The sequence below is a fragment of the Rhizobium esperanzae genome (assembly GCF_002204185.1).
Lineage (GTDB): Bacteria > Pseudomonadota > Alphaproteobacteria > Rhizobiales > Rhizobiaceae > Rhizobium > Rhizobium esperanzae.
Genome location: NZ_MXPU01000019.1, coordinates 1 through 114,404, shown reverse-complemented (window position 1 = coordinate 114,404; position 114,404 = coordinate 1). Strand labels below are relative to the sequence as shown.

Annotated in this window: 106 protein-coding genes, 4 tRNA genes and 4 pseudogenes (1 of these 114 running past the window's edge); 65 read left to right on the top strand and 49 right to left on the bottom strand. The window is 60.3% G+C overall.

Translation table 11 applies throughout. The annotated features are described in order from the left end of the window. The 4 genes from B5E41_RS24625 to B5E41_RS24610 form a co-directional block, all read right to left on the bottom strand. Positions 1-2,754 carry the 5' portion of a vitamin B12-dependent ribonucleotide reductase gene (locus tag B5E41_RS24625; protein ID WP_088396442.1) on the bottom strand. 1,059 nt of this gene lie to the left of the window's left edge, so 2,754 of the gene's 3,813 nt are visible here — the first part of the coding sequence; it begins with the start codon at positions 2,752-2,754; its stop codon lies off the left edge, out of view. A gap of 596 nt (positions 2,755-3,350) precedes the next feature. Next, complete coding sequence (gpt, locus tag B5E41_RS24620; protein WP_064810155.1) at positions 3,351-3,845, bottom strand: xanthine phosphoribosyltransferase; 495 nt, start codon at positions 3,843-3,845, stop codon at positions 3,351-3,353. A gap of 196 nt (positions 3,846-4,041) precedes the next feature. Next, on the bottom strand, positions 4,042-4,884 hold the full coding sequence (locus B5E41_RS24615) for a universal stress protein (RefSeq protein WP_088396441.1): 843 nt from the start codon (positions 4,882-4,884) through the stop codon (positions 4,042-4,044). 91 nt (positions 4,885-4,975) lie between these two features. Further along, positions 4,976-5,752: a competence/damage-inducible protein A gene (locus tag B5E41_RS24610; protein ID WP_088396440.1), complete on the bottom strand. Its 777-nt coding sequence runs from the start codon at positions 5,750-5,752 to the stop codon at positions 4,976-4,978. Between the two features lie 647 nt (positions 5,753-6,399). On the opposite strand from B5E41_RS24610, the gene B5E41_RS24605 reads away from it, so the two are divergent. Further along, positions 6,400-6,485 (top strand) — tRNA-Leu (locus B5E41_RS24605). Positions 6,486-6,876: 391 nt separating this feature from the next. On the opposite strand, the gene B5E41_RS24600 is transcribed toward B5E41_RS24605, so the two are convergent. Further along, positions 6,877-7,251 (bottom strand): VanZ family protein, encoded by a 375-nt coding sequence (locus tag B5E41_RS24600; protein ID WP_088396439.1) that lies wholly within the window; start codon positions 7,249-7,251, stop codon positions 6,877-6,879. A gap of 179 nt (positions 7,252-7,430) precedes the next feature. On the opposite strand from B5E41_RS24600, the gene ilvA reads away from it, so the two are divergent. The 4 genes from ilvA (at position 7,431) to B5E41_RS24580 (ending at position 11,937) form a co-directional block, all read left to right on the top strand. Continuing rightward, positions 7,431-8,681 (top strand): threonine ammonia-lyase, encoded by a 1,251-nt coding sequence (gene ilvA, locus B5E41_RS24595; protein ID WP_088396438.1) that lies wholly within the window; start codon positions 7,431-7,433, stop codon positions 8,679-8,681. A gap of 37 nt (positions 8,682-8,718) precedes the next feature. Beyond that, positions 8,719-9,045 carry an HlyU family transcriptional regulator gene (locus B5E41_RS24590; RefSeq protein ID WP_088396437.1) on the top strand — a complete coding sequence of 109 codons (327 nt, stop codon included), beginning with the start codon at positions 8,719-8,721 and terminating at the stop codon, positions 9,043-9,045. Positions 9,046-9,279: 234 nt separating this feature from the next. After that, positions 9,280-10,551 carry a GGDEF domain-containing protein gene (locus B5E41_RS24585; protein WP_176439479.1) on the top strand — a complete coding sequence of 424 codons (1,272 nt, stop codon included), beginning with the start codon at positions 9,280-9,282 and terminating at the stop codon, positions 10,549-10,551. Positions 10,552-10,743: 192 nt separating this feature from the next. Beyond that, complete coding sequence (locus B5E41_RS24580; RefSeq protein ID WP_088396435.1) at positions 10,744-11,937, top strand: MFS transporter; 1,194 nt, start codon at positions 10,744-10,746, stop codon at positions 11,935-11,937. Positions 11,938-12,009: 72 nt separating this feature from the next. On the opposite strand, the pseudogene B5E41_RS32815 reads toward B5E41_RS24580, so the two are convergent. Both B5E41_RS32815 and B5E41_RS24570 read right to left on the bottom strand, forming a co-directional pair. Beyond that, positions 12,010-12,180, bottom strand: a pseudogene (locus B5E41_RS32815) (SDR family oxidoreductase); the annotation flags it as partial. A gap of 230 nt (positions 12,181-12,410) precedes the next feature. Next, complete coding sequence (locus tag B5E41_RS24570; RefSeq protein ID WP_088396434.1) at positions 12,411-13,025, bottom strand: FMN-dependent NADH-azoreductase; 615 nt, start codon at positions 13,023-13,025, stop codon at positions 12,411-12,413. A 139-nt stretch (positions 13,026-13,164) separates the two neighbouring features. Between B5E41_RS24570 and B5E41_RS24565 the strand changes: the two genes are divergently transcribed. After that, on the top strand, positions 13,165-14,133 hold the full coding sequence (locus tag B5E41_RS24565; protein WP_088396433.1) for a LysR family transcriptional regulator: 969 nt from the start codon (positions 13,165-13,167) through the stop codon (positions 14,131-14,133). 38 nt (positions 14,134-14,171) lie between these two features. Here B5E41_RS24565 and B5E41_RS24560 read toward each other — a convergent pair whose 3' ends face one another. From B5E41_RS24560 to B5E41_RS24545, 4 genes are all read right to left on the bottom strand, one after another. Next, on the bottom strand, positions 14,172-16,160 hold the full coding sequence (locus B5E41_RS24560) for a bifunctional 2',3'-cyclic-nucleotide 2'-phosphodiesterase/3'-nucleotidase (RefSeq protein ID WP_088396432.1): 1,989 nt from the start codon (positions 16,158-16,160) through the stop codon (positions 14,172-14,174). Between the two features lie 288 nt (positions 16,161-16,448). Then, positions 16,449-16,850: a PilZ domain-containing protein gene (locus B5E41_RS24555; protein WP_088396431.1), complete on the bottom strand. Its 402-nt coding sequence runs from the start codon at positions 16,848-16,850 to the stop codon at positions 16,449-16,451. A gap of 155 nt (positions 16,851-17,005) precedes the next feature. Beyond that, positions 17,006-17,917: a DMT family transporter gene (locus B5E41_RS24550; protein ID WP_088396430.1), complete on the bottom strand. Its 912-nt coding sequence runs from the start codon at positions 17,915-17,917 to the stop codon at positions 17,006-17,008. A gap of 72 nt (positions 17,918-17,989) precedes the next feature. Then, positions 17,990-18,451 carry an Lrp/AsnC family transcriptional regulator gene (locus B5E41_RS24545; protein ID WP_064802037.1) on the bottom strand — a complete coding sequence of 154 codons (462 nt, stop codon included), beginning with the start codon at positions 18,449-18,451 and terminating at the stop codon, positions 17,990-17,992. Between the two features lie 156 nt (positions 18,452-18,607). Here B5E41_RS24545 and ald point away from each other — a divergent pair, with 156 nt between their 5' ends. Then, positions 18,608-19,726, top strand: coding sequence for an alanine dehydrogenase (gene ald, locus B5E41_RS24540; protein ID WP_088396429.1), 1,119 nt, complete (start codon positions 18,608-18,610; stop codon positions 19,724-19,726). A 16-nt stretch (positions 19,727-19,742) separates the two neighbouring features. Here ald and B5E41_RS24535 read toward each other — a convergent pair whose 3' ends face one another. The 6 genes from B5E41_RS24535 to B5E41_RS24505 form a co-directional block, all read right to left on the bottom strand. Continuing rightward, positions 19,743-20,252 carry a DUF1203 domain-containing protein gene (locus tag B5E41_RS24535; RefSeq protein ID WP_088396428.1) on the bottom strand — a complete coding sequence of 170 codons (510 nt, stop codon included), beginning with the start codon at positions 20,250-20,252 and terminating at the stop codon, positions 19,743-19,745. A gap of 301 nt (positions 20,253-20,553) precedes the next feature. Next, a complete protein-coding gene (locus B5E41_RS24525; RefSeq protein WP_088396427.1) occupies positions 20,554-21,729 on the bottom strand; it encodes an MFS transporter in 1,176 nt (391 codons plus the stop codon). 160 nt (positions 21,730-21,889) lie between these two features. Continuing rightward, positions 21,890-22,450 (bottom strand): GNAT family N-acetyltransferase, encoded by a 561-nt coding sequence (locus B5E41_RS24520; protein WP_088396426.1) that lies wholly within the window; start codon positions 22,448-22,450, stop codon positions 21,890-21,892. Between the two features lie 5 nt (positions 22,451-22,455). Beyond that, positions 22,456-23,325: a 3-mercaptopyruvate sulfurtransferase gene (gene sseA / locus B5E41_RS24515; RefSeq protein WP_088396425.1), complete on the bottom strand. Its 870-nt coding sequence runs from the start codon at positions 23,323-23,325 to the stop codon at positions 22,456-22,458. A 15-nt stretch (positions 23,326-23,340) separates the two neighbouring features. Further along, positions 23,341-24,078 (bottom strand): alanyl-tRNA editing protein, encoded by a 738-nt coding sequence (locus B5E41_RS24510; protein WP_088396424.1) that lies wholly within the window; start codon positions 24,076-24,078, stop codon positions 23,341-23,343. Positions 24,079-24,084: 6 nt separating this feature from the next. Next, on the bottom strand, positions 24,085-25,122 hold the full coding sequence (locus tag B5E41_RS24505; RefSeq protein ID WP_088396423.1) for a cysteine synthase A: 1,038 nt from the start codon (positions 25,120-25,122) through the stop codon (positions 24,085-24,087). Positions 25,123-25,362: 240 nt separating this feature from the next. Between B5E41_RS24505 and B5E41_RS24500 the strand changes: the two genes are divergently transcribed. Then, on the top strand, positions 25,363-26,007 hold the full coding sequence (locus tag B5E41_RS24500; RefSeq protein WP_088396422.1) for a ChrR family anti-sigma-E factor: 645 nt from the start codon (positions 25,363-25,365) through the stop codon (positions 26,005-26,007). Between the two features lie 99 nt (positions 26,008-26,106). After that, positions 26,107-26,943, top strand: coding sequence for an SDR family NAD(P)-dependent oxidoreductase (locus B5E41_RS24495; RefSeq protein WP_088396421.1), 837 nt, complete (start codon positions 26,107-26,109; stop codon positions 26,941-26,943). A gap of 151 nt (positions 26,944-27,094) precedes the next feature. Here B5E41_RS24495 and B5E41_RS24490 read toward each other — a convergent pair whose 3' ends face one another. Beyond that, a complete protein-coding gene (locus B5E41_RS24490) occupies positions 27,095-27,421 on the bottom strand; it encodes a hypothetical protein (RefSeq protein ID WP_088396420.1) in 327 nt (108 codons plus the stop codon). 409 nt (positions 27,422-27,830) lie between these two features. Between B5E41_RS24490 and B5E41_RS24485 the strand changes: the two genes are divergently transcribed. Beyond that, on the top strand, positions 27,831-28,496 hold the full coding sequence (locus B5E41_RS24485; protein ID WP_425350142.1) for an HAD family hydrolase: 666 nt from the start codon (positions 27,831-27,833) through the stop codon (positions 28,494-28,496). A 22-nt stretch (positions 28,497-28,518) separates the two neighbouring features. Here B5E41_RS24485 and B5E41_RS24480 read toward each other — a convergent pair whose 3' ends face one another. The 6 genes from B5E41_RS24480 to B5E41_RS24455 form a co-directional block, all read right to left on the bottom strand. Then, on the bottom strand, positions 28,519-31,176 hold the full coding sequence (locus B5E41_RS24480) for a nitrate reductase (RefSeq protein ID WP_088396418.1): 2,658 nt from the start codon (positions 31,174-31,176) through the stop codon (positions 28,519-28,521). Then, the gene (nirD, locus tag B5E41_RS24475) at positions 31,177-31,521 is read right to left on the bottom strand and encodes a nitrite reductase small subunit NirD (RefSeq protein WP_088396417.1); all 345 of its coding nucleotides are present in this window, start codon (positions 31,519-31,521) and stop codon (positions 31,177-31,179) included. Positions 31,522-31,531: 10 nt separating this feature from the next. Beyond that, entirely contained in the window at positions 31,532-33,982 is a 2,451-nt protein-coding gene (gene nirB, locus B5E41_RS24470) for a nitrite reductase large subunit NirB (protein ID WP_088396416.1), read from the bottom strand. Positions 33,983-33,998: 16 nt separating this feature from the next. After that, entirely contained in the window at positions 33,999-35,240 is a 1,242-nt protein-coding gene (locus B5E41_RS24465; RefSeq protein WP_088396415.1) for an MFS transporter, read from the bottom strand. A gap of 482 nt (positions 35,241-35,722) precedes the next feature. Beyond that, the gene (locus B5E41_RS24460) at positions 35,723-37,003 is read right to left on the bottom strand and encodes a CmpA/NrtA family ABC transporter substrate-binding protein (RefSeq protein WP_176439478.1); all 1,281 of its coding nucleotides are present in this window, start codon (positions 37,001-37,003) and stop codon (positions 35,723-35,725) included. A 34-nt stretch (positions 37,004-37,037) separates the two neighbouring features. Further along, positions 37,038-37,625 carry an ANTAR domain-containing response regulator gene (locus B5E41_RS24455; protein ID WP_011425077.1) on the bottom strand — a complete coding sequence of 196 codons (588 nt, stop codon included), beginning with the start codon at positions 37,623-37,625 and terminating at the stop codon, positions 37,038-37,040. Between B5E41_RS24455 and B5E41_RS32425 the strand changes: the two genes are divergently transcribed. From B5E41_RS32425 to B5E41_RS24435, 4 genes are all read left to right on the top strand, one after another. Further along, positions 37,617-37,922, top strand: coding sequence for a hypothetical protein (locus tag B5E41_RS32425; protein WP_245303148.1), 306 nt, complete (start codon positions 37,617-37,619; stop codon positions 37,920-37,922). The genes B5E41_RS24455 and B5E41_RS32425 overlap by 9 nt on opposite strands. Before the next feature lie 118 nt (positions 37,923-38,040). Then, positions 38,041-38,700, top strand: a complete 660-nt coding sequence (locus B5E41_RS24445) for a peroxiredoxin (RefSeq protein WP_064810172.1) — start codon at positions 38,041-38,043, stop codon at positions 38,698-38,700. Between the two features lie 148 nt (positions 38,701-38,848). Beyond that, positions 38,849-39,805: a lytic transglycosylase domain-containing protein gene (locus tag B5E41_RS24440; RefSeq protein ID WP_088396413.1), complete on the top strand. Its 957-nt coding sequence runs from the start codon at positions 38,849-38,851 to the stop codon at positions 39,803-39,805. Positions 39,806-39,899: 94 nt separating this feature from the next. Further along, on the top strand, positions 39,900-40,853 hold the full coding sequence (locus tag B5E41_RS24435) for an NAD-dependent epimerase/dehydratase family protein (RefSeq protein ID WP_088396412.1): 954 nt from the start codon (positions 39,900-39,902) through the stop codon (positions 40,851-40,853). A 24-nt stretch (positions 40,854-40,877) separates the two neighbouring features. Here B5E41_RS24435 and B5E41_RS24430 read toward each other — a convergent pair whose 3' ends face one another. Beyond that, positions 40,878-42,143 carry a glycerate kinase type-2 family protein gene (locus B5E41_RS24430; RefSeq protein WP_088396411.1) on the bottom strand — a complete coding sequence of 422 codons (1,266 nt, stop codon included), beginning with the start codon at positions 42,141-42,143 and terminating at the stop codon, positions 40,878-40,880. Positions 42,144-42,337: 194 nt separating this feature from the next. Between B5E41_RS24430 and B5E41_RS24425 the strand changes: the two genes are divergently transcribed. Together B5E41_RS24425 and B5E41_RS24420 are read left to right on the top strand one after the other, a co-directional pair. Continuing rightward, entirely contained in the window at positions 42,338-42,637 is a 300-nt protein-coding gene (locus tag B5E41_RS24425; protein WP_088396410.1) for a DUF6074 family protein, read from the top strand. A 149-nt stretch (positions 42,638-42,786) separates the two neighbouring features. After that, the gene (locus B5E41_RS24420) at positions 42,787-43,191 is read left to right on the top strand and encodes a low affinity iron permease family protein (protein ID WP_088396409.1); all 405 of its coding nucleotides are present in this window, start codon (positions 42,787-42,789) and stop codon (positions 43,189-43,191) included. Positions 43,192-43,243: 52 nt separating this feature from the next. Here the strand turns inward: B5E41_RS24420 and B5E41_RS24415 are convergent, their stop codons facing one another. The 4 genes from B5E41_RS24415 to B5E41_RS32420 form a co-directional block, all read right to left on the bottom strand. Then, entirely contained in the window at positions 43,244-43,603 is a 360-nt protein-coding gene (locus B5E41_RS24415) for a low affinity iron permease family protein (RefSeq protein ID WP_088396408.1), read from the bottom strand. A 222-nt stretch (positions 43,604-43,825) separates the two neighbouring features. Next, a complete protein-coding gene (locus B5E41_RS24410) occupies positions 43,826-44,746 on the bottom strand; it encodes a hypothetical protein (protein ID WP_011425090.1) in 921 nt (306 codons plus the stop codon). A gap of 198 nt (positions 44,747-44,944) precedes the next feature. Continuing rightward, positions 44,945-45,214 (bottom strand): hypothetical protein, encoded by a 270-nt coding sequence (locus B5E41_RS24405; protein WP_088396407.1) that lies wholly within the window; start codon positions 45,212-45,214, stop codon positions 44,945-44,947. Next, a complete protein-coding gene (locus B5E41_RS32420) occupies positions 45,211-45,654 on the bottom strand; it encodes a hypothetical protein (protein ID WP_245303147.1) in 444 nt (147 codons plus the stop codon). The genes B5E41_RS24405 and B5E41_RS32420 overlap by 4 nt, the downstream gene beginning before the upstream one ends. Here B5E41_RS32420 and B5E41_RS24395 point away from each other — a divergent pair. From B5E41_RS24395 to B5E41_RS24380, 4 genes are all read left to right on the top strand, one after another. Beyond that, positions 45,654-45,989, top strand: coding sequence for an oxidoreductase (locus B5E41_RS24395; protein ID WP_088396406.1), 336 nt, complete (start codon positions 45,654-45,656; stop codon positions 45,987-45,989). The two genes, B5E41_RS32420 and B5E41_RS24395, sit on opposite strands and share 1 nt — an antisense overlap. Positions 45,990-46,276: 287 nt before the next feature. Then, complete coding sequence (locus B5E41_RS32415; protein WP_082240285.1) at positions 46,277-46,456, top strand: hypothetical protein; 180 nt, start codon at positions 46,277-46,279, stop codon at positions 46,454-46,456. 226 nt (positions 46,457-46,682) lie between these two features. After that, positions 46,683-46,886: a CsbD family protein gene (locus B5E41_RS24385; protein ID WP_085859325.1), complete on the top strand. Its 204-nt coding sequence runs from the start codon at positions 46,683-46,685 to the stop codon at positions 46,884-46,886. 158 nt (positions 46,887-47,044) lie between these two features. After that, entirely contained in the window at positions 47,045-47,359 is a 315-nt protein-coding gene (locus tag B5E41_RS24380) for a hypothetical protein (protein ID WP_088396405.1), read from the top strand. Between the two features lie 355 nt (positions 47,360-47,714). Here B5E41_RS24380 and B5E41_RS24375 read toward each other — a convergent pair. Further along, a tRNA-Asn gene (locus B5E41_RS24375) sits at positions 47,715-47,789 on the bottom strand. A 117-nt stretch (positions 47,790-47,906) separates the two neighbouring features. On the opposite strand from B5E41_RS24375, the gene B5E41_RS24370 reads away from it, so the two are divergent. Further along, entirely contained in the window at positions 47,907-48,224 is a 318-nt protein-coding gene (locus tag B5E41_RS24370; RefSeq protein ID WP_088396404.1) for a hypothetical protein, read from the top strand. Between the two features lie 95 nt (positions 48,225-48,319). Next, positions 48,320-48,607, top strand: a complete 288-nt coding sequence (locus B5E41_RS24365; RefSeq protein WP_088396403.1) for a hypothetical protein — start codon at positions 48,320-48,322, stop codon at positions 48,605-48,607. Between the two features lie 54 nt (positions 48,608-48,661). Here B5E41_RS24365 and B5E41_RS24360 read toward each other — a convergent pair whose 3' ends face one another. Together B5E41_RS24360 and B5E41_RS24355 are read right to left on the bottom strand one after the other, a co-directional pair. Next, the gene (locus B5E41_RS24360) at positions 48,662-49,000 is read right to left on the bottom strand and encodes a KTSC domain-containing protein (RefSeq protein WP_085859329.1); all 339 of its coding nucleotides are present in this window, start codon (positions 48,998-49,000) and stop codon (positions 48,662-48,664) included. A gap of 112 nt (positions 49,001-49,112) precedes the next feature. Further along, a complete protein-coding gene (locus B5E41_RS24355; protein ID WP_064802091.1) occupies positions 49,113-49,376 on the bottom strand; it encodes a hypothetical protein in 264 nt (87 codons plus the stop codon). 268 nt (positions 49,377-49,644) lie between these two features. Here B5E41_RS24355 and B5E41_RS24350 point away from each other — a divergent pair. The 9 genes and pseudogenes from B5E41_RS24350 to exoR all read left to right on the top strand — a co-directional run bounded on the left by B5E41_RS24350 (position 49,645) and on the right by exoR (position 60,892). Beyond that, positions 49,645-49,718 (top strand) — tRNA-Cys (locus B5E41_RS24350). 1,104 nt (positions 49,719-50,822) lie between these two features. Further along, positions 50,823-51,785 carry a sterol desaturase family protein gene (locus tag B5E41_RS24335; RefSeq protein ID WP_088396402.1) on the top strand — a complete coding sequence of 321 codons (963 nt, stop codon included), beginning with the start codon at positions 50,823-50,825 and terminating at the stop codon, positions 51,783-51,785. Positions 51,786-52,205: 420 nt separating this feature from the next. Next, positions 52,206-52,446: pseudogene (locus B5E41_RS32405) on the top strand (tyrosine-type recombinase/integrase); the annotation flags it as partial. 531 nt (positions 52,447-52,977) lie between these two features. Next, positions 52,978-53,643, top strand: a complete 666-nt coding sequence (locus B5E41_RS24320) for a protein-L-isoaspartate O-methyltransferase family protein (RefSeq protein WP_176439476.1) — start codon at positions 52,978-52,980, stop codon at positions 53,641-53,643. 264 nt (positions 53,644-53,907) lie between these two features. Next, positions 53,908-54,780, top strand: coding sequence for a PopZ family protein (locus B5E41_RS24315; protein WP_088396401.1), 873 nt, complete (start codon positions 53,908-53,910; stop codon positions 54,778-54,780). A 116-nt stretch (positions 54,781-54,896) separates the two neighbouring features. Then, positions 54,897-57,740 carry a valine--tRNA ligase gene (locus B5E41_RS24310; protein WP_088396400.1) on the top strand — a complete coding sequence of 948 codons (2,844 nt, stop codon included), beginning with the start codon at positions 54,897-54,899 and terminating at the stop codon, positions 57,738-57,740. 396 nt (positions 57,741-58,136) lie between these two features. Then, positions 58,137-59,384 (top strand): OmpP1/FadL family transporter, encoded by a 1,248-nt coding sequence (locus tag B5E41_RS24305; RefSeq protein ID WP_088396399.1) that lies wholly within the window; start codon positions 58,137-58,139, stop codon positions 59,382-59,384. A 229-nt stretch (positions 59,385-59,613) separates the two neighbouring features. Then, positions 59,614-60,078 (top strand): hypothetical protein, encoded by a 465-nt coding sequence (locus B5E41_RS24300; protein WP_088396398.1) that lies wholly within the window; start codon positions 59,614-59,616, stop codon positions 60,076-60,078. Between the two features lie 19 nt (positions 60,079-60,097). Next, complete coding sequence (gene exoR, locus B5E41_RS24295; RefSeq protein ID WP_088396397.1) at positions 60,098-60,892, top strand: exopolysaccharide production regulator ExoR; 795 nt, start codon at positions 60,098-60,100, stop codon at positions 60,890-60,892. 84 nt (positions 60,893-60,976) lie between these two features. Here the strand turns inward: exoR and xth are convergent, their stop codons facing one another. Next, positions 60,977-61,768: an exodeoxyribonuclease III gene (gene xth, locus B5E41_RS24290; protein ID WP_088396396.1), complete on the bottom strand. Its 792-nt coding sequence runs from the start codon at positions 61,766-61,768 to the stop codon at positions 60,977-60,979. Positions 61,769-61,999: 231 nt separating this feature from the next. After that, positions 62,000-62,332 carry an iron-sulfur cluster insertion protein ErpA gene (gene erpA, locus B5E41_RS24285; protein WP_064810183.1) on the bottom strand — a complete coding sequence of 111 codons (333 nt, stop codon included), beginning with the start codon at positions 62,330-62,332 and terminating at the stop codon, positions 62,000-62,002. Between the two features lie 221 nt (positions 62,333-62,553). Here erpA and B5E41_RS24280 point away from each other — a divergent pair, with 221 nt between their 5' ends. The 13 genes from B5E41_RS24280 (at position 62,554) to B5E41_RS24220 (ending at position 77,914) form a co-directional block, all read left to right on the top strand. Further along, the gene (locus tag B5E41_RS24280) at positions 62,554-63,771 is read left to right on the top strand and encodes a deoxyguanosinetriphosphate triphosphohydrolase (RefSeq protein WP_088396395.1); all 1,218 of its coding nucleotides are present in this window, start codon (positions 62,554-62,556) and stop codon (positions 63,769-63,771) included. A gap of 63 nt (positions 63,772-63,834) precedes the next feature. Then, positions 63,835-65,592: an arginine--tRNA ligase gene (argS, locus tag B5E41_RS24275; protein ID WP_088396394.1), complete on the top strand. Its 1,758-nt coding sequence runs from the start codon at positions 63,835-63,837 to the stop codon at positions 65,590-65,592. Between the two features lie 61 nt (positions 65,593-65,653). Beyond that, a complete protein-coding gene (locus B5E41_RS24270; protein ID WP_088396393.1) occupies positions 65,654-68,815 on the top strand; it encodes an SPOR domain-containing protein in 3,162 nt (1,053 codons plus the stop codon). A gap of 110 nt (positions 68,816-68,925) precedes the next feature. Further along, on the top strand, positions 68,926-69,939 hold the full coding sequence (nagZ, locus tag B5E41_RS24265) for a beta-N-acetylhexosaminidase (protein WP_088396392.1): 1,014 nt from the start codon (positions 68,926-68,928) through the stop codon (positions 69,937-69,939). Between the two features lie 18 nt (positions 69,940-69,957). Next, the gene (locus B5E41_RS24260; protein WP_088396468.1) at positions 69,958-70,815 is read left to right on the top strand and encodes a segregation and condensation protein A; all 858 of its coding nucleotides are present in this window, start codon (positions 69,958-69,960) and stop codon (positions 70,813-70,815) included. Then, positions 70,812-71,516, top strand: coding sequence for an SMC-Scp complex subunit ScpB (gene scpB / locus B5E41_RS24255; protein ID WP_088396391.1), 705 nt, complete (start codon positions 70,812-70,814; stop codon positions 71,514-71,516). Before B5E41_RS24260 ends, scpB begins: the two co-directional genes overlap by 4 nt. 182 nt (positions 71,517-71,698) lie before the next feature. Further along, on the top strand, positions 71,699-71,890 hold the full coding sequence (locus tag B5E41_RS24250; RefSeq protein WP_011425113.1) for a twin-arginine translocase TatA/TatE family subunit: 192 nt from the start codon (positions 71,699-71,701) through the stop codon (positions 71,888-71,890). A gap of 51 nt (positions 71,891-71,941) precedes the next feature. Then, positions 71,942-72,553 carry a Sec-independent protein translocase protein TatB gene (gene tatB, locus B5E41_RS24245; protein WP_088396390.1) on the top strand — a complete coding sequence of 204 codons (612 nt, stop codon included), beginning with the start codon at positions 71,942-71,944 and terminating at the stop codon, positions 72,551-72,553. Further along, entirely contained in the window at positions 72,550-73,377 is an 828-nt protein-coding gene (gene tatC / locus B5E41_RS24240; RefSeq protein WP_064802115.1) for a twin-arginine translocase subunit TatC, read from the top strand. The genes tatB and tatC overlap by 4 nt, the downstream gene beginning before the upstream one ends. A gap of 96 nt (positions 73,378-73,473) precedes the next feature. Further along, positions 73,474-74,757, top strand: coding sequence for a serine--tRNA ligase (gene serS, locus B5E41_RS24235; RefSeq protein ID WP_088396389.1), 1,284 nt, complete (start codon positions 73,474-73,476; stop codon positions 74,755-74,757). Positions 74,758-74,761: 4 nt separating this feature from the next. Beyond that, complete coding sequence (gene surE, locus B5E41_RS24230) at positions 74,762-75,535, top strand: 5'/3'-nucleotidase SurE (protein ID WP_088396388.1); 774 nt, start codon at positions 74,762-74,764, stop codon at positions 75,533-75,535. After that, positions 75,532-76,185: a protein-L-isoaspartate(D-aspartate) O-methyltransferase gene (locus tag B5E41_RS24225; RefSeq protein ID WP_085859345.1), complete on the top strand. Its 654-nt coding sequence runs from the start codon at positions 75,532-75,534 to the stop codon at positions 76,183-76,185. The genes surE and B5E41_RS24225 overlap by 4 nt, the downstream gene beginning before the upstream one ends. Before the next feature lie 139 nt (positions 76,186-76,324). Next, positions 76,325-77,914, top strand: coding sequence for a peptidoglycan DD-metalloendopeptidase family protein (locus B5E41_RS24220; RefSeq protein WP_088396387.1), 1,590 nt, complete (start codon positions 76,325-76,327; stop codon positions 77,912-77,914). Positions 77,915-78,000: 86 nt separating this feature from the next. On the opposite strand, the gene B5E41_RS24215 is transcribed toward B5E41_RS24220, so the two are convergent. Further along, positions 78,001-78,873 (bottom strand): ATP-binding protein, encoded by an 873-nt coding sequence (locus B5E41_RS24215; RefSeq protein ID WP_088396467.1) that lies wholly within the window; start codon positions 78,871-78,873, stop codon positions 78,001-78,003. 203 nt (positions 78,874-79,076) lie between these two features. Here B5E41_RS24215 and yajC point away from each other — a divergent pair, with 203 nt between their 5' ends. From yajC to B5E41_RS24190, 5 genes are all read left to right on the top strand, one after another. Next, positions 79,077-79,424: a preprotein translocase subunit YajC gene (gene yajC, locus B5E41_RS24210; RefSeq protein WP_004678848.1), complete on the top strand. Its 348-nt coding sequence runs from the start codon at positions 79,077-79,079 to the stop codon at positions 79,422-79,424. Between the two features lie 44 nt (positions 79,425-79,468). Further along, a complete protein-coding gene (gene secDF / locus B5E41_RS24205) occupies positions 79,469-82,009 on the top strand; it encodes a protein translocase subunit SecDF (protein WP_088396386.1) in 2,541 nt (846 codons plus the stop codon). 4 nt (positions 82,010-82,013) lie between these two features. Beyond that, positions 82,014-82,400, top strand: a complete 387-nt coding sequence (locus B5E41_RS24200) for an Mth938-like domain-containing protein (protein WP_016732900.1) — start codon at positions 82,014-82,016, stop codon at positions 82,398-82,400. A gap of 2 nt (positions 82,401-82,402) precedes the next feature. After that, entirely contained in the window at positions 82,403-83,260 is an 858-nt protein-coding gene (locus B5E41_RS24195; RefSeq protein ID WP_088396385.1) for a phytoene/squalene synthase family protein, read from the top strand. 71 nt (positions 83,261-83,331) lie between these two features. Continuing rightward, positions 83,332-83,799, top strand: coding sequence for a hypothetical protein (locus B5E41_RS24190; RefSeq protein ID WP_088396384.1), 468 nt, complete (start codon positions 83,332-83,334; stop codon positions 83,797-83,799). Positions 83,800-83,808: 9 nt separating this feature from the next. On the opposite strand, the gene trmFO is transcribed toward B5E41_RS24190, so the two are convergent. From trmFO to B5E41_RS24175, 3 genes are all read right to left on the bottom strand, one after another. Further along, complete coding sequence (trmFO, locus tag B5E41_RS24185; protein WP_088396383.1) at positions 83,809-85,242, bottom strand: methylenetetrahydrofolate--tRNA-(uracil(54)-C(5))-methyltransferase (FADH(2)-oxidizing) TrmFO; 1,434 nt, start codon at positions 85,240-85,242, stop codon at positions 83,809-83,811. Positions 85,243-85,348: 106 nt separating this feature from the next. Continuing rightward, positions 85,349-85,492 (bottom strand): DUF1127 domain-containing protein, encoded by a 144-nt coding sequence (locus tag B5E41_RS24180; RefSeq protein WP_004678841.1) that lies wholly within the window; start codon positions 85,490-85,492, stop codon positions 85,349-85,351. 299 nt (positions 85,493-85,791) lie between these two features. Further along, a complete protein-coding gene (locus B5E41_RS24175) occupies positions 85,792-85,938 on the bottom strand; it encodes a DUF1127 domain-containing protein (protein ID WP_004678838.1) in 147 nt (48 codons plus the stop codon). Between the two features lie 897 nt (positions 85,939-86,835). Here B5E41_RS24175 and B5E41_RS24170 point away from each other — a divergent pair. The 5 genes from B5E41_RS24170 to B5E41_RS24150 all read left to right on the top strand — a co-directional run bounded on the left by B5E41_RS24170 (position 86,836) and on the right by B5E41_RS24150 (position 90,999). After that, positions 86,836-87,930, top strand: a complete 1,095-nt coding sequence (locus B5E41_RS24170; protein ID WP_088396382.1) for a DUF2157 domain-containing protein — start codon at positions 86,836-86,838, stop codon at positions 87,928-87,930. Beyond that, complete coding sequence (locus B5E41_RS24165) at positions 87,927-88,517, top strand: GDYXXLXY domain-containing protein (protein ID WP_088396381.1); 591 nt, start codon at positions 87,927-87,929, stop codon at positions 88,515-88,517. The genes B5E41_RS24170 and B5E41_RS24165 overlap by 4 nt, the downstream gene beginning before the upstream one ends. A 153-nt stretch (positions 88,518-88,670) precedes the next feature. Next, a tRNA-Leu gene (locus B5E41_RS24160) sits at positions 88,671-88,755 on the top strand. Positions 88,756-88,937: 182 nt separating this feature from the next. Next, positions 88,938-90,422, top strand: a complete 1,485-nt coding sequence (tig, locus tag B5E41_RS24155; RefSeq protein WP_088396380.1) for a trigger factor — start codon at positions 88,938-88,940, stop codon at positions 90,420-90,422. A 154-nt stretch (positions 90,423-90,576) separates the two neighbouring features. After that, complete coding sequence (locus B5E41_RS24150) at positions 90,577-90,999, top strand: nuclear transport factor 2 family protein (RefSeq protein WP_088396379.1); 423 nt, start codon at positions 90,577-90,579, stop codon at positions 90,997-90,999. Positions 91,000-91,062: 63 nt separating this feature from the next. On the opposite strand, the gene B5E41_RS24145 is transcribed toward B5E41_RS24150, so the two are convergent. The 7 genes and pseudogenes from B5E41_RS24145 to map all read right to left on the bottom strand — a co-directional run bounded on the left by B5E41_RS24145 (position 91,063) and on the right by map (position 98,410). Then, positions 91,063-92,832, bottom strand: a complete 1,770-nt coding sequence (locus tag B5E41_RS24145; protein ID WP_088396378.1) for a B12-binding domain-containing radical SAM protein — start codon at positions 92,830-92,832, stop codon at positions 91,063-91,065. A 159-nt stretch (positions 92,833-92,991) separates the two neighbouring features. Next, on the bottom strand, positions 92,992-93,795 hold the full coding sequence (locus B5E41_RS24140; RefSeq protein WP_088396377.1) for an endonuclease/exonuclease/phosphatase family protein: 804 nt from the start codon (positions 93,793-93,795) through the stop codon (positions 92,992-92,994). Positions 93,796-93,851: 56 nt separating this feature from the next. Then, entirely contained in the window at positions 93,852-95,258 is a 1,407-nt protein-coding gene (gene sthA / locus B5E41_RS24135) for a Si-specific NAD(P)(+) transhydrogenase (protein ID WP_088396376.1), read from the bottom strand. Positions 95,259-95,357: 99 nt separating this feature from the next. Continuing rightward, a pseudogene (locus tag B5E41_RS24130) lies at positions 95,358-95,507 on the bottom strand (JAB domain-containing protein); the annotation flags it as partial. Positions 95,508-95,511: 4 nt separating this feature from the next. Further along, entirely contained in the window at positions 95,512-96,699 is a 1,188-nt protein-coding gene (locus tag B5E41_RS24125) for an alpha-hydroxy acid oxidase (protein WP_088396374.1), read from the bottom strand. A 51-nt stretch (positions 96,700-96,750) separates the two neighbouring features. Beyond that, positions 96,751-97,566 carry a RadC family protein gene (radC, locus tag B5E41_RS24120; RefSeq protein WP_088396466.1) on the bottom strand — a complete coding sequence of 272 codons (816 nt, stop codon included), beginning with the start codon at positions 97,564-97,566 and terminating at the stop codon, positions 96,751-96,753. A 7-nt stretch (positions 97,567-97,573) separates the two neighbouring features. After that, the gene (gene map / locus B5E41_RS24115) at positions 97,574-98,410 is read right to left on the bottom strand and encodes a type I methionyl aminopeptidase (protein ID WP_088396373.1); all 837 of its coding nucleotides are present in this window, start codon (positions 98,408-98,410) and stop codon (positions 97,574-97,576) included. 237 nt (positions 98,411-98,647) lie between these two features. Between map and B5E41_RS24110 the strand changes: the two genes are divergently transcribed. The 3 genes from B5E41_RS24110 (at position 98,648) to B5E41_RS24105 (ending at position 99,940) form a co-directional block, all read left to right on the top strand. Next, positions 98,648-99,307: a TetR/AcrR family transcriptional regulator gene (locus B5E41_RS24110; protein WP_088396372.1), complete on the top strand. Its 660-nt coding sequence runs from the start codon at positions 98,648-98,650 to the stop codon at positions 99,305-99,307. 130 nt (positions 99,308-99,437) lie between these two features. Then, positions 99,438-99,611, top strand: coding sequence for a hypothetical protein (locus B5E41_RS31865; RefSeq protein WP_176439475.1), 174 nt, complete (start codon positions 99,438-99,440; stop codon positions 99,609-99,611). After that, a complete protein-coding gene (locus tag B5E41_RS24105) occupies positions 99,608-99,940 on the top strand; it encodes a DUF6105 family protein (protein ID WP_020921151.1) in 333 nt (110 codons plus the stop codon). Before B5E41_RS31865 ends, B5E41_RS24105 begins: the two co-directional genes overlap by 4 nt. Here B5E41_RS24105 and ruvX read toward each other — a convergent pair. Continuing rightward, the gene (gene ruvX, locus B5E41_RS24100; protein ID WP_088396371.1) at positions 99,877-100,371 is read right to left on the bottom strand and encodes a Holliday junction resolvase RuvX; all 495 of its coding nucleotides are present in this window, start codon (positions 100,369-100,371) and stop codon (positions 99,877-99,879) included. The genes B5E41_RS24105 and ruvX overlap by 64 nt on opposite strands. A 113-nt stretch (positions 100,372-100,484) precedes the next feature. Between ruvX and B5E41_RS24095 the strand changes: the two genes are divergently transcribed. The 6 genes from B5E41_RS24095 (at position 100,485) to B5E41_RS24075 (ending at position 103,873) form a co-directional block, all read left to right on the top strand. After that, on the top strand, positions 100,485-101,189 hold the full coding sequence (locus B5E41_RS24095; protein WP_064802174.1) for a metal-dependent hydrolase: 705 nt from the start codon (positions 100,485-100,487) through the stop codon (positions 101,187-101,189). Positions 101,190-101,258: 69 nt separating this feature from the next. Continuing rightward, positions 101,259-101,546, top strand: coding sequence for an Asp-tRNA(Asn)/Glu-tRNA(Gln) amidotransferase subunit GatC (gatC, locus tag B5E41_RS24090; protein WP_088396370.1), 288 nt, complete (start codon positions 101,259-101,261; stop codon positions 101,544-101,546). A 59-nt stretch (positions 101,547-101,605) separates the two neighbouring features. After that, positions 101,606-103,087: an Asp-tRNA(Asn)/Glu-tRNA(Gln) amidotransferase subunit GatA gene (gene gatA / locus B5E41_RS24085; protein ID WP_088396369.1), complete on the top strand. Its 1,482-nt coding sequence runs from the start codon at positions 101,606-101,608 to the stop codon at positions 103,085-103,087. Continuing rightward, positions 103,081-103,296: a hypothetical protein gene (locus B5E41_RS32810; RefSeq protein WP_425350140.1), complete on the top strand. Its 216-nt coding sequence runs from the start codon at positions 103,081-103,083 to the stop codon at positions 103,294-103,296. The genes gatA and B5E41_RS32810 overlap by 7 nt, the downstream gene beginning before the upstream one ends. A gap of 27 nt (positions 103,297-103,323) precedes the next feature. Further along, positions 103,324-103,572, top strand: coding sequence for a GNAT family N-acetyltransferase (locus tag B5E41_RS32805; protein ID WP_425350139.1), 249 nt, complete (start codon positions 103,324-103,326; stop codon positions 103,570-103,572). A 25-nt stretch (positions 103,573-103,597) separates the two neighbouring features. Then, entirely contained in the window at positions 103,598-103,873 is a 276-nt protein-coding gene (locus tag B5E41_RS24075; RefSeq protein ID WP_088396368.1) for a hypothetical protein, read from the top strand. A gap of 201 nt (positions 103,874-104,074) precedes the next feature. Here the strand turns inward: B5E41_RS24075 and tnpC are convergent, their stop codons facing one another. Further along, a complete protein-coding gene (gene tnpC, locus B5E41_RS24070) occupies positions 104,075-105,607 on the bottom strand; it encodes an IS66 family transposase (RefSeq protein ID WP_088396367.1) in 1,533 nt (510 codons plus the stop codon). 71 nt (positions 105,608-105,678) lie between these two features. Further along, complete coding sequence (gene tnpB / locus B5E41_RS24065) at positions 105,679-106,182, bottom strand: IS66 family insertion sequence element accessory protein TnpB (RefSeq protein ID WP_088396366.1); 504 nt, start codon at positions 106,180-106,182, stop codon at positions 105,679-105,681. Between the two features lie 820 nt (positions 106,183-107,002). Between tnpB and B5E41_RS24055 the strand changes: the two genes are divergently transcribed. Continuing rightward, entirely contained in the window at positions 107,003-113,170 is a 6,168-nt protein-coding gene (locus B5E41_RS24055) for an RHS repeat-associated core domain-containing protein (protein WP_088396364.1), read from the top strand. Between the two features lie 18 nt (positions 113,171-113,188). Further along, the gene (locus B5E41_RS24050) at positions 113,189-113,842 is read left to right on the top strand and encodes a hypothetical protein (RefSeq protein WP_088396363.1); all 654 of its coding nucleotides are present in this window, start codon (positions 113,189-113,191) and stop codon (positions 113,840-113,842) included. Between the two features lie 39 nt (positions 113,843-113,881). Here B5E41_RS24050 and B5E41_RS32400 read toward each other — a convergent pair. Continuing rightward, positions 113,882-114,404: pseudogene (locus tag B5E41_RS32400) on the bottom strand (IS5 family transposase); the annotation flags it as partial.

Below are 114,404 nucleotides of genomic sequence, written 5' to 3'. Positions count from 1 at the left end.
CTTCGAGCCGTCGCGATAGAGGGCGTTGGCCTTGAGGCCGAGCTTCCAGGACAGCATGTAGGCGTTCTTGCAATCCTCGACGGTCGCCTCGTTCGGCATGTTGATCGTCTTGGAAATCGCGCCCGAGATGAAGGGCTGGGCAGCCGCCATCATGCGGATATGGCTTTCGACGGAGAGATAGCGTTTGCCGATCTTGCCGCAAGGATTGGCGCAATCGAAGACCGGCAGATGCTCTGCCTTGAGGAAGGGCGCGCCTTCCAGCGTCATCGCACCGCAGACATGGATGTTGGCGGCTTCGATGTCCTTCTTCGAGAAGCCGATGTGGTCGAGCAAGTTGAAGCTCATGTCGGCGAGCTGCTCGTCGGAAACCTTCAGCGTCTCCTTCAGGAAGTCGGCGCCGAGCGTCCACTGATTGAAGACGAACTTGATGTCGAAGGCGCTCTTCAGCGCAGCGTTGACGGCTTCCACCTTCTCATCGGTGAAGCCCTTCGCCTTCAGCGTCGACGGGTTGATTGCCGGCGCTTGGTTCAGATTGCCGTGGCCGACGGCATAGGCTTCGATTTCGGCGATCTGGCTTTCGGAATAGCCGAGCGTGCGCAGCGCTTCCGGCACGGCGCGGTTGATGATCTTGAAGTAGCCGCCGCCGGCGAGCTTCTTGAACTTGACGAGGGCGAAGTCCGGCTCGATGCCGGTCGTGTCGCAATCCATGACGAGGCCGATCGTGCCGGTCGGCGCGATCACCGAGACCTGGGCATTGCGATAGCCATGCTTCTCGCCGAGCTCGAGTGCCTTGTCCCAGGCCGATTTGGCATGGGCGGCAAGATCCTGATCCGGATTTTCCGAATGGATCAGCGCGACCGGGTCGATCGACAGGGCCTCATAGCCCGAGGTTTCGCCGTAAGCAGCGCGGCGATGGTTGCGGATGACCCGCAGCATGCTCTCGCGGTTCGGCGCGAAGTTCGGGAAGGGCCCGAGCTCGGCAGCCATTTCGGCCGAGGTTGCATAGCAGATGCCGGTCATGATCGCGGTCAGGGAACCGGCAATGGCACGGGCTTCGGCCGAGTCATAAGGGATGCCCGACGACATCAGCAGGCCGCCGATATTGGCGTAGCCGAGGCCGAGCGTTCGGTATTCGTAGGAGAGTTCGGCAATGCGCTTCGACGGGAACTGCGCCATCATCACCGATATTTCGAGCACGACGGTCCACAGGCGAACGGCGTGTTCGTAGTCGCCGATATTGATGCGCTTGGTGGCCTTGTCCTTGAACTGCAGGAGGTTCAGCGAGGCAAGGTTGCAGGCCGTGTCGTCGAGGAACATGTATTCCGAGCACGGGTTCGAGCCGCGGATCGGGCCGCCGGCCGGCGAGGTGTGCCAGTCGTTCATCGTCGTGTTGAAGTGGATGCCCGGATCGGCCGACGCCCAGGCGGCGTAGGAAATCGTTTCCCAGAGATCGCGAGCCTTCAGCGTTTTCATCACCTTGCCGTCCTTGCGGGCGGTCAGCTTCCATTCGCCGTCATTTTCCACGGCGCGCAGGAAGTCGTCCTTGATCGAGACGGAGTTGTTGGAGTTCTGGCCCGATACCGTGAGGTAGGCTTCCGAATCCCAGTCCGTGTCGTAGGTCTTGAATTCGAGGTCCTTGTAGCCCTGGCGGGCGAACTGGATGACGCGCTGGACGTAGTTTTCAGGAACCTGGTCCTTCTTGGCGGCGCGGATCTCGCGCTTCAGGGCAGGGTTCTTGGCCGGGTCGAAGCAATCGCCGTTATCGCCTTCGCAATTGAAGCAGGCCTTCATGATCGCCTTCAGGTGCTTGGCGACAATCTTGGAGCCGGTGACGAGAGCCGCAACCTTCTGCTCTTCCTTGACCTTCCAGTTGATGTATTCCTCGATATCGGGATGGTCGATGTCGACGACCACCATCTTGGCGGCGCGGCGCGTCGTGCCGCCCGATTTGATAGCGCCGGCGGCGCGGTCGCCGATCTTCAGGAAGCTCATCAGGCCGGAGGAGCGGCCGCCGCCGGAAAGCTTTTCGCCTTCGCCGCGCAGCATCGAGAAATTGGAGCCAGTGCCGGAGCCGTATTTGAACAGGCGCGCTTCACGCACCCAGAGATCCATGATGCCGCCTTCGTTGACGAGATCGTCCTCGACCGACTGGATGAAGCAGGCATGCGGCTGCGGATGTTCATAGGCCGACTTGGATTTGGTCAGCTTGCCGGTGAAGGGATCGACGTAGAAATGGCCCTGGCCGGGGCCATCGATGCCATAGGCCCAGTGCAGGCCGGTGTTGAACCATTGCGGCGAGTTCGGGGCGACGCGTTGGGTGGCGAGCATATAGGCAAGCTCGTCCTTGAAGGCGGCAGCATCTTCTTCCGAAGAGAAATAGCCGCCCTTCCAGCCCCAATAGGTCCAGGTGCCGGCGAGACGATCAAAGACCTGGCGCGCATCGATCTCGGAGCCGGTCTGCTCGTCCTTGGGCAGGGTTTTCAGCGCGGCATCGTCGGGAACGGAGCGCCACAGGAAGGAGGGAACGTCATTTTCCTCGACCTTCTTCAGCCGGGTGGGAACACCGGCCTTGCGGAAATACTTCTGCGCCAGAACGTCGGTCGCGACCTGGGAGAACTGCGCGGGAACGTCGATATTCTCGAGGCGGAAGACGATTGACCCGTCCGGGTTCTTGATCTCGCTCGTCGCCTTGCGGAATTCGATATCCGCATAGGCGCCTTGGCCGGCTTTCGTGAAACGACGTTCGATGCGCATAGTTCTTGACCTCGCGTTGGCGCCCGTCCCCAGGGCGCAAATTTCCTATCCGGCGGCACATTGTCGTCGTGCAGCCAGTCTCGTTTCCGTATTGTGACAGGGGTGTCATCCGGAGATGTCCTTCCTGTATCTTGTGGTGATGGTGGCTGCAAACACTAAATATAGTATTAACAGCTTATTATCGCCAGCCCTGATGTCACTTTTTTTGGAGGCAGAAAACCGCGCAGAAATCCTCTCTGGCCTGGGCCGGTTCCGGCACAACAGCCTCAATCTGCGTCTTGTTTTTCAAAGGGAACCGGGCTCGTACCTCCGGTCCGGTCGCCGCCGCAACACCAGGAACAGTAAAGTTGGAAACCGCTGATTCCGTCAAGGGCTGGTTTTTAATTGAATGGTAACCACAACATCTTGTGGATGCGCCTGTGGAGATTGGGGAAAGCCGGGGAGCGCTGAAAATACAATGACTTGCGGGCGTTCCCGGCTAAGGAAAATGCCGCAGCGGCAAAAAAGTGTCCTGCGGCAAATCTTGTGATGGCATTTCCGGCGCAAATGCGCATGCCGATTCGCGGAGGAAATCAGCGCTGCGGATTTTGCGGCGGTCAACGCGCGCCCTTGGCGATCGGCTCCTGGTAGGTGAAGCCCATATCCCAGGGGAAGTAGATCCAGGTGTCCTGGCTGACCTCGGTGATGAAGGTGTCGACGGTCGGCACACCCTTCGGCTTGGCATAGACGCAGGCGAAATGCGCCTTCGGCAGCATGGTGCGCACCTGTGCGGCTGTTTTGCCGGTATCCGTCAGATCGTCGACGACGAGCACGCCTTCGCCGCCGTTTTCGGCAAGCTCGGGCGCAATTCCCTTGAGCAGCACCATGTCGCCCTGGTTCACATAGTCATGATAGGAGGCGATGCAGACGGTCTCGATCAGCCGGATATTCAGCTCGCGCGAGATGATTGCGGCCGGAACGAGGCCGCCGCGGGTGATGCAGACGATCGCCTTGAAGGCCTGGTCGAGGCCGGCAAGCCGCCAGGCAAGGGCGCGCGCATCGCGGTGGAACTGATCCCAGGAAACGGGAAAGGCTTTATCGGGAAGGGACATCGGGCTGCTCCGCGGCATGAATAGAGACGAAACGCCGTTTACCGGCGACCGGACGGCTTCAGCGGCAAAACGCAAATCGCGCAGCCGGAACTGCGCGAGATCGCACGTGCTACTGCGCGAGGCGTGGCCGGGGCCGGAAGCCTTCACCGGTGGCAGCAATTAGCGGGATTTGCCGGTAAAACGCAAGAGCAGCCGCTCATCGCGACAACAGCGTCAGCGCCGTCATCGATTGCAGCAGGCTCTTCGTCGTGCCGCCGAAGATCGCCTGCCAGAGCCGGGAATGGGTATAGGCGCCCATGACGAGAAGATCGATGCTGCTGTCCGACAGCCGGTTTTCGATGACATGCGAGGCATTCCTGTCGACGCTGTGGCCCGCCGCAAGCGTCGTCTTCACGCCATGGCGGGCAAGTGCGGCGGCGATCTCGGCTCCTGATGTGAGCGGCGGTTGCAGGGCGGTATCGGCCGGGTCGACCGAAAAAATCTCCACCTCCTCGGCCGCTTTCAGGAAGGGCAGCGCATCGAAGGTCGCGCGCGCCGCCTCCTTCGAGCCGTTCCAGGCGATCAGCACGCGCTTAATCGGCTTCGGCTGGCGAATGACGTAAGGGATCATCAGCACCGGTCGCCCGGTCTCGAAGAGGAAGCTGTCGACGTCCACGTGACTGTCGGAGGGATTGGCCGGGTCCGCCTGCGATGCGATCAAAAGATCGGCGCTGCGAGCGCTTTCGATCAGCGGTGCGGAACCGTAGCCGGTGGAGGTGGCAAAGCTGCGCCATTCCGAGGAGGCGCCGGCAGCCTGCGCTTTCGCCTGAAAGATGCGTTCCACGGCGACCGTTTCACCATGCGCCATATCCTGCAGCGCCTGGACGGCGACCGGATCGGGAATTTCCATCGGTGCCACCAGCGGCACGGCCGATATGGTTTCGGCATGCAGGCCGATCACGTGAGCACCGCTTTCTGCGGCAATCGCAAAGGCGAAATCGGCAACGGCGGCGCTATTGTTTGCCGTATCGAGAATGGCGAGAATGGTTTTGTAAGACATATCAATTCTCCTTGCGCTGAAATGGCGGGCGCGAGAAAAGGAATGCACCGGACCGTTCTCCCGTTCCTTGACGGGGATCAAGTCCGGCCCCTCATGCCTCGGCGGAATGGTTTTCTGCGATGTCCTTGTTCCGGCGGATGGCGTCGATCATCGCGTGGACCTCGGCGCCGGCTGCATCGATTGCCGGTTGCGAGCGGCCGCGCACGACGATCTCGGTCGAGAATTTTTGGCCGATATAACGCGGATAGGAACCGATGCTGGTATCCGGATGCGCTTTCTGAATTGCGGCAAGCGGGGTGCCGATATCACCCTCGCCATAAGGGCAGGCGATGGCGAGCGAGAGCACCGGCATGCCGGTTCGAAGCGTCGGCAGCACATTGTCGACCATCGCCTGAAAGACCTGCGGCACGCCGGCCATGACATAGACGTTGCCGATGATGAAGCCGGGCGCCGTCGACACCGGATTGGGGATATGGGCGGCACCCTGCGGCATGCGGGCCATGCGCTGGCGCGCCTCGGTGAATTCCATCTCGCGGCGACGGTACATATCGGCCAGCAGGGTCATTGCCGCTTCGTCATATTCGCAGGGCAGACCGAAAGCCTTGGCAATCGCATCGGCAGTGATGTCGTCATGCGTCGGCCCGATACCGCCCGAGGTGAAGACGTAATCATATCGGGCGCGAAGCGCATTCAGCGCCTCGACGATCGCCTCCTCGTCGTCGGCGACGATTCGCACTTCCTTGAGATCGATGCCGGAGAGCGTGAGCAGATCGGCGAGGTGGCCGATGTTCTTGTCCTTGGTGCGGCCGGAAAGGAGTTCGTCGCCGATGGCGAGCATGGCGGCGGTGACAACGGTGTCATGGCTCATGGGATGTTCCGTGATGTGAGGCTGGTCAATAGGTAGCGTCCTTGGGCCGCTTTGCAAACACGCGCGCGTGACGCCGAAAAGTGTCAGCGGTTTTCGGACGATATCATGCTCGTTAGCACCGGCCGATGCGTCACTTTCGCGCCAAATCGGAACCGCAAGCGAATTTTCGTCTACGGATGTTGGACACTGAGTTCTCCCCCGCAGGGCTGCCTTCGGCTTGGGCGCTGGTAGAAATCCGCCGGTTACGAAATTCCCCCGCTGTTTCAAGGAAAATGGAAGACGGCGAAAGTTCTCGTTCTTTAATTACTCGGCCTACGGCCATATCGAAACCAGGCCTATGCCGCTGCTGAAGGCGCGAGGTCGGCTGGTGCCGACGTCACCGTCAAGCGCATCCCGGAACTGGTTCCGGAAGAGTCGCCAAGGCTTCCCTTGATCCCCATGCGTAAATGATGAAGGCGCGATGGGCGTGAGCCCGCCGCGCCTTTTCCAGTTTCTCGGGCCCGACGAAACGAGCGGCGCTGACGCTCGATTTCTCGTTGATATGCCTGCTGATTCATTCCGTGGCGGCGGCCGGCAGAGCCGAAATTATTTTTACGCCCTACGGCTCTTCCCATCGCCCATGACGCAAGATATTGAAAACGCCGCAAGCGGGCGTGGCGAAACTGGTAGACGCAAGGGACTTAAAATCCCTCGGCCTTAGGCTATACGGGTTCGATCCCCGTCGCCCGCACCAGCCTACGCTGTGTGAGCTTCGGCTCGGCGAGCCGAAGAGAGCAGCCAAGCGAAGGCTGTCGCGCCGTAGTTCTGTTGGGAACGAAGGCGGACTGGTTCGATAATGCTTCGGTTAGCCGCAACAATCTGCATAATCGTGTTTGAATATGCCTGTATATTGCGCGCAAAAGCGCGTTATTGCTTGACAATGACATTTTCGGTGCAAGGATTGCGCCGCGGCGAGTAAGTGTTGTCTTCTGGGAGTAAGACGATGGTTTACGATTGGAGCGGGACCAGGATTCGGCGCGTCCGGATATTCAAGACGAGCGTCGCCCTTGTTCTTGCAACTGTTGTGGCTGCGATACCGCTGTTTTTCTGGGCATCGGATTTGCCGGGTTTCTGATCCGCAATAATCAGCGTTCTGCGAAAGGCAGGCCGTTTGGAGCTCTGCTCTCGCGCCATCTATTGATCACCCAGCCGGCGACGAGGCCGAGGGCGGCGCCCATGGCCTTGATGCCCGCGTCATGCAGGCGCGGATGGCGGGTCGGCGCGAAATACTGCAGATATTCGATGCCAACGGCCCCAATGATCAGCAGCACGGCCACCAGTTTCCACTGTTTCGGATAGGCGAGCGCAAAGGCGAGGCCGAGAAGAACATAGGCGCCGCCGCGGTCCGTATCGACCGTCGTGACCGTATGCGGCCTCAGTCCGATCGGCGAAACCGTGACAAAGAGGATCAAGGCGAGCAGCAGCCAGGCGAGCGGTCTTGCGAATTTGAAGATCATCATCGCTCCATATAAGTGGCAGGCCTTTCCATTGACAGTTAAAATCAGTTCATCTGCCGCCGATTTTGCGATTGGCTTAAGAAAGGCTCTATGGGCTGAGCCGGCCGGTCAGTGAATCCTTTCCTTTGGCCGCCGGCCTGTGCCATAGCGGCGGTGACCAATCATGAGAATGGACCACGCCCGTGACGAGACTTGAAGTCGAAAGCGCCGAAGAGGCAATGCGTAGCCTCTTTCCGGCAACGCCGCTGCAGCTCAATGATCATCTCTCGGCCCGCTACGGCGCCGACATCTGGCTGAAGCGCGAGGATCTATCGCCGGTGCGCTCCTATAAGATCCGCGGCGCCTTCAATTTTTTCCGCAAGGCGATCGGGCAGGGGGCGGCCGGCAAGACCTTCGTCTGCGCCTCGGCCGGCAACCATGCCCAAGGCTTTGCCTATGTCTGCCGTCATTTCGGCGTGCCGGGCGTCGTCTTCATGCCGGTGACGACGCCGCAGCAGAAAATCGACAAGACCCGCATGTTCGGTGCGCAATTCATCACCATCCGGCTGTTCGGCGACTTTTTCGATCAGTGCTATCAGGCGGCGCGCGAGCATGTCGAGGCGGTCGGCGGCGTCATGGTGCCACCCTTCGACCATGCCGATATCATCGAGGGGCAGGCGACGGTCGCTGCCGAGATCATGCAGCAGCTGCCTGAGGGAACGGTGCCCGATATGGTGGTTCTGCCGGTCGGCGGCGGCGGACTGGCCGCCGGCATCACCGGTTATCTCGACGGCGTCGTGCCGAAATCGTCCTTTGTCTTCGCCGAACCGTCCGGCGCGCCGAGCCTCAGACGCAGCATCGAGGCAGGCAAGGTGACGACGCTTGCTAAGGTCGACAACTTCGTCGACGGCGCAGCGGTCGCCCGCATCGGCGATCTGAATTTCGCCGCTCTTCGCGATTTTCCGGCAAGCCAAGTGCAACTGATGCCGGAAAACGCCATCTGCGTCACCATCCAGGAGATGCTGAACGTCGAGGGCGTCGTGCTGGAGCCGGCCGGCGCCTTGTCGCTGACGGCAATCGCCGCGATGGATCGGCAGGCGATCCGCGGCAAGACCATCGTCGCCGTCGTCTCCGGCGGCAATTTCGACTTCGAGCGCCTGCCTGACGTAAAGGAAAGAGCCATGCGTTACGCAGGGCTGAAGAAATACTTCATCCTGAGGCTTGCCCAACGTCCCGGGGCGCTCAGGGATTTCCTCAATCTGCTCGGACCCGACGACGATATCGCCCGCTTCGAATATCTGAAAAAATCGGAGCGCAACTTCGGCTCGATCCTGATCGGCATCGAAACCAAGGCGCCCGAGAATTTCGCCCGGCTGATTGCTAATTTCGAAGCCTCCGGCATGGGTTACGAGGATATCACCGAAAACGAGATCCTCGCTAACCTGATCATTTGACTTGGCGATCGTAAGGCCGCCGTGCTAGAGACACGACATGGCTTCATTCATTTCCAATCTTTTTTCGATGTTCACCGGCGGGGCCAAACCGGCCTCGCAGGCGGCAGGCCCGTCCAGCGAGCCGCAGCTTTACGGCGATTGCACGATCTATGCGGAGCCGCGTAAGGAAGGCAGCCAGTATCGCCTGGCCGGCCGCATCGAAAAGAAGGTCGGCGACGAGGTGCTGGTGCGCAGTTTCATCCGCGCCGATATGTTTTCCTCCTCCGACGACGCAATCGAATGCACGGTGCGCAAGGCGCAGCAGATTATCGATCAGCATGGGTCGTCACTCTTCAGTGATGGCGAGAAGATCCGTCAGGTTTGAAATCGGAATCCGGTCCCGTTCGGCGATTGCCTTTCAATCGTATGTCCTCGGTTCTGATTCCGGTCAGGTGATCTTGCACACGCAATCTTAAAGGATTGCGGCGAAAGCTATCGTTTGCAGGATTTGCGGGGCCGCTCTTGTGCTTCAATTTTTCAGACGATCGATCAAAGTATCCGCTGTCGTGATCGCAGTGCCCGCCCGGCCGCGAAGACGCCTGCCGGACGTCTCGGTGCCGTGATGGAGGCACTCAACCTCGCGCTCTTCGTCGTCGAAGCCATCGCCTATTTCGTGCTGATGGTGACGCTTCTGCATTTCCGCCATCGGCTCGGCCTCGGGGTTTTCTTGACGGCGCTCGGCGTCATGCATTTCATGGAGACCTACCTAGCGGCGGTCTTTTACGTCTCGCTGCCGTTCGGCGATGTGTCCCCGGGCTCATCCGTCTTCTTCTCCGGCAAGCTGATGATGATCCTGATGCTGTATCTGTGGGAGGATGCCGCGACGGTGCGCCAGCCGATCTACGGCTTGTTTCTCGGCAATCTGCTTACCGTCGGCATCGCCTGGGTGCTGCAGTTGCATCAGCCGCTACAGCTGTCGTCGAACCACACGCCCGACGTCGATTTCCTTAAGGAGATGGGCTGGCTGATGATCTGGGGCACGGCGCTGCTCTTTGTCGATTCGCTCGGCATCATCCTGCTCTACGAAAAACTCGGCGATTTCTTCCGCAGGCGTGTCGTCCTGCGTTTCATGATCTCCGGCTTTGTGCTGCTGACTTTTGATCAGGTCGGCTTCTTCGCCGCGCTGCACTATTTCCTCGATGTTCCGGTCGCCGTATTCTGGGGTGGCTGGAAGGCGAAGATGCTCTCCGTCTGCCTCTATGGGGCGATGTTTGCCGCCTATGAATATCGGATCCGCCGCCTTGGCGCCGACGCCGCCGCGCGCTCCATCAGCGACGTCTTCGGTGATCTAACCTTTCGCGAACGCTATAACGACCTCCTGGAGCGCACCGGCCGCGATATGCTCACTGGCGTCTATGACCGTACGCGCATGGAACTCGAAGCGCCGCTAATGCTACGTGAGGCCTTGAGGCAGGGGCTGTTTGCCACCGTCCTCATTATCGACGCGGATCACTTCAAGAATGTCAACGATGGTCACGGCCATCTTCAGGGCGACGAGGTGCTGAAGGCGATCGCCGCCCGGCTCGGAACGACGCTGCGGTCCAGCGACCGCATCTTCCGCTTCGGCGGCGAGGAATTCGTCGCCGTCTGCCCCGGCACAAGCCATGAGGAGGGGCTGCTGCTTGCCGATCGCCTGCGCTGGACGATCGAGACCAGCGTCAAAACGCCGGATGACAAGCCGGTGACGGTCAGCATCGGCGTTGCGACAGCTGACGAGGACGGCATCAGCTTTACGACGGTGCTCACCGCCGCCGACGGCAGGCTCTACGCGGCAAAGAAAAGCGGCCGCAACTGCGTCGTCGGCCGCTCCGGTATGGTGCAACCGAGTTAGGCGGCGGGTCGCGTCACCCACCGCAGCGCGACGCTGCGGTGTTTGGGATGTTGCGAGAATCGAAACAGATTCCTTTAAACACATTATTTTTCAATATGTTGCGGAGCAAATAAAAACGACTTGTTAGCATGGTACAAACGTGATCTCCATTGCCGCAGTAGTCGGCTGAGCTTTTGCGACGGGCATGGGGATATGAGTGATTCAGTGACAATGGAGAAGGTCGATGGCGGCGAGTTTGCCGTTTTGTGTATCGGAGGATTTCTTCTTTCCATCGCCTATGGCGTGACCTTTCTCATCCCGGTGCTGGTGGGCCAGCGTGGCGGGAACGAGGCGCTTGCCGGCCTGATCATCTCGGCCGCGACGGTCAGCACCGTCGTTCTCGTGATCCTGTCCGGCCATATCGCGGACGCCATCGGCTCGGCGCGCGCAGTGGCTGTTGCCGGGCTGTTTCTTGCAGCATCGGGATTGGGATTTGCCACCGTCCCCTCGGTTGGGCTCAGCCTTATGACCGTCGGCCTCATTCTCGGTATCGGCTGGGGCACGTTCTATACGCTTGGGCCCATTCTGGTCGCCACACTGGTCGAGCCCCAAAACCGGATCACGTTCTTTGCCTTGCTTTCGGGGTCGATGATGTCGGGCATCGGCGCCGGACCGATCATCGGCCGCATAGCCACCGGCTGGTCCATGCCGATTGAGACGGCCTTCTCCTTTGCCTTCCTGTCCAGCCTCGCCGGCGGTGCTCTGTACTTTTGGCTCCATCTCCGGCTGACCAATGCCGGCAAGATTTTGCCCGAGGTCAACAAGATCTCGTTTGGCGCGGCGCGCCAGGTGATCGCTTCGCCGGCGATCTATTCCATCATCATGGTCGGCGTCGGTGGAGCGATTTTCGGGGGGCTTTCCAGCTTCCAGACCAGCTATGCCAAGGCGCACGGCTTCGACTATTCCCTGTTCTTCATCGGTTTTATGTCGTCCGCCATCCTGAGCCGGCTGTTCGTGGCGGCATATGTGGTCAGGAAGGATCCGTTCTATTCGCTTCTGGTCTTGACAAGCCTGACCCTGGCTTCCGTCCTGCTGTTCCTGGTGATGACATCAAGTCAGACAGTCTACCTCGGAGCCGCGGCGATGCTTGGACTGGGCTATGGGTTGACCTATTCCGTCATCAACGGGCTGGCTGCAAATGAGGCGCCTCAGGGCCTTATGCCGCAATCGCTTCTATTGTTCTCGCTGTCCTATTTCATCGGCGTCTTCGGCTTTCCGCTGATTGCCGGCAACCTGATCGTTTCCTCCGGAATTCAGGCCATGCTCTATGTCCTGCTCCTGCTTGCCATCCTCAATGTGGCAATCGTCCTGTTTCGTATTGCTCACCGCGCCGTGCGTAAGAGCTGAGACAAAGTAACCATAGCGAGGCTGGCTGCACAGGGAGCGGGGGCAGGTTTTGCCAGCCCCCATGCAGTCAGGCGAGCGGAAGATCTTGGCGCCGGATGGCGCGCCCGTCATACCGCCATCGACGGTGATTTCGATGCCGGTGACGTTGGCGGAATCGTCCGAGGCGAGATAGAGCGATGCCTTGGCGATTTCGTCGGCTTCGCTCATGCGGCCGAGCGGGCTCAGGCCGCCCATCCGAGCTTCAGCGCCAGCATTACCGCTCCCAAGCGCCTTTTCGGCAGCGGCAAGCGTTTCCGGGTTGCGGCCGGTGATCACCACTTTGGCACCCTCGTCGATGAAGACTTTGGCGGTCGCAAGACCGAATGAGGCTCTTTCGGGCGAAATCCTGGAGACGATCCGGGATTTCGTTGCCGATATCGACAAATGACGAACGGCCGGCACGTGCCGGCCGTTCAATGATGGTTGAAGGCCAATTAAGCTGCGAGTGCGATTTCCTCGACGCGCGACTTGGCGGCGCCGATGGCCTTTTCAGCGGCTTCCGGGCCGAAAGCCAGGCCTTCGACATAGATGATCTCGATATCGGTGATGCCGAGGAAGCCGAGAACCGATTTCAGGTAAGGCACGGCATGGTTCAGGGGAGCAGCCGGTCCCTGCGAGTAGACGCCGCCCGAAGCAAGCACGACATAGACCTTCTTGCCGGTCACGAGGCCGACCGGGCCGCTTTCCGTGTACTTGAAGGTCACACCGGCGCGGGCGACATTGTCGATCCAGGTCTTCAGCGACGAATAGATGTTGAAGTTGATCAGGCCGGTGCTGATGACGATCGTGTCGGCGGCAAACAGTTCGGCGACCAGTTCGTCCGAGGTCTTGATGGCGGCGATCTCTTCTGCTGTGCGGGCTTCCGCCGGCTTGCGGATCGCGCCGGTGAAGAGGTCGTCGATATGCGGCAGCGGGGTGGCGGCAAGGTCGCGCCGGACGACGACGCTGCCCGGCTTCTGGTTTTTCAGCTTCTCGGCGAGCTCGGCGGCGATCGGCGTCGAGAGTGATTCGGCACGCGGGCTGGACGTCAGAAGAAGAATGGAAGACATGGATCATTTCCTTTCGAATTGAACGGAACGGCTCGTTGCTGGGAGGTGAGCCGCGGTGTCGAACAGGAAAATAAGTCTGGCCCGCTATCGAAAAAACGGAGATAATGTCGATCGAAACTATCGATGGAATGGATGGAAGATGCTTCCGAACCCGACCCTGGATCAATTGCAGGTGTTTTTGACGGTTGCCGAGACCGGCAGCTTCTCGGCCGCGTCGCGGGCATTGAACCGGGCGCAATCGGTTATAAGCTATACGATCGCCAACCTCGAGGCGCAGCTGGAAGTGGCGCTTTTCGAGCGTTCAGGCGCGCGCCAGCCGAAGCTGACCGAGGCGGGCAAGGCGATGCTCGAGGATGCGCGCCGTATTCTGGGTGACCTGCAGGTCATGCGGGCGCGCGTCAAAAGCCTGAGGGAAGGGCTTGAAGCGGAGGTTTCCGTGGCCATTAGCGTCATGGTGCCCTCGCGGGCCGTGGTGGACGTGCTGCACGAATTCCGCGAAAGGTTTCCGACCGTTTCATTGAACCTCAATGTCGGCGAGCTTGGAATGGTCATGGATCTCATTCTGAGCGGCAAGGCGACGATCGGCATTGGCGGCGCTGTGCTGAAGCAGGATGATTCGATCATCACGGAGCGGATTGGCCATTCCTTCATGTTGCCCGTTGCCGCACCCGACCACCCGCTTGCCCGCATCGACCGGCCGTTGACACTCGGCGACGTGCGCGAGGAAGTGCAGCTCGTCGTCACCGACGCCTCAGGCCGCACGAAGGGACGGGATTTCAACGTCCTGTCCTACAAGACGTGGCGCGTCAGCGATATCGCGACGAAACACCAGCTTATCAAGGCCGGTCTTGGCTGGGGCGGTCTTCCGGCTCCCATTATGCATGATGATTTGCGCAGCGGCGCACTCGTCCATCTCGATCTCGATGCCTATGAACAGGGCGAGTACGCCATCTATTCGATGCGCCAGCTCGCCAACCCGCCCGGGCCTGCCGCCAGCTGGATGATCGACGCGTTTCGCACGCGGCTTTCCCATTGCCCGAACCAGGCCGATTTCCATGCGGAAATGGCGGAACTGCGTGACGCCATTCCGCCGCTGGCGGCCGAATGAGGAAGGCGTGGGGCCGCGCCTTCCTCCAAATTCCACCCCTAAAGAACCAGCCGGAACTTCGAGAAGCCGTCGGCACCGTCGCCGGCATCCTCAATCTTGACGCTCTTGACCGCAGTGAGGAACTGCTTTGCTTTCGGCCCGCTGTCGAAGGTAACGGTCGTGCCCGGCAGCGGCTTGAACGTCCAGTTCGCATCGGCCGACGGGTTGATCGTACCCTGGTCGTGGACATAGCGGACGATGACGTCGCGATTGGTATCAGGTGCCTGGAAGATCACCTTGTCCGCTGCAATCTCCGGGAAACTGCCGCCGCCGCCGGCGCGGTAATTGTTGGTGACGACGACGAACTTCTGAGCCGGATCGATCGGCTTGCCATCGAAGGCGAGGTTCTGGATGCGATTGGAGTCAGGGTTGATCACCTTTCCCGATGAATCATATTTCGGCGGTTGCGACAGATCTATCTGGTAGGTAACACCGTCGATCACGTCAAAATTGTAGGACGGAAAGTCGGTGTTGAGCAGTGGCGCATCCTTCGAACCTGCCTTGATATGGTTGAACATGCCGGCCGACATTTCCAGCCAGTTTTTCACCTGAGCGCCGGTGATCGCCACAGCCTGCACCGTGTTGGGATAGAGATAGAGATCGGCGACGTTCTTGATGGCGATATCGCCAGCCGGGACATCGGTATAGTAGTCGGCGCCGCCGCGGCCGCCCGCCTTGAAGGGGGCCGCCGCTGAAAGGACCGGCAGATCCTTGTACGCGGTGTCGGCGAGCATCTGCTTGATGTACCAGGTCTGGGCCTGGCTGACGACCTGCACGGAAGGATCGTCGGCAACCAGCGCAAAATAGGAATAGAGCGGCGCGGAGGTCTTGCCGACGGGCGTGCGGACATAGGCGAGTGTCGCCTCATGTTCTGTCCTGGCGGCCTCGACGACCTCCTTCTTGTCGGTATAATCGGCGATCACTTTCTTCTTGTCGTCGCGATGATAGATCGGCCGTGCTTCCGAGGTGAAGTCGACGATCTTCCAGCTGTTGCCGTCCTTTTCCAAGAGCAGGTCGATAAGGCCGAGATGCGAGCCCCAGAAGCCTGCCATGACGGCGGGCTTGCCGTGCAGTGTGCCCTTGACCGGGTCGGCATTGGCGATGCCGTCCCAGCTCTTGGGGCCGGGGAAGACGAGATGCTGGTGGCCGGTGAAGATCGCGTCGATCCCCTCAACGGCGGCCAGATGCAGCGATGCATTTTCCATCTTTTCGGACGGCGCGCTCCCGTCGATGCCGGAATGGGAGAGGGCGATGACGATATCGGCGCCGGCCTCCTTCATCGCCGGGACCCAGGCCTTGGCGGCCTCGACGATATCTCGCGTCTGCGCCTTGCCCTCAAGGTTCTTGATATCCCAGAGCATGATCTGCGGCGGGACGAAGCCGATGAAGCCGATCTTGACCGGGCTCTCATTTCCGGAGCCGTCCTTGATCTGCCTTTCGACAATGACGTAAGGCTTGAAGAAAAGGTCGTCCTGCTTCGGGTCCGAGGCGAGCTGGCCTTTGGTCAGGTTGGCGCAGACGAAGGGGAAGTTGGCGCCCGACAGCACCTTGAACATGAAGTCGAGGCCGTAATTGAACTCGTGATTCCCGAGCGTGCCGACGGTATAGCCGAGCGTGTTCATCGCCTTGATCACGGGATGGACGTCGCCGTCCTTCATGCCGTGCTGATAGGCCATGTAGTCGCCCATCGGATTGCCCTGCAGCACGTCGCCGTTGTCGATCAGCAGCGAGTTGACGGCTTCCGCACGGATATTGTCGATAATCGTGCCGGTGCGCGCCAGACCCATCGTATCGTTCGGCTTATCGGCATAATAGTCATAAGGGAAAACGTTGACGTGAATGTCCGTCGTTTCCATCAGCCGGAGATGCGCCTGGTTGGCGCTGGCACGCGCACTGAATGGGTGCAGCAGCACCAGGGCGGACGTGGCGGCAAGGCCGCCAAGCAGGGAACGACGGCTCATCAGGCCGACATCGAAAATGGAAGACATGGAAGCTCTCCTTCAAAGATCATGCATCGTCCGGCCCCTCAGCATTAGGACGATTTGGCGAGGAGTACACTGCGAAAATGACAGGACGGAAACAATCCGTGGCAAAGGCGAAGTGGCCTTAAAACGCAACTTATAGCGAGATCTTCCGACCGAATCCCTCGGGGAGGGGCGCGAGCAGGGTTGTCATTGGAAAGGGTCAAAGATTTCGGGCGCACCGCGCCCGGTGTGGTCGACAAAGCGCAGGCGCTTTACGGCGGCGATGTGCCTCGGCGCAAAAGCGGTGCGGCCTTACGATTTCAGCGTCGACGTCGCCAAATGAGGCGGGCGGTCGCCGCTGGTCGCGGCTCTCAGCTGACGAACCGCCAGCACCGGCCGTATTTCCTTATGGAAAAAGCGGAAATAGGAGGCGACCTGTGCCCGCGCATTCGAATTCACATCGAACTGCACGCCGATGCGGCCATTGTGCTTCCAGCGGATGATGCCTTCGAGCAGTCCGATATTTTCGGCTTCGATGCGCACCTTGCTGCCGGAAGCGGCATGGAGCGGCGTCTTCGTCTCCAGGGCGGCGCCGGTCACCGACAGGTTGAGAATGCGGACATCCACTTCGCTGTTCAGATATTTGACGCTGCCGAAGACACGGCAGTTTTGCCGATCGGCCTTTCTCGCCGTGATTTTCAAGTTGCGGGTCATACTGTCTCCCTGGGATACAGTCGGAGAGCATACCGCCCGAAAATTGAAATGGTTTTAGTGGCTTGGATAAAATTGCAATGAAACTGTCGGTTGGCGTTACTGCATGTCGCCGAGATGCGTGCAGCGATTCCGGAAAGCCAATGGTGTACGACCGGCTAGCGCAGGTCGCCTGATTCAAATGCGATGCCGCGGGCGGCGGCCGTTCTGCGCGCCACCACATGTTCGCGCCAGACCGTGAAGATGCCGGCGGCGACCACGATCGCCGAGCCGACGATCGTGTTGAGACTGAGCGTTTCGCCATAGATCGTCACGCCGATGATCGAAGCGTATACGAGGGACAGATAGGTCAGCGGCTGAACGGCGGCCGCATCGAGACTATCGTAGGCGCGGATCAGGAAATAATGGCTGGAAATGCTGGTCACGCAGACCAGCGCCATCCAGCCCCAGTCGCCTGATGACATCCAGCTCCAATAGAACGGCCCGATCAGCGTCATCGCGACGGCGCCGACGACACCGGTATAGAAGAAGCTGGTCGTCGAAGAATCGTCGCGGCTGACGAGCCGTGTGGCGATGACGTAGAAGGCGAAATTGAAGCAGGAAGCGACGGCGAGAAGCAGCTTCAGGTCGAAAAAATCGCCTTCCGGTTTCAGGATCAGCAGCACTCCGAAAAGCCCGGCGCCGATTGCCGTCCATCGCCGCCATCCGACTCGTTCGCCGAGGATCGGCATTGCCAGCAGTGCGATCAGGATTGGCGTCGCGGAGAAGATCGCCTGTGAACGGGCAAGGCCGATCACGGCAAAGCAGGTGATGGCCAGAACCACCTGAACCGCAAGCAGCAAGCCGCGCGCCACCTGCAAGGCGGGTCGTTTGGTGCGGGCCGTCGCCTTGAGACCGCCGCGCATCTTCGAAGCGAGAATGACTGTGAAAAGCCCGAAGGCCCAGTAGCGGATCATCGTCACGAAGATCGGCGGATAGGTGGATGCCAGGTGTTTGGAGATGGCGTCCTGCAACGAAAAGATGGTGAGCGCCAGTAGGGCGAAAATGTAACCGTGGGTCTTCGATTTCATGACATGCCAATAAGCGGGAGATGCCCGCGCGCGCCGAAAGTCTGGTCAGGCATTCGGAAAATAAGCAAGGCCTCAAAGCCCCACATTCGGCCTGTCGATGATTTCTCTGAGCGCGAAACTCGAATTGATCTTGACCACATGGGGGAGGGCCGACAGCCAGTCGCGATGGATGCGCTCATAGTCTTCGAGGTCGCGGGCGGCAACCCTGAGGATGTAGTCGTATTCGCCCGACATCAGGTAGCAGACGAGCACGTTGGGGCAGAGCTTCACCGCCGACTCGAACTCCGCCAACGTCTTGGCGAACTGGCCTGAGAGTGAAATATGCACGATGGCGATCATCTTGTAGTCGAGCGCCTTGTGCGAAAGCCGCGCATGGTAGCCGTCGATGACGCCGCTTCTTTCAAGAATATCGAGCCGGCGCGAACAGGCCGAAGGGGAAAGCCCGATCCTCTCGGCGAGCTCAGCATTGGTGATGCGGGCATCGGCCTGCAAAACCTTCAGAATCGCAAGATCGATGGTGTCAAGATCGGCCATTCGAAGAACCTTCGAAGATAGGAGTTGGAGACGCAATAATCACCGAAAAATCGCGCCTGCGCAAACCGTCTTTGCAAGGACATTTCGCAGCCTTGGTGGTTGGATCGGTCGCAGAGGAGATCCGCGACCGCGGAGACAAAAGGAGAGGAACGCGAGATGCGTGTCGGTTGCCCGAAGGAAATCAAGAATCATGAATATCGCGTCGGCCTAACGCCTGCTTCGGTGCGGGAATATGTGGCGCATGGCCACGAGGTCTGGGTCGAAACCAAGGCGGGCGCCGGCATCGGTGCCGATGATGCCGCCTATGCCGCGGCTGGCGCGAAGATCGCCGCCTCCGCCAAGGATATTTTCGAAAAGTGTGACATGATCGTCAAAGTCAAGGAGCCGCAGCCCTCCGAATGGGCGCAGCTTCGCGACGGTCAGCTGCTCTACACCTATCTGCATCTGGCGCCCGATCCCGATCAGACCAAGGGTCTTCTCGCCTCCGGCGTCACCGCAATTGCCTATGAGACGGTGACCGACGAGCGGGGCGGCCTGCCGCTGCTGGCGCCGATGTCCGAGGTCGCCGGCCGCCTGTCTATCCAGGCCGGAGCGACAGCCCTGCAGAAGGCCAACGGCGGTCTCGGTGTCCTGCTTGGCGGCGTGCCCGGCGTACTGCCGGCCAAAGTCGCGGTCATCGGCGGTGGTGTCGTCGGCCTGCATGCCGCCAGAATGGCCGCCGGACTTGGCGCCGATGTCAGCATCCTCGACAAATCCCTGCCGCGCCTGCGTCAGCTCGACGACATCTTCGCTGGCCGTGTTCACACCCGTTATTCCAGCATCCAGGCGCTGGAGGAGGAGGTCTTCTCGGCCGATCTGATCATCGGCGCCGTGTTGATCCCGGGTGCTGCCGCTCCGAAGCTCGTCACCCGCGAGATGCTGTCCGGCATGAAGAAGGGCGCCGTCATCGTCGACGTCGCCATCGACCAGGGCGGCTGCTTCGAAACCTCGCATGCGACGACGCATTCCGATCCGACTTATGAGGTCGAGGGCGTGGTGCATTATTGCGTCGCTAACATGCCCGGCGCCGTACCGGTCACGTCGGCGCATGCGCTGAACAACGCCACGCTGGTTCACGGGCTTGCGCTTGCCGACCGCGGCCTGCGCGCCATCACCGAAGACAAGCACTTGAGGAACGGCCTCAACGTGCACAAGGGCCGTATTACTAACAAGCCTGTCGCCGAGGCGCTCGGTTACGAGGCCTTCGCGCCGGAGAGCGTGCTCAACGTGGCGTAGGCTGCCTGACTCAAGGTCAACCATAGGCGCCGGTCTCCGCAAGGGCCGGCGCCTCTATCTTGTCGATCCGGCATTGATAGCAGTTGTTGCGTGCCGAGCGCACATGCACGTAGGCGATGTCAGGCCGCGCCAGCAATGTCTCGGCATAAGCCGGAATATCGGCGATATCGGTCACCGCGCCGGTGCCGTAGACGATGCGATCATTGGCGCTGTAGCCGCGAACGATGAAGTCCGGGCTCATCGTCAGCATCGGCGGCTGGATCTCTTCCGCGGCGTAACGCCGGCAGGGCCGTTTGTGGAGGAAAATCGGCCCGGTTTCGGCATAGGGCTGCAGCTCCGGGAAGGGCCGGTAGGAGAAAACCAGCATTTCCTCGCCCTCTTCGATGTTCTGCAGGCAATGGCGGCAAGGGTTGCCGTCACCGTCCGATATCATCGTCTCGGGCGGGTTGTCATAGGCGTCGCGGCCACCATTCCAGAGCGCTTCGGCATCGGTGGTCGGTATGGGGACAAAACGAATGGCGATCATGGCAAATCTCCTTTGTGATTGCCATGAAATGCACCCGCATCATCGCATATGCCACCCGTTTCTTGCGACCTGCAGCCGTGAAAGGAGAATGCCGTGGCCGAAGTCGATCTGGCGCTGCCGGCGCAGCAGAACACCGATTGAAAGAACTCAGGGCTTTGCGCCGGGAAGTGGCGGAACTGAAGGAGCAGTCGAGTCGTATGCTCGACTTCGAGCGCCGCAATGATCCACGCCGCCCAGGCAGCCTACGCAGCGTTAGCTGTTTCTGTTTGCGCGACCCATCTCCACGCTGAAGCCAGCCACGTCAGACTTGGGACTGCACAGGTTGCTGCTCTCCTATGGCCGGCATAGGAGCAGCGGCAAGCGCCCTGGTGATCAAAAGCGCGGTGACGATGACGGGGACCACCGCCCAATAGGAAAAGCGGATGCCGACATATTCGGCAATAAAACCAAGCAGGGGCGGGCCGGCAAAAAACACGAGGAAGATCGTCTGTCCAAGTGCTGCGACGTTGACCGGAGCCGGTCGGTCCGTACGGCGGGCAGCAGCCGAGATGGCAAGCGGATAGACCGACGAGCAGCCGATACCGGTGACGCCGAAGCCTACGAGCGCTATGACGGGGTGTGCCGCCGTTGCGACCATAAGAAGTCCGGCGACGACGATTGCGAGAAGGACTATTGCGACCGGGTGTGGATTGAAGCGGTCGATCACAGGGTCCATTGCAAGCCGTCCGATGGCGATGCACAGGGAGAATATCGTCACGCTGAGGCCGCCGACGAAGGGTTCGGCCGCAAAGACGTCACGCATATAGATCGCTGACCAATCGACGCTCGCGCCTTCAGCCAAAAGCGGCGCCGCGCCTATCAGGCAAAGGGGCAACAGCCCGATTGTGGGAAAGGCGATGAGGGGGATCTCTCCGGAGTGTGCGTCCTGCCGCGGGGGTGCGGTCTCGATCTTCGAGAAAACGATCGAGCCTGAAATGAGGACGGTCAGGAGGACGAGGAAGGTGTGCAGTTCGATAGAGATGGCGGCCTGGCGCATGCCGGCGGCGACAAGGGCAGTCATGCAGAAGCCGAGGCTCCACATGCCGTGTGCTCGGCTCATGATGCGGTTTCCAAGCAGCGCCTCGTGACGGTCGGTTTCAATATTGGCGTTGATCTCGAATGCGCCGGTGAAAAGACCGGCGATGAAGAACAATGGCATTGCCGGGAGAGCTGAAGGCATCCAGGAGATCATCGATAAAAACAGGGATGCACCGAACACTGTGACGAAGGCTGTGTTGCGGGCGCCGAGCCTCTCGATGATCCTCACCGAAAACGTCAACCCGCAGAGAACTCCCAATGACATGACCGCGAGCGAAAGTCCGAGCTCGCCCTCGGTGAGGCCGAACTTGTGCTGAAGATCAGGCAGACGCGAAAGAAAGGCGCCCACGGAAAGGGCGACTGCAAACTGGATGAAGAAGATGCGGTGGTGCGGCTTCATCTCGGGATCCTGTTCCGATCGCATATGGATTGAAGCCCAGCTAGCACCAGCATAGCGCGGCTTTCGGTGAGATGCTGACCGGCTCAGACACCGGCGGCTTCCTGATTATCCACACCGCTGCTGACAGCCACTGTCAGCATGACCACGTCGGCAACAACCGTCAGCTTTTCCGCGCAAGCTCCAGGAGCTCCTTGTCACTCAACGGCCGCACAATGCCGGTGCCTGTGGACACAGGGGAGAAGCCGTACATCTGATAGAGCTGCAACGCGCGCGGATGGTCGAGATTATTGGTTGTCGTGGTGACGCGCTTCGGATCGAGCGCCCAGATGGCATAGAGTGCCTGCAGCAGAAACCATTTGCCGATGCCGAGCCCGAGGGCATGTTCGATCAGGCCGAAATGGCTGAGTTCGATCGTATCCTCGTCCTCGCAGAAATACTCGTAGAAGCCGGCCGGTGCGCCGTTCACGTAGAGGACGCTGATATTGTTGCGCTTGTCGTTCAGCGTTTCGGTCAGCTGCTCGTCGCTCATGCGCAGCCGGTCCACCCATTGCCAGCGCGCGCCCACCTGTCGGTAGAGATAGCGGTAGAAGGGCAGTGGTATGCCTGGCGCACGCATGATCGCCGTCTGGATATTGACCGGCACCGGCATGCTGGCCTTCGGCGCCGCCGTCATTTCAAGGCGGGTGATATGGGTTTTGAGCGAAGCGGGCGTCTTTCCCATGGCGGTCAGGCTTTGACCGGCGTCGGCGGACCGGTGACGACAGGCGTATCGTCACGGCTGCCCCATTCGCTCCATGAACCATCATAAAGCTTGTTGTCGTGATGGCCGAGGGATTCCAGCGCCAGCGTGATGATTGCGGCCGTAATTCCCGAACCGCAGGAGGTGACGACCGGCTTGGAGAGATCGATCCCGGCAGCTTCGATCGTCTGCCTGAGTTCGGGCAGCGATTTGAACCGACCCTGGTTGGCGAAGACGCCGGAGGGCAGGCTTCGGGCGCCCGGCATATGGCCGGAGCGCATGCCGGCACGCGGCTCGGGTTCGGTGGCGGCGAAGCGGCCGGCGCTGCGGGCATCGGCGATTTGCATCGCGCCGCTCGAGACGATGTCGCGCATGGTATCCAGCATCACGACGCGGCTCTCGTCAAAGTTTGGCGTGAAAGTCGCCGGCGCATTGGTGGCAGCCGCTGTTTCGAGCGGACGGCCCTCGGCCTTCCAGCCATCGAGACCGCCGTCGAGGACGAAGACGTTCTTTGCCCCCATCACCCGGAACAGCCACCAGACGCGGGGCGAGGCAAACAGGCCGATACCGTCATAGACGACGATGCGATCGTTCTCGCTGATGCCGAGCTTGCCGACTTCGGCGGCGAAGTAATCGGGCGAGGGGATCGTGTGGGGCAGCGCCGTCGAGTGGTCGGCGATCTTGTCCTGATCGAAGCGGATGGCCCCGGGAATATGGCCGGCCGCATATTCGGCATCGGCGTTACGCTTCTGCGCCGGCAGGTAGAAGGAGGCGTCCAGCACGCGCAGATCCGGCTTGCCGAGCTCGGCCTGCAGCCATTCGGCCGAGACGACGAAACGGCTCTTGCTCTCAGTCATTATGGTCTCCCCTTATCAGGCTTCTACGCCGGGCGTGCCAAAGCGGATGCGGAAGCGCCGATTCTCCTTGCCCTTCTTTTCGATCTTGGCGATGTGGATCTGACCGACTTCCTGCGTCTCCGAGACATGTGTGCCGCCGCAGGGCTGGCTGTCAATCGAGGAGTTCTCGCCGATACAGACGAGACTGACCCGACCGAGCCCCACCGGCGGGCGCACGTTCTTCGACTTGACGATGTCTGGGTTGGCCGCCAGATCGTCGTCGGTGATCCATTGCAGATAGACCGGGTGGTTCTGGCCGACCAGTTCCATCAGCTTTGCCGTGACCTCGTCCTTGTCGATCGTCTCGCTCATGTCGAAGTCGACGCGGCTTTCCTCCTCGCCGACCGCGGCTCCGGTGATCGGATAGGAGCAGATGACCGAGAGCAGGTGGCAGGCCGTATGCATGCGCATCAGCCGATAGCGACGCGGCCAGTCGACATGCAGCACCAGCGTCTCGCCAACCTCCGGCCGTGGCTCGTTTTCGAGCGGCACGTGGATGATGACATCCTTGCTGATGCCGTGTTTCGTCTGGCCGAGTATGATCTTGGCACCATCGGCGCGTTCAAACTGGCCGGTGTCTCCGGGCTGGCCACCCGATGTGGCATAAAAGCAGGTCTGGTTGAGCTCGATGCCCCCGTCGTCGTGAACGGCGGTGACGACCGCCTCGCATGTCGAGAGATAGAAGTCGTCGCGATAGAGGGCATTGACGGGCATGACGTCTCACACGGGCTCGTAGGGAACGTGTATGTCGGACGAACCAGTCATCCAGGCCGGAACGGGCAGTCCTTTCGACTTCAGGAAATCCGGATTGAAGAGCTTCGACTGGTAGCGGTTGCCATAGTCGCAGAGGACTGTCACCACTGTGTGACCGGGCCCGATATCGCGGGCGAGATTGACCGCGCCGGCGATGTTGATCGCTGTCGAGCCGCCGAGGCACAGGCCCTCGTTTTCCACGAGGTCGAAGAGATAGGGAAGCGCTTCGGCATCGGAAATCCGATAGGCATAATCGGGCGTAAAACCCTCGAGATTCGCAGTGATGCGGCCCTGGCCGATGCCTTCGGTGATCGAGGATCCTTCGGATTTCAGCGTGCCGTTCTGATAGAACTCATAGAGCGCGGCGCCATCGGGATCGGCAATGCCGATCTTGATATCGGCCTTGAAAGCCTTCAGGCCGGCCGCCACACCCGCCAGCGTGCCGCCGGAGCCGACGGAGCAGATAAAGCCGTCGACCTTGCCATCGGTGTCTTTCCAGATTTCCGGGGCGGTCGTTTCGATATGCGCCTGGCGGTTGGCGACGTTGTCGAACTGGTTTGCCCAGATCGCCCCGTTCGGTTCGTTCCTCGCCATTTGTTCGGCGAGACGCCCGGACACTTTCACATAGTTGTTCGGGTTCTTGTAGGGAACGGCCGGCACTTCGACGAGTTCGGCGCCGAGCAGTTTCAGCGCGTCCTTCTTTTCCTGGCTCTGCGTTTCCGGGATGACGATGACGGTGCGGTAGCCGAGCGCCTTGGCGACCAGCGTCAGCCCGATGCCGGTATTGCCGGCCGTGCCTTCGACGATGACGCCGCCGGGCCGAAGCAGCCCCTTCCGCTCTGCGTCGCGGATGATGTAGAGCGCGGCACGGTCCTTGACCGACTGGCCGGGGTTCAGGAACTCCGCCTTGCCGAGAATGGTGCAGCCGGTTGCCGCCGAGGCGCCCTTGAGTTTGATCAGGGGCGTATTGCCGATGGCTTCGAGGACGGAGGGATGGAAGGTCATGGAATCTGCCTCTTTCGAACTCTTACTTTAGGAACGGTCTTTTCCCTTCACAAGGCTGTATTGGCAAGAAATGCTATTCCATGCCCCTGGCGGTCACGATAAAATTTCGCTTTCCTTGCCCGAAATGGCGCGCGACCGCGATCCCACCGTGCCGCGGTGATCCGGAGATTGACTTTCCCCGTACGGATGATGACAAAGCCACAACGGAACACGGGCAGTGGGGCGTGGCCGAAAACCGACATGGTTCACGAGCAGATCGACACGATTGACGCATTGATGGCGCACTATGTCGCCGGCTCCCTGCCCGAGCCGGCTCGCGTGCTCATACGCTCCCATCTGGAAATGAAGCTGGACAATCGCAGCCTGGTGAATGCCCTAGAGCTGCTGGCCGGAGAAGCGCTGGAAAACACGTCGGTAGCCGCCATTGCCGACCGCAAGCAGCGCCTTGCGGCAATCTTCTCCTCCACGTCTCCCGATTCTGAGCCGCAGGCCGTCAGGCGACCCGAAACTGCTCTGTTCCCCCGGGCATTGCGCGCTCTTGTCGGCTTCGAGGTCGAGGATGTCCCCTGGCGCAGGCGGCTGCCCGGATTTAAGGAATATTCGCTCGACATGGACGGCTGCGAGGTCCGTCTGATGTGGATCCGCCCTGGTCGCGCTTTGCCGGCGCACACTCATAAAGGCGTGGAGCTGATCCTCGTTCTCGACGGGGCTTTCAACGATGCGCGCGGCCATTTCGGCCCCGGCGACCTCTCGATTGCCGACGAAACTGTCGAGCACCGGCCGGTTGCCGAAAAGGACAGGCCTTGCATTGCCTTGGCTGTTTCGGACGGACCGATCCGGCTGACCGGGTCCTTTCGTCAGATGATCGGCGACCTGATCGGCTGAAAGCAGCCACAATGGTGTGATAGAGCCATAAATCCGGGAGGCGCAAAGAACTTCCGGACCTGTTTTCGTGCTGGTCAGGCTGAGCCGGAGGAGCATGTCATGAGTGATTTCATCGCCCGCCCCGAACATGGAATCGTCTGGATCTCAGGAGCGAGCTCGGGTATCGGCCGGGCGCTTGCGCTGAAGCTTGCCGGCGAAGGATACAAGGTCGCCGTCACCGCCAGAAGCCACGAAAAGCTGGTCGAGTTGCAGGCCGAAGCCAGCGGCCTTTCCGGTAATATTATCGTCCTCGACGGTGACGTCACCGATGCCGAGGACATGGAACATGTCCTGGCCTCCATTGAATATGAGCATGGCACGCTCGCCATGGCGATCCTCAATGCCGGCATCTATCTGCCGGTTCATGCCGAAGACCTGAACCGCGCCGATTTCGAAAACAGCTTTGCCGTCAATCTTTCCGGCGTCGTCAACTGTCTCGTGCCGGCGATCCGCCATATGAAGGCGAAAGGGCAGGGACAGATCGCCATCGTCTCTTCCGTCACCGCCTATGGCGGCCTGCCGACGGGGGCTGCTTATGGCGCCACCAAGGCGGCGTTGATCAACATGGCCGAAAGCCTGAAATTCGATCTCGACAAGATGGGCATCCGCATTCAGCTTATCAGCCCGGGCTTCGTTGACACGCCGACGGTGGGCAAGAGCGCCTTTCCTATGCCAGCGGCGCTGGTGTCGTCCCAAGAGGCTGCCCGCCAGATTGCCGCCGGGCTGAAATCGCCGGCTTTCGAGATCGCTTTCCCCAGACGCTTCACCACGATGTTGAAGCTGGCACGTCTGCTCCCTTATGGCGCTTATTTCCCGCTGATGAACTATCTGACTGGCTGGTGGCAACGGCCGCCGCTGGATGGTCACCATCCGGTGATGCCGCACCCTGCGGAATGACCAAGGGCGCGGGAATGGCCGGAACGCGCGGATCAAAAGCCTCTGCGGAGGCAGTCTTTATCTGCCACGACATGAAAAGGCCGGCATAAACCGGCCTTTTCCGAAGTGGTGCGCTTTTGCGTGACATGTTTCAAAGCGGGCGATTGCCTGCTCAGTTGTCGTATTCGCGGCAGGCTTCGCTGATCGATGCGCCGCTCTCACCGCCGCGCGTATCGACACCGGTCCCCTGCTGCGGCATGCCGGCGCATTCCATCGCCTGCGGCGGTTGGATGCTCTGGGTCGTGGTCGGATCGACGGGTGCGACTTGGACAGGGTGCATGCCATTGTCGCTGTTGGTGTAATCGGACGAATAGTTACCCGAACTTGGATCGGTCGAGCCGCCATTCGTCGGTCCGATGGGATCCGGATTCGACTGGGCAAAGGCTGACGATGCCATGCCGATCGCGAGCAGCGAAGCGGCAACAAGGGATTTGGTCATGAGGATATCCTCCTTTGATTTTCATCATGGATGACCTCTGGGTAACCACTTGCAGGAATCATTGTTCCGATCTTTTTGAAAAACCTGCACGCGCACTTTGCATGGTTACGCGTAAATCTTAACGGCCGACGCGGCAGCCTGACTTAGTGGCATGGGGAAACGCTGGAAATCAGTAGTACAGGCCTATCTGCGCGCCGATCCGGTCACGGCGCCGAAGAACTGTGCCGTGACCGGATCGGCTTGCGCCTCTCCTGCGACTTGATCACCACCTTGAGCACCACGGCTTTCTAAAGCATGCCGCGTCGCTGTCCTCCCCAGGCTTGCAAAACGCAGCGATTTGCCGTTTCATCGGCTCCAGCGACGACCATCCGACACTCCTCCTCAATGAGATACGCCCTTGTACCCGCCGATGCCCCACGGCTTCGAGAAATCTTATGCCGCCTTCCTCTTCGATATGGACGGCACCATCCTCAATTCGATCCTCGCCGCCGAGCGTGTATGGAGCGACGGGGCCAGACGCCATGGGCTCGATGTCGCCGCGTTCTTGCCGAAGATGCACGGATCGCGCGGCATTGACACAATCACCCGGCTGAACCTGCCGGGCGTCAATCCCGAACACGAGGCAAGGCTGGTGACCGAGGCCGAAATTGCCGATGTCGGCGATATCGTTGCCATCCCAGGCGCAGCCGCCTTCCTGGCTTCGTTGCCGCCGGATCGCTGGGCGATCGTCACCTCTTCGCCCTTGCGTCTTGCCCGCCGCCGGCTGGAAGCGGCTGGCCTGCCTCTGCCGAGATTCATGGTGACGGCGGAGGACGTGACGGTCGGAAAGCCCGATCCGCAATGTTATATTCTCGGTGCCGAACGCCTCGGCGTCAGCACGCGGGATTGTTTGGTGTTTGAGGACGTCGCAGCCGGCATCAAGGCCGGCGAGGCGGCGGGCGCCGATGTCATGGTCATTACGGCAACCCATCACCATAAAATTGAGACGCCGCATCCGACCATCTCTTCCTATGACGAGATCGCGGTCAGCATCTCAGCCGACCATAAAATGCTTGTCGTCCCGACCGCAGCCTGACATCCGACCCGCGCTTGCGCATTCACTCCGCGGCTGCGGCGAGACAGCGATCGATGATCCTGCCGATCTCGCTGCGGCAGGAGCCGCAATTGGTTCCGGCACTCGTTTCCTTGCCGACCGCTTCGACGCTGTGGCATCCGCCGCGCACCGCGGCAGCGATCTGGTTGACCCCGACACTGAAGCAGGAGCAGACGGTAGCGCCGGGATCCGGTCTGCCGGCCCCTGGGCGGCCTGCGACCAGCGCAAAGCGCTTCCTCAGATCGCCGTGGACGGCAGAGAGTTGCGAGATTGCCCAGTTGCGTGCGACGGCAACCGGTTCGCCCGCAAGAAACAGCGCGGCAAGCAGGACCTCGCCATCGAAGAAGGCGAGCCTGAGATCGCCCGATTGCCGGTCGGCGTAACCCAGGGGTTCGATCTCGGCCGGAATGGCGAACACCCTCCGGCACCAGGCCGTCCAGTCTTCGACAGCCTCGGTGAAGGCAAGTTCCAGCCGCCAGCCGCCGGCAGCCTTCGCCACCGCCCAATAGGCCGCATCGGGTTTGTCCGGTTTGATGGCCGAGACCGCGAAACCGTAATGGCTGGCGCGGAAGGGCCGAACGGCGACGGCAACGTTCTTCGACGCCGGCTGGCCGGAAAGAGGGTCGGTGATCGGCGCGACCACGGCGTCGATCCGCGCTTTTGCTGCGAACTGGTCGTTCCAGTGCATGGGTGCGAAAACACCGCCGCGCGCCTGGCGGTCGGTCACCAGCGCTCGCACGATCGCTTTGCCATGGGGGCTCTCGATCTCGACGAGGCCGGCGCTCGATATGCCGTTCTCGATCGCATCGCGCGGATGGATCTCGGCAAAGGGTTCGGCGATATGGGCGGAAAGCCGCGCGCTCTTCCCGGTTCTTGTCATCGTGTGCCACTGGTCGCGGATGCGGCCGGTGTTCAGCGTGAAGGGGAAATCGGCATTGGTGCGATCGGTTGCCGGCGGTTTGACCGCGACGAAGCGCGCCTTGCCATCGGGATGGAAGAAGCCGCCCTCGGCGAAGAAGCGGGTGACGCCGGGCACGACGCCTGCCGGCTGCGGCCATTGAAAGGGCGACAGCTCGTCGTAGGCGCCGCCGCTGATGCCGGCGCGAGCGCCGATATCGAAATCGCGGCTGCCGTCATTTTCGAAGGCGGACAGGGCGGCATGTTCCGCAAAGATCTCGACCGGCGCCTCGAAATCGAAGGCCTCTGCAAATCCCATGCGGCGGGCGACTTCCGCAAGCTGCCACCAATCGGCCTTTGCATCGCCGGGGACGTCAAGGAATGGCCGCTGCCGCGAGATGCGCCGCTCGGAATTGGTGACGGTGCCGTTTTTCTCGCCCCAGCCGAGCGAGGGCAAAAGCACGTGCGCGTGCCGAGTCGTATCGGTCTCTCTCAGAATGTCCGATACGACGACGAAGGGGCAGGCGGCGATCGCGCTTTCGACGTTGTCGGCATCCGGCATCGAAACGACCGGATTGGTGGCCATGACCCAGAGCGCCTTGATGCGCCCGTCTGCCACCGCGCGGAACATGTCGACCGCTTTCAAGCCGGGCTTTGCGGCGATGACCGGCGAATTCCAAAAGCGCTGCACGCGGTCACGGTCATCCGCATTCTCGATCGCCATATGGGCGGCAAGCATATTGGCGAGGCCGCCGACCTCACGCCCGCCCATGGCGTTGGGCTGGCCGGTCAGCGAAAACGGCCCCATTCCGGCGCGGCCGATGCGGCCGGTCGCCAGGTGGCAATTGAGAATGGCATTGACCTTGTCGGTGCCGGAAGAGGATTGGTTGACGCCCTGGCTGTAGCAGGTGACGACTTTCTCAGTCGTCTCGAACAGGCGGAAGAACTCCCGGATCTGCATGGCCGGCAGGCCGGTCCGTTCCAGGAGATCATTGATGTCAAGCTCGGCTGCTGCCGCGAAAGCGTCGCCGAAGCCTTCCGTATGGGTAGCGATATAATTCTGATCGATCGCCGGGCTCGTGGCGAGATGGGCAAGCAGCCCCATGAACAGCGCGATGTCGCCGTCCGGGCGAATTGCGAGGTGCAGGTCGGCGATATCGCACGTCATCGTCCGGCGCGGATCGATGACAACGATGCGCATGTTGGGTCGCGCCGCCTTTGCGGCGGCAAGCCGCTGGTAGATGACGGGATGACACCAGGCGAGGTTGGAGCCGGTCAGAACCACCAGGTCGGCAAGCTCGATATCCTCATAGGTCCCAGGCACCGTATCGGCACCGAAGGCACGGCGATGCCCCGCGACGGACGAGGACATGCAGAGCCTGGAATTGGTGTCGATATTGCCTGAGCCAACAAAACCTTTCATCAGCTTGTTGGCGATGTAATAATCTTCGGTCAGCAGTTGCCCCGAGACGTAGAAGGCAACCGAATCCGGCCCGTGTTCGGCGATCGTTTCGGAAAAACGCCGGGCGACGAGGTCGAGCGCCTCCTCCCAGCCGCTGCGTTCGCCCGAGATTTCGGGATAGAGGAGCCGGCCGTCGAGATCGATGGTTTCGGCAAGGGCCGAACCCTTCGAGCAGAGCCGGCCGAAATTCGACGGATGGTCGGGATCGCCTTTGACGCTGACGGCGCCCGCCTCGTCGATCGTGGCGATGACGCCGCAGCCGACGCCGCAGTAGGGACAAATGGTCTTGACCTCTGACGTCATCTATTCCGCCGCCATCATCAGGCTTTCGAGCGCGATGAAGAGGGCTCCGCCCTCGTTGCGGACCGGTATGGTCCGCACCTCTCCCTCGTCGGCACCGAGCGCCTTGCCGGTTTCGAGAGAGATCACCCAATTGTGTAGCGGGCAGGTGACGGCCTTGGCATGCACGATGCCCTGGGAGAGCGGACCACCCTTGTGCGGGCAGTGATCCTCGATGGCGAAGACCTCGTTTTCGGCCGTGCGGAAGACGGCGATCTTGCCCTGCGGAGTCTTTACGCAGCGTGCACCGCGTAGAGGGATATCGGAGATGTCACCAATTGGGTGCCAGTTTTCATTGGACCAGGTCATATCAATCTCCTCACTCGGCTGCCTGCGGATAGCCGATCGTCGCCATCGGCTTGAATTCATGCTTGTCCTTGCCGGAGACACGCTCCGACCACGGATCGACCTGGGCGAATTTCTGGGAGAAGACAAAGCGGTCGTAATAGGCCTTGCGCTTTTCGGCGTCGCCCATGATCTGCCGGCGGATTTCCTCCAGGCCGATGCGCTTGGCCCATTTGTAGATGCGCTCGAGGTAGCGGGCCTGCTCGCGGTACATCTGCGTCAGCGCCACGATATGCTCCAGCGCCTCGTCTTCGGTCTTCACAAGCCCGAGCACCTCGGTGCCCTTGATATCGAGACCGGCCGCACCGGCGAAGTGGATCTCGAAACCGGAATCCACGCAGATCACGCCGATGTCCTTGCAGGTTGCTTCCGCGCAATTGCGCGGGCAACCGGACACCGCCATTTTCAGCTTGGCCGGCGTCCAGGAGCCCCACATGAACTTCTCGATGCGGATGCCAAGACCGGTCGAATCCTGAGTGCCGAAGCGGCACCAGTCCGACCCGACGCAGGTTTTGACCGTACGCAGGCCCTTGGCATAGGCCTGGCCGGAGACGAAACCGGCCTTGCCGAGATCGGCCCAGACGGCGGGCAGGTCTTCCTTCTCGATGCCGAGCAGGTCGATGCGCTGGCCGCCCGTCACCTTGACCATCGGGATCTCGAACTTGTCGACGACATCTGCGATGGCGCGCAACTCGTTCGAATTGGTGACACCGCCCCACATGCGCGGCACGACGGAGTAGGTGCCGTCCTTCTGGATATTGGCGTGGACGCGCTCGTTGATGAAACGCGACTGATAGTCGTCGGCATATTCATCCGGCCAGTCGCAAACGAGATAATAGTTGAGCGCCGGCCGACATTTCGCGCAGCCGCATGAAGTTTTCCATTCGAGCTCCTGCATGACGGCAGGGATGCTCTTCAGGCCCTTGGCCTTGATCAGGCGGCGAACGTCGTCATGGCCAAGATCGGTGCAGGTGCACATCGGCTGCACGGCAGCCGGATTGTAGCTGTCGCCGAGCGTCAGCGCCATGAGTTGCTCGACGAGACCGGTGCAGGAGCCGCACGAGGCGGATGCCTTTGTATGGGCGCGCACATCGTCGAGCGACGTCAACCCCTTCGACGTGATCGTCGAGGTGATCTTACCCTTGCATACGCCGTTGCAGCCACAGATCTCCGCGTCATCCGGCAAGGCTGCAACGGCCGCCATAGGGTCCAGCGGCGACCCTCCCTGATAGGCCTGTCCGAAGATCAGCGTATCGCGCATCTCCGAAATGTCGGTCGCTTTCTTCTTCAGGTCGTTGAACCAGGCGCCGTCGGCAGTCTCGCCGTAAAGCACGGTGCCGATGATCTTGTTGTCCTTCAGCACCAGGCGCTTGTAGACGCCGGCGCTGGCATCGCGCAGCACGATCTCTTCGCGATCGTCGCCGTCGGCGAAATCGCCGAGCGAATAAAGCTCGATGCCGGTGACCTTGAGCTTGGTCGGCGTATCGGCGTGAACGAAGGCAGGCGAGCGATCGTCGCTAAGATGTGCTGCCGCGATCCGGGCCATTTCATAAAGCGGCGCAACGAGGCCGTAGACCATGCCGCCCACCTCGGCACATTCGCCGAGCGCGAAGATATCGCCGTCCGAGGTCTGCATGCCGGCATCGACGACGATGCCGCGATTGACAGCCAGGCCGGCGTCCTTAGCCAGGCCGACATTCGGACGAATGCCGACGGCCATCACGACGAGGGTTGCCGGGATGATGCGGCCGTCGTCGAGCTCGATGCCCTCGACCTTGCCGTTGCCGATAATCGCCTTGGTATTGGCCTTGCAGATGACCTTGATGCCGCGTTCCTCGACCGCCTTCTGCAAGAGATAACCGGCGGCAGGATCGAGCTGGCGCTCCATGAGCGTCGGCATGACGTGCAGGACGGTGACGTCCATGCCGCGCTGGGCAAGGCCGGCCGCCGCTTCCAGGCCAAGCAGGCCGCCGCCGATGACGACGGCCTTTTCGCGCGACTGGGCGGCAAGCAGCATGGCCTGCACGTCATCGAGGTCGCGATAGGTGATGACGCCAGGCAGATCTTTGCCGGGAACCGGGATGATGAAGGGTACCGAACCGGTTGCGATCACCAGCTTGTCGTAGCTTTCGGTGACGCCATGGTCTGACGTGACGGTTTTGGCGGCGCGATCGATATTGACGATCCTGTGGCCCTTGTAGAGCGTGATGCCGTGCTTGATATACCAGCCGTCACCATGAATGATGATCTGCTCGTAATCCTTTTCGCCGGAGAGAACCGGCGACAGCATGATGCGGTCATAATTGACGCGCGGCTCGGCATTGAAGATCGTGACTTCATAGCGTCCGGGCGCCTGTTCGAAGAGGTGCTCCAGCATGCGCCCGGGCGCCATGCCATTGCCGATGATAACCAGTTTCTCAGTCATATTTACAGTCCTCGGATCAGGTTGCAGCCACGGGCGCAGGGTGCCCTTGGCGCGACAATTGCTTGACGGACAGGTGCATCCAGATGAGCGAGATCGCGACGATCGCGAAAAGCAGCAGGAAACAGCTGGACCAAAGGCCGGTCATATCCTTGAGGAGGCCGAAGGCGATCGGCAGGATGAAGCCGCCGAGACCGCCCATCATGCCGACGATACCGCCGACGGCGCCGACGCTGTCGGGATAGTAGGCCGGAATGTGCTTGTAGACGGCGGCCTTGCCGAGGCTCATGAAGAAGCCGAGCACGAAGATGACGACGATGAAAATGACCGGAGTGATCGCTGTGGCCGGCAGCGAAAGGATGAGGGTGGCCACAGCCGACACGGCAAACATCGCGTACATGACGCTGCGCGCGCCTTTCTTGTCCGACAGTACGCCGCCGAAGGCGCGGAAGATACTGCCTGGGATGGAGTAGGCGGCCGCGATCATGCCGGCCGTTTCCAGGTTGAAGCCGTAGACGCCGACGAGATAGCGCGGCAGCCACAAGGACAGGGCGACGAAGCCGCCGAAGGCGAAGAAATAGTAGAGCGAGAAGCGCCAGACCTGGACGTTCTGCAGCGGCGCGAATTCCTGAACGAGGCTCTTGGAGGCGACGCCGCGCTCGCGGCGAAGACGGAAGGCCGGGTCATCTGTCGTGGTGAACCAGAAGACGATTGCCATCAGCGCCAGACAGACGGCCCAGATCTCGGCAACCGCCTGCCAGCCCCAGGCGAGCAGAACGAAGGGAGCCGCGAATTTGGTGACGGCCGCACCGACGTTACCGGCGCCGAAGATGCCGAGCGCCGTGCCCTGCTTCTCGGCCGGAAAGAAAGGCGAGACATAGGCGATGCCGACTGCGAAGGAGCCGCCGGCAAGGCCAACACCGAGGCCGGCGATCAGCATCTGCGTGTAGGTGTGGGCGTAGGAAAGCAGGAACGTCGCCACTGCCGCGGCAAGCATCGTCAGCGTGTAGACGAGACGACCGCCGTAACGCCCAGTCCAGATGCCAAGAACGATGCGCACGATCGAACCGGTGAGCACGGGCGTGCCGATCAGCAGGCCGAACTCGGCCTCGTTCAGCCCGAGTTCCTGTTTGATGCGGATGCCGATGATCGCGAAGATCGTCCACACCGCAAAACAGAGGGTGAAGGCCACAGTGGAGATCCACAGTGCTTTGGCTGGTTCGCCGGCTGACATGGGCTGCACTTTCTCAATGGCAGACATAGCTTCTCCGTGGCCCGACAAGGTCGTGCCGATCCATTGCTGGGGGTTAAAACAAAAAAGCCGCTGGTCAGGACGCGCTTGCACGAGGCGCGCGAATATCCTGATCAGCGGCTTTGCTGGTGGCGCCCGCCGTTGGACGCCCAATCATTGGCCTTCCGGCCTATCTACCTCAAAGCAATCCGAACACCGGGTTGCTGAATTTGATCGACTACCGTTTGCTTTGCATGTCGCAACGTAGCCCGTGTCTTGATGAGCGCCTGCGTGTGCCCATTTTGCCCCGATCGCCGTTGATCTGTGCAATACAAACAATGCAAACCGCGTGCCAATTTTGTACGTGTTGCTCAAGTCTTTGAAATAAAAGCTTTTCGAGGGAGATTTTAGCATTGCCTGTTTTTCGAGCAGCTGCAGAGGTGCAAATCTTTTGTGCGTTGCGATAGGGTGAGTGCCGATCCGTGCTGGCGTTTTGTGCAGCCGGCATGACATCAGGTTTCGTCGTTGCCGGAGAAGAAGGGCAGGGTGCTCCTGACGGCAAAGCCCGCGACATAATCCGGCAGCTCTGCGGGATCGAAGATCCGACCATCCATGAAGCGATCATTCTCTTCGCCGCCTTCGACGCGGATATCGGCGTCAACGGGCGCGTTGTTGTCGCCCAGAGCTGCGCGATAGAGATCCGGGCGATAGGCGGAGGTGGCGGCCCGTGCCTTGTTGAGGCTGGTCTGCGCCTGTCCCCAGCGGATCATCTGGCTGTAAATCCAGAGGGCATGGCTCGGCCTCGGATAGTTGGCGAAACCGGAATGGAATTGGAAATAATCGGGGATGACGCGGCGGTTGCTCCTGGCATCGAGGTTGAATTCGCCGGCGAGAACGCTGCGGATGATGTTTACCGGCGCGGCGATGTAACGGGGATCGGCAAGGGCGGCCGCCAACGCGTCGTGATTGTCCGGGCGGTCGCACCAGCGCGCTGCAGCGTCGAGCGCCACGATCAATCGGGAAACGGTCTCGGGATGGCTTTCGGCCCAATCCGGCCGCATGCCCATCACCTTTTCAGGAGCCGAGGGCCAGATATCCTGCTTGGCGGCGACGATGCGGCCGAGCCCACGCTCCGAGGCAACCATATTCCACGGGGCGCCTACACAGAACCCGTCGATGGCACCGGCCGCCAGCGCGTCTGATGTCATCGGCGGCGGCACGACGACGAGCTTCACGTCCTTGTCGGGATCGATGCCGCCCGCCGCCAGCCAGTAACGAAATTCGTAATTGTGGGAAGAGAAAGGATAGGTAACGCCAAAGGTCGGCAGCGGCTCTTCGCGCGCCTTCATTGCCGCCAATGTCTTTGCCAGGGCGCGGGCATTGTCGAGCGCGCCTGCAGTTTCCGGCAGCCGAGCGTCCTCGCGCATCCTCTCGAAGAGCCGGGCCGATAGGGTGATGGCGTTGCCGCCGCGCCCCAACGAAAAAGGCGTGATCGTCGGCGACGGGTTGGAGCCGAGGCCGATCATCGAGGCGACCGGCATCGGCGAAAGCATATGGGCGATGTCGAACTGGCGAAACGCCAGGCGGTCGCGAACATTCGCCCAGGAAACGTCCTTGACGAGATCGAGGGTCAGTCCTTCTTTCCGTGCAAACCCGAATTCTGCCGCCGCAATCAGCACCGATGCGTCGACCAACGGAATGAATCCGGCTCGCAGCACCTTGGGGCCTTCGTTGTTCACGCGTGCGGGCAAGGGCAGCCCGCCGGAATTGGCGGTCTTCGTCATCATATCCACTCCGGTTTCCTCCGGAAATTCGCAATATCGGCCATTACATCAAAAGCCCCGCGGCAGTGACGACGCTCTGGGCGATCTCCGACATCTTCTTCTTTTCGTTCATTGCCGTCTGGCGCAGCAGGGCGAAGGCCTCTTCCTCGGAGAGGCCGCGCATCTTCATGAGTATGCCCTTGGCGCGCTCGATGAGCTTGCGTTCTTCAAGCGCCGAGCGGGCATCGGCGAGCTCGCGCCGCAGCCGGCTGAAGGCATTGAAGCGGCTGACGGCCATGTCGAGGATCGGCTTAACCCGCTCCTTCTTCAATCCGTCGACGATATAGGCCGAGACGCCGGCGTCGACGGCGGCCTCGATCGAGGCCGTATCGGAGCGATCGACGAACATGGCGATTGGGCGGCTGACCGTGCGCGTCAGCTGGAACAGGTGTTCCATCATGTCGCGGTTGGGATTCTCGATATCGATGATGATCACGTCGGGCATCAGCGTTTCGATCGTTCGCGCGATGCCGTTGACCTCATGCACGACGGTGACGCGCGCATGCCCTGCCTCGCGCAGTCCTTCCTCGATGATGGAGGCGCGTATGGCATTTTCGTCGATCACCAGAATTGTCAGATCGCGATGCGTCATTCATATAATTATGACGCGCTGCAGCAATTTTTGCAAGGTGTTCGCCTGAAAAATGTGCATAAAATGGTCTGCATAAAAAATAATCAAATGCCGCAGTTTCGGGCTCGCGACGAGGTCGATCGTCACCGTACGGTCAGCGCTGGTCGTGTGCTTTGGCGGCGGCGATCGTTTCGCCCCGCGTCTCTTTCGTCGCGCATCTCTGCCGGAAAAATAATGCCGCAGCAGACCGGAAATCGAAAGAGCATGCCTTCGGTTATCGTGGTATATGACTTACTTAAAATCCTGGGCTGGGAATAAGTTGCCTTCGGCGGGTGCGATCAAAGAGTCGCAATCTCACGGCCGCTTCCGGCGGACAGATCCTATGGCCTCGATTTGAGATGAATAAGATTGGACACAAGGCTTTGGAGGGCCGACCATGAGCTTACGTATCAACGATATTGCCCCCGATTTTACCGCCGACACCACACAGGGACCGATCAGCTTCCATGATTGGATCGGCAGCGGCTGGGCCGTCTTGTTCTCGCACCCGAAGAATTTCACGCCTGTCTGCACGACGGAGCTCGGCGCGATGGCCGGCCTCGCAGACGAGTTTTCCAAGCGCGGCGTCAAGATCATCGGCATCTCCGTCGATCCGGTCGAAAGCCACGCCAAGTGGAAGGGTGACATCAAGACCGCAACCGGCTTCGACGTCGATTATCCCCTGATCGGCGACAAGGATCTGAAGGTCGCCAAGCTCTATGACATGCTGCCGGCCGGCGCCGGCGACAGTTCCGAAGGCCGCACGCCTGCCGACAATGCGACGGTGCGCTCGGTCTTCGTCATCGGCCCGGACAAGAAGATCAAGCTGATCCTGACCTATCCGATGACGACGGGCCGCAATTTCAATGAGATCCTGCGCGCCATCGACTCCATCCAACTGACGGCCAAGCACCAGGTGGCGACGCCGGCAAACTGGAATCAGGGCGAAGATGTCATCATCACCGCCGCCGTTTCCAACGACGACGCGATCGCGCGTTTCGGCTCCTTCGATACGGTTCTGCCCTATCTCAGGAAGACGAAGCAGCCATCAGCCTGAAAACGGCTTTCAAATCCGTTCCCGAAGCCGCCGCGGCGATTGCCCGGCGGCTTTTTTCATGCCAGCATTGCCAAATGGGGAAGCTTCGCGCCCTGATCGATGTTATCTAACATGAGCGTCGCGATGGAAGTTAACCTGCTGAGATCCGATGATAGGGCGAAAGCGTCAGTCCGGCATTTTGAGGAGATCGGCGAAGGCCCTGCTTTCGCTCTGTTTTCTATTTTCCGTCATCGATACGCCGAAAGCTCAGCCGGAAGAGAGTGCTGCCGAGCCGGCCTGTCTCTATTCGGGACCCTCGGCCTCGGGATCGGGCGAGAGGCTCTGCATCCGCAAAGAGAGTTTCAATCGTGATCTCTGCACTGCGATTGAGCATTTTGCTGAGGCCAATCGGTTGCCGCCAGCTTATTTCGCTCGGCTCATCTGGCGCGAAAGCACCTTTCGCCCCGACGCGGTCAGCTTCAAGGGAGCGCAGGGCATTGCGCAGTTCATGCCTGGAACGGCGAAACTTCGCGGCCTCGAAGACAGCTATCAGGCGCTGGAAGCCTTGAGGAAATCGGCGCAATATCTCGACGAACTGCGCAACCGTTTTGGCAATCTCGGCCTTGCCGCTGCCGCCTATAATGCCGGCGAAAACGGTGTTGCGACTTATCTTACGTCAGGGAGGTTACCCTACGAGACGCGCGGCTACGTGATGGCGATCACCGCACACACAGTCGAGGAGTGGAAGGACAATCCGCCTGAGGATGCGGCCGTCCCGCTCGACAAGGACAAGACCTTCCTTGACGGCTGCGTGGCGCTTGCCGAAAGCCGAATATTGAAGGACACGCCTTGGCGTCAGGAGGGCACTTGGGCTCCCTGGGGCATTCAGCTGGCGGCGAATGCCGATATAGCGGTGGCCCGGCGGATGTTTCGCGATGCCGTGCAGGATCTACCGGCGCCATTGAATGCGGAGCAGCCGTTGATCTTGCGCCAGCGCGATCGCAGCTTCGGTTTTCGACCGCGTTATGCCGCCCGTATCGCCCGGCAGACACGCATGGAGGCCAACGACCTCTGCGATCAGATCCGCAAGCATGGCGGCACCTGCCTTGTTTTCAGGAACCAATAGCGGGCCTGCCCCATTCGCAGCGAAAAGTCTGCTTGCAGGATCGCTCGACGGCGCAGCATAGTCGCAGCGCATCATGCCATCGGGAGGGAAGACAATGCGCGTTTTGGTCATCGGGGCAACGGGCCACGTCGGAACCTATCTCATTCCCCGTCTGGTGGAGGCGGGTCACGACGTCGTCACCATCAGCCGCGGCGCGGCAAAGCCTTATACGGCAAACCGCGCCTGGGCCTCCGTCGATCAGCGACAGATGGATCGGGTAGAGATGGAGCGGAAGGGTGATTTCGGTCCGGCCGTGCGGGGAATGAAAGCCGATATCGTCATCGACATGATCTGCTTCACGCTGGAAAGCGCCGAGCAGCTGGTGACGGCGCTGTCAGGGCATGTCGGCCATTTTCTGCATACCGGCACGATCTGGACACATGGATATCCGGTAGCCGTGCCGACACGGGAGGAAGCGCCGAAGTCTCCGTTCGGCGACTATGGCATCCAAAAGGCGGCGATCGAGACCTATCTGCTGCAGCAAGCAAGACTCCGGGGCTTTCCGGCGACCGTCATCCATCCCGGCCACATTGTCGGCACCGGATGGGCGCCGCTCAATCCGGCCGGCAATTTCAATCTGCAGGTCTTTTCGACCCTTGCCCGCGGAGAGGCTCTGGCGCTGCCCAATTTCGGTCTGGAGACCGTCCATCATGTCCATGCCGATGATGTCGCAGCGATGTTCATGGGTGCGATCACCCATTGGAACGCATCGATCGGCGAGAGTTTCCATGCGGTTTCGGAACAGGCGTTGACGCTTCGCGGCTATGCGGAGGCGATGTCGCGATGGTTCGGGCATGAGCCGAAGCTCACCTTCTCGCCCTTCGACCGCTGGGCCGAAGGCCAGACGGTCGAGGATGCGGAAGCGACATGGGAGCATATCGCCCGCAGCCCGAATTGCTCGACTGCCAAAGCCGGGCGCCTGTTGGGCTACGCACCGAGATATACCTCCCTACAGGCGGTGCAGGAATCAGTCGGCTGGCTGGTCGGGCAGGGGCGGATCAAGACCTGATCGCCGGTTAATCGTTCATGGGCTCTAACGGATGAGGATCGCTCGGAAATCGTTGACGTTGGTTCCGGTCGGACCGGTCTCGAAGAGATCGCCGATCGCCTTGAACGCTGAGTAGCTATCATTGCCGTCGAGCAGCCGGCGCGGATCGAGCCCGGCGGCGCGAAGACGTTTCACCGTGCCGCCATCGGCAAAGGCGCCGGCATTGTCTTCCGAGCCGTCGATCCCGTCCGTGTCGGCAGCCAGCACATCGATGTCGTCCTGTCCGTCGATCGCAAGCGCCATGGCAAGGGTGAATTCGCCATTGCGTCCGCCCTTGCCGCCCTTGGCTCTCAGCGTCACCGTCGTCTCGCCGCCGGACAGGATGACGACCGGCTTTGAAAATGGCCTGTTCCGCCCCAGGACCTCGCGGGCGATGGCCGCATGCACCAACGCCACGTCACGCGATTCGCCTTCGATGGCATCTGAAAGGATTGCCGGCGTGATCCCTTGCGATGTCGCCTCGGCGGCGGCCGCCGCCAGCGAAACGCCGGCAGAGGCGATGATGTGATGCTCGTGCCGCAGGAATACCGGGTCGTCCGGCCGCGGCGCATCGGCTTTCGGCGAGTTCAGGTGGTCGAGCGCGGCCTGCGGCAGCTGCAATCCATATTGCCTGATAATCTCCAGCGCTTCGTGCCGTGTTGAACCGTCAGGCACCGTCGGCCCGGACGCGACATGGGCCGGATTGTCACCTGGAATGTCGGAAACAATCAGGCTGACGACTCTCGCTTTCGTCGCCGCCGCCAGCCTTCCGCCCTTGATGGTGGAGAGATGTTTGCGCACCACATTCATCGTCGAGATCGGCGCGCCCGAAGCAAGCAGCATTTCGTTGAGCGCAATTTCGTCCTCGAGCGTCAACCCTTCCGGCGGGGCGGGCAGCAGTGCCGAGCCGCCGCCGCAGATCAGCGCGATCACCAGATCGTCTTCCGTCAGCCGGTTCACCGTTTCCATCAACCGTCTCGCGGCAGCAAACCCCGCAGCATCGGGCACCGGGTGGGCTGCCTCGATGATCTCGATGAAGCGCGTTTCGCAGCCATAGCCGTATCGGGTGACCACCAGGCCCTCGACCGGTCCCTCCCATGCGCTTTCGAGTGCCCGCGCCATCTGCGCCGCGCCCTTGCCGGCGCCAATCACGATGGTTCTTCCCTTCGGTTTCTCCGGCAGGTGCGATTTGATGCCGGTCAGCGGATCGGCGGCGCGAACCGCCGCGTCGAACAGGCTTTTCAGGAAATCGCGGGGAGCGGTTATCGTCATCGTTGGTCTCTGCTGCCTCAATGTGTCGATCATGATGGGGACTGTCGGCGCATCGGCGTAGCGACGTCAAGGCCGAAGATGCGGTGATCTGACGGCAGTGACGCAGAGTCTCGCCATTTAAACAGGCGAACGAATAGAAAGCATTAACCATCCTCCCGTAGACAACATATAGGATCAAAGGAAACCTGTGTTCGATGGCCACTGAAACGACCCGCCGCCCCGCCGCCTCCCACGATGGCAAGGTTATTGCCTTTCCCTCCGCAACCGGAACCGCCAATATCGAGCGCTGTGCCCGGGAACTCAGCCGCCGGCATGGCGCGGACGCGATGGAATTCTGGAAGGCCGAGTGCCGCAGGCTTGCCGATCAGCTTCTAGCCGCGGGAATGCCGGAGAGCGATGTCGGTCAGCGGGTGATGGAGTTTCAACAAGATGTCCAGATCGAACTGGTCCTCAGCCACCAGAAGCAGGCCGTTGCCAAATCGCGGAAACGCTGATTCGTCAGGTTGAATTCGACGCGTCCGACCTGCAATCTCATGCATTGAGCAGACGGTCCGGATCGACCTCGACGGCATGAGGAACTTCCGCCCGGATCTGGAGTTGATGTTGTCGATTGACAGCATTGATGCTGCGGGAGCCTTCTCGAATGTCGAACAAATCCAATTTCTTCTCTTCTTTCGCAACCGCCGTCGCCGAGCTGTCGGGAAGGCCGTTCACCTTTGTCGCAGCTCTGATGCTCGTCCTCCTCTGGGCGATATCAGGCCCTTATTTCGATTATTCCGAAACGTGGCAGCTTGTGATAAACACGACTACCACCATCATCACCTTCCTGATGGTGTTTGTGTTGCAGAACAGCCAGAACCGTGACGGAAAGGCTCTGCAGGCCAAGCTTGACGAGCTCATCCTGACGAGCCAAGCCGCCAACAAGTTCGTCGGCATCGAAAAGCTGGACGAGGGCGAGCTCAGGGAAATGAGCAAGACGCTTTCAGAAAAGGCTGAAAGCGTCGAGGAAAAGGCCGAGGAGAAATCCGCCGCAGAGGCGTCCGGCTAGCGTATCGGCCCGTCCGAAAGGGCGCACGGCGCTCTAAACACGGTGCACTGCTTCAGGTGCGCTTCTGCGAAATCTGGTCTTGATGCTGCTGGCGCATGGCTTCAATGGCGCCGACATCTTTCTTCTCCGCCGCAATCCAATGGTTCCCCGCCTCACTCGATCGGATCAGTTCGTCGAGCTTGGTGTGGAGTGCCTTCATGTCCCGATTTTGGGAGTGCTGCACCAGCAGCAAAATGAAAAATGTAATGAGTGTCCCCACCATGTTGGTCAGCAAGAACCACTGCCGGGGAAAGGAAAAGCTCAAACCCACCGCGATCCATATAGCTGTGAATACGATCAGCGCGGCAAGAAGCACACGATGCCCTGCCCATGCTACGGCGAGGTCGGAAATCAGTCGAAAGCGCCAGCGCATACGGCTCTCCACAGCCCGTACCAGGGAAGATGGAGCAGATCGGAGCCGTTTCCATTACCAGGCGTACCGCGATTTTTGAGATGGGCTTGTGGCACTTCAGGTCTCAAATACGCGGTCTCTTCCAGGGTTAGCGTGACGCGTATTCTTACTTCTATCTTAGGCTCATTGCAGAGCCGAGGTCTTCAAGTAAGGGGGGCGCAGCAAAGCCAGCGCCCCGCTTAATTAAAGGCGGGAAGTGACGACGAGATCTTCCTCTGCGTCGCGTTGCGACCCTCCCAGAGCCGCGGCCGCAGCGGCTATGAAAGCGCCGACCAGAAGCGACAAGGATCCAAGCAATGCCGTGGTCGAGGCGGCTTTTCGTGCCTCGTCGGCAGCCTTCTGGGTGGCGACCTTGGCGTCGTCGATACGCTTCAGCACCGTATCGACCCGAGTGCGTGCATCGGCTTCGGAAAGACCGGTCCGCGCAGAGACGATTGTCGCAAGATAGGCCTTGTCGTCATCTGGAATTTGCCCTTCGGCAGCGCCATTGAGGAGGATGCGGGAGACTTCCGATGTTGCCGCGGCATCGTTGGATGTCGCTGCAGCACGCGCCTGGTCAGGTCGCAGCAAGGCGTCGGTAAAATAAGCGGTGGAAAGATCCAGTGGCGAAGTTGCCGACGATGCTGCTGCCGTACCGGCGGCCGCGGCGGTCGAGCCTACCGCTGACGCGGCCGATCCCACAGCCTGTGCACCGGCGCCAGCGAGCGCTGTCAGCGACGATGCCAGGAATCCGGCGACAAAGATCGTCGCCAGAGCCCAGCTTATGAAACCATGCGCGGTGTCGCGGAAGAAAACCTCATCGGTGTGGACGGCCGCCCATTTTGTGCGCAGGCGGCCGGTAACATAGCCTCCGAGCGCGGAGGAGAGCCATTGCACGAGGACGAGCCAGATCGCCGCCGTGATTCCGAGTGTGCCGAGCGAACTGCTTTGTCCTGACCAGGGCGACACCATCGTCAGCCCAAGCCCGGATCCCAGAAGCAGAAGGATGAGGGTCACTCCGATCGCGGCGGCTGCGCCACCGAAAATGGGGCCCCATGTCATGGCTGATTTGGAGGATTCGACCGGAGCAGCAACCTCTCCGGACTCTGTCATTGAAACCGACATGATCCGTTCCTATCGCATAAACAGAGCCAGAAGGATGATGATAGGCAGTGGAACGCCGAGCAGCCAAAGTAGAATACCGCGACCCATGAGAGACCTCCTGTCAAAGGCGACGTTACGTGGTTGATGCCACACAACTTTTAAGCACGGCATTTGTTCCCGGCCGGTGGGAGCGGTCGGTTTGAAGTGGGCGATTTCCTGTCAGTCGCGCGGCAGCATTTGAAGGAGCAGCAGATTGCCGGAGCGGTTGCCGCATCCTTGGCATTGAAGGCGTTTGGCCAGACTGGCGAGAGACAGGTCCTGGCCGCAGCGCCGAGCAATATCCCGCCGGTCGATAAACATCTGGCGGCGACATGCGTGGCAACGGGCATAAATGACGAACCACTCCGGTAACGTCGCCAATGTTGCCTTTTCGATTTCGACGGCGTGGCGGTCAGGGGGCGCGAGGCCGATACCGCGACGATGTCTCATGGCCTCTCAAAACGTGTAGTCCGTTCACATGACATGCCGCGGCTCACGTCCTTATCTCTCAGAGCAAGCTGAAGTCGCAAATGATGGCAATCTAGCAACAGCGTCGTAATGGCGGCACGGCTGTCCCCTTGATGAAAAGCGACAACTGCGTCTACTTCTCCTCTCAACGTTTCTTCTGCCAATTTCTCGGCTGCCTGCAAACGCACGACCTCGATCTCCTTCAGAGCTTTCAATCCGATTTTCACCAACCGCCTCGCCGATGTTCCTATTATGTTCCAATCGGCGTCCAAGTCAAGAATGAAGGCTTTTCCGCGGACCGTTCGGTCATCAACCGAGGCGGCGCAACGCAGGGACGTTCCTGTACGCTTTCGAACTGAAACAATCTCCAGAGGCTTTTGTTTGCTGCCTATCGGCAATGAAGCAGCGAGGAGGATATCCAATGCTTCTGAGAATGATGGCAGTAGCAGCAATCACGATTGGCCTGGCAACGTCGGCAATGGCGCAATCAGGTGCCGGCTCGGGATCGGGCAGCAGCGGCGGAGCTTCAGGTTCCGGCAGCGGCACCATGTCTGGTTCGGATGCTAGCGGTTCCGGCAACGCCAACTCCAGCGGTGCCGGCGTAAATACGACTACCGGCGCCGGTGCGACCGGCGCGAACGGATCCGGTGGCGATCCGAACGACTGCCAGCGCCAGCAGGCCGGCGGCACCGGCAACCCGGCTCCCACCTCCGGCAATAACTCGACACAACCCGATGCGGCAAATGCATGCCGTTGAACGTTGGCGTCGCTTCGTCAATTTGCCCCGGAAATCAGTATCGCTTCCGGGGCGTCGTTTGCGTCGTGGTATCTTGTAATATCGGGGAACGTCCAGCGATATCAGCGTATTGCACCAAATTTATCCGACTGGCACGAATTTTGGCGGCTGGGGCTGACGTCCGTTGAAAGGCGCGCCTATATCTTCAGGCGCAGAGCGATTTCGGAAAAGATGACCCGGGAAACACGTCCGTGGTTCTCGAAGGAGCGGTCTCGCTAATCGAGCGCAGCGGAATGGGAGAAGCATCCATGAGCAGATTTCGAGCATTTTTAGCAGCCGGAGCAATTGGCCTGTCGGTCATTGCCTCAGCTTGCTCGACACCGCCAAATTCATATGGCTCGGCATCGGGATACCAGCCGGGCGATTCCATGAACCCCGCCTGCGCCGACGGCTTCCGACCCGGCGACGGCCGTTCGTGCAGCTATTAAAAACGGCGCCGCTCGAATCCGATGTCAGGGAGCGGAGGACGAAGCGCTCGATTTGACATGCTGAACGCCCAATCGGAGCCTCCGGCCGCGCGAGCGATCGAGGCAGAATCTTGTCACTCGCTGCCCAAATGAAGAATGTTGGTTCCGTACTGGTTGGCGGCTCGTGAACGCGGAACCCTTATCGCTCGTGTCCGTTCCTCTTTCCTAACGACAGGAGGAATAAGCCATGGATTGGAACCGCGTCGAAGGTAATTGGAAGCAGGTGAAAGGCAAGGTCAAGGAGCAGTGGGGTAAGCTGACGGACGACGATCTCGACGTCATCAACGGTAAGCGCGATCAGCTCGAAGGCAAGATCCAGGAGCGCTACGGCTACGAGAAAGACCGCACCCGGCGAGACATTGATGATTGGTACAATCGCCAGACCTGGTAATTCGCATCATCGGGGAACGGATCGGTCAATCGGCACGCCCAATTTGATGGGCGTGTCCACACCAGCGGCGCATCGGCTGGTGTTTTTTGTGAGCCGGCCGTCGTTCATCGGAGGTTAATGCTTATTAACCCAGAATCGCAGCTTGAAAGGATGCGCCGATGAAGATGCTTTTTGCCTCGCTTGCAGCCATTGTCTTGTCTGCATCTTTCGCCCTTCCGCTAAACGCCGCGCCGATTGTCATGTCGAAAGCGGTAGCTATGCACACCGCCGACGTCGAGCAGGTCAAACACCGTCGCCACGGTAATGGACATGCGTATGGTCACTGGAAGAAACACCGGTACGCTTACCGCGACTGCCGGTATTACGGCTCGTGCTATCGCCCGCGGTATTACGGCAGCCGCGACTATTACGGCTATCGCGACTATTATCCCGATCGTCATCGGTCGGGTGTGACCGTGTATTTCGATTTTTAGTCGGCAATGCCACGGAAGCGCGCCGCCGGTCTCAGCGGCCGGCGGCTTTGCCGATTCTCGCTCTTGCAATAAAGGGGACAGATGAAGGCACCTCCATCCATCTCCGACAGATAGCTGCCGCCAATGAGAATGCCCTGTTCGCGCTTGATCCGGGCCCCAAATTAGTTCGTTGATGCTTTCGCCCGCCTCAGCGATAACCGCTGATAGCCGGTTCCTCATCCGCACGCCATCAGGCAACAATTCGCTTCGCTTGACGTGATCAACGAAAAACAGCTGGCAAAAGTGGGTAGGGAAAGCGAGGGAAGTAAGTGCCTGCCTTCGGATTGCTCAACAAACAGGCACTTATTTCTAGAATTGGCTCCCCGGGCCGGATTCGAACCGGCGACCTGTCGATTAACAGTCGAATGCTCTACCGCTGAGCTACCAGGGATCACTGCTTGGCGCGGTGTGAGTGGGCTAATACAAATGCTTGCCCGATTTGCCAAGCGGTTTTTTCAAAAAAATGAAATGAACTTGTATTTGGACGGCCTGTGCCCATCTCTGGGAAATGACAATTAGGAATGATCGCCAAGAGACAATGGGCAACGAAAAGCGCAGAAGACGGGCAGGGCGCTTCGGTATCGACCACGTAAACCACAGGCTTGTGCTAGGTTCTTTCAGCATCGGCATGCCGCGCTCACGCATCGGGCGGATGGCAATCGGCACGGCCCTCGTTTTCTGTGGATTGCTGGGTTTCCTGCCGGTCCTCGGTTTCTGGATGCTGCCGCTCGGCCTCCTGGTGCTCTCGCATGATCTTTCCATTGCCCGCCGGCTTCGGCGCCGGCTGGCAGTCTGGTGGCACAGGCGGCGAAAGCCGGCCAGGTAGCGGCGGTCGCCGGAGACTCCTGCGGGAACCGTGGATCGTTTTCTGCATTGGTGGTTTATGGAGCTGAAACGCACCACGATGATCCGGGTGAGGATATGAAGCCGTTGTTTATTGCAGTTTTCTCGGTGGCAGCGATCGTCTCAGCCACATCAGCCGAGGCCCAGGCCGTCGACAGTCGCGGTTTCGACGCAAGCGGTATCTGCCGCCGCCCCGAAGGCTGCGTCATCGATCAAGGCCAAGGCGGCTATAACGGGCCTCGCAACTATCGCAATTTTAACGGCCGCAACGAGCGCGACGGCAGCAATGATCGTGGTCGGGACGATCGCCGCTTCCGTTCCCAGAACAGGACCTCGCTTGAGAGCGTCGGTATCATCGTTGCCTGATCACGCAGGTCCGGTTGTCGAGTTCGATCTGTATACATCCGGATGAATGCGATTCTAATTCGATCGCAGTTCGCTTTCCTCGAAAATTCCGCCATGGCCCTGATCGAGCTCGGTTGCCATCAAGAGACTGCAGGCGGCAAGAAGCAGAACGAGCTTCAGTCCGTGGACTGCCATCGAGACCGGTTGTCGACGGGCCGGTGAGACGCGCGATGGCGCGATATAATACCGGTAATAGAAGTGTGGATCGTCCGTTTCCAGAAGGTTCTGGTAGACATGTGGCGGAATGTTCGCATGTCTCACCGGCGCGGAACCAGCGAACTTTACGTGGAGATCCCGGGTCTCGACATCATATGCCGCACGTCCCTGCCTTTCTCTGAGGGCAGCCCATTCCATCGCAGCTCCTATCCCTCCCACGGCGATAACATGGCGGGCAGGCGCTCTAAGTCAAGTTGGGAATTTGTTCAAATGCCGCCGGTGGTTCTTCGTGTCCCGAGTGGCAGCCAATTCACCAGGATCGGCCGGCGTCGAAATCTTCGCACTCTTCCTCTGTCATCTGGCGGTGGACAAACTTGCCGTCGACGACCTTCCGCATCACGTGGCCGGTAATCGGCATCTTCGTGTTGATGTCGGTGACAGGTTCGGTAACGAGGGCATAGCCCCACTCGTCTTCCTTGCCTCCGTTCACATAGATCATCGAGATGCGTTTGAGCGTGGCAAGCAGTGAAAAGAAGATGTCTTTGGCGGTCCCGCCGAATGTCGCGTCGTGCATGATTTCTCCCCAGGTAATGGGGATCAACCAAATCGGTTCGCGTTACAATCCTAACTATTTGGGGTGATGCCGAAAGGCCGGACTTTTATTGGTAATAGTTAATCGGCTATCATCATCCAAGCATCGAGCCGGTCACGCAGGATTGTCCGCAAACGCCTATTTGGAATGAAAAAAGGATCACATTCAGAATGAAAGGTCTTGCGCTCATTCTAGAGCTGGTCTAAATCGCGGCCACCACACGATATTTTTCGATGTCGGTCACAGGTGAGGCCTCGTGGCGGAGTGGTGACGCAGAGGACTGCAAATCCTTGTACCCCGGTTCAATTCCGGGCGAGGCCTCCAAAAAATTCCCTGAAAAGCAGCGGCTTAGCCAAAGGCTCCGGGCTTCCGTGGCCTTTCATGTGCCGTTCATATGTGCCACAAAATTTTACCAACAATTAAAACGAATTTTCCGCGAGGCCCATTTGGCTCCCGGCAGCTCCACGGCACATGCCTGAGGGTGATGTTCAGCGGCGCGGTCCACCGTCAAAATCTACGAACGAACGGGGAGGAGATCGGGAAGAAGCTGCTGGCGGAAGGCATTGCTCGCAGCTGGAACCCGAGACGACGCAACGATTGGTGTGGCTGAGATCGAAAAGGGATGGCCGCCCACCCCGCTAAGCTGCGGCGGGGCTTTTTTTGTCCAGCTCCGGAACCGCATCGGGACAATAATGGTTAACTCCCCGGATCGCGGGAGAAAGCCAGTACCTTCAGATCGCATAATGCCTTCCTCTTAGCGATCCACCCCATCCTAGAGTTGGGTCGTGCGGAGGCAATTTTCCGGTCAGCTCCCAAAGCGACGCTCCGCGCGACCCGGCACTTTCGATATTTTCACACACCTTGTTTTTCGCCAGCGACGCGATGATGGCGTCGAGCTGTCGGGTCGTTCCTTCGGCCGCGCGCTAGAAATCGACCCGAAAGCGTTAAGGAAGCGCTATCGCCGCGAGCTGGTCATCGGCGCCCGGAAACTGGAAGCTGCTCTGATCGGCCACCTTCTCCGCCTTGCCGACGACAAAGGTGATGTTGCCTTGGAATGTCGATGCTATCGACCGTGTTCGGCCGAAACGCCAATGCCAAAAAAAGCCCCGCCTTAGGTAGGGCGGGGCCGGTTATGGGTTGCGATGGGCCGCACATCGAAGTGTCGAGCGGCTGCTGTGGAACAAATCTCAGCACGGCCCGAGGTCTTACGATCGGCGGTGCCTATTGTAGTTCTTTTTATAAGCCTTTCGGCCGGCCATGTAATTCCAGCAGCTTTTGGTAGTGCTCCTCGACCCTCCTACATGCCTCCGGGACTGCACTTCCACCGCCGGTAATACATCAAAAGGACGCCCCGATCGTCCTTTGAGCAATCTGGCAAAAGCGCATCGTCAGAACTAAGCTGTACGGGTTCGTGTTTGGAGCAGGGCCATGGAGCTGGTCGAATACTGCCTGCACAAGCTTGGAAGCTTTTTTTACGGCACTTACTATCTGAATGGTAGGGCAATGGCGCTCAGTTTCGCCATTTCCATTGGCCTGGTCCTGACGGTTTTCGCGGTGGAACTCACCTGTGTGGGGTTCGGCAATTCCGGGTTCCGTCGGGTTTTCTTCGAACGCAGCAAATCCACAATCACCGACATCGTCTATTTCGTCCTTCAGGCGACGGGAATGATTACGCTATTCGCGGCGCTCGCATCATTTGGTCTGTCCTATGCCATCACCCGCGCGGCTCAGGATGCCCCCCACCTGGACCTTGCCCGGAGGCTGCCAGGCTGGGCACATGTTCTCTTGTTCCTAGTGCTGTCAGACTTCTTGAGCTACTGGCAGCATCGGTTGATGCACCGGCTGCCGGTACTATGGCGGCTGCACGAATTTCACCACGCAGCCGAAGAGTTCAACGCGCTGACTTCGTCACGGGAGCATCCGCTGGAGAAGGCCATAAACATGGCCATTATGGTCGTTCCGGCGCTGCTTATCGGCCTGCCAACGGCCGAATTCGCCATTGTGACCATCACCTTTGGCGCCATTGGTCTGGTCAAGCACAGTGCCATTCCCTGGCATGGCTGGTTTGGCAAATACGTGATCCAGTCACCACGCGACCACTTCATCCATCACTCCCGAGTGCCGGAACATCACGACAAGAATTTCGCCAATTATTTCCCGATCTGGGATCATTTGTTCGGCACCTATTACGAGGGCGATGCAGGCGGTGCAAAGCTCGGTCTGGACCGCGACTACTTCAACCAAACCGATCCGTTCCGCGAAAGCATCGCCACAGAAATCCGTTTCTTCCAACGCGCGGGCCAAGCTGCCAAGGCCAAGTGCGGCATAAGTCCCATAAGCGGAAAACCTGCCTCGCCGCCGGGGCTGTCGGGCCCGGAACAGCGCCGATAGCGCGAAGCTGACATCGCTCTGTTTTGATAAACGGCAGCTCTCCGGAATCCACGAACCAGTTCCGATTGACAGAAATGGGTCGATTCCAGCCGCCGCTTCCGCTCCAACAAACCCGGGTTTAAATGCGTTGATGTGGAGCCGATCGCAAATCCGTTGAAAAAGGCCGCCGAATTCATAAACCCGTGCACCTCTAGCCGATAAACTGTCGCCCTCGGGCAAACATATCAACATGCTCGATCGATACGTATTCACACTGCCGGATTTTGTCGCCAGCGGGGAACTCCGACCGCTGGGCGATCCATCAATCCCCGATGGGCATGACGCGTGAAATCCTTATGTGGGTTATCTGCTCCGTTGCTACGCGGATCCCTTATCGTCTTAGCCGAAGTCAATAACACGTATTAGGCAATTGCTTTTTAAGAGTACACGGGCTTGCACGCGCTCCGCCATTTCTGTGCGCTGGCTGATCAACCGCAAAGAGGATGGCGGTCTCGGCCTGCCGGCGAAGATGGTGCAGGAGCGGCTAGGGCATGCTTCGATCGTCATGACGACGGATGTCTATGGGCATCTGTTCCCGCGTTCTAATGACGGGAAAGAAATGGAGCAAGCGGCAAACACCTTGTTCAGTGCGACACAGCAGTGCGACATAACTGCGACATAGCGGCAAAAAACGCTTTGAAAACAATGGCGGAATAAATTCTGCAAATCCTTGTGTTCCGGTTCAATTCCGGGCGAGGCCTCCAATTTCTCCTCATCGCTGCTAAAGAGTTGCGAAACCTCGCTGATTTTCGAGGCGATTGTTCGGCCGCACGCTATTTTACGGGCAAGCGCACGCAACCGCGTAGCCCGCCTCGGATTGTCGCGGGCTCTCGGCGCTCGATCTCCTCAGGTCGTTTCACCGTCCAGCAGCCCGCAGCAGAATATGCCGATGAGCGCTGCGACGATAAGGAAATCGAACAGCGTGAAATATTCGAAAATCGCAGACGTGGCCTGCTCCTCCTAATTTCCTCCGCTGCAAATCATAACACGAAGGGGCAGGGCGTTCCACGCTTGCGTTGCAGCCCGTGCCCTCCTGTGGCGCGAAAGAGCCGCCTGGCGGATTCTTTTCCCCGACCGCTGCCAAGCCTTGAAAGCATCCGTGGCGGAGATTAAGAGACGAGGGACAGGAACCGCTTTTCAAGAGCGAGAGGACATGATGGATTTCGAAGCAGCGCGCGCAAAGATGGTCGACACCCAAATCCGCACCACGGATGTTACCTCGCATTCCGTGCTGACGGCTTTTCTCACGGTGCCGCGCGAGGCTTTCGTGCCGGAGAAGTCAAAGCTTCTCGCCTATATCGACAACGACGTCGAAATATCGGCCGCCGCACCGGGCAAGCCGGCCCGCTTCCTGATGGAGGCCTCGCCGCTCGCCAAGCTGCTGCAGCTGGCCGCCATCGGCAAAGACGATTTCGTGCTCGAGGTCGGGTGCGGCACGGGATATACATCGGCGCTGCTGTCGATCATCGCTGGCTCGGTGATTGCACTCGAATGCGACGAGGCGCTGGCTGCCGAAGCGAAGGCAAAGCTTGCCGGCTATGGCAAGGTCGAGGTTGTGACCGGTCCTCTCGAAAAGGGCTACGCCGCCGGCGCCCCTTATGATCTGATCTTCGTCAACGGCGCGGTCGAGGAGGTTCCGGCCGCTCTTCTCGGTCAGTTGCGCGATGGCGGCCGTCTGGTCACCGTCGAAGGCCACGGCAATGCCGCTCGTGCCAAGGTCTTCGTCGCCGAGCGCGGCGCCATCTCGGAGAACGTCTTCTTCAACGCTTCGGTCAAGCCGCTGCCGGGTTTCGCCAAGGCGCGCGAATTCGTTTTCTGACACTCTTCTCCCAGTTGGATTCGAGCGACGGGCGCCATTGGCGCCCGTTTTTGTCAGTACTGCGGAAAAGCCTTCACAAACATCATTTATTCTGACGCTGTCGGCTCCGAATGCCGGCGGCAGGCATTGGTAACAAAACTGTGCATGGCGGCATTCAATTGATTCGCGATGATTTTTTTCGCGTCTGGGGTATTCTAAAGTCGTGGTGATTCGGATGAACGCTCCACACCGTCCGATCGTTGTGTTGGGATAACGGGGATAGATATGGCTCAGCCAAGTGTAGCGCGTGAACCGTCCATGGAAGAAATTCTGGCCTCCATCCGCCAGATCATCGAAAGCAATGAGCCCGGCGCCGGCAAGGCGATTTCAGCTTCCGTGCCCCCGGTTTACGGCGCCGACGACGACGAAAACGGCTCCGAAATCCATCTGACGGTGGATGACACCTATGCCGGCGTGGAGTTTCCCGAACCGGCCATGCGCTCTTCCGATCCGCGTTTCGTCGCCGCCAATTCGGCCGGCACCGCCCCTGAGGCCGAAGCTCCGGCCCACGCGCTGTCGCTTGCCGATGTCGCAGCCCGCGTGCGCGCCGCCTCCGAGCGCAGCGCCGTGCAGGCCAGTCAAGCCTTGCGAGAAATTCCGGGCGGCTTCCGCCAGCCGGAGCCGCAGCCGGCCGTGATGCCGGAGCCGCCGCGCGCTACAAGTCCACAGCCGCAGCCGACACAGCCCGTTTTTGCCGCTGCCGCAGCCCCCGTTTCCTCTGATCCCGTCCAACAGCCGGCAGAACCGACGCTTGCCGAAACACCGCGTGTCGCCGTCGCCGAGCAAGCCGCTGCTGCCGCCGAAACTGCGCCGCCGGCTTTGGAGCCCGCTCCTTCGTCGACCGAGCGTTTCCTGCCGAGCGTTGTCGAGGAGGTCCAGCCGGCCCTGCTTTCGGAAGATGCCGGTCTGCAGATCAGCCGCTCCTTCGAGGAGCTTGCCGCGGCGATCGACGGTGCCGAGCGCCGCTCGCTGGACGAGATTGCCGAGGACATGCTGCGACCGATGCTGCGTGAATGGCTTGATGACAATCTGCCGACTCTGGTCGAACGGCTGGTGCGCGAGGAAATCGAGCGCGTGGCGCGCGGCCCGCGCCGCTGATCGGATTGATTTTTCCTGGAAAAGCCGCTCCGGTTTCCGGGCGGCTTTTTTATTGACTTGGCCGTGGCCATCCTATTTACAAACGCCCATCCTCGAACCTCGAAATTGGTCAGAAAATGCTCGACAAGACCTATGATTCCGCTGCCGTCGAACCGAAAATCGCCGCGAAATGGGATGAGGCGGATGCCTTCCGCGCCGGCGCGAACGCCAAACCGGGGGCCGAGACCTTCACCATCGTGATCCCGCCGCCAAACGTCACCGGTTCGCTGCATATGGGGCACGCGCTCAACAATACGCTACAGGACATCATGGTGCGCTTCGAGCGCATGCGCGGCAAGGACGTGCTCTGGCAGCCGGGCATGGATCACGCCGGCATCGCAACCCAGATGGTCGTCGAGCGCAAGCTGATGGAGCAGCAACTGCCGGGCCGCCGCGAGATGGGCCGCGAGGCCTTCATCGACAAGATTTGGGAGTGGAAGGCAGAATCGGGCGGCCTGATCTTCAACCAGCTGAAGCGCCTCGGCGCGTCCTGCGACTGGTCACGCGAGCGCTTCACCATGGACGAAGGCCTGTCGCAGGCCGTTCTCGAGGTTTTCGTCACACTCTATAAGGAAGGCTTGATTTACAAGGACAAGCGCCTCGTCAATTGGGACCCAAAACTCCTGACGGCGATTTCCGACATGGAGGTGGAACAACACGAGGTGAAGGGCCATCTCTGGCATCTGCGTTATCCGCTCGAGCCGGGCGTCACCTATCAATATCCAATCGCCTTCGACGAGGAAGGCAAGCCGACTGAGTTCGAGACGCGTGACTATATCGTCGTCGCCACGACGCGGCCGGAGACGATGCTCGGCGATACCGGCGTTGCCGTGAACCCCGAAGACGGGCGTTACAAGCCGATCATCGGCAAGCACGTCATCCTGCCGATCGTCGGCCGCAGGATTCCGATCGTCGCCGATTCCTATGCTGATCCGACGGCCGGCACAGGCGCGGTGAAGATCACACCTGCCCATGATTTCAACGACTTTGAAGTCGGCAAGCGCGCGAAGCTGCGGGCGATCAACGTCATGAACGTCGATGGCACCATTGCCATCAAGGACAATGAAGATTTCCTTGAAGGTCTCGACAATCCTGCGGCGCTGCATGGCGCCTGGGACCGTCTGGAAGGGCAGGACCGTTTCTATGCGCGCAAGGTGATCGTCGAGATCTTCGAAGAGGCCGGCCTTGTCGACAAGATCGAGCCGCACAAGCATATGGTCCCGCATGGCGACCGCGGCGGCGTGCCGATCGAGCCGCGGCTGACGGAACAATGGTTTGTCGACAATAAGACATTGGGGCAGCCTGCCCTGGAGTCCGTTCGGGAGGGAAGAACCAGGTTTATCCCCAGGAACTGGGAAAACACTTATTTCAACTGGCTGGAGAACATCGAGCCCTGGTGCATTTCCCGCCAGCTCTGGTGGGGCCATCAGATTCCCGCATGGTATGGTCCCGACGGTCAGGTCTTCGTCGAAAAGACCGAGGAAGAGGCGCTGCAGGCTGCGATCCAGCATTACCTCTCGCACGAAGGCCCGATGAAGGCCTATGTCGAAGACCTGCTCGAAAACTTCAAGCCTGGTGAAATCCTGACGCGTGACGAGGACGTGCTCGACACCTGGTTCTCTTCTGCACTCTGGCCTTTCTCGACGCTCGGCTGGCCCGACGAGACGCCGGAACTTGCGCGTTACTACCCGACGAATGTCCTCGTCACCGGTTTCGATATCATCCCGTTCTGGGTCGTTCGCATGATGCAGATGGGCCTGCATTTCATGAAGGACGAGAATGGCGACCCCGTCGAACCCTTCCATACAATCTATATTCACGCACTGGTGCGGGATAAGAACGGGCAAAAGATGTCGAAGTCGAAGGGCAACGTCATCGACCCCCTGGAACTGATCGACGAATACGGCGCCGACGCGCTGCGCTTCACCCTGGCGATCATGGCCGCGCAGGGCCGCGACGTGAAGCTCGATCCTGCCCGCATCGCCGGCTACCGCAATTTCGGCACCAAGCTCTGGAACGCCACGCGCTTTGCCGAGATGAACGGTGCCAAGAGCGATCCACACTTCGTGCCGGAGGCCGCCGAGCTCACCATCAACCGCTGGATCCTGACAGAGCTTGCCCGTACGGAACGTGACGTTACGGAAGCCCTTGAAGCCTTCCGCTTCAACGATGCCGCCGGCGCGCTCTATCGTTTCGTCTGGAACGAAGTCTGCGACTGGTATCTCGAGCTTCTGAAGCCGGTCTTCAGTGGCGATGACGCGGGCGCCAAGGCCGAAGCCCAGGCCTGCAGCGCCTATATTCTCGAAGAGATCTACAAGCTCTTGCATCCCTTCATGCCCTTCATGACCGAAGAGCTTTGGGCGCATACCGCAGGCGAAGGCAAGGAACGCGACACGCTGGTCTGCCATGCCGAATGGCCGGCGCCGTCCTATGCCGATAACGCAGCCGCTGACGAGATCAACTGGCTGATCGATCTCGTCTCCGGCATCCGCTCCGTGCGCGCCGAAATGAACGTGCCGCCGTCGGCGACCGCACCGCTGGTCGTCGTCAAGGCCAACAATCTCACGCGCGAAAGGCTGTTCCGCCACGACGCCGCCATCAAGCGGCTTGCCCGCGTGGAAGCGATATCGCTCTCCGACGATGTGCCGAAGGGCGCAGCCCAGATCGTCGTCGCCGAAGCCACCGTCTGCCTGCCGCTCGGCAATCTGATCGACCTTGCTGCCGAAAAGGCCCGCCTGGAAAAGGCGATTGCCAAGATGGACGGAGAAATCGCCCGCATCAATGGCAAGCTTTCCAACGAGAAGTTCGTCGCCAACGCCAATCCCGAGGTGGTCAAGGCGGAGCGCGAGCGTCTCGATGAGCTGAAGGGGCAGATCGCCAGCTTGAAAACCGCGCTTTCCAGGGTCAGCGAAGCCGGATAAGTTTCATTGCGATTTTGGTAAGTTATTTCAAAGGCGCGCCCGCTTCGGGCGCGCCTTTTGTCGTGTGGGGCACGCCTGATTCGGTCTTGAGCGCGGCTGATTTGAGGCGCTGAGCCTGTGGATTTTGGCTTTACGACTATCCATTTGGTGAAAACTGCCACTGTTGTCGGATTGATACAGCTTCTGCAATGTTTGGAATGAAAACCCAAAAGCCCACCTCAAAGTTGATAGCTCTAGAATAAGATTTTATTAACCAGATTGTTTGACGTGTCCGTCAATTTCTTTACGTAAGTTAGCCACTGCAATGCCTGGGAGTGCCGCCGTGGGGCGCGTTGCCATGTCGAGTGAACGCTTACTAAAGTGGCGTACATCAATTGCTGGAGTGGGGGAGACACAATGGCATCGCGTATGTTTTCCAAGGGCGTAACGTCGCTCGTTCTTCTTTCGTCGCTTGCCTCGCCGTCCTTTGCTGGCGGCCTGGAGCGCGGCGGCTATAACATCGATCAGCTGTTCGATACGTCGCCTTTCTCGTTTCAGTCGGGCGTGACCTACGTCACGCCGCAGCGCAAGCTGAAGGATGTCCGAGACACGAATACGTCGATACTGACAGGAGGCGGCAATCTGAACAGCCGTCCAGACACGGCTGACGATACCTCAAATTACACCATCCCCTATATTGGTTTTAAGGCTGGTTTTGGCGATGCAGTCGACTGCCTCGTTGACTATTCGGAGCCCTTCGGCGCGCATACCGACCCCGGCGTGAACTGGGCCGGTGCCAACGATAACATTGAGACAGAGATCAAAACCCGCAACTATGGCGGCACCTGCTCCTACCGTTTTGATGTCGGCCCTGGGCAGCTTCGCTTCATTGGCGGCGCTTTTTATCAGGAAGTCGAAGGCTTCAAGGAACGTCTGGTTTCAACGCTTCCGCTTCTGCTCGGGACTGGCACCGGCGTCGGTCGCCTGGATATCGACGATAGCGGCTGGGGCTGGCGCGCCGGCATCGCTTACGAGATCCCGGAATATGCGATGCGTGCGAGCCTCGTCTATAACAGTCGCGTCAAGTACGATGACCTGTCCGGGACTGTTGATCTCCGTCAGGTTCCGGTTGTGCCGCTATATGGGGGCCTCGTCACACCTGTTTCCGGTTCCGCCGAAGCGCCGGATTCGCTGGAGCTGAAGCTGCAAAGCGGTATTGCTCCGGATTGGCTTGCATTCGGATCGGTTAAATGGACGAATTGGAGCGTCCTGCAGTCGGTAGCATTCTGCCCGACCAACGGCTTGCCTTGCCCCGCCGGTGGTCTAACCTCGCTCGACCTTCTTTATCGTGATGGTTGGACGATCTCCGGCGGTGTCGGCCACAAATTCAATGAGCAGTGGGCCGGTGCAGTCAGCCTGACATGGGATCGCGGCACCAGCCAAGGCTATGGCGCGCAGACAGACAGCTGGACGCTCGGTCTCGGTGCGGCCTATACGCCGACCGAACATATCGAATGGCGCTTTGCAGGTGCCGTGGGCGTGTTGACGAGCGGTTCGTCTGGTGCTGTGACCCGGAATGGCGTCACATACGGAGATGATGTCTCCTATTCCTTTGACGATGATCTGGTCGCTGCACTGTCGACAAGCATAAAGATCAAGTTCTAATTCCACGTTTTGAAGAATTGAGGAGCCCGGCACTGCCGGGCTCTTCTTTATGTGCGCCCATTAATCATGTTATTTTCCGGTCTCGTTTTGTGACGATTCAGCAACAGTTTTTTACGATGAATGACGTATGGTGGCGATGGGGTGAATTTGTCCATTTCCCGCCACAAAGAGAGCGCAGCGGTATTAGCGGGCGAGGTGATGGCAGACTACGGTGCGTGTAATCAGTAGCATGAGTCGATTTTTTTCCGGTAACAGCAGATCGTACGGCGCAAGTGGCGACAGCCGCGTGATTGCGGCCGTTTTTCTTTCCGGACAAGGCTATTGCGACCATAAATTCGACCTCACGATCATGCCATCTATCCATCCATTGCCGCCGTTCTCTGCCCGTTCGAACAGGCAGGCGAGCTTAACGGCAGATGCCGATACCGGTTTGGTCACATTTGGTAATTACGAATGCGATAAAGGCGGGAAGGCGGATGGCGCGCCCGTCGAAAGAGCGCCGAGAAGGTTGCAGGCGGACCGTGCCGGGAGCCGGGTGGTCCTGAATGATGTGCTGAAAATTCGGCCTTTTAGAAAAGGCCTATGGGCTGGATGCGACGCGGGTAAAGGGGCCATGGAGCTCGCCGCGGGATCGCTCGCCTTGAAAGAACACATCCGCAGTATGCCCGGCCTCAGCGCCGGCTGCGCGCGATGAACGAAAGAAATCGGTTGAAATGGTAACGTCCGAGTTCAAACTGTTCAAATTCATGCTGGTGAGCATGTGGGTGGCAATCTCGCTGTCCGGCCCGGTTCACGCTTTCGACATCAAGAGCGACGTCAGCAAGGAGTCCGGTCCTTTCGATCTGTTCAAGTTCGGCTTCAAGGCCTACAAAAACGGACAGAAAGAGGAGGCGGTCGAAGCCTACAAATACGCCGCCGAAAAGGGCCATACCGGCTCGCGCTGGGCGCTCGCCAACATGTACGCCGACGGTGACGGTGTTACCCAGGACGATTTTGAAGCCTTCAAGATCTACAGTGAGATCGCCCAGCAGGGTGTCGAACCCGGCTCGGAAGATACCGGCTTCTTCGTCAACGCGCTCCTCTCGCTCGCCAATTACTACAAGCATGGTATTGCCGGCAGCCCCGTCAAGATCGATCTCACTCAGGCGCGCCAGCTCTATTTCCAGGTGGCCTCCACCTTTGGCGTCCCCGAAGCACAGTTCCAGCTGGCGCAGATGATGCTGGCCGGCGAGGGCGGCAACGCTAGTCCGCAGCAGGCGAAAAAATGGCTGAACCAGGCTCGTAAGAGTGGCCATCCCGGCGCCATGGCGATTTTCGGAAATATCCTATTCGACGAAGGCCAGACGGCCCGCGGTCTCGCGCTGATGACCGCCGCTCTCGACCGCTGCAAGCCGAAGGATTGCAGCTGGATGGAAGCGCTGCAGGAGCAGGCCTTCTCGGTTGCCAATGAGGCCGACCGCCGCACGGCAGTTTCGCTGTCGCACGCCATCGCGAGCGGTTCCGATTGACGCTTTGCGTTAAGCGCCGGCATTCAACCCGTGCATCATCTCCATCGCACCCCTGAAATGAGGCGCTGCCATGGGCTCGGAATGTCAGGCCGCGAAATCAAAATAGGCGATCACAGGCACGTGGTCGGACGGCTTTTCCCAGGCCCTCACATGTTTTTCGATTGCCGCCGACGTCATCCGGTCGGCAGCTTCCGGTGAGAGCAGTAGGTGGTCGATGCGGATGCCGTTGTTCTTCGGCCACGCACCTGCCTGATAGTCCCAGAAGGAATAGAGCTGTGTCGCATCCGTCGTCGCGCGCACCGCATCGGTGAGCCCGAGATTTTCGAGCCTGCGGAATGCCTCCCGCGTCTGCGGCAGGAACAGCGCATCGTTTTCCCAGACCTTGGGGTCGAAGCAGTCGTGCGGTTCGGGGATGACGTTGTAATCGCCGGCAAGCACCAGCATCTCTTCATAGGCCAGCCGTTCGGCCGCAAAGCTCCTCAGCCGCTCCATCCAGGCGAGTTTGTAGGGATACTTCTCTGTGTCGACGGGATTGCCGTTCGGGAGATAGATGCAGCAGACGCGCAGGATGCGCGTGTCGGGCAGCGTGAACACCGCTTCCAGGAAACGCGCCTGTTCGTCTAGCGGGTCGCCGGGCAGGCCGCGGTTGACTTCAAAAGGTGAGGTCTTGGAGAGGATCGCGACGCCGTTGAATCCCTTCTGGCCGTGCGTCTCGACATGATAGCCGAGCGCTTCGATCTCCAGCCGGGGAAAACCTTCGTCGATCGTCTTGATCTCCTGCAGACAGACGATATCGGGATTCGAATCCTTGAGCCATTGTGTGAGATTGTCGATACGCGCCTTGACGCCGTTGATGTTCCAGGTCGCGATCTTCATGGCACTGTCCCGTTCGCTAGGGCATGTCGCGCAAAACTGTGCGGCTGTTTTTGCGATTCACGACACGCGGAAAATCAAAGAGCTAAAGCGTGGGCCAAGCGAATCTGAAAGATCGTGACGCGCTTCAGTGCGCTCCTTTTATCGCGGTCTTTCGCCGCTGGACAAGCCGATAAACCGGCTGGAAGCAATTCTTCCGCCGGTCGTTGGGGACAACGCTGTATGTTCGGATATTCAGATCGAGAAGCTGGTGCCGCAGCCGCAGCTTGCCACCGCATTGGGGTTCTTGATCTGAAAGGATTGGCCAAGCAGGTTGTCGACGAAGTCGATCTCGGACCCTGCCATATAGACGAGCGACAGGCTGTCGATCAGCACCTTCGCGTCGTTTTTTTCGACGACGACGTCATCATCCTCAGCGCTGTCGGCAAGGTCGAACTTGTAGGAAAAGCCCGAACAGCCGCCGCCTTCCACGGAAACGCGCAGCGCGCTCTTGCCGGCCTCAGCACTGATGATGGCGGCGATACGCTTTGCCGCGGCATCCGAAAGAGTTACACTCGTATCCGTCATATTTCCTCCTGCCGGGGTCAAGATCCGGAGAGAATGGGTTTTGGCACTCGAATGTTCAAATGCCTGATATCAAAGGAACTTACCATGATCTTCGCGAAAAGGCCATGATGCGCCGAAGCGGTCGGCGAACACCGCTTTGCCGTTTCGTCGGGCTATAGGTATGAAGAGGGCAAAGCGGCGTCAATGGGCAGATGCGGCAATAGGCAGAATGACGGTGAAGAATGACGGTTGACAGGCGAGCTTTAGGTTTCGGCGGCAGCGAGAGGGCGGTCTATGCGGCCGACCCGTGGACGACGCGTGGGCGTCTCTATCCGGAAGACAGCAGTCCGACTCGCTCCGATTTCCAACGCGACCGCGACCGCATTGTCCATACCACCGCCTTCCGCCGGCTGAAGCACAAGACCCAGGTCTTCATCGCCCAGGACGGCGATCACTACCGCACTCGGCTGACGCATACGATCGAGGTGGCGCAGATTGCCCGTGCGCTTGCCCGCGCCCTGAAACTCGACGAGGATCTGGCCGAGGGCGTGGCGCTGGTGCACGATTTCGGCCACACGCCGTTCGGCCATACCGGCGAGGACGCGCTGCACGAGGTGCTGCTGCCCTATGGTGGCTTCGACCACAATGCCCAATCGCTGCGCATTGTGACCAAGCTGGAGCGGCGATATGCCGAATTCGACGGCATCAATCTGACATGGGAAAGCCTCGAAGGCCTCGTCAAGCACAATGGTCCGTTGCTGACGCCGGAAGGGGCCGGCACGCGCGGCCCGGTTCCGCAGCCGATCCTTGATTATTGCGAATTGCACGATCTCGAGCTCGCGACCTATGCCAGCCTGGAAGCCCAGGTCGCGGCGATCGCCGACGACATCGCCTATAACACCCATGATATCGACGACGGCCTGCGCTCCGGCTATCTGAGTTTCGACATGCTGGAGGAAATTCCCTTTCTTGCCGGGTTGATGGCGGAGGTGAGAGGGCGCTATCCGCATCTGGAACCGAGCCGATTCACCCACGAGATCATGCGCCGCCAGATCACCCGCATGGTCGAGGACGTCATCGGCGTCGCGCAGCAGCGCCTTGCCCTTCTTCGTCCCGAGAGTGCTGCCGACATCCGCGGCGCCGACCGGGTTATCGCCACCTTTTCCGAAGAGATGGCCGAAACCGACAGGCAGATTAAGGCGATGCTCTTCAAGCGCATCTACCGCAATCCCGATATCATGCGCATCCGCGCCGGTGCTGCCCAGATCGTCACGGACCTCTTTGCCGCCTACATGGCCAGTCCCAAGGAGATGCAGAGCCATTACTGGGTCGATCATATGGCGGGGCTCGCCGATGCGCCGAAGGCTCGCCATGTCGGCGACTACCTCGCCGGCATGACCGACACCTATGCGATCAGTGCCCACAGGCGATTGTTTGACCACACTCCGGATTTGCGATAGGCAGCGGTCGCCCGCCGAAGGCCGATTAGCGCCTTTGGCACAGCCTATGCATGGAAGAGTGCGATGAACCTTTTTACCGACTTCGAAGCCAGGATCAAAACCGCCCTTGAACAGATCGATCTGGTCAGGGAAAAGCGATCTGAGCTCGATTTCGGCCGCATCGCAGTCGAACCGCCGCGCGATGCGAGTCACGGCGACGTTGCGACCAACGCCGCGATGGTGCTGGCAAAGCCGCTCGGCACCAATCCTCGCGCCCTTGCCGACGTCATCATCGCCAAGCTCAAGGAGGATGCCGACGTCGCCGATGTTTCAGCGGCAGGCCCCGGTTTCATCAACATCCGTCTCGCCGTCGGCTATTGGCAGCGGCTGCTGGCTTCCATCATCGGCGCCGGCATCGACTATGGCCGCTCGACCCTCGGCGAAGGCCGCAAGGTCAACGTCGAGTATGTCTCGGCCAATCCGACCGGCCCGATGCATGTCGGTCATTGCCGCGGCGCCGTCGTCGGCGATGCGCTCGCCAACCTGCTGGCCTTTGCCGGTTACGGCGTCGAAAAGGAATATTACATCAACGACGCCGGCTCGCAGATCGACGTGCTGGCCCGCTCGGTCTTCCTGCGTTATCGCGAAGCGCTCGGTGAGCGGATCGGCGAAATCCCGTCGGGTCTCTATCCGGGCGACTATCTCGTGCCCGTCGGCCAGTCGCTTGCCGCCGATTACGGCGTCCGGCTGCACAATATGCCGGAAGAGGAATGGATGCCGCTCATCAAGGATCGCACCATCGACGCGATGATGGTCATGATCCGCGAAGATCTGGCGGCGCTGAACGTCCATCACGACATCTTCTTTTCCGAGCGCACCCTGCATGCCAATGGAGCGGCGGCGATCCGCACGGCGATCAACGACCTGACCTTCAAGGGTTACGTCTACAAGGGCACGCTGCCGCCGCCGAAGGGCCAGCTTCCTGAAGACTGGGAAGATCGCGAGCAAACACTGTTCCGCTCGACCGAGGTTGGCGACGACATGGACCGGCCGCTGATCAAGTCGGACGGCTCCTACACCTATTTCGCCGCCGACGTCGCCTATTTCAAGAACAAGTTCGATCGTGGTTTCGACGAGATGATCTATGTGCTTGGCGCCGATCATGGCGGCTACGTCAAGCGCCTGGAAGCGGTTGCACGCGCCGTTTCGGAGGGTAAGGCGAAGCTGACGGTGCTGCTCTGCCAACTCGTCAAGCTCTATCGCAACGGTGAGCCGGTGAAGATGTCGAAACGTTCGGGCGATTTCGTCACGCTTCGGGACGTCGTCGAGGAAGTCGGCCGTGATTCGGTGCGCTTCATGATGCTCTATCGCAAGAATTCCGAGCCGCTCGACTTCGATTTCGCCAAGGTGACGGAGCAGTCGAAGGATAATCCTGTTTTTTACGTGCAGTATGCGCATGCCCGCTGCATGTCGGTCTTCCGGCAGGCAAGAGAGGCTTTTCCCGGCCTCGATGTTTCGCCCGAGGATCTTGCGAAAGCCGTTGCTGGCGTTGGCGATCCGGCCGAATTGCAGCTGGTCGCCAAGCTTGCCGAATTCCCGCGTGTCGTCGAGGCGGCCGCCCAGTCGCAGGAGCCGCATCGCATCGCATTTTATCTCTACGACCTCGCCAGTGCGTTCCACGCGCACTGGAACAAAGGTAAAGATCAGCCGGAATTACGATTTGTTAATGATAAAAACCGAGAATCAAGTATTGCCAGACTTGGGCTGGTGTACGCCGTCGCGTCGGTTTTGAAGTCGGGACTTGCCATTACAGGCACTGCCGCACCTGACGAAATGCGATAACGTCACCATTTACCCACAATGCGCTGGCATTTGAGCGTTGGCGTTTGCGAGTGGGATAGGCATGGCTGAGAAACAATTTGCGTATGATACGCGCGGAAAAGACGATCTGTTTGCCGACGACGATCCGTTGGCCGAACTTGCTCGGATCGTCGGTTTCGAGCCGCGTGTTGCAGCGAATACCGTAAGCGACGCCGCCCGGCGCGAACCTGCCTTCGATCTGGAGGACGAGCTCGGGCGGGAATTCGATCGCTACGATTCACCGCGTCCGCTGGCCGAACTCGATCGGCCGGCCGAGCCGATCTCCGACGGCGTCGCTTCCGAAGACTATGTCGAGCCCATTCTCGATGCTTCTCCCGCTGCCGTAAGCGTGGATGTTCCGGAGCCCGTCTCCGTTGGTCCCGTCGCCGCAGAAGAAGCTGCCCAGCCTTCGGCAAGGAACTGGGACGTAGCCGCTGCCGACTGGGCGGCCGGTCCGCAGCAGCTGTCCGTCGATCCTGTTTCCGAGGTGCCAGCTCAAACCGCTTTCGGCGGCGCCCGCGACCTGATCGAGGAACTCGAATTGTCGATCGGTGCAGCGCCGGTCTCTTCGCTGGCGCAGTCCGCCAAAGCCCCGCAATGGTCGGCCGCCAGCATCAGGCTGCCGCTCGCCAATTTCCACGCCCCGAAACGTGAGGAGCCGGTGACAGTTGTCGAGCCGGCCGCTGAAGCAGTCGCTGCGCCTGCGACTGAAGCAGTCGCTGAACCGATGGCTGAAGCAGCGGTTGCCGATCTTGCCTCGGCGGAGCCGGAGCCCGTTATCGAGCAGTCGGCGCCCGTCGCCGCTGTCGAACCTCCCGAGGAGTTCGAATCCGCGGCGCCGTCGTTCGGCTTTCCCGCTGAGATCGATCGCCACGATGAGGCAATTGCGCCGCAAGAAACTGCTGAAGCCGAGGAATTCGTTGAAGTCGAGGATGATCTGGAAGAGTTCGGCTCCGACGCCGGTTTCGATCTTGCAGCCGCCATCGACGGCGAGATCCAGGCCGATGCCGCGCTGACCGAGGTCGGACCTGAAGTTCCGCATACCGCCGGCACCTTCGATGTCGACGACCTGCTGGCCGACGTCTCGCGCTATCCTGTGCCCCGCCCGGTATTACAGCGCGCCAATCTGGCGCCGGTTGCGCCGGAGCCCGCTCCCGTCGAAGTCGCCCCGGTTGCTGCCGCACCGGTTCAGCCCGAGGCGATCGCGCCCGCGCCGATCCTGTCCGCTCCGATCGAAATGACGCCTGCCTATGCCGCCGAAGCCGCAAGGCCGGTCGCGCCACAGCCTGCCGCGGTCACGCAGCCCCGACCTGTCGCAACGGCCTATTCACGGGCGCCGCAGCCCGCGCCGGAAGCCGATGATCCCTTCGCGGGCCATGATTTCGAACTGGACCTCGCCGGTATCGAGCTGGAACTTGCCGATCTCGATTTCTCCGAAGCAGCCGAACCTGCGCCGCAGCCAGAGGCGCAGCCGGCGCCCGCCGCGCCCCAGCAGGCAACGCCTGAGTACCCACAGGCCACTATCCCGGCTCAGCCCGCGCCGGCTCCGGTTTCCGAGCAGCCGGCCCCAGCTCCGGCTCCGGCTTTCAACTGGGCACCTGCCGCAGAGGCGTCCGCCGCTGAATCGACCGAAGATCTGCCCTTCGATCCGGCGATGATCTCCGATCCGGAGGATCGTCCCGAGACGGTGGAGGACATGCATGTGCCGGCGCTGCCACCGGTCGAGCAGCCCGCTCCGGTCGCGAAAACCGCGGATTTCGATTTCGATCTCGATGCAGAGATTGCGAGCTTTTTCGAGCCGGCCAAACCGCGCCAAACGGCGGCGTCCGCCCGTAATATGGTTGCCGCTGCGGCAACGCCGGTCAAGCCGACCATTGCCGACGGTCTCGACGATTTCGAACGGGCGCTGGAGGAGGATTTCCGCCGCAGCGTGCGCGAGCCGGTCGAACGCCGGGAGACCTCCGAGGTCCACATCGAGTCGGCAAGCCAGGCCGCTGATTTCAGCCGCGCCCGGTCGATGCGCCGGCTGTTGGCCGGGGCCGTCGTGCTGGTGGTCTTCGCTGGCGTCGGTTATGGCGTCTATTCCTCCGTCTGGAACGGCGAAGGGCTTGGCATTGTCTCGTCCGGCGAGCCGCGTGTGATTGCGGCCGACAAGGAGCCGGTCAAGGTCGTTCCGGAAAATCCCGGCGGTAAGACGGTGCCGAACCAGGATAAGGCCGTCTACGACCGCGTTGCGGGTTCTGCCGAGGAGCCGAAGCAGAAGGCGCTCGTCTCCTCGGACGAGGCGCCGGTCGATGTTGTCCAGCGCACCTTGACGCCGGAGGCATTGCCGGAAGATGACGAGAACGCCGGCGCTGACGATCGGGTCACGCCGACCGCCGTTGGCGAGACGGAGGATCCGCGTCTGTTGCCGAACCACGCCAACGCCGATGACGCTTCTGCAAGTGACGCCGACAAGACGCCATCCGTTTCGCCGCGCAAGGTCCGCACGATGATCGTCAAGCCTGACGGCACACTGGTCGCCCGCGAGGAGTCCGCGCCGGTCGACCAGCCGGCGCCGCCTCCTCAGCCGATGCCGTCAGTGACGGCGCAGTCGGCCCCGTCTGCGCCGCCGGCTGCCGGATCGGCTGCGAGCTTCCCGGCAAGCGCCGAGATTGCTTCCGCCGATGCGCGTTCTGCAGCACCAGTTCAAACCGCGCCGGCACAGCCGTCGCCTGCCGCAAGTGCCGATGGGCAGGCGGCAAATCCCGCACCGGTCGATGCGCCGGTACGGCCGGTCAAGACGGCAACGATCGCCGATACGGCCCCGGTTCCGATCGCCCGCCCGGCCGATCAGCCTGTCAACGTCGTTAGCACTGTTACCGATAAGGGCAATGTCCGCACGCCCGCGCAGCAGCCGAAGCCGACGCAGGTCGCCTCGGCAACGCCGGCCGCCGCCCAGCCGCAGCAAGCCGCATCCGCAGGTGGCTACGGCCTCCAGATCGCTTCGCTGCCGTCGGAGGACGAGGCGAATAAATCTTATGCAAACCTGTCGAAGAAATTCGCCGGCGTGCTTGGCGGCCGCGCCCATGAGATCCGCAGGGCCGATATCGCCGGTAAGGGCACTTTCTACCGTGTTCGCATCCCGGTCGGCTCCAAGGATGAGGCCGCAGCGCTCTGCGAACAGTATCGCGCAGCGGGCGGAAGCTGCCTGATCTCCAAATAACATCGGCCATTGAGTTATGAGAGCGGCGAGCCGGATCGGCCCGCCGCTCTTTTTTGTGCATCACGCCCGCGCTTGCTCGCATTTGGCCAGCCGCTGTTTATGATTCTTCTATGACCGAATCAAAAGCGATGATCCTTGGCTGCAGTGGCCTTGCCCTCACATCCGAAGAAAAGGCCTTTTACCGGGACGAACGGCCCTGGGGCTTCATCCTCTTCGGGCGCAATATCTCCGAAGCGGGCCAGATCACCGATCTCGTCGCCGAACTGCGTGACAGCGTCGGCTGGCATGCGCCGGTGCTGATCGATCAGGAGGGCGGTCGCGTCCAGCGCATCCGTCCGCCGGTTCTGCCGCGTTATCCTTCAGGCCAGGCGCTCGGCGATGTCTATCGCCGCGACCCGGCGCTCGGGCTGCGCGCCGCCTGGGTGATGTCGCGCCTGCATGCCTTCGACCTGTCGAACCTTGGCATCAATGTCGATTGCCTGCCGGTTCTCGACGTGCCGGTCGAAGGCAGCAGCAACGTCATCGGCGACCGCGCCTATAGTGGCGATCCAAAGACGGTTATCGCAATGGGACGGGCGGCCGGCGAGGGGCTGAAGGCCGGCGGCTTGCTGCCTGTTATGAAGCATATGCCCGGCCACGGTCGCGGCTTTGCCGATTCACATCTGGAGCTGCCTGTCGTCACCGTCTCGCGCGATGAGCTGGAGGCCCATGATTTCTCGCCTTTCATCGCGATGAAGGACGAGTTGATGGCAATGACCTGCCATCTCGTCTTCACATCAATCGACCCTGACAATCCGGCGACGACCTCGCGCAAGGTCATCGACGGCGTTATCCGCGAGCACATCGGTTTTGGCGGTCTGCTGCTTTCCGACGACAGTTCGATGAATGCTCTTTCCGGTACAATCGGTGAACGGGCGGCGAATATCATTGCAGGAGGATGCGATATCGTGCTGCATTGCAATGGCCATATGGACGAGATGCGGGATGTCGTGGCAAATGTTCCGCCGCTCACCGGTCTTTCGCTTGCCCGCGCAAAAGCGGTAGAAGCAGGCTTTGCCGCTCCGGATACTGCCGATGAGGCGGAGTTGAGGGCGGAATTCGAGGCGATGTTTGTGTCGGTGTGATCGCAGGAGAGCAGGGTGGTGAGCACGGTCAAGGGCTCGGAACGTCCGCAGGCGGCAACGCCAATGGACAAGCTGTGGCAGGAGAACGGCGCCGAGCGCGCCAGCCACGAGCCGGCGCTGGTGATCGACGTCGCCGGCTTCGAAGGCCCGCTCGACCTGCTGCTCTATCTCGCCCGCAACCAGAAGGTCGATCTGTCGCGCATTTCTGTATTGGCGCTCGCCGAACAATATCTGCAGTTCGTCGAAAGCGCCCGGCGCATCCGCATCGAGCTTGCCGCCGATTATCTCGTCATGGCGGCTTGGCTTGCCTATCTGAAGTCGCGGCTGCTCATTCCCCAGCGGGTCAAGGATGACGGCCCCTCCGGCGAGGAGATGGCCGCAACCCTTGCCTTCCGCCTGAAGCGTCTCGAAGCCATGCGCCAGGCGGCGGAGGGCCTCGTCAACCGCAACCGCCTCGGCCGCGATATCTTCGCCCGCGGTGCGCCGGAGCATATTCCCGACCGGCAGCAATCCGCTTATGCGGCAAGCCTCTACGATCTCCTGAGCGCCTATGCGGCGCTGCGCCAGCGCCATGCTGTTACCCAGGTGACGATCGAGAGGCGTAATGTCTGGTCGCTGACCGACGCCCGCGAACTGCTGACCCAGATGATCGGCGAGGTCGGTGACTGGATGGCGATGGAGCATTATCTGCTGCGTTATCTCGCAGCGCCCGAGGAACGCGTCACGGCGATCGCCAGCGCCTTTGCCGCCTCGCTGGAGCTGGTGCGCGAGGGTAAGCTTGAGATCCGTCAGGACGGCGCCTTTCAGCCGATCTACATGCGCCGCGGTCCGAAACATGCGACGCTGCAGGTGGTGGAACAGGAGCGGCCGGCTTGATCGATCTGAAGGACGGCGAGGATTTCGAGGAGGAGGGCCGCGACCTGCAGGCCGAGATCGAGGCCGAACGCATCGCCGAGGCGCTGGTCTTTGCCTCATCGCAGCCGGTCTCCGAGGGCTTCATTTCTGAGCGGCTGCCGAGGAACTTCAATGTGCATGCGATCATGCTGCGGCTGAAGGAGCAATATGCGCCGCGGGGCGTCAATCTTGTCCAGGTCGAAGGCGCCTGGGCCTTCCGCACCGCCGCCGATCTTTCCTTCGTCATCCGCCGCGACGACAACGAGGTGAAGAAGCTTTCGCGCGCTGCCCTGGAAGTGCTGGCGATCATCGCCTATCACCAGCCGGTGACGCGTGCCGAGATCGAGGATATCCGCGGCGTTCAGACCTCGCGCGGCACGCTCGACGTGCTGATGGAAGCCGGTTGGGTGCGGTTTCGCGGCCGCCGGCGCACGCCCGGCCGGCCGGTGACTTTGGGCACGACGCGCGATTTTCTCGACCATTTCGGCCTGGAAGAATTGCGCGATCTGCCGGGTCTCGAAGAATTGAAGGGAGCGGGCCTGCTGTCTGGCCGTATCCCGGCGAACTTCAATATTCCCTCGCCGTCGATGAACGACGAATTGACCGAGGACGAAGATCCGATCACCCAGATGGATCTCGAAGAACTGGGGTTGCTTGCCCCACGTTCTACCTCCGAAGATTGAAGGACTTCGTCTTGCTTTTTCCATGCATGACGAAAAGAATGGCGCTCACGATTTTTCGACGCCTCAGTGGCTTGTCATAAAGGGCGATACCGTGACATTAAGCGCAGTTCAAAGGGCTTGATGTTGGAAACGGTGTTAGAAATCCTTACATCGTGGGAACATCGAAACAGGGAGTTAGAGTGATGGGTTCTCTTAGCATGTGGCACTGGCTGATCGTTCTGGTCATCGTGCTGTTGTTGTTCGGTCGCGGCAAGATTCCGGAACTGATGGGCGATGTCGCCAAGGGCATCAAAAGCTTCAAGAAGGGCATGACGGACGAGGACGCGCCGGAAACGGCAAAGACCGTCGATCACAAGGCCGACGAAACGAAGTAATCAAGTCCGGGAAAAAGCGCAGCCCCCGCGCTTCCCGTCCAGGAGCCTTGCATGTTCGATATTGGTTGGACCGAGCTTTTGGTCATCGCGGTCGTGCTGATCGTCGTTGTCGGTCCCAAGGATTTGCCGCCGATGCTGCGCGCGTTCGGCAAGATGACGCAGCGCGCCCGCAAGGTCGCCGGTGAGTTTCGGGCGCAGTTCGACGAAGCGTTGCGCGAAGCCGAGCTTGACGATGTGCGCCAGACGATCAGCGACGCCCAGAAGCTCAACCCGGTTAACAGCCTGCGCGAGGCGATGAACCCGCTTCGCCAGATGGGCAACGAGATCAAGGCCGACTTGCAGAAGACGACTGCGGCTCCGGAAAACAAGACCGAAGTGCCGCCGGCTGCCGTCTCGGCCCCGTCGCCGTCGATGAGCCTCCCGGAAACGCCCCCGGTGCCGGCACCTGCGCAGCCTGAGCCGGTCGCAGCAGCGATTGCCCAGGCCGATACCGTCGCCGACAAGCCGAAGGCCGTGCGCAAGCCACGCGTCAAGGCTGCCGACAAGATCGATGCTGCCACAGCCGTTGCCGTACCTGTGGAAAAGCCGAAGCGGGCCGCGGCCGTCAGGAAGCCTGCAACGCCGAAGAAGCCGGCGCAGACGAAGAAGAAGGACGAGGCATGAGCGGTGACATCGAAGACAAGCCGCAGCCGCTGATCGAGCACCTGATGGAGCTGCGCACGCGGCTGATCTGGTCGATCGGGGCGTTCTTCATCGCCTTCATTGTATGCTTCTTTTTTGCCAAGCATCTCTTCAATTATCTGGTCATCCCCTACAAGACGGCCGTGGAATGGGCGCATCTCGACGTCGAGAAGGCCCAACTGATTTATACCGCGCCCCAGGAGTTCTTCTTTACCCAGGTCAAGGTGGCGATGTTCGGCGGCCTGGTGGTCGCTTTCCCGATCATTGCCGCCCAGGTCTATAAGTTCGTGGCGCCCGGCCTCTACAAGAACGAGCGCCAGGCCTTCCTGCCGTTCCTGATCGCGTCGCCGGTCCTGTTCCTGATGGGGGCTGCGCTCGTCTATTTCTTCTTCACGCCGATGGTCATGTGGTTCTTCCTGTCGATGCAGCAGGCGCCGGGTCATGACGAGGTGGCGATCTCGCTGATGCCGAAGGTCTCGGAATATCTGAGCCTCATCATGACGCTGGTCTTCTCCTTCGGCCTCGTCTTCCAACTGCCTGTCATCACGACCCTGCTTGCCCGCGTCGGTCTGCTGACGTCGCAATGGCTCGCCGAGAAGCGCAAGTTCGCCATCGTGCTCGCCTTCGTCGTCGCCGCCGTGCTGACGCCGCCGGATCCGATGTCCCAGATCGGTCTTGCGCTACCAACGATCCTTCTCTACGAGATTTCCATCTATGCGGCGCGACTCGTGGAGCGCCAGCGTGCCCGGCAGGCGCTCGAAAAGGAAACCGGATCCGCGGACGTTGCCAAGACTGACAGCGTCTGAGGCGATCCGGAAGCTCTTTTACGACGCCGTCTCATCCGGTCGAGGCCCGGTCAGGCTTTGGCCGGGTCATTTCTGTTGCAACGACCTGGAACGACGATGCTCGATATCAAATGGATCCGTGAGAATCCCGAAGCGCTCGATGCCGCCCTTGCCAAGCGCGGCGCGGAGCCTCTGGCCCAAAGTCTCGTCGCCCTCGATGAAAAGCGCCGCTCCGCCGTGCAAAAGGCGCAGGATCTGCTCTCCCGCCGCAATCTCGCCTCCAAGGAGATCGGTGCGGCGATGGCCCAGAAGAACGGCGAGCTCGCCGAGAAGCTGAAGGCCGAGGTCGCCGAACTGAAGACGCTGCTGCCGGCGATCGAGGAAGAAGACCGGCAGCTGACGGCCGAGCTCAACGATGCGCTCTCGCGCATCCCGAACATACCTTTCGACGATGTCCCGGTCGGCAAGGACGAGCATGACAATGTCGTCAGCCGCATCATCGGCGAAAAGCCGCGGTGGAACCACACGCCGAAGGAGCACTTCGAAATCGGCGAAGCGCTCGGCTACATGGACTTCGAGCGCGCTGCCAAGCTCTCCGGCTCGCGCTTCACCGTGCTGACCGGACCGCTCGCCAGGCTCGAGCGCGCGCTCGGCCAGTTCATGATCGATCTCCACACCCGCGAACACGGTTATACCGAAGTCAGCTCGCCGCTGATGGTGCGCGCCGAAGCGCTGTTCGGCACCGGCAATCTGCCGAAGTTCGAAGAGGATCTCTTCAAGACGACGGACGGCCGCTATCTCATTCCGACGGCCGAGGTGACGCTCACCAATCTGGTGCGTGAGGAAATCCTCGACCAGGAGAAACTGCCGCTGCGCTTCACCGCCTTGACGCCGTCCTTCCGCTCGGAAGCGGGCTCGGCCGGCCGCGACACGCGCGGCATGCTGCGCCAGCACCAGTTCTGGAAATGCGAGCTCGTTTCGATCACCGATGCCGAGAGCTCCATTGCCGAGCATGAACGGATGACCGCCTGTGCGGAGGAGGTGCTGAAGCGCCTCGGTCTGCATTTCCGCACCATGACGCTTTGCACCGGCGACATGGGCTTCGGCTCGCGAAAGACCTACGATCTGGAAGTCTGGCTGCCGGGGCAGAATGCCTTCCGCGAAATCTCCTCCTGCTCGGTCTGCGGTGATTTCCAGGCCCGCCGGATGAATGCCCGCTATCGCGGCAAGGACGACAAGAGCAACAGGTTCGTCCACACGCTGAACGGCTCCGGCACTGCCGTCGGCCGCTGCCTGATCGCCATCCTCGAAAATTATCTGAATGACGACGGCTCCGTCACGATTCCGGACGTTTTGCTGCCTTATATGGGCGGATTGACCAAGATCGAACGGGCGGCCTGAGGCGATGCGCATCCTGCTCACGAATGACGATGGCATCCATGCCGAAGGCCTTGCCGCGCTGGAGCGGATCGCCCGCACACTATCCGACGACGTCTGGATCGTCGCGCCCGAGACCGATCAGAGCGGTCTTGCCCATTCGCTGAGCCTGTCCGAGCCGTTGCGACTGCGCAAGATTTCCGACAAGCATTTCGCCTTGCGCGGCACGCCGACGGATTGCGTCATCATGGGCATCCGCCAGGTGATGGACATCAAGCCCGATCTCGTTCTCTCCGGCGTCAATTCGGGTTCGAACGTCGCAGACGACGTGACCTATTCCGGCACGATCGCCGGCGCCATCGAAGGCACGATGCAGGGTGTGCGCTCCTTCGCGCTCAGCCAGGCCTATCTCTATGAAGATGGCGCACGCATCGTGCCCTGGGAAGTCTGCGAGGCGCATGCCCCGGCTCTTCTGGAAAAGCTGCTGGATCTGGACCTGCCGGAGGGCACGTTCCTCAATCTCAACTTCCCGAACTGCCGTCCCGGCGAGGTCGACGGCGCCGAAGTGACCATGCAGGGCAAGCTCGCCTTCAATCTGCAGGTCGATGCCCGCTCCGACGGCCGCGGCTTTCCCTATTACTGGCTGAAGTTCGGCGAACGCGCCGGCGCCTTCATCGAAGGCACCGATATTCACGCTCTAAAGCATAACAAGATTTCGGTAACGCCTTTGAAACTGGATTTGACCGATTATTCCGTGACGGACCGCGTGGCGCGGGCCCTGGGATACGGAGCACAGGTTTGACGGCAAGACTGGCGGAGAAGGAGGGCTTTGCGGCGCTCGTCCTCAGATTGCGTGCCGAAGGCATCTCTGACCTCGATCTGCTGACGGCGGTTGAGCAGACGCAGCGCTCGCTATTCGTGCCGGCGCAATTTGCCGACGACGCCTATTCGAGCCGGACGATTCCGATCGAATGCGGTTCCTTTCTCGAAGGCATCGATTTTGTCGTCCGCATCCTCCATCACCTGAAGCTCAAGCCGGGGCAGCGCGTCCTGGAAATCGGCACCGGCAGCGGTTTCACTGCCGCCGTTATGGGGCGCCTGGCCGAGCGTGTGCTGTCCATCGACCGCTACAAGACACTGACATCGGCAGCGCAGCGGCGCATGGAATCGCTTGGCCTGCGCAACGTCGTCATCCGCCATGCCGACGGCAGCGCCGGCATGCAGGGGGAGGGCACCTTCGATCGTATCCTGGTGACGGCGGCTTTCAATGCGATGCCGCGCTTTTATACCGACCAGCTCGTTTCCGGTGGTTCGATGATTGCGCCGCTGATGATTTCCGAGAACGAGTGCCGCATGGTTCGGCTGACGAAAACCGGCAGCCGCTTCGAACGCGAGGAATTGTTCGAAGCGCCTTATCTGCCGATCATTCCGCGGCTTGCCTCGCTGCTGTAGGCACTGCGATTTTTCACCCGTAAGCTATGGTCATCAACTTCCCAAAAATATCGCACTGATTCCAGCATCTTAACCGCGTGGTAATACTAACGCGTTTTAATAGACTCACAAATGGTTGCGTTCTCAGTGGGTCGAGTCAATGCGTTTCAGTCTTTCGCCGAAGTTCGGTAAGTCGGCCGGTAATCTTCTGGTTGTGGGCCTGCTGGCGAGTGCCGCAACAGGCTGCAGTTCCGATGTGACACGGTTTGGCGGTCTGTTTTCCTCCTCCGGGCAGGACCAGATCACCACAAGTTCCATTCCGCGCCGGGGCGGCGTTCAGGGCGATCCGGTGCCGCGCGCCGATCTCGGCGGTTCGGCTGTCGCCAGCCAGTCCGGTTACGGTGGCAACAATGCGCCGAACCAGCCGTATCCGGCGAACCCGGGTTACGAGCCGGTCCGTCCGTCGAGCGCACGCCTGGCTTCCTCGCCGGTCTCGATCCAGCGTTCCGAGCTTGCCGCGCCGACGGCTGTCGCGCCATCTCGCCAGCGGGAAAAGGACGTGGCGCTCGCCCAGCCGTTCCCGGCTTCGCCGCAGGCTCAAAAGCCGCGGCTCGTGGCGCCGATGACACCAAAGGCAGCGCCCGATTCGCTGACAACAGGCACCACGCCGAAGATTTCCGGCTGGTCCTCGACCAACGCGCCTTCCGTGACACTGCGCCCGGGTGAGAATATCGCAACGCTGTCCCGGCGCTTTGGCGTTCCGGAAAAGGAAATCCTGCGCATCAACAATCTGAAAACCGCCTCTGCCGCCCAGCCCGGCCAGGCGATCCTGATCCCGACGTTGAATGGCGGCAATGCCGCCAAGGCGGCGTCGCAGGCGGCCGATCTTGCCAAGCCCGGCAATATGCCGGAGCCGGCCAAGGGGCCGGAGCAGAAGGTCGCCGTTGTCCCTGGCGCCAATTCCGCCCGCGACAAGACCATGGCGAGCGCCGATCCGGCCGCAAAGGTTCCCGCCGGCGCCGGCAAGGATCCGAAGGCGCCTGCCGGCACCTATGTCGTCAAACAGGGCGATTCGCTGGCAAAGATCGCCAAGGCGACCGGCGCCAATATCGACGACCTCAAGGCCGCCAACAATATTTCGGCGAGCTCGCTGCGTGTCGGCCAGGCCCTGAAGATCCCGACCGGCAAAGCCGACACGATCAAGACCGCCTCGATCCCGGCTGAAAAGGTCGAGTCGAAGCCGGCTGATCCGGCGCCAGCCCAGCAGACGGCTTCCGTTCAGCCCGCGCCTTATAAGGCGCCGGCCGCGACCCAGACCGTCGACGAGGTCGAGAAGAAGGCCGACGTCAGCTCCGACGCGCCGGAATCGACCGGCATCGGCAAATACCGCTGGCCGGTGCGTGGCCAGGTCATTGCCGCCTATGGCGCCAACGTCAACGGCAGCCGCAATGACGGCATCGATATCTCGGTACCGCAGGGCACGCCGATCAAGGCCGCCGAAAACGGCGTCGTGATCTATGCCGGCAACGGCCTGAAGGAACTCGGCAACACGGTTCTCGTCCGTCACGACGACGGCACCGTCACCGTCTATGGCAATGCCGACACGCTGAGCGTTGCCCGCGGCCAGAAGATCCAGCGCGGGCAGACCGTCGCCGTCTCCGGCATGAGCGGCGACGTCAAGCAGCCGCAGGTCCATTTCGAGGTGCGCAAGGACGCATCCCCGGTCAACCCGATGACTTTCCTGGAATAGGTAGAGCGTACCAGGAAGCGCAAAAGCCCGGCCGCCAGCCGGGCTTTTGTCATTTTGGACGGTCTTGCATCGGGCCGGAGGCCTGTCTACGCCCGGTCGATATGAACGCGCATGCGCCCCGCCAGATCCTGAATGTATTGCCAGGCAACGCGGCCCGAGCGCGCACCGCGCGTTGTTGCCCATTCCAACGCCTCGGCATGCAGCGTGTCGCGCGCGAGCCCGAGCTTGAAGTGATCGGCATAGCCGTCGATCATGCCGAGATAGTCTTCCTGGCTGCATTTATGGAAGCCGAGCCAGAGACCGAAACGATCGGACAGCGAAACCTTCTCTTCGACGGCTTCGGACGGATTAATCGCTGTCGACTGTTCATTTTCCATCATGTGACGCGGCAGCAGATGACGCCGGTTCGAGGTGGCGTAGAAGAGCACATTGTCCGGCCGGCCTTCGACACCGCCGTCGAGCGCCGCCTTGAGCGACTTATAGGCGGTGTCGTCGTGATCGAAGGAGAGATCGTCGCAGAAGACGATGACGCGGTACGGCGTGTCTTTCAGGAGGTCGAGCAGGTTGGGGAGGCTGGCAATATCCTCGCGGTGAACTTCGACGAGCTTCAGCGCGACGCCGCTTTCGCGCATGACATCCTCATGCACGGCCTTGACCAGCGACGATTTGCCCATGCCGCGCGCACCCCAGAGCAAAACGTTATTGGCCGCATAACCTTCGGCGAAACGCACCGTATTTTCGTGCAGGATATCGCGCACATGATCGACGCCGCGGATGAGCTTCAGCGCCACCCGGTTGGGTTTCTTAACGGGTTGCAGATACTGGCGCTGCGGCACCCAGACGAAACAGTCGGCGGCGTCCCAGTCGTTGACGGCGGGTGCCGGTCCGGCAAGACGCTGGACGGCATCGGCGAGCCGCTTCAGCTCGGCAAGCAGGGCGGTGTTGATTTCCTCTGTCATCGCAAGCTCCTGATTTCTTGCTGCGGCAATCCGCATTATCTTTCGATGCGGGGTAGCATGGCGTTTTGCCGCCGGAAAGGTTATGAGGCAGCGGAATCGGTACTGTTTCCGGCTGTTTCTGTTGCATTCATCGAAGCGGCAACTATAGTCCGGCAACCTGAAAAATGAGGCGGAGTTCCGCCGCCAAGCCTGAGGAGTTTAGCATGTTCATCACCCCGGCATTCGCCCAGAGTGCGACCGATACCGCAACCGGTTTCGGCGGCTCCGGTTTCGAAATGATCATTCTGTTCGTGCCGCTGATGGTCGTCTGGTACTTCCTGCTGATCCGTCCGCAGCGTGCGCAGGCCAAGAAGCGTGAGGAAACCCTGAAGGCGATCCGTCGCGGCGACCAGGTCGTGACCGGCGGCGGTCTCGTCGGCAAGGTGACGAAGGTCGTCGACGACAAGGAAGTCGAAGTCGAGATTGCCGAAGGTGTGCGCGTGCGCATCGTCCGCAGTGGCATTTCGGAAGTTCGCGTCAAGGGTGAACCTGTTAAGGCCGACGCGGCGTAACAAGCGATAGCGGCAAACCGCCGGATCGGAAGATCGTCGAGAGAATGTTGCATTTTTCCCGCTGGAAAACACTTCTGATTTGGCTGGTTGCGTTTGCGGCCGTCGTCATCGCTGCGCCCAATCTGCTGAGCGAGGCACAGCGTGCCTCGCTGCCGGACTGGCTGCGACACGATCGGGTAATGCTCGGCCTCGATCTGCAGGGCGGTTCGCATATCGTTCTGAAGGTCGAGCGTTCCGATATCGTCAAGGATCGTCTGGAAGAGGCAGTCGCGAATGTGCGCAACGCGCTGCGCGGCGCCGGCATCCGCTATACCGGGCTGACCGGCAACGACCGGACCGTTAGTGTCCGGATCACCGATCCTGCTGAGACGCAGAAAGCGGTCGATCGTCTGAAATCCCTGATGACGACCGGCAGAGATTCCGCGCCCGAGCTTGCGCTGCAGCAGGGCGGCGAAGGGCAGCTTTCGCTGCAGATTTCCGACGCCGACATTACCGCTGATGTTGCCTCCGCCCGGACCCGCTCGCTCGATATTGTCGGCCGCCGCATTGCCGGATTCGGCTATGGGAATTTCCTCGTTGGTCCCGAGGGCGACGACCGGATCACCGTGCAGGTGCTGGGATCGGTCGATGCCGAGCGGCTGAAGAATCTCCTCAACCAGCCGGCCAAGCTTTCTTTTCATTTGATCGATGAAAGCATGTCGGGGCAGGAGGCGCTGAACGGCCGCTGGCCGGCGACATCGCAGGTGCTCTATTCGCTGGACGATCCGCCGGTTCCCTATCTCGTCGATCGCACGGCTTTCGCAAGCGCCGGCAACATGGTCGATATCCAGCCGGTCGTCGATCCGCAGACGCAGGATACCTCCATCGCCTATCGTCTCGATGCCGAAGGCACCAAGCGGTTGGCTGAGGTGACGGGACAGAATATTGGCAAGCACCTTGCCATCGTCTTCGACGATCAGGTCATGTCGGCGCCCGTCATCGATGCCGCGATCACCAACGGCGAGGGCCGGATTTCTGCGAATTTCTCCGAAGACGGTGTTCGCGACCTTGCCGTGATGCTGCGCGCCGGCGCCTTGCCGGCGACGCTGACGAGCGTCGAGGAGCGCAGCGTCAGCCCGACCTTCGGCGGCGAATCCATCGTCTCCGGCCTTGTTGCCGGCCTCGTCGCTGTCCTGCTGGTTGCAGCGCTGATGATCGCGCTCTACCGCATTCTCGGCGTTATTGCTGTCGTTTCGCTCTTCTTCAATCTGATCCTCATTATCGCGGCACTCAGCCTTGCCGGCGCGACGCTCACCTTGCCCGGCATTGCCGGCATCGTGCTTATCGTCGGTATGGCGGTCGATTCGAACGTGCTGATTTACGAGCGCATCCGCGAAGAAGAAAAAACCGCCCATTCCTTTGCCGAGGCTGTCGGTCGCGGTTTCTCGCGTGCCTTTGCGACGATCGTCGATGCGAATGTCACGATCTTCATCGCCGCCGTCATTCTCTTTTTCCTCGGCAGCGAATCCATTCGTGGTTTCGCCGTGACGCTGGCGGTCGGCATTTTGACGACCGTCTTCACGGCATTCACGCTGACGCGCTCGATCGTCGCCGTCTGGCTGACGCGACGCCACCCCCGGCACCTGCCGAAAAGCGTCCTCACCCATCTTTTCGAGCACGCCAATATCCGGTTCATGGGAATCCGTCGCTATGTCTTCACGGCGTCGGCTGCGATCTCGCTGATCGCCATGGCGGCTTTTGCCACCATCGGCCTGCAGCTCGGCATCGACTTCACCGGCGGCTCGCTCATCGAGGTGACGGCGAAACAGGGCAATGCCGACATCGCCGATCTCAGATCGCGCCTTAACGACCTCAATCTCGGCGAGGTCGGAGTCGAACGCACCGGCGGCCCGGCGAACGCGCGGATCCGTATCGCGTCCCAGGGTGGCGGAGAGAATGCCGAGCAATCGGCAGCGACGCTGGTGCGCGGCGAGCTCGAGGCGGATTATGATTTCCGCCGCGTCGAAGTCGTCGGCCCCGCCATCTCGGGCGAATTGACGATGATGGCGACGCTCGGTGTCGTTGCCGCGCTCGCGGCAATCCTGCTGTACATCTGGATCCGCTTCGAGTGGCAGTTTGCCGTCGGCGCCATCGTCGCAACGCTGCACGACGTCATCATCATGCTGGGGCTTTTCGTGCTGACCGGCATCGAATTCAATCTGACGAGTATCGCCGCGGTCCTGACGATTGTCGGCTATTCCCTGAACGACACTGTCGTCGTCTATGACCGGATGCGCGAGAACCTGAAGCGGTACACGAAGATGCCGCTGCCGATCCTGATCGATGCCTCGATCAACCAGACGCTGTCGCGTACCGTCCTCACGGCGGCGACGACGCTCCTTGCCTTGCTGGCGCTCTACCTGTTCGGCGGCGACGTCATGCGCTCATTTGCCTTTGCGATGCTCTTCGGCGTCGCTCTCGGCACTTTCTCTTCGATCTATATCGCCGCTCCCGTGCTGATCGTCTTCCGGCTGCGGCCGGAGAGCCCCGACGGGAAGCAGAGCAACAAGACGGATGCCGGTGTAAAATCCGGCACGGTGGTTTGAAAACATGGCCAAAGGCATAGAAATCCGCGCCGCGCATTTTCCCGGCCGCGCTCCGATCGACACCTACGGCAATGGCGGTTTCCGTTTTGCTGACATGTCGCATCGCGGCTCGATCCTTTGCCTGCCCTCCGGCATTCACGGCTGGGACATGGACATGTCGAAGCCGCTGTCGCCTGAAAATTTCCGCCGCGTGCTGGACGAGGCCGCCGACATCGAGGTTCTGCTCGTCGGCACGGGAACCGAGCTTCGCCGTCTGCCCGAGGAATTGAAGCAGGCACTGAAGGCACGCGGCATCGCCTCCGATCCGATGAGCACGGGTGCGGCGGTGCGCACCTTCAACATCATGCTCGCCGAGCAGCGCGCCGTCGCGGCGGCATTGATTGCGGTCTGACAATGGCGGAAGCAAATATTGCAACGAACCAGGATATCTGCCTGGCGATGTTGCGCGACAATGATCGCGACCGTTATCTCGCCTGCCTTTTGTCACCGCAGGACAAGCGCGGCGCGCTTGCGGCGCTTTACGCATTCAATGCCGAGCTTGCCCGCATCCGCGACCTGGTACACGAGCCGCTGCCAGGCGAGGTGCGCATGCAATACTGGCGTGACCTGCTGGAAGGCAGCGCGCATGGCTCGACGGCGGCCAATCCCGTCGCCGCCGGCCTTCTGAACGCGATCGAAACTCATCGCCTGCCGCGCAAGACGCTGGTCGACATGATCGAGGCTCGCACCTTCGACCTCTACGACGATCCGATGGAGACGCGGGTCTCGCTTGAAGGTTATGCCGGCGAAACGGCATCCGCGCTGATCCAACTCGCAAGCCTCGTGCTTTCGCCGGAGGAGGCCCCGCGATCGGCGGATGCCGCCGGCCATGCCGGCGTCGCACAGGCGATTGCCGGGCTGTTGCTGCTGATGCCGCTGCATCGCCGCCGCGGCCAGCTCTATATTCCGCTGCAGATCCTTTCCGCCACCGGGCTCGACCGCGACGCCTTCCTCGCTGGCGAAGACCGGTCGCGCGTCTCCGCCGCCATCGAGGCCTTCGCTGGCCTTGGCCTTGAGCATCTGGCGAAGGCGAGGGGAGCGGGGTCGATTGCGCCGGCCGTGTTCCCTGCCTTCCTTCCCGCGACCCTGGCCGAACCGGTGCTCCGCAAGGCGCAGAGGCAGGGCGCTCTCCTGTTCGACCGGCCGCTGCAGTCGCCGCAATGGCGCCGCCAGCTCAGAATGGCGCTGGCAGCGAGCCGCCGGAAAATCTGATATCGGTCAAATTCGCGCAAGTCTCGCGCGCTACAAGAGCCTCACCACTATGCTTTGAACGGAGACTCGGCGTGGGCATTATCGTCTGGTGCGTCCTTTTCGCCATCGTCATCTTCTTTGCTTTCGCAGCCACACGCATGGCTGCGCAGAACAAGGAAGACAGTCTGCACGACACGGGTCTGGCCATCATCGAGTTTGGCCGCGCCTTTCCCAACGAGGCGATCCGCCAGCTGCAGGCGACGGAAAACGGTCAGGCGATCTTCGTGCGCCTGCACGACAACAAGGCCGGCCTCATGCGCAACATGACACGCCATTTCTCCTGCCATCTGATCGAGCCCGGCCGTGTGCGTGCCGTAAGCACGGAGACGGGCAGGGGGTTGACGATCGAATTTCTGGATGCGCCCAGCCATAACGGCAGATTCGAGTTTGCTTCGCCGAAGGAGGCTTCCGAAGTGGCGCTCTGGCTGCTCGGCAATTACATCGCCGAGCCGGATAGGGATCTGCCGTCCGACAGTATTTCCGCGACCAACAAGCAGTAGACCGGCGGCTTAGGCTCTTTCGGAAAAGGTCGGTGTCTGACCGAGCCAGGCGGCGCAGTCTGCAAGCGCGCGACCTGCGATCAACTGCCGTTTCATGATCGTTTTGTCCTTGCCGCGAAAGCGCTTGACGCCCTCGGGCTTGACGATCGAGCCCGGCTCAAGCTCGGGAAACAGCCCGAAATTGATGTTCATCGGCTGGAACGACCTCTTGCCCGGCTCCTCGTCGGTGACGATATGCCCGCCGGTGATGTGACCGAGTAGCGAGCCCAGCGCCGTCGTCGCCGGCGGCAGCGAGATTGCCTCACCCTTGCGTTCGGCGGCGGCGAAGCGCCCGGCCATCAGCCCGACGCTGGCGCTTTCCACATAACCCTCGCAGCCGGTGATCTGGCCGGCGAAGCGCAAGCCCGGCCGTGATTTCAGCGTCAGCGACGGATCGAGCAGGGTGGGGGAATTGATGTAGGTATTGCGGTGCAGGCCGCCGAGCCGGGCAAATTCGGCATTTTCCAGGCCGGGAATCATCCGAAAGATTTCCGCCTGCGCGCCATATTTCAGCTTCGTCTGGAAACCGACCATGTTGTAGAGGGTGCCGAGCGCATTGTCCTGCCGCAGTTGCACAACGGCATAGGCCTTGACGGTCGGGTTATGCGCGTTCGTCAAACCCATCGGCTTCATCGGCCCGTGGCGCAGCGTCTCGCGGCCGCGCTCGGCCATCACCTCGATAGGCAGGCAGCCGTCGAAATAGGGGGTGCCTTCCCATTCCTTGAAACCGACTGTGTCGCCTGCGATCAACGCGTCGACGAAGGCGTTGTACTGCGCCTCGTCCATCGGGCAGTTGATGTAGTCCTTGCCGGTGCCGCCGGGGCCGACCTTGTCGTAGCGTGACTGATACCAGCAGATATCCATGTCGATGCTCTCTCGGTAGACGATCGGCGCGATAGCGTCGAAGAATGCAAGCGAATCCTCGCCTGTCTCCGCCTGGATGGCGGCTGCGAGCGACGGCGCTGTCAGTGGTCCGGTGGCGACGACGGCGAGGTCCCAGTCGCGCGGCGGCAGGCCAGTAATTTCCTCGCGCACGACGGTGATCAGCGGGTGATCGTGGATTGCCTTGGTCACAGCTTCGGAAAAGCCGTCGCGATCGACGGCCAGCGCGCCGCCGGCCGGCACTTGATGGCGATCGGCGGCAGCCATGATGAGCGAGCCTGCCATGCGCATCTCCGCATGGATGACGCCGACGGCATTGCTGGTCGCATCGTCGGAGCGGAAGGAATTGGAGCAGACGAGTTCGGCGAGGCCGTCGGTCTTGTGCGCATCCGTGCCGCGCACGCCACGCATCTCATGCAGAATGACGGGAACGCCCGCACTGGCGATCTGCCACGCGGCTTCCGAACCGGCAAGCCCACCGCCGACGACGTGGATAGGGGAGTAGGAGGAGATCGTGTTCATGCCGGGCTGATATCATGTCGGCAGGTGCGATCCAACACCCCGGAATCAAAAACGGCGCCCCTGATGGCGCCGTCTTGAAGCATCGTGCCCGTTACCAGGTCCGCGATTAGCGGAACGAGCGGGATGCGATGTTGCGGATGTCGTAGCGGCTGACGCCGATATCGGACAGGGTCTGGTTCGACAGGCTGCCGAGTTCGTTGAGTGTACGGCGGTAGCTGAGCCAGCTCTTTGCAATGCGGATCGGGTTCATTGTCATCTTCCTCGAACAAATGTCCGCTGGACGGCGGGATCGCCTGTCTCTCTGCGGTTGATGTTTATATAGGCGAAAACCCTCTCATTGTGCAGTGCAAATAAAAGGCGTCTGCCATGCAAATGTGCAATATGATGCTTGAGAAATAAGCGGTGAACATTTTTTGAGCGGGCCAAGGAACCGGAAAGATCCTGCAACCGCGACGACCTGCAATCGCCGTAAACGAAAACGCCCGCTGCGGTACAGCGGGCGTTTTAAGCTTGGGCGGATCTGCTTGGGAGGAAGCAGAAACCTTTGAATTAACGCGAAGAAGCTTCGCGGGCGACGCGATGGATGTCCGAACGGTCGATGCCGAGGTCATGCAATTCGCGGTTGGTCATGCGGCCGAGTTCGGTGACCGTCTGACGATACTTGCGCCAGTTGTTGAAAGAGCGAGTGATGTTCATGTTAAGCCCCTTTCCGAGGGTTTGATCTGCCAGCAGCCACCCATCGGCGCTGACCTCTATTTGATGACCGGAATATATGTTGCGGTGCGAAGAAGGAAAACAGCCAAGTTTTCAGGTCACCTATGCGGCATATGCAATGCTTTACACAATCTTACCGCAGTCTGGCCAACGAATAGGCAATGTGACTTGAGGGAGTACTCGACCTTTGAAGCGGCGTGAGGTTGCGATGAGGAAATACCCCAGCCTCTGGCGGGTTATGCGCTGGACAGGCGGTTCGTCGCCGGTTCGACAAGCTGTCAGTCATTGCGAGGGCCCCGCAAAGCGGCGCGATCACGACGCGGCGCCGCGGCTTGAGGTGAAGAAAAATCCGGTCGACCTTGCTTTCCCGGTGGCACGGCGCAGCCCGCCCCGCATGTGCTAACGCCTTGAACTTTTGTATTATATTGTCATCAAATAAAACGCCCGCCGGGGGAGGATCCGGCGGGCGCATTATAGTGACTGGCAACTGGGAGGAGGAGTGTTGCCAGTCCATCGCAGCGCGCTTGGGAGGAGGAGTGCGCGGCTGCGAATCTCGTCACGGACAAACAATCCGCGGGCGTCCGGCCGTGCCGGGCCGGGGCGCCATCCCCGTGCTTCGATATCTCGGTAAATAGTATGACTAATTGATATTTTGCAGTGCGATAAACACATGATTGGTATGCGAAATACGCATACCTGTTCCTTCGTATGCTCATATTAGCGGTTTCGACGTTAGCGCCCGGTTAACATCTGACCCAAATTAGACCAATGAGGAATTCGCATATTTAGTCCCGAGGCGTTGCGAAGCCGCCTGCTGCGTCTATAAGTGTCAGAAGCCGCAGCGCCGGAGCTAGCGTCGCGGAACTGAGGGGTGCAAGCATGTATCGCGGCAGATTGGAGCGGGATCTCTCGCTCTGGGTGGGCAAGGGTCTGCTTGGAGAGGAAACGGCCGGCGCGCTTCTCGCCGAATATGACAGTCGTCCGGCCAGCTTCAGCCTCGGCCGGGTGCTGATGGCGCTGGCGGCGGTGCTGCTTGCGGCTGCCGTTCTGCTGGTCGTCGCCTCCAATTGGGAGGCCATTCCGCGCCTCGTTCGCGTCGGCGCCATCCTCGCTCTGATCTGGGCGGTGCATATTGCCGCCGCCCTGATGCTCGCCCGCGGTGCGGCAGCCGCCCCAAGCGGGCTGCTGGTCATCGGCGCGATGAGCTTCGGTGGCGCGATTTCGCTGGTCGGGCAGATGTATCATCTCTCCGGCGACGAGCAGACGGTGATGTATCTCTGGTTCGTGATTGCGACGATCTCGGCAATTCTGTTCCGTTCGGGCGCGGTCGTCGTCGTCGCGGGCTTTCTCTCCTGGGCGTCCTTCGCCGTCTATCTCGAGAACAACGACACGCACTGGATCGGATTTGATCCCTGGATGGCGCCGGTCATGGCGGCGATCACAGTCGCACTGGTGCGTTATACCGGTGCCGAGCGCGCCCGTCATCTCGCCTATCTGCTGCTTATCGGCTGGCTCGCTTGGCTCTACACTCTTTATGAGGAGGTCGCCGTGGCGCTCGCCTTCGCGATCGGCGGCATGGCGGTGTTCTCGCTGACGGCTTTGCCGCACCCCCGTATCGCTTCCCTCGTCAGGAGTGCCGGCGCAGCGCCGGCCTTCTACAGCTTTCTCGTCGCCGCGATCGGCTTGCTGCTGCTGCATATCGAGATCGAGCAAGGTTGGCGGCTGGTGGTGCTCGGGGTGGCGACGCTCGCCGCTGCCGTGCTGGCGATCGCTCTGCATGGCAGGGATAACGGCGCGGTGCGTTATCTCGCTTATACGACCTTTGCCGCGGAGATGCTCTATCTCGCCTCCGTCACCGTCGGCTCGATCCTCGGCACGTCGAGCCTCTTCCTGTTCTCCGGTCTCGTAGTGGCGCTCGTCGCCTGGATCGTCATCCGTCTCGAGCGACGCTTTTCACAGGAGGCACGCGCATGAGCTCGTTGATGGCTAGGCTGCAATCCGGCAAAAGATATCTCATTTCGGCCATCATCGTCGCCGGCTTGCAGACCATGATCCTTGGCACGATCATCCAGAGCCGCGCATCGATCCTCAGCAACGGCGCTGAAGTCCTGCTGAAAACGACGCCGGTCGATCCACGCGATTTCCTGCGGGGCGATTATGTCGTCTTGAATTACGACATTTCGACCGTGCCGGTGGAGACGGTCTCCGGCGGCATTTCCGCCGAACCCGGGGAACGCACGTTGTGGGTTCGGTTGAAGAAGCAGGCGGACGGTTTCTGGACGGTGAGCGAATCGTCCTTCCAGACGCTGTCGCCGCAGCCGGAGACGGTGATCCTGCGCAGCAGGCCTTTCTATAGCGGCGGGCTGGCCGCGGGCGATAGCATCCGGGTCGAATACGGCATCGAGCGCTATTACATTCCGGAAGGTCAGGGCAAACCGATCGAGGAAGCCCGCAACGATGGCAACGTCGCCATAGCGGTGCGAGTCTCGCCGGATGGACGCGCGCAGATTCGCAGCCTGCTCGTCGACGGCAAGCCGGTTTACGACGAACCGCTTTACTGATCTCCGGAGCCCTCGGGACAGGGCGGCTTTTGGGCCTTGAATAGCCTGTCATTGGACGTTCATTTTTCCTTTGCCTCGACCAAATCGGGTGATATAGAGACGCCGCGCTCCGGAAGGCCTCATGCGCAGGCATAGGCATGCGGTTCTGTGAACGCGGGTATGGTGAAATTGGTAGACACGCCAGATTTAGGTTCTGGTGCCGCAAGGCGTGGGAGTTCAAGTCTCTCTACCCGCACCAGGCTGTTTGCAGGGGGAGGCTAAGAAATTTTAGTCCCCCGATACCCGGAAGCGAATGCCGTTCCCCCTTGGGTGGAATGATGCAGGAATTGGGAAAAGCCACGCGCGGCACGCTGCCGGCGTCGTGCTCATAGAAACGAACGGCGTCTGGGCACGGCCGCCACGACATGAAGGTAGGAAGACATGCAGGTTATCGAAACGCTCGCTGAAGGGCTGAAGCGCGAAATCAAGGTCGTTATCCCGGCCAAGGACATGGAAGACAAGATGAATGAGCGTCTTGCCGATGTGAAGGACAAGGTCCGCATCAACGGCTTCCGTCCGGGCAAGGTCCCCGCTGCTCACCTGAAGAAGGTATACGGCAAGTCGATCATGGCCGATCTCGTCAACGAGATCGTCCGCGAACAGCCCGCCGCCATCCTGTCCAGCCGCGGCGAAAAGTCGGCCACGCAGCCGGAAATCGCGATGACCGAGGACAAGGACGAGGCCGACAAGATCCTCACCGCCCAGCAGGATTTTGAATTCACGCTCTCCTACGAAGTGCTGCCGCCGATCGAGCTGAAGTCCGTCAAGGGCATCAAAGTCACGCGCGAAGTCATCGACATCTCCGATGACGAAGTCAATGAGCAGGTCCTGAAGGTTGCCGAAAGCGCCCGTTCCTACGAGAGCAAGACCGGCAAGGCCGCCAACGGCGACCGCGTCACCATGGATTATGTCGGCAAGGTTGACGGCGAAGCCTTCGAAGGCGGCACCGATCAGGGTGCCGAACTGGTGATCGGCTCCGGCCGCTTCATCCCGGGCTTCGAAGACCAACTCGTCGGGGTCAAGGCCGGCGAAGAGAAGACCATCACCGTGACCTTCCCGGCCGACTATCCGGCCAAGAACCTCGCCGGCAAGGAAGCGACCTTCGACATCACGGTCAAGGATGTCGCAGCCCCCGGCGCTGTCGAAATCAACGACGAACTCGCCTCCAAGCTCGGCATCGAATCCGCCGATCGCCTGAAGGAGATCGTCCGCGGCCAGATCGAATCGCAGTACGGTTCGCTGACCCGCCAGAAGCTGAAGCGCCAGATCCTCGACCAGCTCGACGAGATGTACAAGTTCGACACTCCGTCTTCGCTCGTCGATGCCGAATATAACGGCATCTGGAGCCAGGTGAACAACGACCTCGCCCAGTCCGGCAAGACCTTCGAGGACGAAGACACGACCGAAGAGAAGGCCCGTGAGGAATACAAGACGCTTGCCGAGCGTCGCGTCCGCCTCGGCCTCGTCCTCTCCGAAATCGGTGAAAAGGCCGGCGTCGAAGTCACCGAAGACGAGATGCAGCGCGCCATCTACGACCAGCTGCGCCAGTATCCCGGCCAGGAAAAGCAGATCCTCGAATTCTTCCGCAGCCAGCCGGGTGCCGCCGCTTCGATCCGCGCACCGATCTTCGAAGAGAAGGTCATCGATCACCTGCTGACCGAAATCGATGTCACCGACAAGAAGGTGACGAAGGAAGAGCTGCTCGCCGAGGAAGAAGGTGAAGCCAAGGCCGAGACCAAGAAGGCCGCTCCGAAGAAGAAGGCTGCCGCCAAGACCGAAGCCGCCGAGGCTGGCGAAGGCGAGGAAGCCGCTCCGAAAAAGAAGGCTGCTCCGAAGAAGAAGGCTTCCGAGGACAGCGCCGAATAATCGTTTCCCGGTTCTGAAGTTTGGAAGGCCCCGCCATCGTGCGGGGCCTTTTCTTTTTAGGCTGTCTGGCCTTTCATGGTTTATCCGCAGCAACAAAGAGTTGAAATGAAGTATAATTCGATGCAGATTTGTTTTTGGTGGGAGGGACCTGAAAATAACTGCAAAACACGACATGAAGAAAGTGGTGGAGGAAATCTATGCTGTGCGCGACCGAGGCGATATCGAGGGCACGCTGGCGCTGATCGGAGAGGATTGCACTTTCCGAATGGCTGGCAATACACGGCTGGCGCCTTTTTCGACTGAATTGGGTGGCCATGCCTTTCGCCAGGTGATAGCGCAGCTCATCACTGCTTGGGATCTGTCGAAGATCAGTACGGCCTGCATCCATGTGGACGAGGATGAGCAGGTCGTCTTCGCCCACCGCGAAGGGGAGGTCACACATATCCCGTCAGGCGTGAGCTTCCATACGGAATTCGTCGACAAGATCCATTTCAGGGACGGGAAACCGGTCAAGATTGTCGAATTTGTCGACACGCTACAGGTGGCCGAGACAACGCGGATAATCCAGGTCGCTTAAGCTGCCACCAGAGCGCCTCGCATCAACCTTGTTCAAGCGAGGCGCTTGAGCGGGAACTGTGGCTCAATGCCGTGTCAGCTCCGCGACTTTCCGGACATGGCTGACGGCCGCGGCTCCACCGGCGGTTTTGGTGAAGAGGCTGAGAGTCTCTTCCTCATCGTCCGCGACGGGTGTCAGAGCCTGATCCATATAGCTCTTCGACTTCGCATCCCGCGAAATCAGGAATGCCGAAATCGTCAGGCCGATAATTGTGCCGGCGAGAGACACATGTTTGCTCAAAGTTTCCCAGGCAAAGCGCGGCCAGAAGACCAGCGGATTTTCGCGCGGCAGTTCCGGACGCCGCTCCGACGGCGTCTTCAGGCGAAAGAGGCCGCTCTGCAGCGGATGCACGTTTTCCAGCGGCACGGTGGTTGCGAAGGAGACGAGAACCTTGACGAGCCTTGCCAGCGGCACCCCAGTTGCCACGGCCCGGCGCAGCAGCGTCTTCATATGATGAGGCGAATAATAGAGCGACCAGGCCTCATGGTAGATGTCTTCCCATTGCTGCTTGCTCATCTTGGGATGGGCAGTGCAGACATGCTCGACATCGTAGATGTTGAGATCGCCGTCCATCTCGACACCCTTCTTCCACAGAACCTGATGGTCCTCGGAACCGGGCAGCGGCGTCAGGATGAAGAATTCGATCACGTCGAGCGGCAGCTCTTCCTGGATGATCGCGACGTCGCGGCGGATCGATTCCGGCGTATCGGCAGGAAAGCCCAGAATATAGCCGGCGAGCGTCATGATGCCTTGCGCCTTCCAGGCGAGCAGCATCTTGCGATATTCGGTGATCTTGTTCTGGTTCTTTTTGGCGGCGGTCAGATTGTCCGGATTGACGTTTTCGAGGCCGATGAACACGCGGGTGACGCCGGCGCGCCGGGATTTCTCGATGAAGCTCGGGATCTTGTGGCAGAGCGTGTCGACCTGGATCATCAGGCCGAGCGGAATGCCGTCGCGCTCCTTGAGCTCGATCAGCCGATCGAAGATCGCCTCCCAATCCTTGTTGCGGGCGAAATTATCGTCGGTGATGAAGAATTTGTGGATGCCCTGCGCCCAATTCATCCGCACCAGCTTCTCGACATCGTCGGCCGAGCGGAAGCGCGACTTGCGCCCCTGCACGTTGATAATGGTGCAGAACGAGCACTGGTAGGGACAGCCGCGTCCGGCATCGAAGCTGGTGCTGAGGCCGAGTGTGCGCTGGATATTGTCCTTCGGCAGGAACGGAACCGGCGTGCCGCCGATGCCGGGAAGGTCGTTCATGAAATTATAGAGGGGCTTCAGCTCGCCGGCGGCAGCATCGCGCAGCACCATGTCCAGCCGCCCCTCGGCCTCGCCGGCGAACATCGAGATGCCCATCTCGCGGCAGGCATCGAGCCCGACCGCCGTGCCGTCGAGCATCGACAGGCAGCCGGACACATGAAAGCCGCCCATCGAGACCGGCAGGCCGGCATTGCGGAAGGGGCGGGCGACGTCGAGGGCGCGCGGATATTGGTTGGACTGGACGCCGACCAGTGCGACCATGCCGAAATTGCCGTGGCGCCTGAACTGGGCGAGCAGCCCGGCAAAATCGATTCGCGTATTGGTTTCATCGATTACGGTAATGTCGATCGCGGTATCCGGCCCGAGGACCTTGCGCTCGGCGCATTCGGCAGCGATGCCGTAAAGGGCCGCGAGCGAATTGGAGGGGATCATCGCCCGCCACCAGCGGATGACGTAGCCGTCATCGTCATAATGCGACGGCTTGATCAGGATGAGCTGAAAACGTCTGCGCACGGATTCCGAAGCATGGGGCAAGAGTATCTATCTTTCTTTAGAAACGTCTGCCCGGAGGCAAAATGGAGGTGAAGGCACAAATCAGGCACGGCGTATCAATGCGATTTATCGGGGTTCAAACTAAGGCGTAAAAACAGGAAACTGCGCGCAGAAGTTTCGTACAGCGCATCCCTCAATATACTACGCGATATCGAGCAGCAATGCGCGATGGTCGGAGACCTCGGGCGCCTCGACCACGTCGAACCTGGCAACCTCTACGCCAGGCGTAATCAGCATGTAGTCCGCGAAGCGGCCCTGCTTCAGATAGTGGGAGGTTCGCGTGTCGACAAGGCCGCTTCCGGTGACGAGATCGGAAAGGCCAAGCCGGGCAAGGACCCGAAAGGTCGCGCTGTCGGGCAGCACATTGAAATCGCCGCAGACCACGAGCCCTTCGTCGCCGGGCCAGATCCGCCCGATGAGGCCGGCCAACGCCAGAGCCTGCTGTTGGCGCTGCGCCGTATCGCCCTTGCCGGCGGGATCGCGCAGGCCATGCATATGGGCGATCGTCACGGCGCGGCCGTGCGCGCTGCTGAAGAGGCGGATGCAATGGGCGTTGCGCGGTCTGGGATGCTCACCCCAGCCATCGGCGGAAAAACTGCCATGCACGAAGTCCAGCGCCTGGGCGATAACGGAATGTGATTTGCGGACGAGGGTCGCCAGCCCGAAATCCGCGACAATAGCGGCGTCGCCATCGAAAAGTTCACCTCGCGATGCCGGGCAGAAGAAGGCGTCGTGGCCGGGCAGGGCGGCGCTGATCTCCTGAAACAGATTGGCACGCTGCGGCAGTTCCAGCCCGGCATCCCGGTATATCGACCATCCGCTATCCGCATTCCGCGCCCGCAGCACCTCCTGCAGGCACAGCACGTCAGGGTCGGCCTGCTTGACATAGGCGATCAGGGCCTCGTGAAGCCTGCCGCCCCATGCATTCAGCGAAATGATGCGCAAGCTCTCGGCTCCGTCTTAGCTGGCGGAATCAGATGGTGGCGCTGCCATCGGGGTTTTCACAGTTCCGATTTGATGTCGCCCATCCGGTTCCAGGCGTCGAGGCCGGCGATCTTGTAGGCTTCGGCGAGCGTTGGATAGTTGAAGGTGTTTTCGACGAAATACTCGACCGTGCCTTTGAGATTGAGCACCGCCTGGCCGATATGCACCAGCTCGGTGGCGCCTTCGCCGACGATATGCACCCCGAGCAGGCGGCGTGTCTTCAGCGAGAAGATCAACTTCAGAAGCCCGGTGTCGAGGCCCATGATGTGGCCGCGCGAGGTTTCGCGGAAGCGGGCAATGCCGCATTCATAGGCAATGCCGCGCTCCTTCATTTCCTCTTCGGTCAGACCGCAGGTCGAGATCTCCGGCACCGCATAGATGCCGTAGGGGAAATATTTCTGCGGCTCCTTGGCGACCGCGCCGATCGCCACGCGCGCGGCGATGCGGCCCTGTTCCATTGAGGTCGAGGCAAGGCTTGGAAAGCCGACCACGTCGCCGGCGGCGTAGATGTTGGCAACCGATGTCTGGAAGGTCTCCGGATTGACCTTGAGACGGCCACGGCTGTCGGCCTCCAGTCCGATGGCCGGAAGGTTCAGCGCGTCGGTCGCTCCCATGCGTCCGGCGGCAAAGAGCACCATGTCGGTCACAAGATGGCGGCCGTTGTCGAGCGTCAGCTGAACCTTGCCGCTATCCAGCCGCTCGACCTTATCGGCCTTCGTGCCGAGCAGCAGCTTCATATTGCGGTCGCGCAGCTGATAGGTGAAATCCTCTACGATTTCCTTGTCGATAAAGTCGAGCATCGTCGACTTTGGATCGATCACGGTCACGGCAGTATCAAGCGCCGAGAAGATCGTCGCATATTCGATGCCGATAACGCCGGCGCCGATGACAACCATGGTGCGCGGCAGTTCTTCGATGTCAAGCAATTCATCGCTGTCGAGCACGGTCCTGCCATCGAATGGCATATAGTCCGGCCGGAAAGGCTTCGTGCCTACCGCAAGCAGAATGCTGGCGCCGCTCACCGTCAGCGCTTCGCCGTCATCCTTGATGACCTGCAAGGTGGTGGAATCGACGAAACTCGCCTTGCCGCGCATGTGGTGGACACGGTTGCGGGCGAACTGATGCTCGAGCACTTCGACTTCATGGTTGAGCGTAATCAGCAGGCGGCGACGCAGGTCTTCCGCACTGATCTCCTGCTTGACGCGGTAGGATCGCCCGTAGAAGCCGCGCTCGCGCCAGCCAGAGAGATTGAGCGCGGTCTCGCGCAGCGTCTTCGAAGGGATTGTGCCGGTATGGACGGACACGCCGCCGACGCGCTTGCCCTGTTCGATGACAAGCACTTTCTTGCCGAGTTTCGCAGCCTGGATCGCGCCGCGGCGCCCTGCGGGACCGCTACCCACCACAACGAGATCGTACTGAAACATCCTCTAGCCTCGGATTGGAAATGGAATCATTTTGCGACAAAAATGTCGCTCCTCTATCGGTAGCCGGTCAATGTTACAGATTGTTTTACGGCTCCCGATTCAGCCGGACTGTGTCTTTCTGATCAGCTTCGGCCCTTTCAGGCTGACATAGCCGTCCTTGCCGATGATGATGGGGTCGTGGACAGTGATATCAAGTGCCTTCGCCGCGTCGATGATCACCTTCGTCATATCGATGTCAGCGCGCGACGGTTGTTCATGCGCGAGTGATGTAGTCCGCGGAAATATCGCTCACCCCAGTGACCCCGAGCAGCGCCATATTGCTATGCAGTTCCGTCTTCAGGATATCCGCTGCTCTCAGCACGCCCGGTAGCCCCGCGACGGCTGCAGCATAAAGGAATGGCCTGCCCACGAACACGAAACAGGCGCCAAGCGCGAGGGCCTTCATGATATCCGTTCCACGCCGGATACCGCCGTCGATCATGACGGCAATGCTGTCTCCAACACGTGCGGCAATCTCCGGAAGGACCTGAAGGGGAGATGCGGTGCCGTCGAGCTGACGACCGCCATGATTGGAGACGATCACCCCATCCGCCCCGGTATCTGCAGCCCGTGCCGCGTCGTCAGGGTGCATGATCCCCTTGACCACGAGCTTGCCGGACCACCGCTTGCGTATCCGCTCCAGATGGCTCCAGTTGAGATGGTCACGCTTCCCGAAATCGCGCGTGACGTTCGAGGAGATGATCGGCGCGCCTCTTGTGGCGTAGGAATTTTCAAAATGCGGAATGCCGTGCCGAACGATCGTGCGCAGGAATGTGCCGGTGGTCCAGCGAGGATGCGAGATGCCCTGCCATGCCAGGCGGAGCCCGGGACGCAAAGGCGTCGAAAACCCCGCCCTTACATTGTTTTCGCGATTGGGCAGCGTGGCTGTATCCACGGTCAGCAGAAGGGTAGCGATGCCGGCCGCAGCGACCCGATCGATGAGAGCGTCGATACGGTCGGGTTCTCCGGGAAGATAGGCCTGAAACCATGCCTGCGGCGAAACTGCGACGATCTCCTCCAGCGGGATGAGCGATGAACCGCTGATGATCATCGGGATCCCCGATTGGTCGGCTCCTTGCGCGAGCACGATGTCGCCGCGATAGGCCATCAGCGCGCTGATCCCCATCGGCGCGATGCCGAATGGTGCGGCATGGGTCTTGCCGAAGAGGCTTGTCTCGGTGCTGCGCCTCGAGACGTCCCGAAGTACACGAGGCCGAAAGGCATAGGCCTGGAAGGCCTCTGCGTTATGCCGCAGCGACGCATTGGTCTCGGTCGCGCCGGCGATATAACCGAACAGAGGCTTCGGCAGATGTCGCCGCGCCCTCATTTCAAAGTCATCGAGGCAGAGCGCATCGCGGCAGAGCCGGGTCGATCGATCAGTGTTACCGCTGGAGATCGTCATGAAGCTTTATCTTCTCGGTATTTCGGGCGGGTATTATTCAGCGTAGCGGGATTAGATCAACTTCAGGCCCTTCAGGCTGACATGGCCGTCCTTGCCGATGATGATGTGGTCATGGACGGTGATGTCGAGCGCCTTGGCTGCCTCGATGATCACCTTCGTCATGTCGATGTCGGCGCGCGAGGGCGTCGGGTCGCCGGAGGGATGATTGTGCACGAGGATGATCGCCGTTGCCGAAAGCTCAAGCGCGCGTTTGACTACCTCGCGGGGATAGACCGGCGTATGGTCGACCGTGCCGCGGCCCTGCACCTCGTCGGCGATCAGCACGTTGCGCTTGTCGAGGAAGAGGATGCGGAATTGTTCTCGTGTTTCATGTGCCATCGCGGCGTGGCAGTACTGGATGACCGAGGACCAGGAGGAGAGAACCTGCTTGCTTCTGATCTCGCTCTTCAGTGTCCGGTGCGCGACGGTGGCGATCAGTTTCAGGTCGAGGGCGACATTCTCGCCGACGCCCTTCACCTCCGTCAGCAGCGCCGCCGGCGCGCCAAAGACGCCGGCGAGAGAGCCGAATCGTTCGATGAGCGCCTTGGCGATGGGCTTGGTGTCGCGTCGCGGGATCAGCCGGAAGAGCAAGAGCTCGAGGATTTCGTAATCGGCAAGCGCGGTATCGCCCAATTCGCGGAAGCGGTCACGCAGCCGCTCACGATGACCGTGATAATGTTCCGGCCCGGAGAGCGAGGCGGGCAGGGCGGTCGGCGCGGATGGTTTTTGCGGCCGGCCGCCGAAGAACGAGCGTTCGTCGACAACAGGCTCTTCGGTCTCGAAAGGCAGCTTGTCGTCGGAAGATGTCGCAACAGGCCGCTTTGCCATCAGATCGTCACCTGGCAAGCGACGGCAGTCCCGGCCGGTCGAGGCCACCCGGTGACAGCGTGAAGATTTCGCAGCCGTCGGCGGTGACGCCGACCGTATGTTCGTATTGCGCCGAAAGCGAGCGGTCGCGGGTCACCGCCGTCCAGCCGTCGGCCAGCACCTTCACATGCGGCCGGCCGAGATTGATCATCGGTTCGATGGTGAAGATCATGCCCTCGCGCAGCTCCGGCCCTTCATTGGCGCGGCCATAATGCAGGATGTTCGGCGAATCGTGAAACAGCCGGCCGACGCCATGGCCGCAGAAATCGCGCACCACCGAACAGCGCTCGGCCTCCGCATAGGCCTGGATCGCCTCGCCGATCGCGCCGGTGCGGGCACCGGGCCTGACGGCTGATATGCCGCGCATCAGGGATTCATAGGTGACCTCGAGCAGCCGCTCGGCGGCGCGCTTGATCGTGCCGACCGGATACATCCGGCTCGAATCGCCATGCCAGCCGTCGAGCACGAAGGTAACGTCGATATTGACGATATCGCCCTCGCGCAGCGGCTTGTCGTTTGGAATGCCGTGGCAGACGACGTGATTGATCGAGGTGCAGGTGGATTTGGTATAGCCGCGATAATTCAGTGTCGCCGGATACGCGCCGTGGTCCATGCCGAAATCGAATACGAATCGGTCGATCTCGTCGGTAAGCAGGCCGGGCCTGACGATATCGGCAAGCGCATCGAGGCAGCGCGCAGTCAGCTGGCACGCCCTGCGCATGCCTTCGAACGCCTGCTCATCGTAAAGCCGGATGGCGCCCGTATTCTTCGGCGGCGCGGAGGAGGCTTCGATATAATTCACCATTGCAGGGCCTTAGCGGAGATTGTTAGATTTGTTCATAATGCAGCTATGCCGGGTTCGTCCATCGCGATCAACCGTCGGGACGAGATTTCTGAAAGGATTCACGCCGTCTTCCGCGCCCATCCGACGCCGGATTCTGAGTGCTGGAAGAAATATCCACAATCTTCCCAAGAGGATAGGATTGATCGGATAAGGTCTCCCCGCTACTCACCGATTGGTGACAGCGGGGAAGGGTCGGTCATGCTGAGTGAAGCTGAAAATCTTGATAATTCGCCCGGGGTTGGTGCGGAGCCCGAGCGGCGCGTGCGCGATCGCGGCGCCACCGAGCGCGCCATCCTTGCCGCCGCCAAGAGCCTGCTGGTGCAGGAGGGCTTCCAGAATTTCGGCATCAATGCGGTCGCCCGCCGCGCCGGCTGCGACAAGCAGTTGATCTACCGCTACTATGGCGGCCTTGACGGTTTGGTCGAGGCGATCGGCGCGGATCTCGGCACATGGGTGAGGGATCGCATTCCGGAAGATGCCGGCGGCATGTTCATGCTCACCTACGGCGATCTGATGGAGCGGCTGGCGCTTCTGCTGCTCGACGCCTTGAGAAATGATCCGCTGATGCGCCGCATCCTCGCCTGGGAAGTATCGGAAAATACCGAGCAGGTGAGGCGGCTGTCCGAGGCCCGTTCGAAGGCTCTTGCCCTTTGGCTGGATCGCATGCGCGGTTCACTGGCGCCGCCGAAGGGCGTGGATGCGGCAGCCGTCAATGCCGTCGTGATCGCGGCGATCCAGCACCTGGTGCTTTCCGGCGCAGCCGGCGGCCAGTGCGCCGGCCTATCGCTGAAGACGTCGAAGGACTGGGAGAAGGCGGCGACGGCACTGAAGCGTCTCGTGCGCGGCGTCTACGGCTGACACTCTTTCATCCACAGGGAGGAGGCGCGGCGTTAACCTTAACGAATGGTTTACGTTGCGTGGGGCTGGTTAAGCCGACAGTGTGGCGGGGAGCAGAGATGGTACGAGTGAGAGTCCCGAGTTGACGCCCATGGGAAGCAAGATCGCCAAAGCCGCAATTCTGGTGACGGCAATGATGTTCTTCGCAGTCCTGGCGCTGGATATTGCGATTCCCACGCTGGTGCTTTGCATTATGGCATTGTCGACCCGGCTGATTTCCCTCGATCTGCCCGTTGCCCGCAAGCAGGGAGGAGAAGCCGCATGAAGTGGTTTCTAGTCTTCTGGGCCGGTCCCATCGTCTTTCTGGGCGCATGGTACTGGCTCTCCTATTACGACATGAATTTCGGCATCTTCATGCTGACACGGCAGGTCCATGACCTGACTTTCGAGATCTATGGCGAAGCCCTCGGTATTCCGCCGGAAACCATTCCGCCGCTCGTTGCCCGCGCCATTGCGGTGGACAGTCTCGTCGTCTTCGCCATCCTGGGCTTCAGAAAGCGTAAGTTGATCGCCGCTTGGTGGAAGGCGCGTCAGGCGCTGAACTCGTCCCCCGCAGACCTTGCGAGCGAGGACAGCCTGTCGAGGGCCCCCTGAAGGATGAAACTTGCCGCGGCCGAATCAATCCGTTCGGCTCGCTTGGCACGAGAGACGTCCATTTCGATGAGCGTCCGTTCAGCCGCGACCGTCGAAAGCCGTTCGTCCCAATAGACGAAGGGCAGCACCGTTTTCTGCTCCATGTTGCGCACGAAAGCGCGCGTCGCCTGTACGCGCGGCCCCGCCGATCCGTCCATATTCATCGGCAGGCCGATGATGAAGCCGGCAATCTTTTCAGCCGTCGCGAAGTCCAGCAGCGCCTGCGCATCGATTGTGAACTTGACGCGGCGGATCACCGGTCGCGGCGTGGCGAAACGCCGGCCGAGATCGGACATCGAAAGCCCGATCGTTTTGGTGCCGAGATCGAGCCCGGCGATCGCCTGCCCGGGAGCAAGGATTTCGGCCATTTCCTCGATCGTCAGCACCGTCATTGCCGTTTCATCCCGTCAAAAGAAATTGAAGCCGCCGCCGCTTTCCTTTGCCGGGGCATGAGATATGTCCTTACCATCGAAATCAGATTTTGCATCACGTAAGGAGAGATTTCATGAAGATCACTTGGCTTGGCCATTCCGCCTTCCGCATCGAGACATCAAAGGCGAAGATCCTGCTCGATCCCTTCCTCAGCCATAACGCTTCCTTTTCCGGCCAGGACATCAAGGATGTGTCCGCAGGCATCACCCATATCCTGCTGACCCATGGCCATGGCGACCATGTCGGCGATACCGTGGCGCTTGCCAAGGAAACCGGCGCTGTCGTTCTTGCGAATGCCGATCTCGCCGCGTGGCTCGGCTCCAAGGGCGTCGACAGGATCGAGATGGGCAATACCGGCGGGACGGTCACGTTCGGCGGCTTCTCCGCGACGTTCACCAATGCGCTGCATTCCTCGGCCCAGATCACCGAGGACGGCGTCTCACATGCGCTCGGCAGCGCCAATGGTCTGATGCTGCATTTCGACGACGAAGCCTCGATCTTTGCCATGGGCGACACCGACATCTTCTCCGACATGGCGCTGATCAACGAGTTGCACCAGCCCGACATCGGCTTCGTGCCGATCGGCGACCGCTTCACCATGGGTGGCGCGGTGGCGGCACTCGCCTGCCAGCGCTATTTCAGCTTCAAGACCGCGATCCCCTGCCATTTCGGCACCTTCCCGATCATCGACCAGACGCCCGATAAATTCGTTGCCGGCATGGAGGGATCGAAGACTGAGGCGAGGGCGCTGAAGCCTGCCGAGAGCCTGTCGATCTGACGAAACCCCGTTGCACCGGGCGGACATGGCCTTTATAGCGGGTAGGAAAAATCCTATCCGGAGAATGCCATGTCCGTCGATCTTGCCACCGTGAAGCGCGTCGCCAAACTTGCCCGTATTGCCGTCTCTGAGGATGAGGCAAATCGCATGGTCGGCGAGCTGAACGGCATTTTGGGCTTCGTCGAGCAGCTTTCCGAAGTCAATGTCGATGGCGTCGAGGCGATGACATCGGTGACGCCGATGGCGATGAAGAAGCGGACCGACGAGGTGACCGACGGCAACAAGGCCGTCGATATCGTCGCCAATGCGCCCGTCACCGACCATAATTTCTTCCTGGTGCCGAAAGTCGTCGAATAAGGCTTCGAAAGCCTCTTTCCGACCCTGTTGCCATTTTCAAGATCTGAAGCGAAAACACGATGAGCGAACTCACCAGCCTGACTATTGCCGAAGCCCGCGAGAAGCTGCGCGCCAAGGAAATAACCGCAATCGAGCTGACCGAAGCCTATATTTCGGCGATCGATGCGGCCAATGAGCGGCTGAACGCCTATGTGAAGGTCACGCCTGATCTGGCCCGCGTCATGGCGAGAAAATCGGACGAGCGCATCGCCGCCGGCACGGCCGGCGAGCTGGAAGGCATTCCGCTTGGCATTAAGGATCTCTTCGCCACCGTCGGCGTCCATACCCAGGCCTGCAGCCACATTCTCGACGGTTTCGAGCCGCGTTACGAATCGACCGTGACGCAGAACCTCTGGGATGATGGCGCCGTCATGCTCGGCAAGCTGAACATGGACGAGTTCGCCATGGGCTCGTCCAACGAGACGTCTTATTACGGCCCGGTGATCAATCCCTGGCGGGCAGAGGGCTCCAATCAGCAGCTCGTGCCAGGCGGCTCCTCCGGCGGGTCGGCCGCTGCTGTTGCCGCCCATCTTTGCGCCGGCGCCACCGCGACCGATACCGGCGGCTCGATCCGTCAGCCGGCCGCCTTCACCGGCACCGTCGGCATCAAGCCGACCTATGGCCGCTGCTCGCGCTGGGGCACCGTCGCCTTTGCCTCCTCGCTAGACCAGGCAGGCCCGATCGCCCGTGATGTGCGTGATGCCGCTATCCTGCTGAAGTCGATGGCAAGCGTCGACGCGAAGGACACCACGTCCGTCGATCTGCCGGTACCGGATTATGAAGCCGTCCTCGGCCAGTCGCTGAAGGGCATGAAGATCGGCATTCCGAATGAATACCGCGTCGATGGCATGCCCGAGGAAATCGAGACCCTCTGGCGCCAGGGCATCGCCTGGCTGAAGGATGCCGGCGCCGAAATCGTCGATATCTCCCTGCCGCACACCAAATATGCGCTTCCGGCCTATTATATCGTCGCGCCTGCCGAGGCGTCCTCGAATCTCGCGCGATATGACGGCGTGCGCTACGGCCTGCGCGTCGACGGCAAGGATATCGTCGACATGTACGAAAAGACGCGCGCCGCCGGCTTCGGCAAGGAAGTCAAGCGCCGCATCATGATCGGCACCTATGTGCTGTCGGCCGGCTACTACGACGCCTATTACATCCGCGCCCAGAAGGTCCGCACGCTGATCAAGCGCGATTTCGAACTGGCCTTCGACGCCGGCGTCGACGCCATCCTGACGCCGGCAACGCCGTCCTCCGCCTTCGGCGTTGCTGACGAAAACCTCGCCGCCGATCCGGTGAAGATGTATCTGAACGACATCTTCACGGTCACGGTCAACATGGCGGGCCTGCCCGGCATCGCCGTGCCCGCCGGCCTCGACCAGAAGGGCCTGCCGCTCGGCCTGCAGCTGATCGGCAAGGCCTTCGACGAGGAAACCCTCTTCAAGACCGCTTACGTCATCGAGCAGGCCGCCGGCAAGTTTACGCCGGCCAGGTGGTGGTAACGGGTCTCACAATCCGAACGATAACCTCCGCCGACCACGAAACGGTCGGCGCCGTCGGCTTCGCCGCATGGGCCGCAGCCGAAGCCTTCGACGAGAGTTATCGCGACCCTGAGGTGATTGCCAAAGTCAGGCACGAATTCACCGTTTTCCCGCGAGAGACAAAGGGTGAGATCTTCGTGGCCGCGCTCGACGCGGAGATCGTTGGCTGAGGCGCTCGTGAAGGCGAACCCAACTATGTGTCCGATCTCTGGGTGCATCCCACTCATCAGGGCAAGGGGGTGGGCGGGGCTCTGCTGTTGCATCTGTGCGAGCTGATGGCGGCCGAAGGACTGACGACCGCCCGGATCGACACGCATGCCAGAAACCTGGGCGCTATCCGGCTTTACAAACGCTGTGGTTTCACCATCATCTGGCACGGCATCGAATTCTCCAGGAGCATGGGCGTCCCGCTCGAAAAGGTGCATCTGGAGAAGCTGCTAGGCTGAACAATAGCCGAAACTGAAGGGCTTCATGGCAGGCAATGATCTTGTGCGTCTGATCGAGGCAATCGATCGCCTTGCCGCCGGCGGCTTCGCCATGGGCGCGGATTGGCAGGCGGTCCACGATATCTGTCAGCGCCACGAAGGCGAACAGCCGTTCGACTGGGGCCACGCCCTCTGCCACCGCATCGAGGGTGACGACTGGAATGCCGACTACTGGTATCTCCGCGCCGGCAAGACGCGCGGCTCGGGCGCAATGGTCGACGAGTGGGCGGCGATGCGAGCGGAATTGTCTACCAAGGGTTGAGTTTTGCCCTGCCCGCGCCGGTGCAGTCAGGGTGAGTTGGTCGACTGACCCTATCTATTTGTCCAGCCGCGACCTGACTGCAAGAGCTCGAAGGCTACAGCGCGGAGCCGGCCGAGGTCAAAACCTCGATTGTTGCCGATGTAGAAAACAACGCGCTGCTGATTTCCACAACCGTCAGGAATATGAGCGTAAGCGCTGTTTTCAGGCCACGGCTTTGAGTTCGTGCTTTGCGGCATAGGCCCAAGGCAGCAGGTCGTCGATCTGGTTATTTGGATGCCCGTTGACGATCTTGGTGAGGACGTCTGAGAGATAGGCCAGTGGCTCGACATTGTTAAGCTTGGCAGTCTCGATGAGCGAGGCGATGGTCGCCCAGTGTTCGGCCCCGGCGTCCGACCCTGCGAAGAGTGCATTCTTCCGATTGAGGGCAATTGGCCTGATTGACCGTTCGACGACGTTGGAGTCGATCTCGATCCGGCCATCGTCGATGAAGCGGGTCAAGCCGTCCCAGCGTGACAAGGCATAGCGGATTGCTTCGGCGAGCTTTGTCTTCTGGCTGATGTAGCCGAGTTGTTCACGCAGCCAGGGAGCGAGGCTGTCGGTCATCGGACGACTTTTTTCCTGACGGGCGACACGACGCTCCTCTTGGGTCCGGCCACGTATCTCTTCTTCGATCCTGTAAAGTTCGGCGATGCGTCGCAGCGCCTCGCTGGCGATGGGTGCCGGACCGGCCGCAGCCAGCTCATAGAAGCGGCGTCGAACGTGGGACCAGCAGAAGGCTAGCGACACGGTGTTCTTTGCCGCGAGCGGGCGATATCCACTGTAGCCGTCTACCTGCAGGATGCCGACGAAGCCGTCGAGATGGGCCATCGGTCGTTCGCCTTTGCGATCTAGCGCATAGACATAGGCGACACCGGGCGAGTCATCGCCCTGCCACGGCCGGTCATCTCGTGCATAAGCCCAAAGCTGGCCGGTCTTGGTTTTGCCCCGTCCCGGATCGAGCACCGGGGCTGTCGTCTCGTCGGCGAAGAGCTTGCGCGACGACTTCAGATGATCAAGCAGCCGCTGATGGACCGGGCGTAGATGCCAAGCGGCGCGACCGACCCAGTCGGCGAGCGTCGAACGGTCGAGGTCGATGCCCTGACGCTTGTAGATTTGCGCCTGGCGATACAGCGGCAGGTGGTCAGCATATTTAGAGACCAGCACCTGGGCGACGGTTGCCTCTGTCGGCATGCCGCCTTCGATCAGCCTTGCCGGGGCCGGAGCCTGGACAACGACTTCTTCACAGGCCCGGCAGGCATACTTCGGGCGGCGCAGCACAAGCACCCGGAATTGGGCGGGCACAAGATCGAGCTTCTCGCTGACATCCTCGCCGATCCGATGCAGGTCGTTGCGGCAGCAGGGGCAGGCATGGTCATCGATATCGACCACGATCTCGACGCGCGGCAGATGCGCTGGCAGCGAACCCCGGTTGGTGCGCCGTTTGGCGGCCTGCGCCTGGCGCAGAGCAGTCGAGCCCTGGTCCGTCTCCTCCAGCCCGGCAGCCTCGATCTGTTCGGCTTCTTCAAGCCCAAGCAGAAGCTGGTCCTCGGGAAGCGTCTCCGCCCGTCGACCAAAGCGGTGACGCTGTAATTCCTTGATGATCTGCCGCAGGCGGGCATTCTCCGCCTCACGCGAAAGCACCATTGCTTTCAGCGCGTTCAGGTCATCCGGAAGCTCGTCTGCCGTCATCGTCATGGATCGAGAACAGCATATTTTGCCGCTCGGAACGAGAGGCTGAATGGCTCTGATTCAATTGGTCGCGCCCGTTATCCGGCCTTTATCGGCGTGCGCGTTTCGCTCGGCGCATGCACGCGTTTCCAGTCCAATCCTTCGAACAGAGCCGAGAACTGGGCGGCCGTCAGATGCATCGCACCGTCCTGCATTCGAGGCCAATGGAACTCGCCATCCTCGATCCGCTTGGCGACCAGGCACACGCCGCTGCCGTCCCAGAAGATCAGCTTGATCCGGTCCGTTCGTTTGGCCCGGAACACGTAGATCGTGCCCGAGAACGGGTCGGCATCCATCTGGGCCTTTACCAGTGCCGCCAATCGCGGCTTTCGGGCGAGCCGTCGCCATGTGAACAACTGCTGCGGCGTCAACCCATGCCGCCGCGCCACAGAGCACACCGTGACGCCGGGCTCGCAACTCTCCGCAATAATCTGCGCCTTCTGATCGTCGCTCCATTCGCGACGACGGCCATTGCCTGTGAAAACCTCAAACCGGCGTATCGGCTCATCCTTAGTTTTAAGCGTAAGTTCTGAAATCGACATATGTCCAAGCCCTCTTTCGAGGTTGAACATCAATGATCAAGCGATGATCCGGAAGGTGGGAGCAGGACAGCGCTTACGGACAAGGGAGAGCGGCTCTCGGCAAGAGCGCGGACTGCTCCTTGCGTCAGATGAATGACCGGCCTGTCTGAGACGGCGAGGGAGATGCCACCGATCTCTATTTGGGCAGCGATGAGAGCCGAAACGACCGGATCGCGCAAGGGTTCTTTACAATGGCGTAGGTCGTGTCTTCGGAGGCGTCGCCTGTGATCGGCGTGAGGTAAACGTCGTCGTGACCAAATGGAGTTGCTGTGACTAAGTCGCTATGTCCCTGGCCCTTGAATAGGGAAGCAGGGAACCATTTCAATCTCTCCAAGAGAGACTGCTTCCGCTCGCTAGCCATCAGGCCAGATAACAAAAACTCCCCGGTCGTCCTACCTCGACGATGGGGTAGTGCTTGCTTCTGGGTCGCAGGAATAAGACGCGCCAAACTTCAGTGTACACCTGTCCCGGAAATCAAGCTATCGACTATCATGGTTCCACGAATTTATGAGGACCGAATCACTGGTTTTGTACTTAACACAGTAATGAGAACTACCAAGCGTTGCAGGATTCGAGCGCGTTGCGGCACGCTATCCACAGGCTTTCGGAGCGTTGCAGAAGTGAGTGCCGAACGTTGGACGATTACTGATCTCGGATGCTTCTGCAATTGTCGTTAGTTGCATTTATTTTGCATTTCGACGTGAGCACTACTTGCATTTGAAAGTGATTGCGACTTTAGAATGCGGAAATTTCAGTACGTTGTGATTCATCTGGGGGCTTCATGCGTAAATTTCCGTCTGCCGTTGCAGCTTTTGCTGCAGCGGTTTCTTTTTCTTTGTTCTTTGCGCCGAGTATAAACCAATCTGTCATCGGGACTGCGGTTGCTGCCGATGCCGATAAAACCATCGGCGGTGGCCTTGGTAATGGAGGTTCAGGACTGGGCGGTGAAACCCAGAATGTTCCCCCAAGGTCTGAGGCCGGCGCCGATCCTACAGCGGTGGCTCCTAAGCCCGACAAGGCGGTCGACCGAACCGGTCTCGGCAAGGCTGGCGTGGCGCCGGCTGATGATACCGCCGAGGATGCAACCAAAAGCGAAGCGCCGACCACCAGCGTAAAAGCAAAAGCTGCGACATCGACTGCTACAGCGGTTGCCGCTGCAGCGGCGGTCGATCCGGATGCGCCGCCTGCCGGCACATCGGCGCGTTCGACGACGCCGATACCGGAGGTTTCCGGGTCCGGCACGTTCAACGAGGAAATAGGAATAGAAACCCCGGCCTTTCATGGCATTCAGCCGGAAATCGCGCTTCAGTATGTCTCGTCGCGCAAGACGAAGCTCGGCGGGCTCTACCAGGGCTGGCTGGGTCACGGTTGGGGGCTCAAAGGCTTCGATGTGATCGAGCGCGCCAGCATCGGCCAAGGTCTGCCGGCATTCAATTCGAGTGATATTTACCTGTTGAATGGCGAGGAACTCGTCCCTTGCGGGACAAACACGGTTTCCCCGTCATGCTCGACCGGCGGCACCCATGCCACCGAGGTTGAAAGCAATCGCCGCATCGCTCGCGATTCTTCTTCCGCCAACGAATGGATCGTCACCAATCCCGATGGCATCAGACTGACATTCAAGTCACTAACTGCCATAACAAGTGCAAACCCTGCTCCGGGGGCGCTGTCTGATCTCTATAATAGTTCTCGCTGGTTGCTCACTTCCGTCAGCGACACGAATGGCAATACGGTTGCATATGCTTACACGTGCCCCGACCTGTTTGTCTGCTATCCCGGTACTATTTCATATGGCAATACCGTCATTCGGTTCCGCTATGAAGCTCGGCCTGACCAAATCATCATGGCTAACGGCCATCGTTTCTCCTATACCAAAAACCGGATCAAGACGATTGCGGTCGAGGTCAATGGCCAGCTGAAGGTGGCCTATGCGCTTTCCTACAATCAAGCGCCATTCTCCAACAGATCCCGGTTGGTCCAGGTCGAACGCTACGGCAGCGACGCCGTCATCGCTTCTGATGGCACTATTTCGGGGCCAACGCATAAGCCAATCCGCAAGATGGCCTATCACAATCTAAGCTATAGCTACGATTATGCGCCAAATCTTACCGCGCCTCCGACCAATGGTGATCCTTCCAAATATGAAACATTCACAAACGTCGAGACATTTGCCACGACAGACATGAATCTGGACGCCAGGGATGAGCTGTTAATAAATCGGGCAACCAGAAGGGCGATTAAGGAGCAGGACAGCTCGGGATTTTCCTACACTTATTCCTGGACGATGACTGTAAATTCGTTCGGTACGGATGGGCGTGCAGTCTATCCCAGAAGCATCACTCGAGCAGATTACGGCAGTACGGTTCATCTTCTCGCGTACCCCGGAAGATATTTTCCGAGTGTTAAGGACATCCCTTATAGCTCAATAACCGCCAGCAGTTCGGGTTATCGGACATTGAATGACGTGGTCGGCACGGCATGGGATCAGTCCATATCCGATGGAAGGTGCTCCTCTTCCTCCTACACCGCAATGTGCGCGGCGTTGCCTTCCATTTCTAGCCCGTCTACCGACCCATTTTCTCAGAGCCAATCATTCGTGGCCGATCCTGATGGGAATGGCGTTGATCAACTTTTCAAATTCACTTCCTCGTTCTTGGGGGGCAGCGGTGGATACATTGTGGGGGCCGCCGACCTGCTCGGGAATGGTCGGCAGGGCGCCGTCATCGGCGGCGCATCCTCGATTACGAAGGTCCTGAATTATACCGGCAGCAGCTGGGTCAACATCCGGGATGCGTCGATCGATTGCCGCAATAGAGTTTGCGCTCTCGCCGACGTCAACGGCGATGGGGCCACGGATCTGGTGCAGAACACGTCTTTCTCGAATGGGAAATACAGTGGTCTATCGATCTGGCTATGGACAGGACGCGACTACGAAGCGTTTATACAGAACGCGTCATTTTCAGGTTCGCCGCTGCTACGCGATTTCGATAATGACGGCATGACCGACATCCTGGTTGCTGACGGCGCGACCCAGGCAAATCCTTATAGAACGACCTATGCCTGGGGAGTTTGGTACGAGCCATCCGGTGCCCGGTTGGTTAAATCTCCGTTGGCGATCTCAGGGTCTAATATTTCCGGCGATTTCAACGGCGACGGTTTGCCGGATTTCTTGAATTCGCGGACCGGTGTGTTGCTCTCCATCTCCGGTACCGGCAATCCAAACCTTCTGCGCAGCATGACTCTCGAAACCGGGGCTACGGTTTCGGTCGATTATAAGCCGTCGTCAGCGCTGCCTGGTGCTGATATGCCACTGATGCATACTGTCAGCAGGATCAGCGCCAACGACGGAAAGGGGAACGTAAGCAATACCGACTACGCCTTCTCAGATGCTCTCTATAGCTTCGATCTGCGCAGGTTTTATACTTTTGGCGCTATGGTCAAAACCCTGCCACCGGCTTCAGGAGAGGCAGCTCGTCCTACCATAAAAACATCTTATCGCAGAGATCGTGCAAGTTACGGGCGGCCTTGGGTTGTGTTGAGAAGTGACGCTAAGGGAAACTCCCTGCAAATTACCGAGGACTATTCGTTCCAGATCGATAAGAAGCCGTATTCGTTTAGAAATATTGCGACAACGACGAAGCTGACAGAAGGGGGCACGACGGCGTACCTGCGGACGGAGCGCAGTTTCGATGCTTACGGCAATGTGACCGAGGTCAGAGATCGCGGCCGCACGGTCGATGCCGCCGGCACCGAGAATGTCAACACCGCCGGCGACGAGAAGACGACGACGTTCACCTTTGCGCCGAACACCTCCGCCTATATCGTCTCGCTGCCGACTTCGAAGACGGTTCGTGTTGGTATCGATGCCGCCTCACCGATCGGCAGCAAAGAGGAATATCTCTATGACGACGCGACGGCGGTTGCGACGCCGCCGGTCAAGGGTAACCTGACGCAGAAGCTCGCCTCTATGAGCGTCGGCAGCACGCCACGGGTGTCGCCGACCACCTATGCCTATGATGCCTATGGCAACCGAATTGCCGAGACCGATGCGCTCGGCAATCGCAGCGAATGGGACTACGACGACACCTACCATCTCTATCCGGTGGCGGAGCGGGCGCCGCGTTACTTCGCCAATGGCACCCTGACGGGTGACAACCGCTTCGTCAGCTCGACCACCTATGATCTGGTCTGCGGCCTGCCGGCCACCAAGACCGACTGGAACGGCATCGTCGAGACCTTCACCTATGACGCCTACTGCCGGCCTTATGGTTATGTGAATGCCGGATCGGGCAATTACCTCAACACCCGCTATGAGAACGAGGGCAACCCGACGACGCAGGCGATGGTGACTTATTCGCCGCGGACCAACGGGACAGGTGAGGTCTTCAGCCGCACCTATTATGACGGGCTCGGCCGGCCCTGGGAGGTGGAGACGCCCGGCGCCTCGGCCACTGGCCCGACCCGGATCACCGATACCGTCTATGATGCGCGTGGAAACGTGAAGCAGACCTCGCTTGTGCGTTTCAAAGGCGAGACGCCGCAATGGACGGTCAACAGCTATGACTGGCAGGACCGGGTGATCAAGACGGTCAATCCGGACAGCAGCCAGAAGCTCTACCAATATGCGGCGCAGTCGGCACTCGTTGCCGACGTCACCAGGCTGCCGGTTTCCATGACGGTGATGACCGACGAGGAAAACCATCCGCACCGCAGCTATGCTGACGCCGATGGCAATGTCATTGCCCTGCAGTCGCAACTCGGCACGGCATGGGTGACGGAGAACCGCAGCTATGATCCGCTCGGCCGTCTGCTGGGGGTTCGCGATCCCAAGGGGGCGCAATGGAGCTACAGCTACGATCTGCTTGGCAACCGGTTGACCGCAAGCGATCCGGATCTCGGCAACTGGTCCTATGACTATGACGATGCCAGCCGGCTGATCCGCCAGACGGATGCCCGCGGCGCGGTGACGACGATAGCCTACGACCAGATGGGCCGGGTGCTCCGCAAGGAAGTAACCGAGCCGGGTGCGACGGCGCCGACGCTGCTCGCCCAGAACAGCTATGACGAGCCCGCCAGCACTGGCCAGTCGCACAATGTCGGCATGTTGACCAAGGCAGAGAATGCGAATGCGACGGTGACCTATAGCCGCTTCTACAACGGCGCCGGCGACAAGAGCATCACCAGCGCGACGATCGACGGGGTGACGAGCACGACCACGGTCGAGCACGGACCGAGCGGCAAGACCACGGCGATGAGCTATTCACCGACGACCGTCGCCGTCGGTGAGACGACGTCGCCCTGGCTCTATAATGATGCCGACCTGCTTTCGAGCATTCCCGGGCTGATCGATTCCACAAGCTACGAGGCCGACGGCCAGACGACGTCGATCACCTACACCAATGGCGTGACGACGACCTTCAGCTATTCGCCGACCCGGCGCTGGCTGAACCGGTTGACGACGGCGAAGGGGACGACGGTGCTGATGGACAATCAGTACAGCCGCGACAAACTCGGCCGCATCAAGACGATCACCGGGCTGACGGCAAACGACAACTGGACCTACACCTATGACGATCTCTCCCGTCTGACCGGCGCCGACAACGGCGGCGACAACAGCCTCGACGAGACCTACAGCTACGACACCAATCACAATCTTCTCTCCCGCACGCGCATCGGCGCCTATGTCTATCCGACGACGGCAACGGCGGTGCGTCCGCATGCGGCAACGCAGATCGGCGCCAAGGCGATCGGCTACGACGCCAACGGCAACATGATCTCGGACGGAACCCGCACGCTTGCCTGGGACGGCGCCAACCGGCTGTCGACGGTGACCCAGAACGGCGCCACGGTGACGCTGTCCTACGGACCGGACGGCGCACGGGTGAAGAAGAGCTGGGCCTTCGGCACCATTCTTTATCCCGAGGCCAATGTCGAGATCGATCGGACGACGCCGGGCACGGACATCTACACGCTCTATCCGCATCCCGACGCCAAGATCGTCGTCACCGCTGGCAGCATGGTACAGGAGAAGTTCTTCCTGCACCGCGATCATCTCGCCTCGGTGCGGCAGGTGACCGACGAGAGCGGCACCCAAGTCGAGCAAACCGGCTATGCCGCCTATGGCGAAGCCACCAACACCAGCTTCCAGACCAAGAAGAGCTATATCGGCGAACGCTTCGATCCCGAAACCGGGCTGATGTACCTTCATGCCCGGTACTACGACCCGGCCTTCGGGCGGTTCATCTCGCCGGATGATTGGGACCCGACCAAGGAAGGGGTCGGCACAAACCGCTACGCTTATGCCGAGAATGATCCCGTCAATAAGTCCGATCCGAATGGGCATATCTCAATGGGATGGGGCCAACTCAGCAAAGCGATAAGCGATTTTATAGGCAGTTTAACTGGTGGCGGAAGAGCCACAGCGGGAGACGATAGTCCCCGGGGTAGTTATTTGGGAAATGGTGGTTCCACAAGCCCATCAGCATCCATCACTGCTTCCGGTGTTAAGAGGTCTGCCGAGGCCAATGAGAAGGGCGAACGAAACTCAAAGAAAGGCAATGGCCCCAATCTTCGGCATGACGCGGGGGTGGCGGCGGCAATCCAAGAAGCGCGCAACGATGGCTATACAATTTTGAGTGAAGCCCAGGTGAAGGTAACTGGCAACTTTCTAGGAACCAGAAACTACGACTTCTTGGGGCGCGACTCTTTCGGAAACATTGTCGGTTTCGAGGTGAAAACATCAATGTCTGATACGGTGAAGCTTGATCGCAGCCAGGTTTTGAAAGATATCTCTGTAATGCAATTTGGTGGCGCTTCGAAATTCGGCCCAGTTAACAGTGTTGCTTACAAAACCATGTGTGATGGCTGTGCTCCAGTCGATGCCCGAAGCGCCGTTCTTCGTTCACTCTTATCTGAGAGCAAGATACCGTTCGACGAGATTGTGAAGTGATATGAGAGCAGCGCCTGAATGTTTCTAAAAGAAATCACATCTGCGCTAGACGAAAAAATGGCACAGATAGGCTTCATCAAAGTATCAAAATTCTTATATTGCCATAGCAATGATGGTGAGGCAGAGAGTTTTGTCGAGTGGAATTTATTTGGGCGACCCGTCAACAATTTCGCATGTGACTTTGGACTGCGGAACATTGCCGCGTTTAGTTTTGCAGAAAAGTGCTTGAAACTCTACGGCGGGAGAAACAGTAGGGTGGAAGGCCGATTTAATGAGCGGTGTCAATTGGGGCAATACTACTCATGGGGAGAGCGGTCATCGTTGCGGTTGAGTGACCATGGCGGGAATTTGAAGTTAGTGCTTGAGAAGGCTCAAGCCGACATTCACCGCTTCGACCGAGAGCTGGGAGAGTTTTTGATCTCGAAGGACAAGCTTTGCGATCTTCTGATAAGTGATTACAAATGGATGCCGTGGGATTGGTGTAATGGCGCGGCAAGGGCTGCGGAATATGCCTACCTCGCTTCAAGCATCGACGGCACAAGCCCAGATGTAATACGTGCTGCTCTTAGGCCGTACGAGAATGTAAACATAAGATCCGGCCTAGATCGCTCTGTTGAAGTTCGCGAGTATTTGGATAACGTATTCAGGGACCTGGGCGCGATATCAACGTGATTAAATGGTATCGCGAAGTCTAGGCTCAGGACTCATTGATCAAAGCCAAAAGACAACGGCGGCTGCGATGCAGATTGCCGAGAAAAAGGTGTGAGCACACCGGTCGTAGCGCGTCGCGATGCGCCGCTAGTCCTTGAGCTTGGCGAACAGGTTTTCGACCTTGTGGCGCTGGCGGTAGAGGACCTTATCGTAGGCGAAGGGTATCTTGCGGCTCTTCGATGATGGGATGCACGGCTCGATGCCTCTAGCCTCGAGTTCCTCGCAGAACCAGGTGCTGTCATATCCGCGATCGGCAATCAGGTGATCGGCGGGAGGCAAGGCGTCGAGCACGAGACGTGCGCCCTTATGGTCGCTCATCTGACCCTCTGACAGAAGCAGGATAATCGGCCGTCCGTCTACGTCGCATACGGTGTGGAGCTTTGAATTCAGCCCGCCCTTGGTTCGCCCAACACGACGGGGAACATCCCCTTTTTAAGCAGGCTCGCCGCCGTGCGGTGGGCTTTGAGATGGGTCGCGTCGATCATGATGCGCTCCGGCTTCGGCCCCTCGCCGGCGAGCCCGG

Coding starts and splice junctions, on each gene's coding strand:
- gpt (WP_064810155.1), bottom strand. CDS start 3,845: ATGTCCCTTCCCGATAAAGCCTTTCCCGTTTCCTGGGATCAGTTCCAC.
- B5E41_RS24615 (WP_088396441.1), bottom strand. CDS start 4,884: ATGTCTTACAAAACCATTCTCGCCATTCTCGATACGGCAAACAATAGC.
- B5E41_RS24610 (WP_088396440.1), bottom strand. CDS start 5,752: ATGAGCCATGACACCGTTGTCACCGCCGCCATGCTCGCCATCGGCGAC.
- B5E41_RS24600 (WP_088396439.1), bottom strand. CDS start 7,251: ATGATGATCTTCAAATTCGCAAGACCGCTCGCCTGGCTGCTGCTCGCC.
- B5E41_RS24590 (WP_088396437.1), top strand. CDS start 8,719: ATGGCTTCATTCATTTCCAATCTTTTTTCGATGTTCACCGGCGGGGCC.
- B5E41_RS24580 (WP_088396435.1), top strand. CDS start 10,744: ATGAGTGATTCAGTGACAATGGAGAAGGTCGATGGCGGCGAGTTTGCC.
- B5E41_RS24570 (WP_088396434.1), bottom strand. CDS start 13,025: ATGTCTTCCATTCTTCTTCTGACGTCCAGCCCGCGTGCCGAATCACTC.
- B5E41_RS24565 (WP_088396433.1), top strand. CDS start 13,165: ATGCTTCCGAACCCGACCCTGGATCAATTGCAGGTGTTTTTGACGGTT.
- B5E41_RS24560 (WP_088396432.1), bottom strand. CDS start 16,160: ATGTCTTCCATTTTCGATGTCGGCCTGATGAGCCGTCGTTCCCTGCTT.
- B5E41_RS24555 (WP_088396431.1), bottom strand. CDS start 16,850: ATGACCCGCAACTTGAAAATCACGGCGAGAAAGGCCGATCGGCAAAAC.
- B5E41_RS24550 (WP_088396430.1), bottom strand. CDS start 17,917: ATGAAATCGAAGACCCACGGTTACATTTTCGCCCTACTGGCGCTCACC.
- B5E41_RS24545 (WP_064802037.1), bottom strand. CDS start 18,451: ATGGCCGATCTTGACACCATCGATCTTGCGATTCTGAAGGTTTTGCAG.
- ald (WP_088396429.1), top strand. CDS start 18,608: ATGCGTGTCGGTTGCCCGAAGGAAATCAAGAATCATGAATATCGCGTC.
- B5E41_RS24535 (WP_088396428.1), bottom strand. CDS start 20,252: ATGATCGCCATTCGTTTTGTCCCCATACCGACCACCGATGCCGAAGCG.
- B5E41_RS24525 (WP_088396427.1), bottom strand. CDS start 21,729: ATGAAGCCGCACCACCGCATCTTCTTCATCCAGTTTGCAGTCGCCCTT.
- B5E41_RS24520 (WP_088396426.1), bottom strand. CDS start 22,450: ATGGGAAAGACGCCCGCTTCGCTCAAAACCCATATCACCCGCCTTGAA.
- sseA (WP_088396425.1), bottom strand. CDS start 23,325: ATGACTGAGAGCAAGAGCCGTTTCGTCGTCTCGGCCGAATGGCTGCAG.
- B5E41_RS24510 (WP_088396424.1), bottom strand. CDS start 24,078: ATGCCCGTCAATGCCCTCTATCGCGACGACTTCTATCTCTCGACATGC.
- B5E41_RS24505 (WP_088396423.1), bottom strand. CDS start 25,122: ATGACCTTCCATCCCTCCGTCCTCGAAGCCATCGGCAATACGCCCCTG.
- B5E41_RS24500 (WP_088396422.1), top strand. CDS start 25,363: ATGGTTCACGAGCAGATCGACACGATTGACGCATTGATGGCGCACTAT.
- B5E41_RS24495 (WP_088396421.1), top strand. CDS start 26,107: ATGAGTGATTTCATCGCCCGCCCCGAACATGGAATCGTCTGGATCTCA.
- B5E41_RS24490 (WP_088396420.1), bottom strand. CDS start 27,421: ATGACCAAATCCCTTGTTGCCGCTTCGCTGCTCGCGATCGGCATGGCA.
- B5E41_RS24485 (WP_425350142.1), top strand. CDS start 27,831: ATGCCCCACGGCTTCGAGAAATCTTATGCCGCCTTCCTCTTCGATATG.
- B5E41_RS24480 (WP_088396418.1), bottom strand. CDS start 31,176: ATGACGTCAGAGGTCAAGACCATTTGTCCCTACTGCGGCGTCGGCTGC.
- nirD (WP_088396417.1), bottom strand. CDS start 31,521: ATGACCTGGTCCAATGAAAACTGGCACCCAATTGGTGACATCTCCGAT.
- nirB (WP_088396416.1), bottom strand. CDS start 33,982: ATGACTGAGAAACTGGTTATCATCGGCAATGGCATGGCGCCCGGGCGC.
- B5E41_RS24465 (WP_088396415.1), bottom strand. CDS start 35,240: ATGTCTGCCATTGAGAAAGTGCAGCCCATGTCAGCCGGCGAACCAGCC.
- B5E41_RS32425 (WP_245303148.1), top strand. CDS start 37,617: ATGCGTCATTCATATAATTATGACGCGCTGCAGCAATTTTTGCAAGGT.
- B5E41_RS24455 (WP_011425077.1), bottom strand. CDS start 37,625: ATGACGCATCGCGATCTGACAATTCTGGTGATCGACGAAAATGCCATA.
- B5E41_RS24445 (WP_064810172.1), top strand. CDS start 38,041: ATGAGCTTACGTATCAACGATATTGCCCCCGATTTTACCGCCGACACC.
- B5E41_RS24440 (WP_088396413.1), top strand. CDS start 38,849: ATGATAGGGCGAAAGCGTCAGTCCGGCATTTTGAGGAGATCGGCGAAG.
- B5E41_RS24435 (WP_088396412.1), top strand. CDS start 39,900: ATGCGCGTTTTGGTCATCGGGGCAACGGGCCACGTCGGAACCTATCTC.
- B5E41_RS24430 (WP_088396411.1), bottom strand. CDS start 42,143: ATGACGATAACCGCTCCCCGCGATTTCCTGAAAAGCCTGTTCGACGCG.
- B5E41_RS24425 (WP_088396410.1), top strand. CDS start 42,338: ATGGCCACTGAAACGACCCGCCGCCCCGCCGCCTCCCACGATGGCAAG.
- B5E41_RS24420 (WP_088396409.1), top strand. CDS start 42,787: ATGTCGAACAAATCCAATTTCTTCTCTTCTTTCGCAACCGCCGTCGCC.
- B5E41_RS24415 (WP_088396408.1), bottom strand. CDS start 43,603: ATGCGCTGGCGCTTTCGACTGATTTCCGACCTCGCCGTAGCATGGGCA.
- B5E41_RS24410 (WP_011425090.1), bottom strand. CDS start 44,746: ATGTCGGTTTCAATGACAGAGTCCGGAGAGGTTGCTGCTCCGGTCGAA.
- B5E41_RS24405 (WP_088396407.1), bottom strand. CDS start 45,214: ATGAGACATCGTCGCGGTATCGGCCTCGCGCCCCCTGACCGCCACGCC.
- B5E41_RS24395 (WP_088396406.1), top strand. CDS start 45,654: ATGCTTCTGAGAATGATGGCAGTAGCAGCAATCACGATTGGCCTGGCA.
- B5E41_RS32415 (WP_082240285.1), top strand. CDS start 46,277: ATGAGCAGATTTCGAGCATTTTTAGCAGCCGGAGCAATTGGCCTGTCG.
- B5E41_RS24385 (WP_085859325.1), top strand. CDS start 46,683: ATGGATTGGAACCGCGTCGAAGGTAATTGGAAGCAGGTGAAAGGCAAG.
- B5E41_RS24380 (WP_088396405.1), top strand. CDS start 47,045: ATGAAGATGCTTTTTGCCTCGCTTGCAGCCATTGTCTTGTCTGCATCT.
- B5E41_RS24370 (WP_088396404.1), top strand. CDS start 47,907: ATGACAATTAGGAATGATCGCCAAGAGACAATGGGCAACGAAAAGCGC.
- B5E41_RS24365 (WP_088396403.1), top strand. CDS start 48,320: ATGAAGCCGTTGTTTATTGCAGTTTTCTCGGTGGCAGCGATCGTCTCA.
- B5E41_RS24360 (WP_085859329.1), bottom strand. CDS start 49,000: ATGGAATGGGCTGCCCTCAGAGAAAGGCAGGGACGTGCGGCATATGAT.
- B5E41_RS24355 (WP_064802091.1), bottom strand. CDS start 49,376: ATGCACGACGCGACATTCGGCGGGACCGCCAAAGACATCTTCTTTTCA.
- B5E41_RS24335 (WP_088396402.1), top strand. CDS start 50,823: ATGGAGCTGGTCGAATACTGCCTGCACAAGCTTGGAAGCTTTTTTTAC.
- B5E41_RS24320 (WP_176439476.1), top strand. CDS start 52,978: ATGATGGATTTCGAAGCAGCGCGCGCAAAGATGGTCGACACCCAAATC.
- B5E41_RS24315 (WP_088396401.1), top strand. CDS start 53,908: ATGGCTCAGCCAAGTGTAGCGCGTGAACCGTCCATGGAAGAAATTCTG.
- B5E41_RS24310 (WP_088396400.1), top strand. CDS start 54,897: ATGCTCGACAAGACCTATGATTCCGCTGCCGTCGAACCGAAAATCGCC.
- B5E41_RS24305 (WP_088396399.1), top strand. CDS start 58,137: ATGGCATCGCGTATGTTTTCCAAGGGCGTAACGTCGCTCGTTCTTCTT.
- B5E41_RS24300 (WP_088396398.1), top strand. CDS start 59,614: ATGAGTCGATTTTTTTCCGGTAACAGCAGATCGTACGGCGCAAGTGGC.
- exoR (WP_088396397.1), top strand. CDS start 60,098: ATGGTAACGTCCGAGTTCAAACTGTTCAAATTCATGCTGGTGAGCATG.
- xth (WP_088396396.1), bottom strand. CDS start 61,768: ATGAAGATCGCGACCTGGAACATCAACGGCGTCAAGGCGCGTATCGAC.
- erpA (WP_064810183.1), bottom strand. CDS start 62,332: ATGACGGATACGAGTGTAACTCTTTCGGATGCCGCGGCAAAGCGTATC.
- B5E41_RS24280 (WP_088396395.1), top strand. CDS start 62,554: ATGACGGTTGACAGGCGAGCTTTAGGTTTCGGCGGCAGCGAGAGGGCG.
- argS (WP_088396394.1), top strand. CDS start 63,835: ATGAACCTTTTTACCGACTTCGAAGCCAGGATCAAAACCGCCCTTGAA.
- B5E41_RS24270 (WP_088396393.1), top strand. CDS start 65,654: ATGGCTGAGAAACAATTTGCGTATGATACGCGCGGAAAAGACGATCTG.
- nagZ (WP_088396392.1), top strand. CDS start 68,926: ATGACCGAATCAAAAGCGATGATCCTTGGCTGCAGTGGCCTTGCCCTC.
- B5E41_RS24250 (WP_011425113.1), top strand. CDS start 71,699: ATGGGTTCTCTTAGCATGTGGCACTGGCTGATCGTTCTGGTCATCGTG.
- tatB (WP_088396390.1), top strand. CDS start 71,942: ATGTTCGATATTGGTTGGACCGAGCTTTTGGTCATCGCGGTCGTGCTG.
- tatC (WP_064802115.1), top strand. CDS start 72,550: ATGAGCGGTGACATCGAAGACAAGCCGCAGCCGCTGATCGAGCACCTG.
- serS (WP_088396389.1), top strand. CDS start 73,474: ATGCTCGATATCAAATGGATCCGTGAGAATCCCGAAGCGCTCGATGCC.
- surE (WP_088396388.1), top strand. CDS start 74,762: ATGCGCATCCTGCTCACGAATGACGATGGCATCCATGCCGAAGGCCTT.
- B5E41_RS24220 (WP_088396387.1), top strand. CDS start 76,325: ATGCGTTTCAGTCTTTCGCCGAAGTTCGGTAAGTCGGCCGGTAATCTT.
- B5E41_RS24215 (WP_088396467.1), bottom strand. CDS start 78,873: ATGACAGAGGAAATCAACACCGCCCTGCTTGCCGAGCTGAAGCGGCTC.
- yajC (WP_004678848.1), top strand. CDS start 79,077: ATGTTCATCACCCCGGCATTCGCCCAGAGTGCGACCGATACCGCAACC.
- secDF (WP_088396386.1), top strand. CDS start 79,469: ATGTTGCATTTTTCCCGCTGGAAAACACTTCTGATTTGGCTGGTTGCG.
- B5E41_RS24200 (WP_016732900.1), top strand. CDS start 82,014: ATGGCCAAAGGCATAGAAATCCGCGCCGCGCATTTTCCCGGCCGCGCT.
- B5E41_RS24195 (WP_088396385.1), top strand. CDS start 82,403: ATGGCGGAAGCAAATATTGCAACGAACCAGGATATCTGCCTGGCGATG.
- trmFO (WP_088396383.1), bottom strand. CDS start 85,242: ATGAACACGATCTCCTCCTACTCCCCTATCCACGTCGTCGGCGGTGGG.
- B5E41_RS24180 (WP_004678841.1), bottom strand. CDS start 85,492: ATGAACCCGATCCGCATTGCAAAGAGCTGGCTCAGCTACCGCCGTACA.
- B5E41_RS24175 (WP_004678838.1), bottom strand. CDS start 85,938: ATGAACATCACTCGCTCTTTCAACAACTGGCGCAAGTATCGTCAGACG.
- B5E41_RS24170 (WP_088396382.1), top strand. CDS start 86,836: ATGTATCGCGGCAGATTGGAGCGGGATCTCTCGCTCTGGGTGGGCAAG.
- B5E41_RS24165 (WP_088396381.1), top strand. CDS start 87,927: ATGAGCTCGTTGATGGCTAGGCTGCAATCCGGCAAAAGATATCTCATT.
- tig (WP_088396380.1), top strand. CDS start 88,938: ATGCAGGTTATCGAAACGCTCGCTGAAGGGCTGAAGCGCGAAATCAAG.
- sthA (WP_088396376.1), bottom strand. CDS start 95,258: ATGTTTCAGTACGATCTCGTTGTGGTGGGTAGCGGTCCCGCAGGGCGC.
- B5E41_RS24125 (WP_088396374.1), bottom strand. CDS start 96,699: ATGACGATCTCCAGCGGTAACACTGATCGATCGACCCGGCTCTGCCGC.
- radC (WP_088396466.1), bottom strand. CDS start 97,566: ATGGCAAAGCGGCCTGTTGCGACATCTTCCGACGACAAGCTGCCTTTC.
- map (WP_088396373.1), bottom strand. CDS start 98,410: ATGGTGAATTATATCGAAGCCTCCTCCGCGCCGCCGAAGAATACGGGC.
- B5E41_RS24110 (WP_088396372.1), top strand. CDS start 98,648: ATGCTGAGTGAAGCTGAAAATCTTGATAATTCGCCCGGGGTTGGTGCG.
- B5E41_RS31865 (WP_176439475.1), top strand. CDS start 99,438: ATGGGAAGCAAGATCGCCAAAGCCGCAATTCTGGTGACGGCAATGATG.
- B5E41_RS24105 (WP_020921151.1), top strand. CDS start 99,608: ATGAAGTGGTTTCTAGTCTTCTGGGCCGGTCCCATCGTCTTTCTGGGC.
- ruvX (WP_088396371.1), bottom strand. CDS start 100,371: ATGACGGTGCTGACGATCGAGGAAATGGCCGAAATCCTTGCTCCCGGG.
- B5E41_RS24095 (WP_064802174.1), top strand. CDS start 100,485: ATGAAGATCACTTGGCTTGGCCATTCCGCCTTCCGCATCGAGACATCA.
- gatC (WP_088396370.1), top strand. CDS start 101,259: ATGTCCGTCGATCTTGCCACCGTGAAGCGCGTCGCCAAACTTGCCCGT.
- gatA (WP_088396369.1), top strand. CDS start 101,606: ATGAGCGAACTCACCAGCCTGACTATTGCCGAAGCCCGCGAGAAGCTG.
- B5E41_RS24075 (WP_088396368.1), top strand. CDS start 103,598: ATGGCAGGCAATGATCTTGTGCGTCTGATCGAGGCAATCGATCGCCTT.
- tnpC (WP_088396367.1), bottom strand. CDS start 105,607: ATGACGATGACGGCAGACGAGCTTCCGGATGACCTGAACGCGCTGAAA.
- tnpB (WP_088396366.1), bottom strand. CDS start 106,182: ATGTCGATTTCAGAACTTACGCTTAAAACTAAGGATGAGCCGATACGC.
- B5E41_RS24055 (WP_088396364.1), top strand. CDS start 107,003: ATGCGTAAATTTCCGTCTGCCGTTGCAGCTTTTGCTGCAGCGGTTTCT.
- B5E41_RS24050 (WP_088396363.1), top strand. CDS start 113,189: ATGTTTCTAAAAGAAATCACATCTGCGCTAGACGAAAAAATGGCACAG.